Annotated in this window: 83 protein-coding genes and 1 pseudogene (1 of these 84 only partly in view); 31 read left to right on the top strand and 53 right to left on the bottom strand. The window is 72.4% G+C overall.

Going from position 1 to position 84,928, the window contains the following annotated elements:
- A protein-coding gene (locus ADK55_RS02730) for a protein kinase domain-containing protein (RefSeq protein ID WP_053675619.1) crosses the window boundary here: on the bottom strand, nt 1–48 show its beginning. Its footprint begins 1,581 nt before the window's first position; 48 of the gene's 1,629 nt are visible here — the first part of the coding sequence; its start codon is at nt 46–48; its stop codon lies beyond the left edge, outside the window.
- Nucleotides 49–276: 228 nt separating this feature from the next.
- Here ADK55_RS02730 and ADK55_RS02735 point away from each other — a divergent pair, with 228 nt between their 5' ends.
- Nucleotides 277–1,938, top strand: a complete 1,662-nt coding sequence (locus ADK55_RS02735; RefSeq protein ID WP_053675621.1) for a protein kinase domain-containing protein — start codon at nt 277–279, stop codon at nt 1,936–1,938.
- 90 nt (nt 1,939–2,028) lie between these two features.
- Here ADK55_RS02735 and ADK55_RS02740 read toward each other — a convergent pair whose 3' ends face one another.
- Together ADK55_RS02740 and ADK55_RS02745 are read right to left on the bottom strand one after the other, a co-directional pair.
- Nucleotides 2,029–2,451 carry a pyridoxamine 5'-phosphate oxidase family protein gene (locus ADK55_RS02740; RefSeq protein ID WP_053675761.1) on the bottom strand — a complete coding sequence of 141 codons (423 nt, stop codon included), beginning with the start codon at nt 2,449–2,451 and terminating at the stop codon, nt 2,029–2,031.
- A gap of 107 nt (nt 2,452–2,558) precedes the next feature.
- Nucleotides 2,559–3,221 (bottom strand): response regulator, encoded by a 663-nt coding sequence (locus tag ADK55_RS02745; RefSeq protein WP_053675623.1) that lies wholly within the window; start codon nt 3,219–3,221, stop codon nt 2,559–2,561.
- A gap of 480 nt (nt 3,222–3,701) precedes the next feature.
- Between ADK55_RS02745 and pdhA the strand changes: the two genes are divergently transcribed.
- The 4 genes from pdhA to ADK55_RS02765 all read left to right on the top strand — a co-directional run bounded on the left by pdhA (nt 3,702) and on the right by ADK55_RS02765 (nt 8,249).
- A complete protein-coding gene (gene pdhA, locus ADK55_RS02750; protein ID WP_053675625.1) occupies nt 3,702–4,910 on the top strand; it encodes a pyruvate dehydrogenase (acetyl-transferring) E1 component subunit alpha in 1,209 nt (402 codons plus the stop codon).
- A gap of 5 nt (nt 4,911–4,915) precedes the next feature.
- Nucleotides 4,916–5,896, top strand: a complete 981-nt coding sequence (locus tag ADK55_RS02755) for an alpha-ketoacid dehydrogenase subunit beta (protein ID WP_053675762.1) — start codon at nt 4,916–4,918, stop codon at nt 5,894–5,896.
- 31 nt (nt 5,897–5,927) lie between these two features.
- Nucleotides 5,928–7,376: a dihydrolipoamide acetyltransferase family protein gene (locus ADK55_RS02760; protein ID WP_053675764.1), complete on the top strand. Its 1,449-nt coding sequence runs from the start codon at nt 5,928–5,930 to the stop codon at nt 7,374–7,376.
- A gap of 117 nt (nt 7,377–7,493) precedes the next feature.
- Nucleotides 7,494–8,249 (top strand): hypothetical protein, encoded by a 756-nt coding sequence (locus ADK55_RS02765; RefSeq protein ID WP_053675627.1) that lies wholly within the window; start codon nt 7,494–7,496, stop codon nt 8,247–8,249.
- Nucleotides 8,250–8,288: 39 nt separating this feature from the next.
- On the opposite strand, the gene ADK55_RS02770 is transcribed toward ADK55_RS02765, so the two are convergent.
- Nucleotides 8,289–8,708 (bottom strand): PPOX class F420-dependent oxidoreductase, encoded by a 420-nt coding sequence (locus ADK55_RS02770; protein WP_053675628.1) that lies wholly within the window; start codon nt 8,706–8,708, stop codon nt 8,289–8,291.
- 76 nt (nt 8,709–8,784) lie between these two features.
- Nucleotides 8,785–10,011 carry a DUF1266 domain-containing protein gene (locus ADK55_RS02775; RefSeq protein ID WP_053675630.1) on the bottom strand — a complete coding sequence of 409 codons (1,227 nt, stop codon included), beginning with the start codon at nt 10,009–10,011 and terminating at the stop codon, nt 8,785–8,787.
- Between the two features lie 213 nt (nt 10,012–10,224).
- Here ADK55_RS02775 and ADK55_RS02780 point away from each other — a divergent pair, with 213 nt between their 5' ends.
- Together ADK55_RS02780 and ADK55_RS02785 are read left to right on the top strand one after the other, a co-directional pair.
- Entirely contained in the window at nt 10,225–12,114 is a 1,890-nt protein-coding gene (locus ADK55_RS02780; RefSeq protein WP_053675631.1) for a C1 family peptidase, read from the top strand.
- Between the two features lie 15 nt (nt 12,115–12,129).
- The gene (locus tag ADK55_RS02785) at nt 12,130–12,474 is read left to right on the top strand and encodes a protease inhibitor I42 family protein (protein ID WP_053675633.1); all 345 of its coding nucleotides are present in this window, start codon (nt 12,130–12,132) and stop codon (nt 12,472–12,474) included.
- Here ADK55_RS02785 and ADK55_RS02790 read toward each other — a convergent pair.
- Nucleotides 12,431–13,636 carry a DUF418 domain-containing protein gene (locus tag ADK55_RS02790; RefSeq protein WP_053675766.1) on the bottom strand — a complete coding sequence of 402 codons (1,206 nt, stop codon included), beginning with the start codon at nt 13,634–13,636 and terminating at the stop codon, nt 12,431–12,433. The two genes, ADK55_RS02785 and ADK55_RS02790, sit on opposite strands and share 44 nt — an antisense overlap.
- A gap of 234 nt (nt 13,637–13,870) precedes the next feature.
- Between ADK55_RS02790 and ADK55_RS02795 the strand changes: the two genes are divergently transcribed.
- Nucleotides 13,871–14,521: a GntR family transcriptional regulator gene (locus ADK55_RS02795; protein ID WP_053675635.1), complete on the top strand. Its 651-nt coding sequence runs from the start codon at nt 13,871–13,873 to the stop codon at nt 14,519–14,521.
- Entirely contained in the window at nt 14,518–15,900 is a 1,383-nt protein-coding gene (locus ADK55_RS02800; RefSeq protein ID WP_234349866.1) for an MFS transporter, read from the top strand. The genes ADK55_RS02795 and ADK55_RS02800 overlap by 4 nt, the downstream gene beginning before the upstream one ends.
- A 35-nt stretch (nt 15,901–15,935) precedes the next feature.
- Here ADK55_RS02800 and ADK55_RS02805 read toward each other — a convergent pair whose 3' ends face one another.
- Entirely contained in the window at nt 15,936–16,760 is an 825-nt protein-coding gene (locus tag ADK55_RS02805; RefSeq protein ID WP_053675637.1) for a maleylpyruvate isomerase family mycothiol-dependent enzyme, read from the bottom strand.
- 137 nt (nt 16,761–16,897) lie between these two features.
- On the opposite strand from ADK55_RS02805, the gene ADK55_RS02810 reads away from it, so the two are divergent.
- Together ADK55_RS02810 and ADK55_RS39460 are read left to right on the top strand one after the other, a co-directional pair.
- Nucleotides 16,898–17,677: a carbon-nitrogen family hydrolase gene (locus ADK55_RS02810; RefSeq protein WP_053675639.1), complete on the top strand. Its 780-nt coding sequence runs from the start codon at nt 16,898–16,900 to the stop codon at nt 17,675–17,677.
- A 54-nt stretch (nt 17,678–17,731) separates the two neighbouring features.
- Nucleotides 17,732–18,136, top strand: coding sequence for a hypothetical protein (locus ADK55_RS39460; protein WP_234349867.1), 405 nt, complete (start codon nt 17,732–17,734; stop codon nt 18,134–18,136).
- A 23-nt stretch (nt 18,137–18,159) separates the two neighbouring features.
- Here ADK55_RS39460 and ADK55_RS02820 read toward each other — a convergent pair whose 3' ends face one another.
- Complete coding sequence (locus ADK55_RS02820; RefSeq protein ID WP_053675641.1) at nt 18,160–18,654, bottom strand: LURP-one-related/scramblase family protein; 495 nt, start codon at nt 18,652–18,654, stop codon at nt 18,160–18,162.
- Nucleotides 18,655–18,686: 32 nt separating this feature from the next.
- On the opposite strand from ADK55_RS02820, the gene ADK55_RS02825 reads away from it, so the two are divergent.
- The gene (locus tag ADK55_RS02825; RefSeq protein ID WP_053675643.1) at nt 18,687–19,499 is read left to right on the top strand and encodes a hypothetical protein; all 813 of its coding nucleotides are present in this window, start codon (nt 18,687–18,689) and stop codon (nt 19,497–19,499) included.
- Nucleotides 19,500–19,539: 40 nt separating this feature from the next.
- The gene (locus ADK55_RS02830; protein ID WP_053675645.1) at nt 19,540–20,067 is read left to right on the top strand and encodes a DUF4240 domain-containing protein; all 528 of its coding nucleotides are present in this window, start codon (nt 19,540–19,542) and stop codon (nt 20,065–20,067) included.
- Between the two features lie 28 nt (nt 20,068–20,095).
- On the opposite strand, the gene ADK55_RS02835 is transcribed toward ADK55_RS02830, so the two are convergent.
- Together ADK55_RS02835 and ADK55_RS02840 are read right to left on the bottom strand one after the other, a co-directional pair.
- A complete protein-coding gene (locus ADK55_RS02835; RefSeq protein WP_053675647.1) occupies nt 20,096–20,650 on the bottom strand; it encodes a Uma2 family endonuclease in 555 nt (184 codons plus the stop codon).
- 101 nt (nt 20,651–20,751) lie between these two features.
- Entirely contained in the window at nt 20,752–21,474 is a 723-nt protein-coding gene (locus tag ADK55_RS02840; protein WP_234349868.1) for a hypothetical protein, read from the bottom strand.
- A 64-nt stretch (nt 21,475–21,538) separates the two neighbouring features.
- On the opposite strand from ADK55_RS02840, the gene ADK55_RS02845 reads away from it, so the two are divergent.
- Complete coding sequence (locus ADK55_RS02845; RefSeq protein ID WP_053675649.1) at nt 21,539–23,371, top strand: NHL domain-containing thioredoxin family protein; 1,833 nt, start codon at nt 21,539–21,541, stop codon at nt 23,369–23,371.
- Between the two features lie 55 nt (nt 23,372–23,426).
- Here ADK55_RS02845 and ADK55_RS02850 read toward each other — a convergent pair whose 3' ends face one another.
- The 6 genes from ADK55_RS02850 to ADK55_RS02875 all read right to left on the bottom strand — a co-directional run bounded on the left by ADK55_RS02850 (nt 23,427) and on the right by ADK55_RS02875 (nt 29,345).
- Nucleotides 23,427–24,281 (bottom strand): alpha/beta fold hydrolase, encoded by an 855-nt coding sequence (locus ADK55_RS02850; RefSeq protein ID WP_053675651.1) that lies wholly within the window; start codon nt 24,279–24,281, stop codon nt 23,427–23,429.
- A 117-nt stretch (nt 24,282–24,398) separates the two neighbouring features.
- Complete coding sequence (locus tag ADK55_RS02855) at nt 24,399–25,694, bottom strand: M18 family aminopeptidase (protein ID WP_053675653.1); 1,296 nt, start codon at nt 25,692–25,694, stop codon at nt 24,399–24,401.
- 100 nt (nt 25,695–25,794) lie between these two features.
- Entirely contained in the window at nt 25,795–26,532 is a 738-nt protein-coding gene (locus ADK55_RS02860; protein WP_053675655.1) for a hypothetical protein, read from the bottom strand.
- Between the two features lie 155 nt (nt 26,533–26,687).
- Nucleotides 26,688–28,514 carry an acyl-CoA dehydrogenase gene (locus ADK55_RS02865; RefSeq protein ID WP_053675658.1) on the bottom strand — a complete coding sequence of 609 codons (1,827 nt, stop codon included), beginning with the start codon at nt 28,512–28,514 and terminating at the stop codon, nt 26,688–26,690.
- A gap of 244 nt (nt 28,515–28,758) precedes the next feature.
- Entirely contained in the window at nt 28,759–29,109 is a 351-nt protein-coding gene (locus ADK55_RS02870; RefSeq protein ID WP_234349869.1) for an ATP-binding protein, read from the bottom strand.
- Between the two features lie 17 nt (nt 29,110–29,126).
- Nucleotides 29,127–29,345: a hypothetical protein gene (locus ADK55_RS02875; protein ID WP_053675662.1), complete on the bottom strand. Its 219-nt coding sequence runs from the start codon at nt 29,343–29,345 to the stop codon at nt 29,127–29,129.
- 121 nt (nt 29,346–29,466) lie between these two features.
- On the opposite strand from ADK55_RS02875, the gene ADK55_RS02880 reads away from it, so the two are divergent.
- From ADK55_RS02880 to ADK55_RS02885, 3 genes are all read left to right on the top strand, one after another.
- A complete protein-coding gene (locus ADK55_RS02880) occupies nt 29,467–30,225 on the top strand; it encodes a helix-turn-helix domain-containing protein (protein WP_324611164.1) in 759 nt (252 codons plus the stop codon).
- Nucleotides 30,122–30,343: a Scr1 family TA system antitoxin-like transcriptional regulator gene (locus tag ADK55_RS40640; protein WP_324611165.1), complete on the top strand. Its 222-nt coding sequence runs from the start codon at nt 30,122–30,124 to the stop codon at nt 30,341–30,343. The genes ADK55_RS02880 and ADK55_RS40640 overlap by 104 nt, the downstream gene beginning before the upstream one ends.
- A 96-nt stretch (nt 30,344–30,439) precedes the next feature.
- The gene (locus ADK55_RS02885) at nt 30,440–30,904 is read left to right on the top strand and encodes an SseB family protein (RefSeq protein WP_053675664.1); all 465 of its coding nucleotides are present in this window, start codon (nt 30,440–30,442) and stop codon (nt 30,902–30,904) included.
- A 138-nt stretch (nt 30,905–31,042) separates the two neighbouring features.
- On the opposite strand, the gene ADK55_RS02890 is transcribed toward ADK55_RS02885, so the two are convergent.
- The gene (locus tag ADK55_RS02890; protein ID WP_053675666.1) at nt 31,043–31,498 is read right to left on the bottom strand and encodes a hypothetical protein; all 456 of its coding nucleotides are present in this window, start codon (nt 31,496–31,498) and stop codon (nt 31,043–31,045) included.
- 163 nt (nt 31,499–31,661) lie between these two features.
- On the opposite strand from ADK55_RS02890, the gene ADK55_RS02895 reads away from it, so the two are divergent.
- Nucleotides 31,662–32,624, top strand: a complete 963-nt coding sequence (locus ADK55_RS02895) for a pirin family protein (RefSeq protein ID WP_053675668.1) — start codon at nt 31,662–31,664, stop codon at nt 32,622–32,624.
- A gap of 98 nt (nt 32,625–32,722) precedes the next feature.
- Here ADK55_RS02895 and ADK55_RS02900 read toward each other — a convergent pair whose 3' ends face one another.
- On the bottom strand, nt 32,723–33,790 hold the full coding sequence (locus ADK55_RS02900; RefSeq protein WP_053675670.1) for an AI-2E family transporter: 1,068 nt from the start codon (nt 33,788–33,790) through the stop codon (nt 32,723–32,725).
- A 33-nt stretch (nt 33,791–33,823) separates the two neighbouring features.
- Nucleotides 33,824–36,049: a SpoIIE family protein phosphatase gene (locus tag ADK55_RS02905; protein ID WP_053675672.1), complete on the bottom strand. Its 2,226-nt coding sequence runs from the start codon at nt 36,047–36,049 to the stop codon at nt 33,824–33,826.
- A gap of 284 nt (nt 36,050–36,333) precedes the next feature.
- Here ADK55_RS02905 and aspS point away from each other — a divergent pair, with 284 nt between their 5' ends.
- Nucleotides 36,334–38,139, top strand: a complete 1,806-nt coding sequence (gene aspS / locus ADK55_RS02910; protein WP_053675674.1) for an aspartate--tRNA ligase — start codon at nt 36,334–36,336, stop codon at nt 38,137–38,139.
- A 367-nt stretch (nt 38,140–38,506) separates the two neighbouring features.
- Here aspS and ADK55_RS40380 read toward each other — a convergent pair whose 3' ends face one another.
- Nucleotides 38,507–39,901 carry a VWA domain-containing protein gene (locus ADK55_RS40380; protein WP_267887328.1) on the bottom strand — a complete coding sequence of 465 codons (1,395 nt, stop codon included), beginning with the start codon at nt 39,899–39,901 and terminating at the stop codon, nt 38,507–38,509.
- 402 nt (nt 39,902–40,303) lie between these two features.
- Here ADK55_RS40380 and ADK55_RS02920 point away from each other — a divergent pair, with 402 nt between their 5' ends.
- Nucleotides 40,304–42,391 (top strand): PhoX family protein, encoded by a 2,088-nt coding sequence (locus ADK55_RS02920; protein WP_053675676.1) that lies wholly within the window; start codon nt 40,304–40,306, stop codon nt 42,389–42,391.
- 105 nt (nt 42,392–42,496) lie between these two features.
- Here ADK55_RS02920 and ADK55_RS02925 read toward each other — a convergent pair whose 3' ends face one another.
- The 4 genes from ADK55_RS02925 to ADK55_RS02940 form a co-directional block, all read right to left on the bottom strand.
- Nucleotides 42,497–43,756 carry a sensor histidine kinase gene (locus ADK55_RS02925; RefSeq protein ID WP_053675678.1) on the bottom strand — a complete coding sequence of 420 codons (1,260 nt, stop codon included), beginning with the start codon at nt 43,754–43,756 and terminating at the stop codon, nt 42,497–42,499.
- Between the two features lie 13 nt (nt 43,757–43,769).
- A complete protein-coding gene (locus ADK55_RS02930; protein ID WP_063839424.1) occupies nt 43,770–44,501 on the bottom strand; it encodes a hypothetical protein in 732 nt (243 codons plus the stop codon).
- 106 nt (nt 44,502–44,607) lie between these two features.
- A complete protein-coding gene (locus ADK55_RS02935) occupies nt 44,608–46,617 on the bottom strand; it encodes an FUSC family protein (protein ID WP_078998399.1) in 2,010 nt (669 codons plus the stop codon).
- A gap of 92 nt (nt 46,618–46,709) precedes the next feature.
- Nucleotides 46,710–47,537 carry a hypothetical protein gene (locus tag ADK55_RS02940; protein ID WP_053675680.1) on the bottom strand — a complete coding sequence of 276 codons (828 nt, stop codon included), beginning with the start codon at nt 47,535–47,537 and terminating at the stop codon, nt 46,710–46,712.
- A gap of 191 nt (nt 47,538–47,728) precedes the next feature.
- On the opposite strand from ADK55_RS02940, the gene ADK55_RS02945 reads away from it, so the two are divergent.
- On the top strand, nt 47,729–48,139 hold the full coding sequence (locus ADK55_RS02945) for a hypothetical protein (protein WP_053675682.1): 411 nt from the start codon (nt 47,729–47,731) through the stop codon (nt 48,137–48,139).
- A gap of 77 nt (nt 48,140–48,216) precedes the next feature.
- Here ADK55_RS02945 and ADK55_RS39025 read toward each other — a convergent pair whose 3' ends face one another.
- The 7 genes from ADK55_RS39025 to ADK55_RS02975 all read right to left on the bottom strand — a co-directional run bounded on the left by ADK55_RS39025 (nt 48,217) and on the right by ADK55_RS02975 (nt 52,298).
- A complete protein-coding gene (locus ADK55_RS39025) occupies nt 48,217–48,375 on the bottom strand; it encodes a hypothetical protein (protein ID WP_199826424.1) in 159 nt (52 codons plus the stop codon).
- 64 nt (nt 48,376–48,439) lie between these two features.
- Nucleotides 48,440–48,802, bottom strand: coding sequence for a hypothetical protein (locus tag ADK55_RS02950; protein WP_159041263.1), 363 nt, complete (start codon nt 48,800–48,802; stop codon nt 48,440–48,442).
- Nucleotides 48,803–48,914: 112 nt separating this feature from the next.
- Nucleotides 48,915–49,613, bottom strand: a complete 699-nt coding sequence (locus ADK55_RS02955) for a class F sortase (protein ID WP_053675687.1) — start codon at nt 49,611–49,613, stop codon at nt 48,915–48,917.
- Between the two features lie 224 nt (nt 49,614–49,837).
- On the bottom strand, nt 49,838–50,899 hold the full coding sequence (locus ADK55_RS02960; RefSeq protein ID WP_053675689.1) for a PucR family transcriptional regulator: 1,062 nt from the start codon (nt 50,897–50,899) through the stop codon (nt 49,838–49,840).
- A gap of 138 nt (nt 50,900–51,037) precedes the next feature.
- Complete coding sequence (locus tag ADK55_RS02965) at nt 51,038–51,283, bottom strand: hypothetical protein (protein ID WP_053675691.1); 246 nt, start codon at nt 51,281–51,283, stop codon at nt 51,038–51,040.
- A 21-nt stretch (nt 51,284–51,304) separates the two neighbouring features.
- On the bottom strand, nt 51,305–52,051 hold the full coding sequence (locus tag ADK55_RS02970; protein ID WP_053675694.1) for a CbtA family protein: 747 nt from the start codon (nt 52,049–52,051) through the stop codon (nt 51,305–51,307).
- Nucleotides 52,052–52,082: 31 nt separating this feature from the next.
- On the bottom strand, nt 52,083–52,298 hold the full coding sequence (locus ADK55_RS02975) for a CbtB domain-containing protein (protein ID WP_053675696.1): 216 nt from the start codon (nt 52,296–52,298) through the stop codon (nt 52,083–52,085).
- Between the two features lie 242 nt (nt 52,299–52,540).
- Here ADK55_RS02975 and ADK55_RS02980 point away from each other — a divergent pair, with 242 nt between their 5' ends.
- Nucleotides 52,541–53,020 carry a histidine phosphatase family protein gene (locus tag ADK55_RS02980; RefSeq protein ID WP_078998400.1) on the top strand — a complete coding sequence of 160 codons (480 nt, stop codon included), beginning with the start codon at nt 52,541–52,543 and terminating at the stop codon, nt 53,018–53,020.
- A 91-nt stretch (nt 53,021–53,111) separates the two neighbouring features.
- On the opposite strand, the gene pucL is transcribed toward ADK55_RS02980, so the two are convergent.
- Nucleotides 53,112–54,029: a factor-independent urate hydroxylase gene (gene pucL, locus ADK55_RS02985; RefSeq protein WP_053675700.1), complete on the bottom strand. Its 918-nt coding sequence runs from the start codon at nt 54,027–54,029 to the stop codon at nt 53,112–53,114.
- Between the two features lie 296 nt (nt 54,030–54,325).
- Nucleotides 54,326–55,675, bottom strand: coding sequence for an aspartate aminotransferase family protein (locus tag ADK55_RS02990; RefSeq protein ID WP_053675702.1), 1,350 nt, complete (start codon nt 55,673–55,675; stop codon nt 54,326–54,328).
- A 620-nt stretch (nt 55,676–56,295) separates the two neighbouring features.
- On the opposite strand from ADK55_RS02990, the gene ADK55_RS35790 reads away from it, so the two are divergent.
- On the top strand, nt 56,296–56,637 hold the full coding sequence (locus ADK55_RS35790; RefSeq protein ID WP_420713589.1) for an ATP-binding protein: 342 nt from the start codon (nt 56,296–56,298) through the stop codon (nt 56,635–56,637).
- On the opposite strand, the pseudogene ADK55_RS02995 reads toward ADK55_RS35790, so the two are convergent.
- The 3 genes and pseudogenes from ADK55_RS02995 to ADK55_RS03005 all read right to left on the bottom strand — a co-directional run.
- Nucleotides 56,627–57,427 (bottom strand): annotated as a pseudogene (locus tag ADK55_RS02995) (SigB/SigF/SigG family RNA polymerase sigma factor); the annotation flags it as partial. The gene ADK55_RS35790 and the pseudogene ADK55_RS02995 sit on opposite strands and share 11 nt — an antisense overlap.
- A gap of 71 nt (nt 57,428–57,498) precedes the next feature.
- Entirely contained in the window at nt 57,499–58,452 is a 954-nt protein-coding gene (locus ADK55_RS03000; RefSeq protein ID WP_053675704.1) for a PaaX family transcriptional regulator C-terminal domain-containing protein, read from the bottom strand.
- On the bottom strand, nt 58,449–59,042 hold the full coding sequence (locus ADK55_RS03005; RefSeq protein ID WP_063839425.1) for a GNAT family N-acetyltransferase: 594 nt from the start codon (nt 59,040–59,042) through the stop codon (nt 58,449–58,451). The genes ADK55_RS03000 and ADK55_RS03005 overlap by 4 nt, the downstream gene beginning before the upstream one ends.
- Nucleotides 59,043–59,153: 111 nt before the next feature.
- Here ADK55_RS03005 and ADK55_RS03010 point away from each other — a divergent pair, with 111 nt between their 5' ends.
- Complete coding sequence (locus tag ADK55_RS03010) at nt 59,154–60,176, top strand: alpha/beta hydrolase family protein (RefSeq protein ID WP_053675707.1); 1,023 nt, start codon at nt 59,154–59,156, stop codon at nt 60,174–60,176.
- A 121-nt stretch (nt 60,177–60,297) separates the two neighbouring features.
- On the opposite strand, the gene ADK55_RS03015 is transcribed toward ADK55_RS03010, so the two are convergent.
- The 3 genes from ADK55_RS03015 to ADK55_RS03025 form a co-directional block, all read right to left on the bottom strand.
- Complete coding sequence (locus ADK55_RS03015; RefSeq protein ID WP_053675709.1) at nt 60,298–61,737, bottom strand: DHA2 family efflux MFS transporter permease subunit; 1,440 nt, start codon at nt 61,735–61,737, stop codon at nt 60,298–60,300.
- 112 nt (nt 61,738–61,849) lie between these two features.
- Nucleotides 61,850–62,428 (bottom strand): NADPH-dependent FMN reductase, encoded by a 579-nt coding sequence (locus ADK55_RS03020; RefSeq protein WP_053675711.1) that lies wholly within the window; start codon nt 62,426–62,428, stop codon nt 61,850–61,852.
- Nucleotides 62,429–62,569: 141 nt separating this feature from the next.
- Nucleotides 62,570–65,248 carry a helix-turn-helix transcriptional regulator gene (locus tag ADK55_RS03025; RefSeq protein WP_053675713.1) on the bottom strand — a complete coding sequence of 893 codons (2,679 nt, stop codon included), beginning with the start codon at nt 65,246–65,248 and terminating at the stop codon, nt 62,570–62,572.
- A 106-nt stretch (nt 65,249–65,354) separates the two neighbouring features.
- Between ADK55_RS03025 and ADK55_RS03030 the strand changes: the two genes are divergently transcribed.
- The 6 genes from ADK55_RS03030 (at nt 65,355) to ADK55_RS03055 (ending at nt 70,283) form a co-directional block, all read left to right on the top strand.
- Nucleotides 65,355–65,957 carry a DsbA family oxidoreductase gene (locus ADK55_RS03030; RefSeq protein WP_053675715.1) on the top strand — a complete coding sequence of 201 codons (603 nt, stop codon included), beginning with the start codon at nt 65,355–65,357 and terminating at the stop codon, nt 65,955–65,957.
- Nucleotides 65,958–66,109: 152 nt separating this feature from the next.
- A complete protein-coding gene (locus ADK55_RS03035; RefSeq protein WP_053675717.1) occupies nt 66,110–66,940 on the top strand; it encodes a PP2C family protein-serine/threonine phosphatase in 831 nt (276 codons plus the stop codon).
- Between the two features lie 49 nt (nt 66,941–66,989).
- On the top strand, nt 66,990–67,934 hold the full coding sequence (locus ADK55_RS03040) for an MASE1 domain-containing protein (RefSeq protein WP_053675719.1): 945 nt from the start codon (nt 66,990–66,992) through the stop codon (nt 67,932–67,934).
- Nucleotides 67,935–68,030: 96 nt separating this feature from the next.
- On the top strand, nt 68,031–68,531 hold the full coding sequence (locus tag ADK55_RS40645; protein WP_323178886.1) for a hypothetical protein: 501 nt from the start codon (nt 68,031–68,033) through the stop codon (nt 68,529–68,531).
- A gap of 13 nt (nt 68,532–68,544) precedes the next feature.
- Complete coding sequence (locus ADK55_RS03050; protein ID WP_053675720.1) at nt 68,545–69,402, top strand: immunity 49 family protein; 858 nt, start codon at nt 68,545–68,547, stop codon at nt 69,400–69,402.
- Nucleotides 69,403–69,422: 20 nt separating this feature from the next.
- Complete coding sequence (locus ADK55_RS03055; RefSeq protein ID WP_053675722.1) at nt 69,423–70,283, top strand: immunity 49 family protein; 861 nt, start codon at nt 69,423–69,425, stop codon at nt 70,281–70,283.
- Nucleotides 70,284–70,404: 121 nt separating this feature from the next.
- Here the strand turns inward: ADK55_RS03055 and ADK55_RS03060 are convergent, their stop codons facing one another.
- From ADK55_RS03060 to ADK55_RS03115, 14 genes are all read right to left on the bottom strand, one after another.
- Nucleotides 70,405–71,034 carry a TetR/AcrR family transcriptional regulator gene (locus ADK55_RS03060; RefSeq protein ID WP_053675724.1) on the bottom strand — a complete coding sequence of 210 codons (630 nt, stop codon included), beginning with the start codon at nt 71,032–71,034 and terminating at the stop codon, nt 70,405–70,407.
- 176 nt (nt 71,035–71,210) lie between these two features.
- Entirely contained in the window at nt 71,211–72,638 is a 1,428-nt protein-coding gene (locus ADK55_RS03065) for a DUF6177 family protein (protein ID WP_053675726.1), read from the bottom strand.
- A gap of 16 nt (nt 72,639–72,654) precedes the next feature.
- The gene (gene eccCa, locus ADK55_RS03070; protein WP_053675728.1) at nt 72,655–76,662 is read right to left on the bottom strand and encodes a type VII secretion protein EccCa; all 4,008 of its coding nucleotides are present in this window, start codon (nt 76,660–76,662) and stop codon (nt 72,655–72,657) included.
- Nucleotides 76,659–77,846, bottom strand: a complete 1,188-nt coding sequence (locus ADK55_RS03075) for a MinD/ParA family ATP-binding protein (RefSeq protein ID WP_053675730.1) — start codon at nt 77,844–77,846, stop codon at nt 76,659–76,661. Before ADK55_RS03075 ends, eccCa begins: the two co-directional genes overlap by 4 nt.
- Nucleotides 77,847–77,863: 17 nt before the next feature.
- Nucleotides 77,864–79,336, bottom strand: a complete 1,473-nt coding sequence (locus ADK55_RS03080; RefSeq protein ID WP_063839426.1) for an EsaB/YukD family protein — start codon at nt 79,334–79,336, stop codon at nt 77,864–77,866.
- 13 nt (nt 79,337–79,349) lie between these two features.
- Nucleotides 79,350–79,712, bottom strand: coding sequence for a hypothetical protein (locus ADK55_RS35795; RefSeq protein ID WP_078998403.1), 363 nt, complete (start codon nt 79,710–79,712; stop codon nt 79,350–79,352).
- 7 nt (nt 79,713–79,719) lie between these two features.
- Nucleotides 79,720–80,049 carry a hypothetical protein gene (locus ADK55_RS03085; RefSeq protein WP_199826425.1) on the bottom strand — a complete coding sequence of 110 codons (330 nt, stop codon included), beginning with the start codon at nt 80,047–80,049 and terminating at the stop codon, nt 79,720–79,722.
- Nucleotides 80,046–80,264, bottom strand: coding sequence for a hypothetical protein (locus ADK55_RS39030; RefSeq protein ID WP_199826426.1), 219 nt, complete (start codon nt 80,262–80,264; stop codon nt 80,046–80,048). The genes ADK55_RS03085 and ADK55_RS39030 overlap by 4 nt, the downstream gene beginning before the upstream one ends.
- 284 nt (nt 80,265–80,548) lie before the next feature.
- A complete protein-coding gene (locus ADK55_RS03090; RefSeq protein WP_053675734.1) occupies nt 80,549–80,836 on the bottom strand; it encodes a hypothetical protein in 288 nt (95 codons plus the stop codon).
- A 12-nt stretch (nt 80,837–80,848) separates the two neighbouring features.
- Nucleotides 80,849–81,406, bottom strand: coding sequence for a hypothetical protein (locus ADK55_RS39035; RefSeq protein WP_053675736.1), 558 nt, complete (start codon nt 81,404–81,406; stop codon nt 80,849–80,851).
- 91 nt (nt 81,407–81,497) lie between these two features.
- A complete protein-coding gene (locus ADK55_RS03100) occupies nt 81,498–83,213 on the bottom strand; it encodes a hypothetical protein (protein WP_053675738.1) in 1,716 nt (571 codons plus the stop codon).
- Entirely contained in the window at nt 83,210–83,593 is a 384-nt protein-coding gene (locus tag ADK55_RS03105; protein WP_053675739.1) for a DUF6507 family protein, read from the bottom strand. Before ADK55_RS03105 ends, ADK55_RS03100 begins: the two co-directional genes overlap by 4 nt.
- A 44-nt stretch (nt 83,594–83,637) precedes the next feature.
- Nucleotides 83,638–83,952: a pore-forming ESAT-6 family protein gene (locus tag ADK55_RS03110; RefSeq protein ID WP_053675741.1), complete on the bottom strand. Its 315-nt coding sequence runs from the start codon at nt 83,950–83,952 to the stop codon at nt 83,638–83,640.
- A 19-nt stretch (nt 83,953–83,971) separates the two neighbouring features.
- Nucleotides 83,972–84,304: a hypothetical protein gene (locus ADK55_RS03115; RefSeq protein ID WP_053675743.1), complete on the bottom strand. Its 333-nt coding sequence runs from the start codon at nt 84,302–84,304 to the stop codon at nt 83,972–83,974.
- Between the two features lie 209 nt (nt 84,305–84,513).
- Here ADK55_RS03115 and ADK55_RS03120 point away from each other — a divergent pair, with 209 nt between their 5' ends.
- Entirely contained in the window at nt 84,514–84,696 is a 183-nt protein-coding gene (locus ADK55_RS03120) for a hypothetical protein (RefSeq protein WP_053675745.1), read from the top strand.
- The last annotated feature ends 232 nt before the right edge of the window (nt 84,697–84,928 follow it).

Here is an 84,928-nt window from a genome sequence, read left to right on the forward strand (position 1 = left end):
GGCCAGGGAGCCGCCTGCGTACCGGCCCTGTGTGCCGTCCTGGCTCATGACTGTTGCTTCCCCTCGGGCGGTGTCCTGACGCGTCTGGCAGAGCGCATGTGGCAGCCAGTCTGCCGGAGGGCAAGCACACGTCAAGCCAGGTGCTCGTTCCGTGACCACAAGGCCACCGCGAGCCATTGTCCGAACGGTGAACGGTTCGGAGGCTGTAGCGTTCGTCGCAGCACCCCAAGAGGACACCGCTGAGTTGCGGCCCGAGAGAGACGACGGCGAGGACTGATGGCACCCGAACCCGAGGGAAACGGCGCCGGGATGGCCGAGGATCCTGAGCATTGGGGCGCAGGCGGCCTGGTGGGCGAAGGCCGATATCGGCTGACCCACCGCCTGGGCCGCGGTGGCATGGCGGAGGTCTTCGCCGCCGAGGACGTCAGGCTCGGCCGCACCGTCGCGGTGAAGCTGCTGCGCGCCGACCTCGCCGAGGACCCCGTCTCCAAGGCCCGCTTCACGCGTGAGGCGCAGTCCGTCGCCGGGCTGAACCACCACGCGGTCGTCGCCGTGTACGACTCGGGCGAGGACCGGGTCGGCCCGAACGTCGTTCCCTACATCGTGATGGAACTCGTCGAGGGCCGCACCATCCGCGACCTGCTGATCAGCGCCGAGGCCCCGGGCCCCGATCAGGCGCTCATCATCGTCGCGGGTGTGCTGGAGGCCCTGGCCTACTCCCACCAGCACGGCATCGTGCACCGCGACATCAAGCCCGCCAACGTGATCATCACCGACACCGGCGCGGTCAAGGTGATGGACTTCGGCATCGCCCGCGCCCTGCACGGCGTGCAGTCGACGATGACCCAGACCGGCATGGTCATGGGCACCCCGCAGTACCTGTCGCCCGAACAGGCCCTCGGCAAGGCCGTGGACCACCGCAGCGACCTGTACGCCACCGGCTGCCTGCTGTACGAACTCCTCGCGCTGCGGCCCCCCTTCACGGGTGAGACGCCGCTGTCGGTGGTCTACCAGCACGTCCAGGACGCGCCGATCCCGCCGTCGCAGCTGCCGGAGGGTCATCACATCCCGCAGGAGCTCGACGGCCTGGTCATGCGCTCGCTGGCCAAGGACCCGGACGACCGTTTCCAGTCGGCCGAGGAGATGCGCGGGCTCGTCCAGTACGCGCTCCAGATGCTCCACGACCAGGGCCCGAACACCGGCACCTGGAACACCGGTCCCGTCACCATGGCGCTTCCGCACGGGCAGCCCGGGTCCAACCCCACCACGGCGATGCCGCAGGGCGGCACGGGCGGTCAGCAGTACCCGCAGCACGCCACGACCTCGCAGTTCCAGCAGCCGATGGTGCCCCCGCTCAACCCCGACGACGGGTCGGCCTTCCCGGGCGGCGGCGGATACGGCAACGGCAGGAACGGCAACGGCAACGGTCGCGGCGGCCAGGGTGGTCACGGCGGCCAGGGCGGCCAGGGCGCCGGCGGAGGCCGCTGGAAGATGGTGGTCTTCGCGCTGCTCGCGGTGCTGGCCATCGCCGGCGGCGTCGCGTACGCGGTGAAGACCGTGGGCGGCAACGGCGGTTCGGGCAACGAGAAGAAGTCCCCGAACACCACGCAGAGTTCGCCGAAGACCCCGGCCAGCTCCGCGGAGACGCCGGCGGACTCCCCCTCGGCGCAGTCCCCGGACACCCCGCGCACGGACGACAGCGGCGACGAGGAGACGTACAGGCCCTCGCCGAGCCGCACCAGGGTCTCGCCGAGCCACAGCGCGCCGTCGAGCTCGCCCTCGTCGAAGCCGTCGGCCTCGGATGAGCCTTCGGCGAGCAACGAGCCTTCGTCGTCCAAGCCGACGACCTCGTCGAAGCCGTCGGTCCCGGTGGAGCCCTCCCCGCCCGACGGCGGTGGCGACGGCCCCGGAGGGAACGACGACGGCACCCGGCAGTAACGGTTGTGACGAAAGGGCCCGACGGAATCACTTCCGTCGGGCCCTTCCCGTGTGCCCGCCGGCCGGCAGGTCGCGGCGCGTGCCGCCCGGTCAGAGCGCGTGCTGGTACTCCCGGTCGCGCGCGTGCCTCCCGGCCAGGGTGTGCGCGGTGACGAGTCGCGGTTCGATGCGCATGTAGACGGGGTCGAAAACGGCTCCGTCGACGAAATGCGGACCCGGACCGAAGAGTTCCAGTTCCGCGTTGGTCGGTTCGACGAGTTCCGCGGTGCCGGTGAACTGAACCGACCACAGGCGCCGGTCCCCGGAATTGAAGTTGTCCGCGCCGTACGAGACCACGCTGCCGTTGCACGCCTGGTGGTGACCGAACCCGGCGTGCATTCTCAGCACGACCCTGCCGTCCACCACGATGTGCCGGGCGAGGGCGAGGAAGGGCAGCGCGCGCATGCTGGTGGCCACTCGGCCGTACGGCACCCGGCGCAGCAGTTCGATGGCGTGGAGTTCCTCAGGGGACATGTGCTCCACTGTCCGCCTCCGACACCTGGTCGGGAAAGGGGATCCCGCCCCGTCGATCAGGGACGTTGGTCCCGAATCGACCGGTCCGCCACCCCCTTTCGGCCGGCCTAGGCGCGCTTTTCGGCCTGGAGGCGGGCCACGTACGCGGCGGCCTGGGAGCGGCGTTCCATGCCGAGCTTGGACAGCAGGCTGGAGACGTAGTTCTTGATCGTCTTCTCCGCCAGGTGCAGCCGCTCGCCGATGACGCGGTTGGTCAGACCCTCGCCGATCAGGTCGAGGATCTTGCGTTCCTGCTCGGTGAGGTGGGAGAGCCGGTCGTCGCCCTTGCCGTTCTTGCCGTCGCGCAGCCGCTCCAGCACCCGGGCGGTCGCCACCGGGTCCAGCAGGGACTTGCCGGCCGCGACGTCCCGGACGGCGCTGAGCAACTCATTCCCGCGGATCGCCTTGAGGACGTAGCCCGAGGCGCCCGCCATGATCGCGTCGAACAGCGCCTCGTCGTCGGCGAACGAGGTCAGCATCAGGCACTTGATGTCCTCGTTCTGGGAGCGGACCTCGCGGCAGACCTCCACGCCGCTGCCGTCCGGGAGGCGGACGTCGAGGACGGCCACGTCGGGACGGGTGGCCGGGATGCGGACGAGTGCGTCGGCGGCCGTACCGGCTTCCCCGACGATCTCGATGTCGTCTTCGACCGACAAGAGTTCATGGACGCCCCGACGTACCACCTCGTGGTCGTCCAGGAGAAATACCTTGATTTTTCCGTCTTCGCGCACAAACTCATCTTCACACACTCGTTCACATACTCTCCGTTTTCGGCCGGTGCAGCCGTACGGCCCTTATCGCCCTTCCGGGTGTTCGTCTTTGTGTGCGATTGCGGGTGCGGAGGGTTCGCGGTCGGGTCCGCCCGTTCGGGAGCTGCGGCGTTCCTCCATCAGTGATCACCCTTGAACCCCTTCCCTGCCGGAGTTACCCGGGATAACGTGCCGTTGTTCCGGCCCCCTGCAAGGCTGTGACCAGTGGTTGTTCCCGAAGTCGCCGGTTTACTTGGATATCCAAGCAAAATCGCAGGTCAAACGGGGTTTCGCAGTTATGCGGGGCACTGGGTAACGTGCATTGCGCAGGGCACTCGCCGGGGCACCTGTCACGCCTGAATCCCGTACGTTCCGCGCACCCACCCCGTGCTCGGGTACAGATACAGGTGAGCCGCACTGGACCCCGGAGAACCCGGGTGCCGGACCGACGGAGGAGCACACGTGACCGTGGAGAGCACTGCCGCGCGCAAGCCGCGACGCAGCAGTGGCACCAAGCGGGCGGCAGGCGCAGCCGGCGCCCGCAAGACCGCCGCTGCCACCGCACAGCCGCACGACGCCGAGCCTCAGCTCGTACAACTGCTGACGCCCGAGGGAGAACGGGTCGAGGTCGCGGACAACCCCGACATCGCCGAGTTCGCTCCTTTCGTCGCCGACATCACCACCGACGACCTGCGCGATCTGTATCGCGACATGGTCCTCACCCGCCGTTTCGACGGCGAGGCGACCGCCCTGCAGCGTCAGGGCGAGCTGGGCCTGTGGGCCTCGCTGCTCGGCCAGGAGGCCGCGCAGATCGGTTCCGGGCGCGCGCTGCGCGACGACGACTACGTATTCCCGACCTACCGCGAGCACGGTGTGGCCTGGTGTCGTGGGGTCGACCCGACCAACCTGCTCGGCATGTTCCGCGGTGTGAACCACGGTGGCTGGGACCCGAAGATCAACAACTTCCACCTGTACACGATCGTCATCGGCTCGCAGACCCTGCACGCGACCGGTTACGCCATGGGTGTGGCCAAGGACGGCGCCGACTCGGCCGTCATCGCCTACTTCGGCGACGGCGCGTCCAGCCAGGGCGACGTGGCCGAGGCGTTCACCTTCTCGGCCGTCTACAACTCCCCCGTGGTGTTCTTCTGCCAGAACAACCAGTGGGCGATCTCCGAGCCGACCGAGCGCCAGATGCGCGTACCGCTCTACCAGCGCGCCCAGGGCTTCGGCTTCCCGGGCGTCCGGGTGGACGGCAACGACGTCCTGGCCTGCCTCGCGGTCACCCGGTGGGCGCTGGAGCGGGCCCGCCGCGGAGAGGGCCCGACCCTGGTCGAGGCGTTCACCTACCGCATGGGTGCGCACACCACCTCCGACGACCCGACGAAGTACCGGCGCGACGAGGAGACCGCGGCCTGGGAGGCGAAGGACCCGATCCTGCGCCTGAAGGCCCACCTCCTCGCGACGGACGGCGCCGACGAGGCGTTCTTCGAGCAGCTGGAAGTCGAGAGCGAGACCCTGGGCAAGCGGGTGCGCGAGGTCGTGCGCGCCATGCCCGACCCGGACACGATGGCGATCTTCGAGAACGTCTACGCGGACGGGCACGCGCTCGTCGACGAGGAGCGCGCCCAGTTCGCCGCGTACCTCGCGTCCTTCGAAGGTGGGGAGTGACCGCCATGGCCGTTCAGAAGCTGACCATCGCGAAGGCGCTCAACGATTCGCTGCGCAAGGCCCTGGAGACGGACCCCAAGGTCCTGATCATGGGTGAGGACGTCGGCAAGCTCGGCGGTGTCTTCCGCATCACCGACGGTCTCCAGAAGGACTTCGGCGAGGAGCGGGTCATCGACACCCCGCTCGCCGAGTCGGGCATCGTCGGCACCGCGATCGGCCTGGCCCTGCGCGGCTACCGGCCGGTCGTCGAGATCCAGTTCGACGGGTTCGTCTTCCCGGCGTACGACCAGATCGTCACGCAGCTCGCGAAGATGCACGCGCGGTCGCTCGGCAAGATCAAGATGCCGGTCGTCATCCGCATCCCGTACGCGGGCGGCATCGGCGCGGTCGAGCACCACAGCGAGTCCCCGGAGACGCTGTTCGCGCACGTCCCCGGCCTGAAGGTGGTCTCGCCCTCGAACGCGAGCGACGCCTACTGGATGCTTCAGCAGGCCATCCTCAGCGACGACCCGGTGATCTTCTTCGAGCCGAAGCGGCGCTACTGGGACAAGGGCGAGGTCGACGTCGAGGCCATCCCGGACGCCCTGCACGGGTCCCGGGTGGCGCGCGAGGGCACGGACATCACCCTGGCTGCCTACGGTCCCATGGTGAAGGTCTGCCTGGAGGCGGCGGCCGCCGCGGCCGAGGAGGGCAAGTCGGTCGAGGTCGTGGACCTGCGCTCGATGTCCCCGATCGACTTCGACGGACTGCAGGCCTCGGTGGAGCGGACCCGCCGGCTCGTGGTCGTCCACGAGGCGCCGGTGTTCCTCGGCGTGGGCTCGGAGATCGCCGCCCGCATCACGGAGCGGTGCTTCTACCACCTGGAGGCGCCGGTGCTGCGCGTGGGCGGATTCCACGCCCCGTACCCGCCGGCCCGCCTGGAGGACGAGTACCTGCCGGGCCTGGACAGGGTGCTCGACGCCGTCGACCGCTCGCTGGCGTACTGAGGAGAGCCCTGTGACGATCCGTGAATTCAAGATGCCCGACGTGGGCGAGGGCCTCACCGAGGCCGAGATCCTCAAGTGGTACGTCCAGCCGGGTGACACCGTCACCGACGGTCAGGTCGTCTGCGAGGTCGAGACGGCGAAGGCGGCCGTCGAGCTGCCGATCCCGTTCGACGGCGTGGTCCACGCCCTCCTCTTCGAGGAAGGCGTCACGGTCGACGTCGGCCAGGTGATCATCTCCGTGCGGACCGGTCCGGCGGAGGAGGCCCCCGAGGCCGCCGCCCCGGCGGCCGTCGCGGCCCCGGCCGTGGCCGAGGAGCCCGTGGCCGAGGCCCGTCAGCCGGTCCTGGTCGGCTACGGCGTGTCCACGGCCTCCACCAAGCGCCGCCCCCGCAAGGGCGCGGCCGAGGCGGGCGCCGCCCCGGCCGCCTCCGTGGCCGCGCGCAACGGCTCGGCCGTCGCGCCGTCGGTCGCCCCGGCCGTCGTACCGGCCCCCGTGGTTCCCGCGCAGAACGGCTCGGCTCCCGCCGCGCCGACCGGGTCCGAGCGCCCGCTCGCGAAGCCTCCGGTGCGCAAGCTCGCCAAGGACCTCGGCATCGACCTGGCTCTGGTGATCCCCACCGGCGACGGCGGGGTCGTGAGCCGGGAGGACGTCCACGCGGCGGCCGCCGCGGCGATCACCCCGCAGACCGCGCAGGTCCAGGCGCCGGCCGCCGTCCAGGCCCAGGCCCCCGCCCCGGTGGCGGCCGAGGCGGTCGTCCAGGCCCCGGTCGACACGGCCGTGCGCGAGACCCGGATCCCCGTCAAGGGCGTCCGCAAGGTCACCGCCCAGGCCATGGTCGGTTCCGCCTTCACCGCGCCGCACGTCACCGAGTTCATCACCTTCGACGTGACCCGGACGATGAAGCTGGTCCAGGAGCTCAAGGACGACCCGGACCTCGCCGGTCTGCGGATCAACCCGTTGCTCCTGATCGCCAGGGCCGTCCTCGTCGCGATCCGCCGCAACCCGGACGTCAACGCGTCCTGGGACGAGGCGGCCCAGGAGATCGTGCTCAAGCACTACGTCAACCTGGGCATCGCGGCGGCCACTCCGCGCGGGCTGATCGTCCCGAACATCAAGGACGCCCACACCAAGTCGCTGCGCGAGCTGTCCGAGGCCCTGTCGGCCCTGGTCGGCACGGCCCGGGACGGCAAGACGTCCCCGGCGGACATGCAGAACGGCACCCTCACCCTCACCAACGTCGGCGTCTTCGGCGTCGACACCGGTACGCCCATCCTGAACCCCGGCGAGTCCGCGATCCTCGCCATCGGCGCGATCAAGCTCCAGCCGTGGGTCCACAAGGGCAAGGTCAAGCCGCGCCACGTCACCACCCTGGCGCTGTCGTTCGACCACCGTCTGATCGACGGCGAGCTCGGCTCCCGCTTCCTGGCCGACATCGCGGCGGTCCTGGAACACCCCCGCCGACTCCTCACCTGGTCGTAGCGGTCGCAGCACCGTCGTACGCGCCGATGGCCGGGCCTCCCTCGCGGGAGCCCGGCCATCGGCCGTCGCGGGCCCGCCCCGCCACCGGGTAGCCTCCCGCCGGGGAAAGGGGGCCGGGTGCCCATCGCCGAACTGCAGGTGTACTCCGTCGAGCGGGCCGACGTGACCGGCGGGGTGTGTGTGGTCCGCTGTATCGGCGGGGTCGCGCGCGCCGGTCAGGTCTACGCCGTCGGGGACCTGCGGCTCGGGCTGCGGCGCATAGAGCGGTACGGGCGGGCCGTCGGCTTCTTCGACGCCGGGCACGTGGCGCGGGTCCACCTCACCGGCGCGGTGGTCGCGCTGCTCGGCCGCGGGCAGGTGCTGACGTACGTACCGCCGGACGGCCATTCGCTGGACGAGCTGGAGGCCTGGCTGGCCACCGATCCACCCCTGCTCGACGAACCCCACCCCGAGACCCTGCGCGCCATCGCCGTCGCCCGCACGCACGACCGGGCGCTGCCCGACGCGGCGCGGATGCGGTGGGGGCGGGTGGCGCTCGCCGCGATCCTGCGGGCGGGGCGGCCCGACGACCTGACGCGCGGAGCCGAGACGGCGGCCGTACGGGGCTACCTGATCCGGGAGTTCGGGCCCGGCCGCGGCGGTGACCCGGCGGCCCTGTGCCGGGACGTGCTCGCGCTGATCGACCTGACCCCGGCGCGGGCGGCGGCCGAGGCGCGGGACTGGCGGAACCTGCCGCGCGAGCGCATCCTGCACCTTCGGCGGATCAAGAACCTGGTGCCCTGGGCGACCCTGGTCCGCGGCCACCTGGCGGCCGACGACCCCCTCGCGGAGGTCGTCGACGCCTGGACGGCGGTACGGGGCCTGCTGCCCTAGGCCCTGTTCGGCCTGCTGCCCCGGCGCCCCGTCGAACGTCTAGCCGGCGGCCTTGGCGGCGTTGCCGAGCACCTTCGTCGGGGTGATGCGCAGGACCACCCGCACCTGCTCGGCGGGGGCCTCCACGAACTCCTTGCCGCCGCCGGGGCCCAGGTACTCCTCGGCGATCCGGTTCGCCACGGCCCGACCGGTGTCCTCGGTCACCGAGGCGGTGCCGCGGATCTCGGCGTACAGGAAGGGGTTCGCGAGGTCGAAGACGGTCAGGCCGACCCGCTCGTCGCGGACGAGGTTGCGTTCCTTGCGTCGGCCCCGCTCGGTGGAGACCAACAGCTCGTCGCCTTCGCGGGACACCCAGACGACCGAACTCTGCGGTCCGCCATCGGGGTTGATGGTCGTGAGGACGGCGGGATGCGGCGCGTCCAGCAGCCCCCGCACGGTGTCGTTCAGCTCAACAGTCATGCGGGCGAGCCTAGTCGGGGCCCCCTCGCGCGCGGCTCGGTTCGCGTACGACGATCCGATTAACCGAGGTCCCCGCTCACCCCCACGGCAGGTTCACCCAGGGGCTGCCCGGATCGTTCGTCAACTCCCGGTGAACGGTGACCATTTCCTCGTACCAGTGGCCGAACTCCTCCTCGTCGAACTGCATGCACCGACCGAGGACGAACCCGGCGGACAGCTCCTCCCATGAGCGGTACGCCAGCCGGCAGGCCTTCCCCGCCCGGACGACGGCCCGCTCGGTCTCCTCCAGGGTCCCGAAGCGGGCGCCGAGTCCCCAGCGGGCCATCTGGGAGGCCCGCCCGAAGTCCCACGCCTCGACGGAACGGACGTACGCGCCCCCGCTGAGCACCCCGTCGGCCCGCAGGCGCTGCTCGTAGCGGGCGATCCGGCCGATGACCCGCTGGAGGCCCGCGATCTCCCCCTCCACCTCGGCGGTGGGCCGGGGCCGCGCGACGGTCACCCCGTCGGGGGTCAGCTGCGGCTCTGCGGCCCGGTCCGCGTTGGCCCGCAGGGTGGAGGCGGTGGCGTGGCGCCAGTGCTCGATGTCCACCGGCCCGGCGAACTCCTTGGTCAGGGCGACGCGCACGCGCAGCGCGAACTCCCAGACCGGGCTGACCACGTCGGCGTTCAACAGCCGCTCGGTCATGACGTGCCACTCCTCGCGGGTGGTGACGCCCCAGGACTCCCGGAGCTTCTCCCGCTCCAGGGAGTAGCCCTGACCGTGGTAGGCGAGCGCGTTCCAGAACGTCCCGGCGCGCACCGACAGGTGCGCGCCGCAGGCCAGCCCGAAGGCGACGGGCCCGCGCAGGGGGCCGCCGAGGTGCAGGGCGTGGACCTTGTCGCGTTCCAGTCCGGTGTAGTCGCGCGGGCGCCGCTCCACGTGGAACTTCCAACTCGCCGCGTGCGCGGGCGAGATCGGCAGGAACACCTCGAAGGGGGTGCCCGGGTTGACGGCCAGGTAGGGGACCGCGCCCGACGGATAGCAGTCGGCGAACCAGTCGAGGCTCGCGATGTCGAAGACCAGGTCGGGGGTGGGCACGGGCAACATGCCCTCGGTGAAGGCGATGTAGGCGTGCGCCTGGACCTGCGGGAACCAGGTCCGCTCGGGCCGGACCTGGGTGGGATGGGCGTCGAGGAACGCGCGGGACTGCGGGACCAGGAGGCGGGCCCGCGCCAGCACGTCGAGGAGACCCGGCCAGTTCCCCGCCGCCCTCGCCTCGTGCAACTCTCGTTCGATGACGCTCGGCGCGGTCCAGGTCCCCATGCGGAAACCCTAGCGGGGTCCCCGGGCGGGCCGGCCGGCCCGGTTCCCGTCCGCCCGGCGGGTCGCCGCGCGCACCCCCGTCCGCCTCCCGGGGCGTACGACCCCCGTGCCACCGCGCGACCTCGCGGACCCCCTTGACGCCCCCCGCCGGCAGGGAGACGCTCCCGGGTCTCGCTCGCATCCGTACGGGCGACCGCACACTGGGGGGCCGGTATGCCGCAGGAGTCTGTCCGGACGGCGGGGGAGTTGCGGGCGCGGCTCGCGGAACGGGGGGCGCGCTGGTCGGTGACCGAGCACCTGGCCGACACGGAGCGCGTGCCGCGCGCCGCCCTGGGGCTGGAGCCGGGGGCGAACCTGACCTCCGCCGAGGAGGCGGGGACCGTCGATCTGCGGGGGCTGATCGGGCGGGTCAGCGGCAATCCGCACCTCACCCGGCGCAGGGCCGCGCACGGCCTGCTGCCCGGGGCCGGGGGGTCGCCGGCGGGGGCCCGGCCGGCCGCCGTGGACTGGCGGAGCCGGTGGGGGTGGCCCTGGCTCACGAAGGTGAAGGACCAGAACCCCTGCGGGTCGTGCTGGGCCTTCGGGGCGGCCGGGCTGGTGGAGTCGATGGCCCGGATCGAGCACGACGTGTGGGCGGAGCGGTCCGAGGGGGACGTGCACGACGGGCTGAAGTTCACCTGCGGGCAGGGCTCCAACCCGGAGACCGCCCTGGACTGGATCACCACCCACGGCGGGCTCGCCGACCCGGACTGCTGGCCCTACTCCACGCCCCCGCCCGGCCTGCCCGCCGAGCGGCGCGAGGCCTGGGGGGCCGAGTACACGCCGAGTTGGGACCGTTCGGGGCGCACGGTGCGCGTCACCGAGTACGTGCGCCTGGGCGACACGGAGCAGCAGAAGGTGTGGCTGGACACCGTCGGCCCGCTGACGGCCTGCTTCGACGTGTACGACGACTTCTTCGGGCTCGGCGCGGGCGTCTACCACCGCACCAGCGACCGACTCGCGGGCGGGCACTGCGTGTTGATCGTCGGCTACGACGACGCGGCCGGCTGCTGGCTGTTCAAGAACTCCTGGGGGACCGGCTACCACGTCGGCGGCTACGGCCGCATCGCCTACGGCGAGGTCGACATCGACCGCTGGGCCAAGTGCGGGCTGCGTGACACCAACATCGACCCGTGGAGCAAGCGCCGCCTGCACACGGGCAACGTGTACGAGAGCGGCAACGGCCGCGCCCACCGCAACTTCGAGCTGCTCGCCGGCACCGGCGCGGGCGCCCTGCGGCACTGGTGGCGCGAGGGTGACGCGCCGTTCGCCTGGTCCCGGGCCGGCACCTTCGCCGCGGACGCCTCGGGCCAGCCCGCCTTCACCGGCACCACCTACAACCGGAACATGGAGTCCCTGCACGTCACCACGGGCGGCCGGCTCCGCCACTGGTACTACGAGCAGTCCGGCGGCGCCTGGCGCGACGGCGGCGCCTTCGGCCCGGGCGACGCGGCGGTCGGCTCGACCCCGGCGTTCATCCAGAGCGACTACGGCAAGCCGGGCAACTTCGAGGTGGTCGTGCGGACCGCCGACGGCCGGCTGAACCACTGGTGGCGGATCAACGGCGCGCCCTGGACCTGGAACGACGGCGGCCGGTTCGCCTCCGGCATCGCCCACTACGGTCCGGCGCTGGTCCAGACCCGCGGCCGGCACCTCGACCTGGTCGCGGCCCGCGACGACGGCCGAATGCAACTGTGGTGGCGCGACGACCCCAACGGCTTCGTCTGGCGCGCCGGCGAGGTCTTCGGCAGCGGGATCGTCTCCGCGCCGTGCCTGATCGAGGGCCAGTACGGGGCCGTCGACGAGGACACCGCCGGGAACTACGAGTTGTGCGCCGTCGCCGAGGGCGGCCGGGTCGAGCACTGGTGGCGAGGGAACGCCGCGGGGGCCGCCTGGACCCGCGGCGCGGTCTTCGGACACGACGCGCTGGCCGTCACCGGGATGCTCCAGGGCAGTTTCGGGTTCAACCTGGAGGTCATCGTCCTGCGCACCGACCGCCTCCTCCAGCACTACTGGCGCGACGGCGCGGGCTGGCACGAGGGGCCGGTGATCGGCCCGGCCTGAGAGGGGGCCGCGCGGATGGAGGTACGGAGCATCGTGCTCGCGCCGGGCGAGACGTACGAGCTGCGGCTGACCGGGCGCGGGGCGCGCGGATACGTGTGGACCTGGCAGGTCGGCGGCGACGCGGACGCGGTCTCGGTGACGCAGCCGGACGGGCCCGGGCGGGCGCAGACCCCACCGCTGCCGGGGGCGGCGGTGGAGCGGGTGTACCTGGTGCGGGGGATCGGCGCGGGCGGCCGGGCCCGGGTGCGGTTCGCCCAGGTCCGGCCGCCGTACCCGCAGGAGGCCCCGTACGACGAGTTCCTGTTGGAGGTGGAGGTCAGCGACCGCCCGTCCCGCTCGGCCGGGACCGGCGGGGCTTGAGGGCCCACTGTTGGACGGCTTCGAGCGGGCCCCGCTCGAAGCGGCGCAGCCACAGGGCGGAGCCGGCCACCAGGGTGAGGGCGACGCCCGCCCACAGGCCCATCACCCACCAGGGGCCGGTGCCCGCGAGGCGCCCGGTGAGACCCAGGCCGAGGCCGTAGCAGAGCAGGACGCACAGCAGGTTCTGGGCGACGTAGCAGGACAGGGCGGTGCGGCCGACCGAGCCGAGGGCGCCGGTCACGGCGGCGGGGACCCGCAGGCGGTCCAGGGCGATGCCGATCAGCCCCATGTAGCCGACGGCGATGAGCGGGGCGACGGCGTAGCGGCCCAGGACGAAGAACGCGTCGCCGCCGAGCACGGCGGCGATTCCCGCCGGCATGCCGAGCCCCAGCCCCCAGGCGGCCATCCGGCCCCGGATCCGACGGCCGTCGGCGGTCGGGGCGAACGCGCCCGCGCGGTGCAGGCGGACGCCCAGCAGGAAGAGGAACACGAGCAGGCCGAAGCTGAAGACGGGTTCGATGCGCAGTATCGCCGCGTGCTGGAGGCGGAAGGCGATCTGTTCCGCCCAGGTGCCGTCGGCGTACAGCGCGACCGTGTCCGGGTGGGGCTCCGTCGGGGTGCCTTCGGGTCCGGCCGCGGAGGCGACCGTCACCAGGGCCACCAGCGCCAGGTGCGTTCCGCCGGCCACCCACATCGCGCGCCGCCGGACCTTCTCGGAGCGGGCGAGCAGCCAGGCGACGAGGAGCGCGGTGACGGCGTAGCCCATCAGCACGTCCCAGGCGAAGATCAGCAGGAAGTGCAGGGTCCCTTCGAGGAAGAGGAAGGCGGCCCGCCGCCAGTACCGGCCGGGCCAGGGGGCGCCCCGGCGCGCCGCGGAGTCGTACTGGATGGCCAGGCCCACGCCGAACAGGATCGTCAGCAGGGCCAGGAACTTGCCGTCGGCGAGGAAGCGGAAGAGCGTCTCGGCCAGGTGGGCGGGGGTGGGGTCCGCGAGGACGTCGGGGCTCCCCGGGCCGCCTTGGACGACACCCCATTCGGAGCCCGGCGAGGCGAAGATCCACACGTTGGTCATGAGCGTGCCGAGGATCGCGGCTCCGCGCAGGACGTCGAGGAGGGGGAGCCGGGTCGTCGTCACCGGCGGTGCGAGCAGGGTCTCGGACATGACTCCAGCGTCTCGGCGGACGGGGCGGCGCACGTCCTGCGGGTGAACGAAGCCGGGGTACATCCTTCGATGCAGCGAACGGGCCGTCGCCTCCTCCCCGCCCCCGCGCCTCCCCTCCTCCCCGATGTCCGGACGTGCTGTCCGGATGCGCTGTCCGGATGCGCTGTCCGGACGTGCTGTCCGGATGCTGGACGCGGAAGGTCGTTGCATCGTTCATGTATCTATCCTGTGCGCATGCCATCAGCAGCCACCGCCGTGACCGCCGCCGACCGCGTCTACCGACACGTCAAACAGGGTGTCCTGGACCGCCGCTTCGAAGGCGGCCTCCTGCTCACCGAGGGCGAGGTCGCCGAGGCCGTCGGCGTGTCCCGCACACCGGTGCGCGAGGCGCTGCTGCGGCTGGAGACCGAGGGGCTGCTGAAGCTGTACCCGAAGAAGGGCGCGCTGGTGCTGCCGGTCTCCGTACAGGAGATCGCGGACGTCATCGAAACCCGGCTGCTGGTCGAGGAGTTCACCGCCCGCAAGGCCGTGCCCGCCCCGCCGGCCCTGCTGGACCGGCTCGCCGCGCTCATCGAGGAGCAGCGCCGGCACGCCGCCGAGGGCGACCTGGTCGCACTGATGGCCGCGGACCGGGGCTTCCACGCCGAGATCGTGCGCCACGCCGGCAACCAGATCCTGTGCCGGCTCTACGACCAGCTCCGCGACCGCCAACTGCGCATGGGCGTGGCCCTGTTGCACGCCCACCCCGAACGGGTGGAGCGCACGCTCGTCGAACACACCGAGATCCTCGACGCGTTGCGCTCCGGGGACGCGGACACGACCGCCGCCGCCGTACGGGCGCACGTGGGCCGCGTCGAGGCGCTGGTGCGGGGGGACGCGCGATGAGCGCCCCCGTGCCCGCCCCGCGGACCGCGGCCCTGCCCCTCGATCCCCCCGGCGGGCGGAAGGCCGTGGCCGTCTGGTCGATCGGCGTCGCCGTCTACTTCGTCGCGGTCATCTTCCGTACCAGCCTGGGGGTCGCCGGCCTCGAAGCCGCGGACCGCTTCCACGTCAACGCGTCGGCGCTCTCGACGTTCTCGCTGCTCCAACTGCTGGTGTACGCGGGCATGCAGATACCCGTCGGCCTGATGGTGGACCGGCTCGGCACCAAGAAGGTGCTGACGCTCGGCGCGGTGCTGTTCACCGCCGGGCAGATCGGCTTCGCCCTGTCCCCCTCCTACGGGACGGCGCTGGCCGCGCGGGCCCTGCTCGGCTGCGGTGACGCGATGACGTTCATCTCCGTGCTGCGGCTCGGGACCCGCTGGTTCCCGGTGCGGCGCGCGCCCCTCATGGCGCAACTGGCCGGGCTGGTCGGCATGGCCGGCAACCTGGTCTCCACGCTGGTGCTCGCGCCCGTGCTGCACGGCGTCGGCTGGGTGGCCGCCTTCGCGGGCAGCGCGGTGGCCGGACTGATCGTGCTGGTCCCGCTGACGCTGTTCCTGCGGGACCAACCCGACGGCCACGCGCCCACCGCGGTGACCGTCACCGGGACGCCGGGCACGGGCGGGTTCGTACGCCGCCAGATCGCCGCGTCCTGGCGGGAGCCCGGCACCCGGCTCGGGCTGTGGGTGCACTTCACCACCCAGTTCCCGGCCATGGTGTTCCTGCTGCTGTGGGGCATGCCGTTCCTGGTGGAGGCACAGGGGCTGTCGCGGACCACCGCGGGCGGGCTGCTCACCCTCGTCGTCGCCGCGAACATGGGCTTCGGGCTGATCTACGGCCGGCTCGTCGGACGCCGCCAGTCCGCACGGATCCCGCTGGCGCTGGGCACGGTGGGGGTGACGGCCCTGCTGTGGGCGTCGGTCCTGGTGTACCCGGGCGACCGGGCCCCCATGTGGCTGCTGGTCGTCCTGTGCGTGGTGCTCGGCACCTGCGGACCGGCCTCGATGATCGGCTTCGACTTCGCCCGTCCGGCGAACCCGGCCGAACGGCAGGGAACGGCCTCCGGGATCACCAACATGGGCGGCTTCCTCGCCTCGATGACCACCTTGCTCGCGGTCGGCGTCCTGCTCGACGCCACCGGCGACAACTACCGGATCGCCTTCTCGTCGGTGTTCTTCCTGGAGGTGCTGGGCATCACCCAGATCCTCCGACTGCGAGGGAGGGCGCTGGCCCGCGAACGGGAACGCGCCCAGGAGCGCCGACCCGTCGTCGCGGCCCCTTCCGGCGAGCCCGACCCGTCACACCCCTCGGGTCCCGTCGCCCCGGCGTCCGCGTCGGCGTGAGCCGTACGGGGCCACGGGATCACGGGATCAACAGGTCAGGGGGTCACGGGGAAGTGCGCCAGGATGGCGTCCGCGAGGTCGGGGTCGCCCTCGACCTTCACCCGGTCGGCGACCGCGCGCGGCCGTACCCGGCCCCCCGCGAGGCGGACGTACGTCTCCCAGTCCATCGTCAGCGTCACGGCCGGCCCCAGCGACGGCGACTTGTCCAGGGTCCCCTGCCCGGCCGCGTCCACCCGTACCGTCCGCATGAACTCCAGCACGCCGTGCACGTCCAGCACCACGGCGGAGTTCGCGGGCGCCCCCGCCTTCTTCGCCACCACCTTCGGCAGCCCGGCCAGCAGCATGTCCCGTGCCACGTACGCGCCCGGCGAGTCCCAGTTGCCCGGCGCGCCCAACGCCGCCCGCAGATCCTGCTCGTGCATCCACACGTCGAACGCCCGCAGCCGCAACGCCTGCTCCAGCGTCACCTGCTCGCCCAGCGGCCCGCGCACCATCGTGGCCGGGTCCCGCTTCTCGTTGCGCAGCTGCCGCGCCCGACGGATGACGGTGTACTCCAGCTCCGAGGTCATCTCCGGCGCGGTGTGGTGGCGCCGCACGTCAACCTGTACTTCCATGTACCGGGTGAACTCGTCCACCACGTGCCGCAGATCCCGCGGCAGCGTGTGGATCGGCCGGGGGTCGCCGAGCTGCTCGCACTCGATGCCGATGACGTGTGACACCACGTCACGGACGGACCAGCCGGGGCACGGGGTCGCCCGGTTCCACTCCCCCTCGGGCAGGGGAAGGACCAGCTCGGATATCGCCTCGATGGAGTGGGTCCACGCGTCGGCGTAGGGCTGAAGGCTGGGATGGACGGTCAACGGGACCCCTCGCGTGCTGTTCAGTGGCGCGTTGTGGACTATTCCCAAAACTACGCTGCCGGTGAGCACCCCGGCAGTGCTTTCGTGTGACGATCGTAGGCCCGAGTCGAGGGCTACAAGTCCAGGACGGTGGTAGTGTGCGCGCCTCTTTGATTCAAATCGCGGTGAACGACGGGGAGTCGGTGTCCTCCCGGCGGACGCGGGTGGCCGACCTCGTACGGGAGCAGAGCGGCTCCGACCTCGTCGTGCTGCCCGAACTGTGGACGGTCGGGGCGTTCGCCTACGAGCAGTTCGAGACCGAGGCCGAGCCGATCGACGGCCCCACCTACGAGGCGATGTCCAAGGCCGCGCGCGACGCCGGGGTCTGGTTGCACGCCGGCTCGCTGGTGGAACGCGCGGGCGACGGCTCGCTCTACAACACCGCCCTGGTCCTCTCCCCGGCGGGCGAGCTGGCCGCGACCTACCGCAAGATCCACCGCTTCGGCTTCGACCAGGGCGAGGCGGTGCTGATGTCCCCCGGCGACTCCCTGACCACGGTGGCCCTGCCGGAACAGACCCTCGGCATCGCCACCTGCTACGACCTACGCTTCCCGGAGCTGTTCCGGGGCCTGGTCGACGCCGGGGCGACGACGATGGTAGTGGTCGCCGGGTGGCCGGCCCGGCGCCGCTCCCACTGGACGCTGCTGAACCGGGCGCGGGCCGTGGAGGACCAGTCGTACGTCCTGGCGTGCGGGCTGACCGGCACCCACGCGGGCGTCGAGCAGGCCGGGCACAGCCTGGTGGTGGACCCGTGGGGCGAGGTCCTCGCGGAGGCGGGAACCGGCGAGGACGTGCTCACGGTGGAGCTGGACCCGGCGAAGGTCGCCGAGACCCGCGAGCAGTTCCCCGCGCTCAAGGACCGCCGGATGGGACGCTAGGCCGTCCCGTCAGGGGGTAGGCGTGGATCGACACCGACAGGAAGCGGGCGTGGCGTGCTGGAAACGGACGGGAACGAGAGCGGGCGGGACGGCGCCGAGGGCGCCGGGGCGGCGGTCGAGGACGCGCGGGACACCGAGGCCGTGATCGAGGCGGCCCTGGAGCCCCACGACCCCTCGGCCGGGGAGGTCGCGGCCCGCGACCGGGTCCGCGCCCGGGCGGAGGGCATGGCCCACCACGAGGCCGCCGCCGCCCTGGAGGCGGCCCTGAAGGCCGCCGGCGACCTGTCGCGGGCGGACGCCCCGACCCGGGCGGCCGTCGCGGAGTGGCAGCGCCTCACCGACCACCTCCTCGACCACGGAGGCCCGTACAGCACCGGGTCGGACGCCTACGTGCAGGGACAGCTCACCGCCCGGGACAGCCACCGGCACGACCGGGTGACCGGACGGTCGTCGGGGTAGGCGTCCCGGTTGCGGCGGCCCCGTCAGTCCTCGTCCCGTTCCTTCTCGGCCATCCGGATCACGCAGACCGCGACGGCGATCAGCAGGGCCGCGTCCGCGTCCTCCCGGACCACGTCGACGGCGTACGTCTCGCGGACCCGGTACCACTGGCGGGAGATCAGCGCGAGCAGTTCCCCGTCGTACTCGACCTTGAACTCGCGGTCGAGGATCCGGCCGCTGACGTCGACCTCGGTGCCCTCGGCCAGCGTGACGCGGTAGTGGTTGCGCAGCAGCGAGAGGCGCTTGCGCCGGATCACGGCGAGGCGCCGCTCGTCGCGCTCCAGGGTCATCGCGTCGCGGAAGGCGAACCACTTCTCCCGCAACGTGATCAGGATGTGCCCGTCCGGGTCCTTCAGCTCCAGGGTGTCCCGCAGGTGCAGCGCTTTCCCGTCGACGAGGAAGGCCTGCCGGCCGTCCTCGTCCTCGATCCAGTAGTCGTCGCCGATGGCGAGCACTTTGTCCCGTACGAGGTATTTCATGCGCTGATCCGTGCCCGCGATAGGTTGCGGGCATGCCTCTGCTCTTCGTGACCGACCTGGCGTACCCGGCGCGCGGCCGCCGCTACTGCGACGAGGACATATTCCTCACCTCCCGGCTCCGCGAGCACTTCCCGCTCGCCCTGTGCCATCCGCTGGACGCGGAGCGGCTGATGCCCGGCTTCGACGCGGTCGTGGTCCGCAACAGCGGCCCGGTCCTGCACCACCAGGCCGCGTACGACTCCTTCCGCGCCGCCGCGACGGCCGCCGGGACACGGGTCTACAACCCGCTGACCGGCCGCGGTGACATGGCCGGCAAGCAGTACCTGCTCGACCTGACCGAGGCCGGCTTCCCGGTGATCCCCACCGTCGACGACCCGGCGCTGCTGCACCGGCTGCCGTCGGTGCCCTCGTACGCGGTGAAGCCCAAGCAGGGCGCGGACTCCATCGGGCTCACCTTCACCGCCGACCCGGGCTCGGTGACGGCCGGCGAGTTCCTGATCCAGCCGCGCGTCGACTTCGCGTACGAGGTGTCCTTCTACTTCGTCGACGACGCCTTCCAGTACGCCCTGTACGCCCCGGACCCGGCCCGCCGCTGGGAGTTGGAGCGCTACGAGCCCACCGCGGCGGACCTGGACTTCGCCCGGTCCTTCATCGCGTGGAACACCCTCGCGCACGGCATCCAGCGCGTGGACGCCTGCCGCGCCCCCTCGGGGGAACTGCTGCTGGTCGAGCTGGAGGACCTGAACCCGTACCTGTCCCTGGACCTGCTCCCGGAGCCGGTCCGGGAGTCCTTCGTGACGGCCCTCGTGGCCTCGCTCAAGACCTTCACGGAAGCCGGCGACTGAGGTCGGACCGGCTGTCAGACCCGGGTGCCAGGCTCCTCCCATGGACAAGCAGACCTTCTGGAAGCTGATCGAGACGGCCCGCGCGGACGCGGGGGACGACGGGGTGGCGCGACGGGCGTCGGAGCTCCTCGCCGCGTACCCGCAGGGGCGGATAGCCGCCGCCCAGCAGGTGGTGTGGGACCTGCTGGCGGAGTCCTACCGGGCGCCGCTCTGGGCCGCCGCGTACCTGATCAACGGTGGCTGCTCCGACGACGGTTTCGACTACTTCCGCGGCTGGCTCCTCACCCAGGGCGAGGCGGCCTTCACGGCCGCCCTGGCCGACCCCGACTCCCTGGCGGACCACCCGGAGGTCCGCGCGGCGGCCTCGGCGGGCGAGGAACTGTGCGACGAGGAGGCGCTCTCCATCGCCTGGACCGCGTACGGGATCGCCACGGGCCGGGAGCTCCCGGCGGACTCCTTCACGATCAGCTACCCGACCCTGGACCCGGACTGGTCCTTCGACTTCGACGACACCGCGCAGACCGACGCCCGCCTGCCCCGCCTGAGCCTCCTGCTCGCCTCGGCGTGACCCGCAGGCGTGTCCTGCCGGCGGGGTCCTACAGTCCGGTGGTGTCGAGTTCGAGGTCGAACGGCTCCGGCAGCCGCACCGGCGTCCCGAAGGGGTGGGGGCCGTCGGTCCGCGTGTAGCCGAGCCCGCCCGGCTCGGAGAAGACGGTGACGGTCTTCTCCACCCGGTCGACCAGCAGGTACAAGGGCGCGCCGTACTCGGCGTACCGCTTGCGCTTGACCACGCGGTCGGTCTCCGCGTTGGACTCCGAGGTCACCTCGACGATCAGGAGCGTCTGGTCGGGGACGAGAGCCTTGCCGCCTTGCGCCAGATCATCAGGAACCACCGCGATATCGGGGATGTACCAGTTGGACGATCCCGGCAGATCGAGGTTGCCGGAGCCTTCCACACAACCGAGTTCGTCCACCCTCCCCTCGATCTGGCGACGGACGATCTTCGCGGCGCGCTCGTGGTCCCAACTCGGTGTCACTTGCGTGATGATCCCTTCGACGATCTCCGTTCGGTCACCGCTGTGGTGCCGGATCGCGTACTTCAGCGCGTGCTCGGGGTCGATGCCCCGGCCGTAGTCGTGCGCGGTGGTCATGCCGGATGCCTCCTTCGCCGTGCGGCCAGCGTGCCACGGAGGACCTTGCCCCGTCGTCACCCGCGCGGGTGTTCCCGGGCGGGGGTGAACCGCCTCGGTCGTCAGTCGCCGATCTGGTGTTCCACGCGGTGGCGGATGTACTCGTCCGGATGGGACCGGGCCGTGGCCACCGCCGTGTCCACCAGGTCGTGCAGCTCCGGCGGGTAGGCCGACTTGCGCAGCGGCAGGCCGGGCAGGACGCAGCGCCGGACGTCCAGGTGATCGTTGGCCACGAACTCGCGCAGGGCGGCCTCGTTCCACTCGACCACCACGGCCGAACCATCCTCCGTCCCACGGGCGGCTCCGGGGTTCTCCGCCCGCACGGGCGGCAGCCGCAGCAGGGACACGTTCGACCAGTACCAGGCTCTCGCGGCGCCCGCCCGCTCGGTATTCGTGCCGGTCCTCAGGTACCCGAGCAGCGCGGATTGGACGCGCCCGCGTCCGAACGCGCTCAGAGCCGGCTCGACGAAGCCACGGTTGGCGCTCGGGTTGGGATCGTGGACGGCTGCCTTCAGGAGTGTGTCGAAGGCTTCCTCGGAGAGGACCATGCCGTCATCGCAAGCCTCGCGCAACGCTGCCCTGGCCCGCTGCTCCCAGGTCAGCGGCCCACCGGGCCCGGCCTCGGGGCCGACGGCGAGCCCGAGGACCCGGACGACCTCCGCCAGGCACCCGGCGAACGGCTCCCGCCCGTCCTCCGTGCGATCCGGCAGCGCCATGAAGCTCCGTGCCGTCGGCGCCGTGCTCTCGGCGGTCGTGGCAGTCGTCTCGTTCTCGTCCGCGGTCATCCGTCGTTTCCCCCCGCCGTGCGCGTGTGATCCGACGTTCATATCAGGATGGCAAGCTTGAAGCATGAACGATGCCGTCCCGGCGCCCACCCCCGCGCCCCGCCGCAGTGCCCGACTCCGTGCCCCCGAGCTGATCGGCAAGGGCGGCTGGCTGAACACCGGAGGCAAGGAGCTCACCCTTGCCGACCTGCGAGGACGCATCGTCGTTCTCGACTTTTGGACCTTCTGCTGTGTGAACTGCCTGCACGTGCTCGACGAGCTGCGGGAGCTGGAGGAGAAGCACCGGGACACCCTGGTGATCATCGGTGTGCACTCGCCGAAGTTCGTGCACGAGGCCGAGCACACCGCCGTCGTCGACGCCGTCGAGCGCTACGGGGTGCACCACCCCGTGCTCGACGACCCCGAGCTGGCCACCTGGAAGCAGTACGCCGTCCGGGCCTGGCCCACGCTCGTCGTGATCGACCCCGAGGGGTACATCGTCGCCCAGCACGCCGGCGAGGGCCACGCCCACGCCATCGAGCGGCTGGTCGTGGAGTTGGAGGCCGAGCACGAGGGCAAGGGGACCCTGCGGCGCGGTGACGGGCCGTACGTGGCGCCCGAGCCCGTGGCGAGCGATCTGCGGTTCCCCGGGAAGGCGCTCGTCCTGCCCTCCGGGAACCTGCTGGTGTCCGATTCGACGCGGCACCAGCTCGTGGAGCTGGCCCCGGACGGGGAGAGCGTCGTACGGCGCGTCGGCAGCGGCGCGCGCGGTTTCGGGCCGGACGCCTTCAGCGAGCCGCAGGGTCTCGCGCTGCTGCCCGACGGGCGGGTGGTCGTCGCGGACACCGTCAATCACGCGCTGCGGACCTTCGACCCGGAGAGCGGGGTCGTGGAGACCGTCGCCGGGACCGGCCGGCAGTGGTGGCAGGGTTCGCCCACCTCCGGACCCGCCCTGGACGTGGACCTGTCCTCGCCGTGGGACGTGGCCTGGTGGCAGGGCAAGGTGTGGATCGCGATGGCCGGCGTCCACCAGCTGTGGACCTGGGACCCGGAGTCCGGCACGGTCGAGCTCGCCGCCGGCACCACCAACGAGGGGCTGGTGGACGGGCCGGCCGCCGAGGCCTGGTTCGCGCAGCCCTCCGGGCTGGCGGCCACCGAGGACCGGCTGTGGATCGCGGACTCCGAGACCAGCGCGGTGCGTTACGTCCACCGCACCGACACCGGTTACGCGATCACCTCCGCCGTCGGCACCGGCCTCTTCGACTTCGGTCACCGCGACGGCCCCGCCGGGCAGGCGCTGCTCCAGCACCCGCTCGGGGTGACCGCGCTGCCCGACGGCTCGGTCGCGATCTGCGACACCTACAACCACGCCCTGCGCCGCTTCGACCCGGCGACGGGCGAGGTCACCACGCTGGCGACGGACCTGCGCGAGCCCAGTGACGCGGTGCTGGTCGGCTCGGACATCGTGGTCGTCGAGTCGGCGCGGCACCGGCTGACGCGGCTGCGGCTGCCGGAGGAGGCGGTACGGGTGGACGCGGTCGCGCACCGCACGCGGCGGGCGGCGACCGAGGTGGCCCCCGGCCGGTTGCGCCTCGACGTGGTGTTCCAGGCGCCGAGCGGGCAGAAGCTCGACACCCGCTACGGCCCCTCGACCCGGCTGCTGGTCTCCTCGACCCCGCCGGAACTGTTGGCGGGGGGCGAGGGCCCGGGCAGTGACCTGTTCCGCGAGCTGGAGTGGAACCCGGACGTCTCCGAGGGCGTGCTGCACGTCTCGGCGATGGCGGCGTCCTGCGACGACGACCCGGCCAACGAGTACCCGGCCTGCCACGTCCACCAGCAGGATTGGGGCGTGCCGGTGAAGGTCACCGCCGGTGGCGCGGACCGTCTGCCGCTGGTCCTCGCCGGGATGGACGACTGATCCGAGGCCCGGCCTCGCGGGACGGACGTCCGTTCCCCGGGCCCGGGCCTCGCGGTCAGGACTTCAGCAGTACGTCGAGCAGCCGGTCCGCGAACGCGGCCGGCCGCTCGACGCAGCCGACGTGTCCGCCGGGGAACTCGGCTAGCCCGACGCCGAGTCGGCGCGCCAGCGCCTCGGCCGGGCGTCGCAGGAGCAGCCCGCGCGAGTCCTCGCCGGCCGCCGGGACCAGCCGGTCGGCGTGCGGGGCCAGTGCGTCGAGGTCGGGCAGGTGCCCGGTGAACTGGCGCAGTTGGTGTTCGAGGAAGAACGGCGCGTTCGCCGACATCCGCCGGAACACCTCCTCCGGCGGCGGGGTGTGCGCGGCGGGGGCGCGGCGTTCGCCCCCGGCGGCGTCGCCCTCCGTACCGCCCCCGGCGTCGCCGCCGCCCGTGCCCGCCGCCATCACGGCCATCGCGGCCTCGACGCCGCGCTCGCGGTGGGCCTCCACCACCGAGGCGAAGAAGCTCCGCTGCTCGGCGGCGTCCGGCAGCAGTTCCACCAGCGGCGGTTCGTGCGCCACCACCCGTCGTACCAGGGTCGGGTGGCGCTGGAGCAGGTCCACGGCGACGATCGCGCCGGCGCTGATGCCGAGGACGTACGCCGGTTCATCGGTGACCGCGGCCAGCAACAGGGCGGCGTCGTCGGCCTGTTCGGCCGGGCTCTGGTCGTCGGGCGGTCCGTCGAGTGGGCTGCGCGTGGTGCCGCGCGGGTCGGGGGCCACGACCGTGAAGTGGTCGGCGAGGGTGTCGGCGAGGGGGTCCCACACGGCGGCGTCGGCGCCGCCCCCGGGCAGGAGCAGCAGGGCGGGACCGGAGCCGCGGGTCTCGTAACGGAGGGTGGCGCCGGGGACCTTGAGCGTGTGGACGTGCATGGTGCCGCAACCTTTCCTAGGGCTTCTAGGTTGCAACCTAGCTCTTCTAGGGTCACGGTGCACGGCAAAAACCCCGCCCCGGACAGGTCCGGGACGGGGTCGTGGAGCAGGGGGCGGTCAGCCCTCCAGGAACGCCACCAGGGCATTGGCCAGCAGGAACGGGTCGTCCGCGCCGCACAGTTCACGGGCGCTGTGCATCGACAGGATCGCCACGCCGATGTCCACGGTCTGGATCCCGTGCCGGGCGGCCGTGATCGGGCCGATCGTCGTGCCGCAGGGGATGGAGTTGTTGGAGACGAAGGTCTGCCACGGCACCCCGGCCCGCTCACAGGCGTCCGCGAAGACCGCCCGTCCGCTGCCGTCCGTCGCGTACCGCTGGTTGACGTTGACCTTGAGGATCGGGCCGCCGTTGGCACGCGGGTGGTGCGTCGGGTCGTGCCGCTCCGCGTAGTTGGGGTGCACGGCGTGCCCGGTGTCCGAGGACAGGCAGACGGTGCCGGCGAAGGCCCGCGCCCGGTCCTCGAACGTGCCCCCGCGCGCGAAGACGGAACGCTCCATCACGTTGCCCAGGAGCGGGCCGTCCGCGCCGGTGTCCGACTGCGAGCCGCTCTCCTCGTGGTCGAACGCGGCCAGGACCGGGATGTGGTCCAGGGGCTTGTCCGAGCGTGCCGCCGCGGCCAGCGCCGCGACGCCCGCGTGGACCGAGATCAGGTTGTCCATGCGCGGTCCGGCGAGCAGTTCGCGGTCGCGGCCCAGGTAGGAGGGCGCCTCGATGGAGTGGACCATCAGGTCCCAGCCCGCCACCGAGCCCTGCGGCAGGCCCTCTTCCTCCTCCAGGAACGCGATCAGGTCGCCCTCCCGGACCTCGCCCAGACCCCAGATCGGCTGCATGTGCCGCTGCTTGTCGAGCTTGAGGCCGTCGACGTTCACCGACCGGTCCATGTGCACGGCCAGTTGCGGGACGCGCAGCAGCGCGCGGTCCACGTTCACCAGGCGCTCGGTGCCGTCGCGCAGCGTCAGCCGCCCGGCCAGTCCGAGGTCCCGGTCCAGCCAGGTGTTGAGCAGCGGGCCGCCGTAGACCTCGACGGCGATCTGACGCCACCCCTGGGAACTCATGTCGGGGACGGGCTTGACCCGCAGGTTGGGGGAGTCGGTGTGCGCGCCGACGATGCGGAACGGGGTGTGCGCGGCGGCACCCTCCGGCACGTACCAGGCGACGATCGCGCCGCCGCGGAGCACGAACCTGCCTCCCGAGCCCGCGTCCCAGGCGTCCGTTTCCGACACCTGCCGAAACCCGGCCTCCTCCAACCGCGCCGCGGCGTTGGCCACGGCGTGGTACGGCGACGGACTCGCCGTCAGGAAGGTCTTCAGATCATCGGTGTGGCCGCGATCGAAGCGGGTGGGAGAGCTCATGTGGTTCACCTAACGACGGTCGTGTTCGCCTTGGCCGGGCTGCGGCGGATGGCAAGGGGTCGGGGCGGCGCGGGATGTGTGGTCCGCGGTCCCGTGGTCCTCAGCCCGGCGGACGCTCGAATCTGCGCTGCAACTGCCGCCGCTCACCCCGGCGGATGCGCGGGAGCATCTCGGGGGTCTGCGCCGGTCGCTGCGCGCGTCTTCTGCGTCCGGCGCAGAAGATACAGGCCTCGCCCGGCGGGGCGTCGGGGTCGATCGGCGCCTCGGGGTGCTCGGAGCATCCCGAGGCGTTCCGCGGCCGGGACAGTTCCCGGGCCACGATGAAGGCGCGGTGCAGGTCGTCCGCCATCCGCACGAACTCCTCCGGCGGGGAGGAGAGACCCAGGTGGAAGCGCCGGTCCTCGATCGTGCGGAGGAAGGCGCGCAGCGCGTCGTGGGTGTACGGAGGGTCCGGGACGGGATACCCGAGCCGGCGCTGTTCCCCGGCGGCGGGCGCGGCGCCGGCGGTCCGGCCGCCCTGGCCGCGCAGTCCGAGGCGCCGCCGGTCGTTGCAGATCAGGCAGCGGCCCCAGCCGTCGGGGGCCTCGGGGTCGAGGGCGCCGTTGGGGTGCTCGGGGCAGCCGGTGTAGCTCTTGGCGGGCGCCAGCCCGGACGCCGTCTGGAAGGCGATGTAAAGGGCGTCGGCGACGCCGTCGTACTCGGCGGGGTGGGCGCCGTCGTACAGCTCCCGCATGTGGTCGCCGAGGCTGCCCAGGGTCGCCTGCAGCTCCTTGAGGGCGTACGGCCGCCCGGTCGGGACGGAGTACCCCCTGCTGCCGTGCTGATCCTGTGGGCTCATGCCTACGAGCGTGCCATGAACGACCGACAACGGAAGAACGGCCCCGTGAAAACGGCGCGGGCCGGACCCCGTGACGGGATCCGGCCGTTGCCGCTACGTACACCGCGTACAGCTGTGGGGGGCCTCGGGGCCTGGGCCCACGTTGACGACAGGACCTAGAAGGCGGCCTCGTCGAGCTCCATGAGGGTGTTGTCCACCGACTCGGCCAGCGCGCGCTGGACCGAGACGCCGGGGAGGACCTCCGCGGCGAAGAACTTCGCGGCGGCGATCTTGCCGGTGTAGAAGGGGACGTCCTTCGCGGAGGCCGTCGCCAGCTTCTCGGCGGCCACGGCCGCGCCCTTGAGCAGCAGGTATCCGACGACCACGTCGCCGGAGGCCATCAGCAGGCGGGTGGTGTTCTGGCCGACCTTGTAGATGTTCTTGACGTCCTCGCCGGTGGCGGTGAGGTCCACGATCATCTGGCCGACGATGGCCTCCAGGTCCACGGCGGCCTTGGCGAGCGCGTCGCGGGCCGGGGCGAGGTCGTCGCCGCCGACGGCCTCGGCGAGGAACTTCTTGATCGTCTCGGAGAGCACGTTCAGGGAGGCGCCCTGGTCGCGCACGATCTTCCGGAAGAAGAAGTCCTGGCCCTGGATCGCCGTGGTGCCCTCGTAGAGGGTGTCGATCTTGGCGTCCCGGATGTACTGCTCGATCGGGTATTCCTGGAGGTAGCCGGAGCCACCGAAGGTCTGCAGCGACTGTGCGAGCTGCTCGTACGACTTCTCCGAGCCGTAGCCCTTCACGATCGGCAGGAGCAGGTCGTTCAGGCCGATGAGCGCGGACGCGTCCTCGCCGGCGGCCTGCTTGACCTGGATCTCGTCCTGGACGGAGGCGGTGTACAGCACGAGGGCGCGCATGCCCTCGGCGTACGCCTTCTGCGTCATGAGCGAGCGGCGCACGTCGGGGTGGTGCGTGATGGTGACCTTGGGGGCCGTCTTGTCCATGAAGTTGGCCAGGTCCGGACCCTGCACGCGCTCCTTGGCGTACTCCAGGGCGTTCAGGTAGCCGGTGGAGAGCGTGGCGATGGCCTTCGTGCCGACCATCATGCGGGCGAACTCGATGATCATGAACATCTGGCGGATGCCGTCGTGCTTGTCACCGATCAGCCAGCCCTTGGCGGGGTGCTGGTCGCCGAAGGTCATCTCGCACGTGTTGGACGCCTTGAGGCCCATCTTGTGCTCGACGTTCGTCGCGTAGACGCCGTTGCGCTCGCCCAGCTCGCCGGTCTCCCAGTCGAAGTGGAACTTCGGGACGAGGAAGAGCGACAGGCCCTTGGTGCCCGGGCCGTGGCCCTCGGGGCGGGCGAGGACGTAGTGGAGGATGTTCTCCTCCATGTCGTGCTCACCGGAGGTGATGAAGCGCTTGACGCCCTCGATGTGCCAGGAGCCGTCGTCCTGCTGCACGGCCTTGGTGCGGCCGGCGCCGACGTCCGAGCCGGCGTCCGGCTCGGTGAGGACCATGGTGGAGCCCCAGCGCTTCTCGACCGCGATCTCGGCGACCTTCTTCTGCGCCTCGTTGCCCTCTTCGTAGAGGATGCCGGCGAACGCCGGGCCGGAGGAGTACATCCAGACGGCCGGGTTCGCGCCCAGGATCGTCTCCGCGAAGGCCCAGATGAGCGAGCGGGGCGAGGTGGTGCCGCCGATCTCCTCGGGCAGGCCCAGACGCCAGTACTCGGAGTCCATGAAAGCCTTGTAGCTCTTCTTGAAGGACGCCGGGACGGGCGCGGTGTTCGTGGTCGGGTCGAAGACCGGCGGGTTGCGGTCGGCGTCCTCGAAGGAGGCGGCCAGCTCATTCTCGGAGAGCTTGGTCATCTCGCTGAGGATGGTCTTGGCGGTCTCGGTGTCCATCTCACCGAACGGGCCGGTGCCGTACAGCTTGTCGCGGCCGAGCACCTCGAAGAGGTTGAACTCGATGTCGCGGAGATTCGACTTGTAGTGCCCCATGGCGACGGCTCCGTTAAGGCTCGGGGAGACAGGTTCCTCGTACATACCAATCGGTAACGTCATGATGCTACCCGTCGGTAATAACAAGCAACCCCTTACCGGTGACTGTGACCAGCATCAAGCCAGAGTGACTGGAGTGCCGCCGGAATCCCAGACCCGTGCGGGGCCGGGATCTCGGGCGCCGGGCGGGTCCGGGGAGGCCGTCGCGGGGCGGGTCCGCGGGGGTGGGTCCCCGGGGCGGGGGCTACGGGGGCGGGAGTTCGGCCCAGACGGTCTTGCCGCTGTACGGGCCGGGGCGCACGCCCCAGCGGGCGGCGACGGCGTCGAGCACGGCCAGGCCCCGACCGCCCTCGTCCTCCTCGCTCGCCCGGCGCAGGACCGGCCACAGGCGGGGGTCGGGGTCGCTGACCTCCACCCGGGTGCGGCCGTCGGCCGTGCGGGTGATGGCGAGCGTCACGGGGGTGCCCTCGCCGACGTGCACGATCACGTTCCCGACCAGCTCGCTCACGCAGAGCTGGAGATCGTGGCAGGGCGCGTCCACGTGCGCCCGCACGGCCCGCCGCAACGCCGACAGCTCCTGCGGCACCGCGAGCACCCCGGCACGGAACGGCCTCACCGGCGCGGGGCCCGGTTCAGGGCGGCGGCGAGGGCGCGGGCGGTGGCCGGGTTGCACGGCCCGAGGGCGAGCAGCGGTGGCGGGGTGCGGTGGGTCGCGGCGTAGGAGGGGAGGTGCAGGTCGAGGGAGGGGAGCGTGATCCCGTGCGCGATCAGCGCGCTTCGGAGCTCGGTCAGTGCCTCGATGGCGAGGCGGTCGCCGGCGTGGTCGCTCATGGGGGGCATCCGTTCCTGTGCGGAGTGTGCGGAGTGTGACGAAGCCCTCACAGGCTGGGGTCGCGGTGCGTACCGTGGGAAGGGTTTGTATTCGCCTACGCGAGGTGTGGAAGGGGTGGGGGTGCCCGCATCCAGGGAGATCGATGGGGCGGCCGAGGTTCCCGAGTTCTACGGCAAGGAACTCCGGTGGCAGCGCGAGAAGGCTGGTCTGACCCTTGAACAGACTGTGCGGGGTTGCTTCTACTCGGTGAGCTTTCTCAGCGAGATCGAGCGGGGTCGGCGCCGCATGCCGGAGGATCTCGCGCAGCACGTGGACAAGGTGCTGGAGACGGACGGGTTCTTCGCCCGCTGCTGTGCGGACGTGAGGAAGGCCCGCCGGCACATCCACGGCCGCTACTTCGCAGAGGTCTTGGAGATGGAGGCCCGTGCATCGGACATCGTCGAATGGGCGCCCACACTCATACCGGGTCCTCTGCAACTGGAGCCGTACATCGAGGCGGTGGTCTACGCGGCGCATCCCCAGGCGACGCAGGACGTGCTGAACGAGCGGATCAGGACGCGCAGGGAGCGGGCGTGGGTCATGGAGGACGCCGAGGGGCCCGTCTCGTGGGTCGTCCTGCACGAGTCGATCATTCAGCAACCGATTCTGGGATACGGCGACATGGCGGAGCAGCTCGCCCATGTCGCGGCCGTCGCCCGGCGTCGCCAATTCGTGCCGCAGATCCTTCCCTGTCGACGCGGGGGCGCACCCGTTCATGAGCGAGTCCACGTGGCTGATGGAGTTCAGCGGCGCTCCTCCGGTGATGTACACGGAGAGCATGTACACCGGTCAGGTGATCGAAGAGCCGGGGACGGTGAAGCAGTGTCGCAACGCCTATGACCGCTTGAGGGCCGCTGCGTTGCCGCCCGAACTGTCCCTGCGGCTGATCGAGTCGGCTGCGGCGGACTACCGGAACGGCAAGCGGCCGCGAGAGTTCTCCTCGCGGCTCACGGTGTAGGCCGACATGCAAGGCTGTCGGCCGGGGAGCTGTCCGGCTGACGGTGGTGGCCGGTACCGGCGGGTACGGCGTCGGGCGCTCGGTAGGGTGGGCCGCATGTACGGCTACGACCAGACTCCGGGCGCCCAGCAGCAGGGCTATGCGCAGCAGCCCCCGCCCCAGCAGGGCTACGCGCAGCAGCCGCCGCTGTACCCCGAGCCCTCGCCGCCGTCGCTCGCCGACGCGGTGCGGGCCTTCACGACCGGGTCCCTGTCCGCCGAGGACTTCCAGCAGATCTTCGCGACGTCCAAGGTCTACTGCCCGCGCGGTGACACCCCGGGCTTCCTGGCGCTGCACAACACGCAGCAGCCGGTGATCCCCATGTTCACCACGCTCAAGGAACTGCGCCAGTACGCCGGCAAGGAGTCCAAGTACTTCGTGATCACCGGTGCCGAGGTGATCGATCTGCTGCCGACCGGCTACGGATTCGTCCTCGACATGGAGGGCGACCACCGGATGGTGTTCGACGCGAAGGCCGTCGAGCAGATGGTCGACTTCGCGATGCGCCGGATGTACGGCTAGTCCGGGCCCTCCCCACGCGGCACACGGCTCTCCCCGCACCTCGCATCGGCCCGTCCCGGCACCGCCGGGGCGGGCCGATGTCGTCGCGGGTCGGTGTGTACCGGCTCGGGCGCGACCCGGTTCGGGCGCGGCGCGGGTTCAGGCGCGGTCGGCTCGGGCGCGGTGCGTCCGGCGGCGCCAGGCGAGGGCGGCGGCGGTGCCCAGCAGGAGCGCGGGTACGGCCCAGGCCCAGAGCACGTCGAGGTCCGGGCGGTGGGCCAGGCTCTGCCGAACGCCGGCGAAGGCGACGACCAGGGCCACGTAGCCCGTGCCCTCGCCGCCCTCGGTGACCGCGGCCCAGCGGAGCAGCAGGCAGCCGACGAAGCAGAACGCGCTCCAGGTGGCGAGGTACGCCCACGGGGAGCCGGGCTGCGGCGACAGCGGCATGCCGGTCGATGCCCAGCGGAAGGCGGCGTAACCGGCGCCGAAGAGGCAGGCCGCGGTGACGAGGGACCAGAGGACCGCGGAGAGCACGGACGATGTGCGGCGCTCGTCGCGCTCGTCGCTGCCGACGTTCTCGGCGTGCTGGTTGCTGTTCCAGTCGATGTCGTCCATGCGGTGGCCCCTTCGGTCGGTCCTCGTCCCCTGTCCGGTGGAAAGACTCGGGTCAGGGGCTCTGGGTTGACGCGGGAATGACATCGGGTGGCGCGCTGTTCTGCGAGGTGTGGCAGAAAGTTCGAGTTTCAACTAAACTCGACGCCAGAAGGAGGTTCCGACCATGCCTGCAGTGACTGTGGAGAACCCGTTGACGCTCCCCCGCGTCGCGGAGCCCGCCCAGGAGACCGCCGCCCGCAAGGTGCTGGCCGTCACGACCGCCCCGGGTGGTTTCGAGGGCGAGGGGTTCCCGGTGCGCCGCGCGTTCGCCGGGATCAACTACCAGTACCTCGACCCGTTCATCATGATGGACCAGATGGGCGAGGTGGAGTACGCGCCGGGCGAGCCGAAGGGCACCCCCTGGCACCCCCACCGCGGCTTCGAGACCGTCACGTACCTCATCGACGGAACCTTCGTCCACCAGGACAGCAACGGCGGCGGCGGAGTCATCAACGGGGGCGACACCCAGTGGATGACCGCCGGTTCGGGCCTCCTGCACATCGAGGCCCCGCCGGAGTCCCTCGTCGTCTCGGGCGGGCTCTTCCACGGCCTCCAGCTGTGGGTGAACCTCCCGGCCACCGACAAGATGATGCCCCCGCGCTACCAGGACATCGGCGGCGGCCAGGTCCAGTTGCTGTCCACCCCGGACGGCGGCTCGCTGCTCCGCGTGATCGCCGGTGAACTGGACGGCCACGAGGGCCCCGGCATCACCCACACCCCGATCACGATGATCCACGCGACCATCACCCCGGGCGCGCAGATCACCCTGCCGTGGCGCGAGGACTTCAACGCCCTCGCCTACGTACTGGCCGGGCGCGGCTCGGTGGGCCAGGACCGCCGGCCGATCCACAAGGGCCAGACGGCGGTGTTCGGCGAGGGCGGTTCCCTGACCGTCCGCGCGGACGAGTCCCAGGACTCCAACGCCCCGGACCTGGAGGTCGTCCTGCTCGGCGGCCGCCCGATCCGTGAGCCGATGGCGCACTACGGTCCGTTCGTCATGAACAGCAAGCACGAACTCCAGCAGGCCTTCGACGACTTCCAGGCCGGCCGCCTGGGCACCGTCCCCACGACGGCGCGCACCCGCTGACCGACCGCCCCACGCGGTCACCCCACGACGAAGGCGCCCCCGGATTCCGGGCGGCGCCTTCGTCGTGCGCGGTGCCGGCGTGCGCCGGCCAGGCTGCCTCAGGCCGGGGCCGTCTCGTGGTCCGGGGCGGCCGGGGTGCCGTAGCGGGTGCGGAGTTCCGACGCGATGCCGAAGGCGGCGGCGGTGAGGGGGACGGCGAGCAGCATGCCGAGGATCCCGGCCACGCCGGCGCCGGCCGTGATGGCCAACATGACCACCGCCGGGTGCATCTGCACGGTGCGGCTCTGGATCATCGGCTGGAGCACGTGGCCCTCCAACACCTGTACGGCGAGCACCACGCCGAGCACCCACAGGCCGGTCACCCACCCCCGGTCGGCGAGGGCGACGAGGACGGCGATGGCGCCGGACAGGAACGCGCCGAGGTACGGGATGTAGGCGCCGACGAAGACCAGCGCGCCCAGACCGAACGCGCCGGGCACGCGCAGGATCAGCAGGCCGGTCGTGATGCAGACGGCGTCGATCAGGGCGATGAAGGTGGTTCCGCGCATGAACCCCTCGACGGCCTCGAACGCCCGCCGGGCCATCGCCTCCACGACGTCGCCCGCCGCGCGCGGCCCCAGCGAACGCAGGGCGCCGACGGCGCGGTCGGAGTCCCGCAGGAAGAAGAAGATCAGCAGGAGCGCCAGGATCGAGGTGCCGATGACCTCACCGACGACGCTCATGCCGGCGATCACCCCGGAGGCGGCCGTGCCGCCGAACTTCGCCAGCAGCCCCTTCGCGTTCTCCGCCATGTCCTCCAACGAGGTCCCGGCGGCGCCCAGGTGCCGGGCGAGGTCCTCGCCGGCGCGCCGCAGCGAGGCGACGATCTGGTCGCCCGTGTCGATCAGCGCGAGTGAGACGGCGTACGAGACCCCGCCGACGAACGCCACCACCGCCAGGCAGGTCAGCGCGGCGGCGAGCGACCGGTTGACCTTCATGCGGATCAGCCGCCGGTGCATCGGACCGAGCAGGGCCGTCCCGAGCAGGGCGAGCAGCGCGGGCGTCACGGCGGTCCGGAAGGTGACGCACAACCAGACGAGCACCGCGACCACGCCGGTGACGAGCAGGAGGACGGCGCACCAGGCGGCCAGCCGCCGGACGGGCTCGGGGAGCAGGGGAGTCGACACCGCTGCATCCAACCACGCCCGGATCGTGCCCGCTCACGGGCGGGACGGGGTGACCGGGTCCGCGTCGGGGGCCGCGTCCGGGGCGGGTTCGGACTGCTCGCGCAGCTCGAACCAGATGGACTTGCCCTCGCCGCGCGGGTCGACGCCCCACGCGTCGGCGAGCATCTCCATCAGCAACACCCCGCGTCCGCTTGACGCCATCTCGCCCGGGTGCCGCTTGTGCGGCAACTCGTCGCTGGAGTCGGCCACCTCCACGCGCAGCCGCCTGGTCCCCGGCTCGCCCACCGCGTCCGCGACGAGCACCGCGTCGCCGTCCGTGTGCACCAGTACGTTCGTCACCATCTCGGAGACCATCAGCACCGCCGAGTCGACCTGCTCGGAGTCCGCCCAGTCGTGCAGCAGCTCCCGGATCTGCTGCCGGGCTCCCGCGATCCGGGCCGGCTCCGCCTGCGCCACGGTCAGCAGGGTTCGGCGGGACGGTGGCGCCGGGTGGGTCTGCGGGGTGCCGCAGCCGCAGCCCACGCCCTCGCGGCACAGCAGGACCACGGCTATGTCGTCCTCGCGCCGATCGGCCAGCGGGCCGGTGGTGTGGTGCGAGGACGGCCCGTGCACGGCCTGGACCAGCAGGTCGGCCAGCTTCTCCAGGTGCCCGGCCGCCATGCCGTCGGCGTCGAGGGCCCCGTCGTCCGGGGTCTCGGCCTCCAGGACCGCCCGGAGCCGGGCCCAGCCCGTGTCCAGGTCGTGGCCGCCGGTCTCGATGAGCCCGTCGGTGCACAACATCATCGTCTCGCCGGGTTCGAGGGTGAACCGGGTCGTCGGGTAGTCGGTGTCCGGGACGATGCCGAGCGGCAGCCCGCCCGCCGTGGACCGCATCAGCACGGTGCCGTCCGTCATCCGGACCACGGGCTCGGGATGCCCGGCGCGGGCCACCTCCAGCGTTCCCGTGCGCGGGTCGCACTCCACGTACAGGCAGGTCGCGAAGCGCGGGCTGAGGAAGTCGGTGTCGTCGTAGGACGCCGAGTCGGCCGTGTCCTGGGTGGAACACAGTCCGGCGAGGAACCGGGAGGCCCGCGAGAGCACCGCGTCCGGCCGGTGGCCCTCGGAGGCGTACGCCCGCACGGCGATCCGCAACTGCCCCATCAGCCCGGCGGCCCGTACGTCATGGCCCTGCACGTCCCCGATGACCAGGGCGAACCGGCCCGAGGGCAGCGGGATCATGTCGTACCAGTCGCCGCCGACCTGGAGTCCGCCGCCGGTCGGGACGTACCGGGCGGCGAGGGCCATGCCCGGGATCTCCGGACCGAGCTGCGGCATCATCGACCGCTGGAGGCCGGTGGTCAGCTCCCGCTCGGACTCCGCCACACCCGCCCGCTGGAGGGCCTGCGCCAGCATCCGGGCCACCGTGGTCAGCACGGACCGTTCGTCCGGCGAGAAGGACACCGGGTGCTTGAACGCGGCCATCCAGGCACCCATGGTCCGCCCGGCCACGATCAGCGGGAGGAAGGCCCAGGAGATCCGGCCGAAGTGCCGGGCGAGGGGCCAGGTCGCCGGGAAGCGGCGCTTGTAGTCCTCCGGGGACGGCAGGTAGATCGCCCGCCCGGTGCGCACGACCTCCGCCGCCGGATAGTCCGTGTCCAGCCGCATCTCCGCGAAGGGCCCCTCGGCATCCGGCCCGTGCCCGTGGCGCCCGATGAGCGACAGCCGGTCGCCGGCCACGCCGAAGACGGCCAACCCGTCGGGGCTGAACCCGGGCATCGACAGCGACGCCGCCACCCGCAGCACCTCGGCCGTGGACCGCGCCTCGGCCAGCGCCCGGCCCGCGTCCAGCAGGAACGCCTCGCGGGAGCGCCGCCAGTCCCCGGTGATCGGGGTGTGCACGGCGGTGGTGCCGGGCTGCGGCTCGGCGATCTCCTGGATGGTGCCGATCAGCTCGTAGTCCACCCGACCGTCCGGGCCGCGGTTCTCCACGGGCTTGGAACGGCTGCGCACGGTGCGCAGCACCCGCCCGTCCTCGTCCATGATCCGCAGCCGGGCCTCGGCGAGGGTGCCCTCGGCGACGGCCAGGTTCACGATGCCGTTGATCTCGTTCCAGTCCACCGGGTGGAACCGGGACCGTACGGCGACCTCCGGCAGGACGACGTGTTCCGGGGGCAGCCCGAGCAGCCGGGCGGCCTCGCAGTCGAGCGTGACGGTCCCGGACCCGTTGTCCCATCGCCACAGGCCGGTCGCGACAGCGGCCAGGACATCCTCGGTACGCACTCGGTCATCTTTACAGGTGATGATCCGGGCGTGCCTGTTCACGGCCCCCGGCCCCGCCTCCCGGCCGTAGCCCGCACCCGCCTTCCGGCCGTGGCCCGCCCCGCCTCCCGGCCGTGGCCCGCACCCGTCCCGGGTCGCGCCCGGGGGCTGCCCGCGAGCCCCGCCGCGAGCGGCCACACGGCCGCCGGGCGGGGCCGTCACGGCCCCGCCCGCGCGGCCGGGGCCCGGACGGTAACCTGGGGACGGTTGAATCCACCCTGGTATCGCGAAGAACTGGATGACTGATGCATCGGTACAGGTCCCACACGTGCGGCGAGCTCCGAGCCTCCGACGTCAACGCCGACGTCAGGCTGAGCGGCTGGCTGCACAACCGTCGAGACCTGGGCGGCATCCTCTTCATCGATCTCCGTGACCACTACGGCATCACGCAGCTCGTGGCCCGTCCCGGCACCGCCGCGAACGAGGCCCTGAGCAGCGTCTCCAAGGAGACCGTCGTCCGGATCGACGGCAAGGTCCTCTCCCGTGGCGCGGACAACGTGAACCCGGAGCTGCCCACCGGAGACATCGAGATCGAGGTCTCCGAGGTCGAGGTGCTCGGCGCGTCCGCCCCGCTGCCCTTCACCATCAACACCGACGACGGGGTGAACGAGGAGCGCCGACTGGAGTACCGCTTCCTCGACCTGCGTCGCGAGCGCATGCACCGCAACATCATGCTGCGCTCGGCCGTCATCGCCTCCATCCGCTCGAAGATGGTGGCCCTCGGCTTCAACGAGATGGCGACCCCGATCCTCACCGCGACCTCCCCCGAGGGCGCCCGTGACTTCGTCGTCCCGTCCCGCCTCAACCCGGGCAAGTTCTACGCCCTGCCGCAGGCGCCGCAGCAGTTCAAGCAGCTGCTGATGATCTCCGGCTTCGACCGGTACTTCCAGATCGCGCCCTGCTTCCGCGACGAGGACGCCCGCGCCGACCGTTCGCCGGGCGAGTTCTACCAGCTCGACGTCGAGATGTCCTTCGTCGAGCAGGAGGACGTCTTCCAGCCGATCGAGCGCCTGATGACCGAGCTCTTCACCGAGTTCGGCAACGGCCGCGAGGTCACCTCCCCCTTCCCGCGGATCCCGTTCCGCGAGTCGATGCTGAAGTACGGCAACGACAAGCCCGACCTGCGCGCCAAGCTGGAACTCGTCGACATCACCGACGTGTTCGAGGGCTCGGAGTTCAAGGCGTTCGCCGGCAAGCACGTGCGCGCGCTGGCCGTCCCGGACACCGCCGCGCAGCCCCGCAAGTTCTTCGACGGCCTCGGCGAGTACGCGATCTCGCTCGGCGCCAAGGGCCTGGCCTGGGTCCGCGTGGGCGAGGACGGCGCGCTGACCGGCCCGATCGCCAAGTTCCTCACCGAGGAGAACGTCAAGGTCCTCACCGAGCGTCTCGGCCTCGCGGCCGGCCACGCCGTGTTCTTCGGCGCGGGCGAGTTCGACGAGGTCTCCAAGATCATGTCCGGCGTCCGCGTCGAGGCGGCCAAGCGCGCGGGCCACTTCGAGGAGAACGTCTTCCGCTTCTGCTGGATCGTCGACTTCCCGATGTACGAGAAGGACGAGGAGACCGGCAAGATCGACTTCTCCCACAACCCGTTCTCCATGCCCCAGGGCGGCATGAAGGACCTGGAGGAGAAGGACCCGCTGGACATCCTGGCCTGGCAGTACGACATCGTCTGCAACGGCATCGAGCTGTCCTCCGGCGCCATCCGCAACCACGAGCCCGAGGTCATGCTGAAGGCCTTCGAGATCGCCGGTTACGAGGCCGAGACCGTCGAGCGCGAGTTCGCCGGCATGCTCCGCGCGTTCCGTCTCGGCGCCCCGCCGCACGGTGGCATCGCCCCCGGCGTCGACCGCATCGTGATGCTGCTCGCCGACGAGCCGAACATCCGCGAGACGATCGCCTTCCCGCTCAACGGCAACGCGCAGGACCTGATGATGGGCGCGCCCACCGTCCTGGAGGAGACCCGCCTGCGCGAGCTGAACATCGCGCTGCGCAAGCCGGTCGAGACCAAGGAGACCGAGCCCGTCGAGAAGTCGGTCAAGCAGCACCAGTAGGAACCCGCGGGCCCCGCGCGGGCCCGCGCGGGTTGCGGGTTGCCGGTTGCCGGTTGCGGTTTGTGCGGCGGCTTGGGTGGCTCGTACGGCTTGTGCGGCTTGTGTGAAGTAGGGCGGCGCTCCCGGATGTCCGGGGCGCCGCCCTTTTCCGTGGCCGGCTGCGGGGCTGCGGGGCCGCGCCCCTGTGGCTGCTGTGGCTCGTCACGGCGCCTTCCGGGTGTCCGGGGCCGGGGTCGTGCCTCCGGCGGGCCGCGTGGCGCCGCAGGGCGCACCGGGGGGCCCCACGGCCCGGGCGGGCCGGGTACGCGAGAAGGCCGCCGCCCCCGGGGTACCGGGGGCGGCGGCCTTCTCGTACGAGCCGGTCGACCTAGAAGCGGTCGAGGAGGCCCTTGAGGAGGGTCACCGAGGTCAGCTCGCGGGGCGCGGGCCCCGCGTGGAAGAAACCGGCGTTCTCGGCGTCCAGCTTGCGCAGGAAGTCGAAGCCCTTGCTGTCGTGGTCACCGAAGCCGACGAACTGCCAGTGGATGTCGTGCGCGGCGGCGGCGATGATCGCCTGCCGTGCGGGCTGACGGTTGTCGGGGGCCCCGTCGACCTGGAAGACGACGAGGGCCGGGCCCGTGCCGCCGTCCTTCTGGTACCGCTCGACGACGGCCTCGACGGCCACGTGGTAGCTGGTGCGGCCCATGCGGCCGAGCTCGGCGTGACGGGCCTCGACCCAGGCCTCGTCGTGGCCGTCCAGGGTGAGGTCGGCGGTGCCGTCCACGTCCGTGGAGAAGAACACCGTGTGCACGGTCGCCGCCTCGTCGAGGTGCGCGGCGAGGGCCAGGGCGTGATCCGCGAGGTGCTGGGCGCTGCCGTCCTTGTAGAACCCGCGCATCGAGAAGGACCGGTCCAGTACGAGGTACACCTTGGCGCGCGCCCCGGCCTTGCCCTTGGCGCGCAGCACCTGACCGGCGGCCTTGTACGCCCCGGCCACCGGCGCGGCCCGCCGCTTGACGGCGGCGAGCGCGACGGCCGGCGCCCCGACCCCGGCGGCGACCGCCTCGACGGCGGTTGCGGTTGCGGTTTCGGCTTCGGCGGTGACGGGCTCGGCTTCGACCACGACCGGCTCGACCACGGGTTCGGCGGCGGCTTCGGCGACGACCGGCTCGGCTTCGACCACGGGTGCGGCCTCGGCAGCGACGGGCTCCGGCTCGACCACGGGTGCGGGCTCGACCACGACGGCTTCGACCACAGGGGCGGGCCCGGCCTCGGGTGCGGCCTCGGCGGCGACGGGCTCGGCGGCGACCGGCTCCGGCTCGACCTCCGTGGCGGGTTCGTCCACCGTCTCGGCCGTCACGGGCTCGACCTCGGCGACCGCGGGCTCCGCCGCGACGGGCTCCGCCGCGACCGGCTCGGCCGCCGCGACCGGCTCGGCCTCCACGACCTCGGCCTCCACGACCTCGGGTGCGGCCTCGGTAACGACCGGCTCCGCCGTGACCGGCTCCTGAGCCGCTTCGGCGGGTGCCGCCTCCGCCTCGGCCGCCTCGGGCTCCGCAACGGGCTCCGCCTCGGCCTGGGCCGGCGTCTGCGTCGGCTCCGGCGTCGGCTCGGCGGCGGGCTCCGCCGGGCCTCCGGTACCGGTCGAAGGCGCCGGGCGGCGGGCCTCCGGGACGGCCGGCGCGGTCATCACGGTGCCGGCTTCGCGGTCCCGCGGAGCGGACTGCGGGGGAACAGTGGGGTTGTCGAAGGACGCGGCGACCAATTCGGCCGCCGAGTCCATGGGCGTACGTTCCGTCTGACTCGGGACGGCCGCCGATGGGGCGTCCGACGTATCCGGAACCGGTTCGGTAGACCGTCCGAACACCTTGCGCAACAAGCTCCGAATACCCATGGGCCAGGCCTTTCGCATGAGTGCGTACGTCATTTGTCCGTGCTGCGCGGTAGATCCCTGCCCAGAGTGGACACGTAAGGTTATCGGCCCCTTGGCTGGAACTTCGGCAGGGGCGCCTTTCGTGGCGCCAACCCTCGCATGCAACCGGAGCCCGTGGGGAACTGCCCCTCCGCCGTGCCAGGTTCACCGACCGTTCATCCCCGCGCCGCCGCATCGGCGCAACCTCCGCCTAGCGTCACGGCTGTTCGTTCCGACATGTTGTCGGCGCCGTGCACCCTCGGAGGACACCTCGTGCGCAAGCTTCTGCCGCTCCTCGGCAACCCGCATGGGAGCGGCCGTTCCGCTCTCACCTGCCGCTACCGCTGTGGCGACGCATGCTTCCACGAGGTGCCGAACACCAGCGACAACGAGTACGTCGGCGATGTGATCGCCCGCGCCTACTCCCGTCGCTCGATGCTCCGGTCCGCCGCCGTCGTCACGGTGGCCACCGCCGCCGGCACCGCCGTCACCCTGGGCGGTAGCGGCTCCTCCGCCAACGCCTCGCCCTCCGTCGACACCCGGGGCTCCGGTGCGGCGGGTATCGGCGACGCGGCCCGCGGTCTGCGCTTCAAGGCCGTCGCGCCGAACACCGACGACAAGGTCACCGTCCCCGAGGGCCACGAGCAGAACGTGGTCATCCGCTGGGGCGAGCCCATCGTCAAGGGCGCCCCGGGCTTCAACGCCGACAAGCAGACCGCCGCCGCGCAGGCCGGCCAGTTCGGCTACAACAACGACTTCCTGAGCCTTCTCCCGCTCGGTGACGACTACGAGCGTCGGCAGCTGCTCGTGGCCAACCACGAGTACACCGACGAGAACCTCATGTTCAAGGCGTATGACCCGGCCAACCCGACCCGCGAGCAGGTCGAGATCGCCTGGGCCGCGCACGGCCTCTCCGTCGTCGTCGTGCAGGAGGACCACCGCAGCGGCAAGCTGACGGCGGTCTCCCGGCACCAGCTCAACCGTCGTCTCACCGCCACCAGCGAGTTCAGGCTGACCGGCCCCGCAGCGGGCTCGGAGCTGCTGAAGACCTCCGCCGACCGCACCGGCACGAAGGTGCTCGGCACCCTGAACAACTGCGCCGGTGGCACCACCCCGTGGGGCACCACCCTCCACGGCGAGGAGAACTTCAACCAGTACTTCGCCAACGCCGGGCAGGTCACCGACCCGACCCAGGCCGCCCGACTCAAGCGCTACGGCATGACCACGGGCGCCACCGAGCGCAAGTGGGAGCGGTTCGACAAGCGCTTCGACACCGTGCAGGAGCCCAACGAGTCGCACCGCTTCGGCTGGGTCGTCGAGCTCGACCCGTACGACCCGTCGTCCACCCCGCGCAAGCGCACCGCGCTGGGTCGCTTCAAGCACGAGGCCGCCCAGCCGCGCCTGACCGAGGACGGCCGTCCGGTCGTCTACATGGGCGACGACGAGCGCTTCGACTACTTCTACAAGTTCGTCTCGTCGAAGCGGATGAAGAAGGGCGGCTCGCGCGCCGCGAAGGAGCACAACCTCACGCTCCTCGACGAGGGCACCCTGTACGTCGCCAAGCTGACCGGTGACTCGCCGGCCGCCGAGATCGACGGCACGGGCAAGCTGCCCTCGGACGGCCAGTTCGACGGATCCGGTGTCTGGATCAAGCTCGCCACCGGCAACGTCTCACACGTCGAGGGCATGACCGCCGAGGAGGTGTACGTCTTCACGCGACAGGCCGCCGACAAGGTGGGCGCCACCAAGATGGACCGTCCCGAGGACGTCGAGCCCTCCCCGCGCACCGGCCGCGTCTACATCGCGCTGACCAACAACACCGACCGCGGCAAGGCCGGCAAGGCGGGCGCGGACGAGGCCAACCCCCGCAACCTGAACAAGCACGGCCAGATCCTGGAGCTCGCCGAGAACTTCGACGACCCGGCGGGCGACGGCTTCGCCTGGCGGCTCTTCCTGGTCGCCGGTGACCCCAACGACCCGGCCACCTACTTCGCGGGCTTCCCGAAGGACAAGGTCAGCCCGATCTCCTGCCCGGACAACGTGGCCTTCGACCCGCACGGCAACCTGTGGATCTCCACCGACGGCAACCAGCTCGGCTCGCACGACGGCCTCTTCGGCGTGGCCACGGCCGGTGAACGCCGCGGTGAGTTGAAGCAGTTCCTGACCGTGCCGCGCGGCGCCGAGACCTGTGGCCCGCTGATCCAGGACAAGCGCGTCCTGGTCTCGGTCCAGCACCCGGGCGAGATCGACGGTGCGTCCGTGGAGAAGCCCCAGTCGGTGTGGCCCGACGGCCCCGGCAAGATCGTCCGCCCGGCGGTCGTGTCGGTCTGGCGCAAGGACGGGAAGAACATCGGCGTCTGAACCGGGCCGGTTGATCAGACCGGTCACCCGACGTCGGTGGGGGGTGTTTCACGTGAAACACCCCCCACCGGCCGCTGTTTCACGTGAAACATCTCCGCGTCCCGTTCAACTGTCCGCGACCAGACGCCCGACGGGCAGGCGCAGGGTCGTCTGCGCGCCCCCGTCGGGGGCGTTGGCGAAGGTCAGCTCCACTTCCAGCACCGCGGCCTGACCCACCGCGATCGTCAGTCCCAGACCGTGCCCGCGGCCCCGGCCCGGGTCGCCCGTGCGGAAGCGCTGCGGGCCCTGCTCGATCAGTTCGGGCGGATAGCCGGCCCCGTGGTCGTGGATCACCACCACCGGGCCCTCGACGGACACCTCGATCGGTGGCTTCCCGTGCTTGTCGGCGTTGACCAGCAGGTTGGCCAGGATCCGGTCGAGGCGGCGCCGGTCGGTGAGCACCACCGTGTCCCGGACCACCCGGACCGAGACGGGCAGTCGGGTGCCCGCGACGGCCCGCCGCACGGCCCGGCCCAGTTCCACCTGGGACAGCTCCGCCTGTTCCACTCCCGCGTCCAGCCGGGAGATCTCCAGCAGGTCCTCGGTGAGCAGGTGCAGGGCCCGGAGCCGATCGTTGATCATTTCCTTGGGGCGGCCCTCGGGCAGCAGCGACGCGGCGGCGAGTGAGCCCGTCAACGGGGTGCGCAGTTCGTGCGCGACGTCGGCCGTGAACCGTTTCTCGGCCTCCAGCCGTTCCTGGAGCGACCCGGCCATCGAGTTCAGGGCGTGCGCGACGTCGCGGACCTCGTCGTGGTGGCGGGTGTCCCGGGGATCGTCCGGGTCGGCGGGGAGCCCCACCCGGGCGTCCAGGTCGCCGGCGCTGATCCGGCGGGCCACGGCGGCGGTGGTCGCCAGCCGCCGGCTGATCCGATCGGCCAGGAACAGGCCGGCCAGAGCCACGATCCCGGCGGCGAGCGCGGCGGAGGCGAGGATGGCGGTGTCCAGGTCGCGCAGCCGCCGGCGGGTCTGGTCGAAGGGGAGCCAGACGGCCAGCACCTTCGTGTCGGCGGGCCCGGCGCCCCACATCGCGGGTTCGCCGTCGTGCTCGCCGACCATGCTCCCGGTTTTCCCGCGCGCGACGAGCCCGCGCAGGGGGCCCGGCAGCTCGGGCGGGTCGATGACCACGTGCACGTCGCCGTGCACGGTGCCGTACTGGTACTGGTTGACGGCGTCCTCCAGGTCCCGGCCCACGTCCTTGCGGACCTCGCCGACGACCTGTCCTGCGACCACGTTGTGCACGAGGATCCCGAGCACCGCCGCCACCGTGCAGCACACCGCCGTGGTGGTCAGGGCGATCTTCCAGCGCAGACTGCTCGTCACCCGCATCCGGCCCGCCCCCTCAGACCCGGCTCGGGGAGCAGCCGGTCGAACCGTCCTTGGCGGTGCGGCACTCGTCGAGGGTGAGCTGGGACAGGTTGAGGATCTTCGCGTCCGGGTCCCACACGTAGTCGGAGACGGAGACGTACTTGGGATTCGAGGTCGGTTCGCGTACCGCGAGGTGTTCGGCGGCGACCTCCACGCCCTCCAGCACCCCGCGCCGGTACAGGATCCGGGCGATGGCCCCGTCGTCCTGGACGGTGTAGACCCGCAGTTCGCTGTCGCGGCCGTCGAGGTCGAGAGCGGTGATGAGTTCCTCCCGCCCGTTGCCCGTCACGTCGTGCAGGACGGAGGGCCGCATCGGGCAGTCGGGACCTCCGTCCACAGCCTGTGTGCAGAGCGCCAGCCGCTGCGGGGCCCGCGGGTCGACGAGCCGTCCCGTGCCGCCGTCCTGCCGGGCGGAGGCGGTGACGTCGGCCCGTACGACGTCCAGCGGGTTCACGCCGCGCATGCCGGGGCCCGGGGCCTTGGGCAGCCCGGGGACCACGGTGGCGGTGCCCGGCTTCTGGTCCGCCGCGGGTGGCGCCGGGTGGACGTTCTTCCACAGGGTCTGCGGGGCGTGCACGATGCCCAGGTCGCCGTCGCTCCGCAGCCCCTCCACGTCGGAGCACCCGGCCGAGACCGCGAGCAGGGCGGCGAGGACGGGGAGTGCCAGGACGCCGCGGCGCCGGCCGCGCGGGACGGGGGACCTCATGGGGCGATGCTCCCCCGGAGGGGAACCACCGGCCCGGGCACGGACCCATTCGGGGGACGGCGCACCCCCGGCCCCGCCCCCGCCCCGGCGCACGGGGGCGGGGCCGTCAGTCGGCGGGGGCGGCGATGGCGCGGGCCGCCGCGATCTCCTGGTGGACGGGGGCCAGCACGGAGTCCTCCCTGCCCGCCGGAGCGGGGCCGCCGCGTACCGCCGCCGGGGTCCGGCTCGCGCGCACCCCCTCCGCCAGTCCGCGCAGTTCCCGGACGGCGGCCTCGACCTCGTCCCGCTCGGGGGCGTCCGCGCCGTGGTTGACGCGGACCCGGGCGGCCGTGGTGGCGTCGACGATCCGCTCCACGGCCACCACCAGCGGCCACCACGCGGCGGCCCGCGCCCCCGTCGGCGGCGGCTCGGTCAACGCCCGCTGGAACTCGGTCCGTACGCCCGACAGGTCCCGGTAGATCCGTCGGCGGGCCTGGAGCCGGGCGGTGCGGGCGGCCCGCAGCCCGGCCTCCGTGTCGGGATGGTCCGTGCCGAACGCCCGCTCCACGTACCGGGCGGCGTCGTCCACGGCGTCCGCGAGCCGGTCCCCGATCCGGGTGTGCCAGCTCTCGGGCCAGAGCAGGTACCCCGCGACCAGCGTGATGGCGCAGCCGATCAGGCTGTCCAGCAGCCGGGGCCGGATCAGGTCGAAGCCCTGGTGGTTGAGCAGGTCGGACAGCAGCAGGATCACCGGGGTGATCGCGGCGGTCTGGAAGGCGTACCCCTTCGCGGAGAACGCCGGGATCAGCGCGGCCAGCACCGCCATGACCGGCACGTCCCACCAGCCGCGCGGCACCTCGGCCAGCACGGCGGCGGCGAGGACCAGCCCGACGGCCGTCCCCAGGGCCCGCAGGACGGCCCGCGAGAACACCGAGCCGAAGTCCGGCTTGAGGACGAACGTGACGGTCAGGGCGACCCAGTACGAGCGCTCGATGGGGACCACCGACACGAGCACCTGCGCCAGCCCGATGCACACGGCCAGCCGGATGCCGTACCGCCAGGAGGCCCGGGAGAACATCATGTCGCGGACCGCCCGCCGGGCCCTGATGCCCAGCGCGGCCGGTCTGCCGAGCCGGTCGTCCACGTTGTGCATCCTGGGTTCGGCCAGGTGCACGATGGTCGCCGCGTGCCGCAGGGCCGCGTCGATGGCGCGCTCCGACTGGCCGTGCGGCGGGGGCAGGTCCAGGACGGGGGTGCCGGTGCGGCCGTCCTCGACGGCCGCCGCCAGTTCCCGTACGGCCGCCGGGATCTCGGGCGGCAGCGGCCGTCCCCGCAGGTGCGCCGCGGGCGCCCCCTCGACGAGGGGGATCAGCACGTTCAACTGGGCCAGCATCCGCACCAGCGAGGGACTGCGCCCGTGCACCAGGGCCCGCCGCCCCAGGACGAGGTCGTAGGCCTGGTTCAGGGCCTGGGTGACCTCCCGGCGGCGCTCCTCGTAGTCGGGCCCGCCCGCGGCCTCCAGCGTGTCCGCCAGTGCCCGGTACCCGGCCGCGACGGCGACCCGCTCGGGTTGCCGCCCGCGCAGCGGCCAGCCCGCCAGGCTGAGCACCAGAACGAACAGTCCGCCGGCGGTGAGCAGCAGCGGCGCCGTCCACCAGGGCCTGGGCATCGGCAGGCCGGCGCCGACCACGGCGTTCAGCAGGAGCAGCAGACCGGACACGGAGGCGACCGAGCCGATCGAGGAGATCATTCCGGAGACGAGGGCGACCAGGGTGAGCACCCCGACGGCGAGCCAGCCGTGCCCGAAGACGAGGGTGCCGACGGCCACTCCGACGGCGCCGAAGAGCTGCGGTACGGCGATGTTGAGGACGCGCATGCGGTACGCGTCGGCGGTGTCGCCGATCACCCCGGACAGGGCCCCCATGGACACCAGGGCGCCGTATTCCGGTTCGTCCAGGGCGAAGCCCACGGCCAGTGGGACGGACAGCGCGATGCCGGCGCGCACGACGGCGGCCCACGGGACGGGGGCGCTGCTCGGACGCAGGCCGTTGAGGAGCCACGCGGGCGGGGTCAGGGGGATCTGCCGGGCCCGGGAGTGCCCGGACCGTATGTGCTCGGTGCGTCTTTCGGTGGTCATTCCCGCTTCCGTGCCGCCGCTCGCGAATCGGTGCTTCTGTGGAGTTCTCCGGTCGTGTGCCCATTTCTCCGCAGGTTCCGCACCTTCCGAGCTTATGGTGTGCGGCGCAGCCGCCCCGCGAGCCAGGCGGCGAGCGCGGCCGCGAGTCCGAGGGCCAGCACCACCCAGGCGGTGGTCCGCAGGAACGCGGTGAGCGCGTCGTACACCGCCCCGGCGGCGGGCCGGTCGATGTCTGCCGGCAGGTCCTCCAGGGTGAGGCGGCGGCACCACTGCACCGCGAGCCACAGCAGCACCGCCCCGATCGCCAGCCCCAGTCCGGTGGCGATCACGGCCCGCCGCCGTCGGACGGCGACCGCGATGGCCGCGGCGGCCAGCAGCAGGGTCAGGAGGGGAAGCCACACCCCGGCGATCTGGAGCATGCGAAAGCCCTTCCGTAGCGCGCCCAGGTCGTCGTACTCCATGACCTCGACGGAAACGTGGGTCACGGGGATCCGGTCCGCGAAGGGCACCCCGTTCTCGACGAGTTCCCCCTTCACCCGGGCGATCACGGGCGCGAGGTCGATGGTGACGGCGTCCCCGTCGCCGGTGGTGAGTGCCTTGAGGAACGCGGCGTGCGCGGCGTGGTTGGCGGCGTCCCAGGCCGTCCGGTACGCCGGGGTCCCGGAGAAGGACTGCAGGGCCTCGCCGAGGAGCGCGTCCACCCCGCCCTGGAAGGGGCCCGCGTCGATCTGGCCGGCGAGCGCGCGGGTGGCCTGGGTGACGACCACGCCCCGCACGGCGGGGTCCTCGGCGAGCGGGGACATGGCGGCGGTGTAGCGGTCGGCGTCGCCCAGCTCGCGGTCGGCCCAGTACGCGACCGCGCTCGCGGGCACCAGCAGGGCCACGAGCACGATCAGTACCGTCGACAGGAAGGTGCGCACGTCACCAGGGAATGCCGCGGGGGTGCGGCCCGCGAGCGTTGTTGCTGCGAGCGGGTGGCGGGCGGGAACGGACCGGGTGGGCCCCGCGGGGCGCCGGCGGGCGGGCCGAGGCGCGACGGGGACACCGCTTGATCCACTTGCCGGTCCGAGGTGGCGGGTGTGCCCTGGATGGTGGAGAGAGGAGCCCCGTCATGGCACATGCGGCACCCTCCGCCCATCGGCGGCACCGGGGGACGACGACGGACCGGACGCACGACCTGAGCAAGGGCGCGATGGTCCGCGCCCTGCTGGCCGGTCTCGTCTACGGGGTCTGGGCGGCCTTCATCAAGCGCCAGATGGGCCCGGTCGACGCGGGCAACGTCTTCTACGGCATCCTGTGCGGCGTCCTCTTCGCCGCGATCATGTTCACCCTCGGCCGGATCGGCTCCCGGCTGCCGAGGGAACTGCACGCCGCCGCCTACGGTGCCTTTGGCGGCGTGGCCGTCGGCTACCTGTACAGCCTCACCGGCGACAGCGTGCTCCGATCCGCCGGGCTCGGCATCGCCGTCGCCGCGGCCACCGGGCTCACCGCCTTCTACCGCTATTACATGCGCGAGCCCTGAGTCGACGCGGCGCCGTCGCCCGCACCACGCGTCCCCCGGACCCGGCCCGGGGGACGCGTCGGGTATCCGGGCAGGGGTCACTCCTTCGCGGCGGCTTCGGCCGGGCGAGCGGCCGGGGCTTCAGGACGGGTGGCGGGCTCCGGCTCCGGCTGCTCCGGGCGTCGGGCCGGCGGGGTGAAACGGGAGGCTTCGGCGCGCAGCATGGCGTTCAGGGCGGCGTAGGGGTCGATGGGCATGGCGGAACCTCACGGGTGCTCGGTGTTCGAGGGGGGTGTGGGTGCGTGCTGCTGCTCGGCCCGCTCAGCAGCGCAGGACCACACTCCGTACCGTCCGCCGGGACCGGGCCGGTTCGGCCGTTCCGTACGAGGTCACGCGGGATGCCCGCGCCTCCCGGTGTTTCACGTGAAACACCGGCGGCGCCGGTCGTCGCACGCCCACCATCCCGCGCACGACCAGGCGCGGGGCCGCCCGCGCCTCGGGATCCGAGGCGGGGTCGGACGGGCTCTCGGAAGGCTCCGCGGGGCTCGCCGGGGCGCTCGTGGCGGGTCGGACCTCGACGGCCATCGCGCCGGCCGGACCGGCGCCGAAGACGCACAGCAGCACGACACAGGCCATCGTCAGGGCCTTCGCCGCAGCCGTCCGCGCGTACCGAGCACCGCTCATGACCAGCTCTGTGCCCCGACACGCCGAAGCACTCCCCACCGGGGCCCAAGAAGCCCCCGACCGGGGGACGAAGACACCCCCGTCGGCTGACACCGGGCCCGCCGCCGGAGGCTCAGCGGGTGCGGTGGCGGCCCGTCAGCCGGGCCACGACAGCCGTCTCGCCGCTGATCAGACGCAGTTGGGCGCGACGCCCGGCCCGCTCACCCGCCCGCCGCTCCGACGCCCCGCCCGTCCGCTCGCCGGCCTCCCGCCCCGACCGCTCACCGGCGTGCTCGCCGGACCGCCCCGACGGTCCGGGTACGCGGGCCGGCGAGACCCGGTCCACGGTGAACACGGCCGTACGGTGGTCCGCGCGCGCGATCTCGATGGTCAGCCCCCGGCGCAGCTCGCCCAGGCGCAGCCCGTTACCCGTGACCACGGCGGTGCCGGCCGCTCCCGGGGCGGGACCGTCGGCGTCCCAGCGGATCGCGTCGCCGTCCTCGGGGTCGGAGGTCAGCGGAACGTCCAGTCCCAGTGCAGGGATCACCAGCCGCACGGGCGGCGCGGCCCGCATCGGCGCGGCGGGACCGGGCAGGCCGCCCCGCGCGGACCGGGCCCCGTTGCCGGGGGCGTGCGGGCCGGAGTGCTCGCCGGAATGCTCGAGTTCGCGTACGAGCCGGCGGTGGCCGGACAGGCCCAGGGCCCGGGAGGGGAGCGAGTCGGCGACCGTGCCGGCGGCGGGCGGGGCGCCGTCGCTGCTCCTCAACATCCCTACGCCGGTACACAGCAGAGTGACCGTCACCGCTGCGACGATCCACTGGGCGCGGGGCATGGGCATTCCCTCCTGGTCCGGCTCGGACGGCCGGGTCCTGTGAGCAGTGGACCGCTCTCGGCCCGCCCGCACATCGGGAGTCATCCCACGCTGACGGCAAGTCACCCACACGTCACCCGGCTGCGCGTGCGTCCTCCCAGCTCGCGGCCGGTGCGCCGGTCGTGCTTCGGCCCGAGCGGGGTCCGCGCCCGAAAGGGTGAGGAGGAGTACGGCGCCGTGACGACTCAGAGCGGATTCGCCGGCCAGTCCAGCAGCCGCGACCCGATCACCGCCGTCTGGAGCGTGTACCGCTGCGCGGGGTCCCCGGGATCCGTCCCGGTCAGCCGGTGGATCCGCTCCAGTCGGTACGTCAGCGCCCGCACGCTCAGGTTCAGCCGGCGGGCCGCCTCCGCCGACACACAGCCCGCGTCGAAGTAGGCGGTCAGGGTGTCCAGCAGCGGTCGAGCCCCGCCCCGACCACCCCGCAGCGGCCCCAGCACGCTCACCACGAGATCGGCCATCGCGGCCCGGTCACGCGCGAGGACGGGGAAGACCAGCAGGTCGGCGGAGCGCAGCACGGGGCCCTCGAATCCCAGCCGGTCCGCCAGGTCGAGCGCGCTCAGGGCCTCTTCGTACGAGGTCACGACCCCGCCGGCGCCCTGGTGCGGGCGTCCGATCGCGACGAGGCCGCGTTCGGTCCCGGCCGCGTACGCCTGCTTCGCGAAGTGGGTCAGCACCTCGTCGTGGTCGCCCGGTGCCACGCAGATCAGTTGGCCGTCCTTGGTGGCGAGGAGGAAGGTCCGGTTGCCGAACCGGGTCGTCATCGCGAGTTCGACCTTCCGGATCGCCGAGCCGGCGTCCACGTACGACTCGGGGCCCCGGGCCACCGCCACCGCGTGCGCGTGCGCCAGGTGCAGGCCGAAGCGGGCCGCGCGTTCGCTCAGCCGGCCGAGGTCGCTGCGGCCGAGCAGCAGGTCGTCGATGAACTCCCGGCGGGCGGCCTCCTCCTGCCGCACGGCCATCCGCTGGGCCCGCTCGTGGCCTTCGGCGAACGCGTCCACGGCTTGTTCCACCGCCGCCATGACGTGGTCGGGCGTGTGTTGTCCGCCGAGCACCGCCCGGGTCGCGGCGAGGTGGGCGCCGACCAGGGCGCGCAGCCCGTACCCGGCCTCGGCGGCCTTCTCCCCGAGCGCGCGGCGGGCGTCGAGTTCGTCGCGGCCGGGCCGCCGGCCGGTCGCGGCCACGTTCCCGAGGATCCGGACGTAACCCTCCAGGTATTCCTCGGGTATGTCCCGCCCTGTCGCCACACCGGCCCCCGTACTCGTTCGAAACGTCCATTCTCCCCGGTCGCGGCGCACCGGCCGATCCGGGGCGGTCGCCCGGGGCCCGTCGAGGGGCGTTTCGCGCGGGGACGGCGCGGGGCCGCCCACGGGGTCACGCGCGGCTCAGACGACGACCAGGGCGACGGCCGTCGCGCCCATGAAGGCGGCGCAGAGGTGGACGGCGGGGTGGCCGTAGTCGCCGTACCAGAGTTGGCGGACCAGGCCGCCGAGGGCGGCCAGGGCCGTGATGACACCGATCTGGGCGAACAGGGTGACGGCGGTGAAGGGGGCCAGGAGCAGCAGGAAGGAGTTCAGCCAGAACGGGGCGGCGCCCGTCCAGCCCCGCCACTCCCTGATCGCCGTCGGCATGTGCGACCGGCCCCCTCATCGTCAACTCGTCGGCACAGCCTCCTGGGCCGGGGTCGCGGGGACAAGGGCGCGTTCGGCTAGATATCCGAAGGCGAGGCCGAAAGTCGCCCACGTGACGGCTTGCAGGGCCAGGGTGGCGAGCCGGAACTGCCAGACCAGCGCGGCCGGGAAGCCTTCCGGTACCTCGTTGATGCCGGGCAGCAGCGCGTAGGACAGGCCGATCGCGACGAGGAACGCGAACGCGGCGACGACCGACGCGTTCCAGTTGCCGAGCTTCGGTGCGAGGCGCCGACCCAGGATCAGCGCGCCCACGCCCAGCAGCACGCTCAACGCGATCATCAGCACGAAGAGGGTGGTCCGTTGGGTGACGGTCTCGGGGTCGCCGACGGCCGGCGGGTTGGAGGGGTACTTGATGAACGGCACCAGGTTGACGGTGAGGAAGAGCCCGCCGGAGACCAGCAGGGCCGTGGCCCGGGGGCCGAAACGACCGATGCGGCCCAGGGCGTAGCAGAAGACGAGCGCCGCGATGCCGCCGATCGCGACGCCGTACAGGAGGGTGCCGGTGCCGAGGCCGGCCGTGGCCTGGAGGGCCCGGCTGACGGGGGCGCCCTCGTCGCCGTGCTCGTGGGCGCCGGCCTCCTCGATGGCGATGGCGGCGTCCACCTTGGACTCGCCGAGGAGGTAGGCGACGAGGAAGGCGGCCACGCCGGCGAGCAGGCCGGCGAGCATGCCCCGCACGAGCAGGACTCTGGGGGAGATGGGGTTCATGTTCGGGTTCCCTTGCTGAGCGGTGCGGGGATCAGTGGCAGGGGAAGCCGAGGAGGTGACGACCGTCGTGCATCCACTCGTGGATGGTGTCGCCCTCGAAGATCGCGGTGGCGCCCTGTTCGGCGCCGACGAGGTACAGCAGGACCAGCATGAGGACGCCCGCGAAGACGGCCCAGGGGGCCAGCGCGGAAAGGGAAATCGGGGCAACGGCGGCGGGAGCCGTCGTGGGCACGGCGGACTGAGCCATGGCAGAACCTCCAGGGGGAACACGCGTCCCGGTCAGTGGTGCTCTTGACGAAGGTGGCGGGTCTGACTTCCCTCCCCGAACTCCTGCGGGAGGTTTCACAGTGGCGCGACCGTGCCGGATTCTCACCGGTGCTTCCGTCATACCGTCGTCATGTCGTCCGAGACCGTACCGCGCGCCTGGCTTGAACACCACGGCGTGTGGCCGCCGTCTCACGCCCCGGTCGGGCGCTTTACGCTCCCCACATGGCCTCTGTGCGTTCCGTGCCCCCGCGATCCGTCGTCCGCGTCCACCTGGTCACACCGCCGTCGAGCCCCGACGGCCGCCCCGGAACGTTCGGCCGGGGGGAACCCGTCCCGGGCCACGAGGGCCTGCGCGGCCTCGCCGTCGGGGCGTGGGCGGGACGGGCGTTGGAGGAGGTCGCGGCCGAGGACCCGGAGGCCGTGGGGGCGTGGCTGACCGACCCCGGGTACACGCCTCCCGGCGGGGAGTCGGTGGCCGCGCTGATCGCCCGGGTCGGCGCGCACCTGGCCGCACTGGCTCCCGGAACGCACCGGGTGGTGGTCGAGCAGGCCGTCGTACGGGCGGCGGTGGTGCACGCTCTGGAACTGCCGCCCCCGGTGTTCTGGCGGCTCGACGCGCGGCCTGACACCGTCACCACCCTCACCGGGCGCTCGGGCCGGTGGAACCTGCTCCTGGGCCGCCCCGACCCGGACGCCGGCTGAGGGACGCGAACGGCCCGGACGCCGGCCGAGGAACGCGAACGGCCCGGACCCCGCGACGCGGTCCGGGCCGAACCGACGGCCGCCTCGGGCGTTACGCCACGATCCAGTCGCTGGTGGCGATGACGGGCCGCACGCCGTCTCGGTGGATGGTGCCCTCGATCAAGCCGTACATCCGGTCCGCCGCGAAGTAGACCTCGTTGTCGTTCTTGAGGCCGAAGGGCTCCAGGTCGACCAGGAAGTGGTGCTTGTTGGGCAGGTTCAGCCGGACCTCGTTGACCTTGGGGCAGTTGTCCAACACCCGCTCGGCCATCTGGTTCAGGGTCTGCTGGAGCGAGTACGAGTAGGTCTCGGCGAAGGCCTCCAGCAGGTGCTTGCGCACCTTCTTGTACGACTGGTCCCAGTCGTACGCGGAGTCCTCGGCGGCCAGTGCCGAGTGCGCCCACCGCGAGGTCACCTTGGTCGCCAGGATGCGGTCGTACGCCTCCTGGAGGGTCGTGTACTTGTCCTTGATGTAGCCGTGGAACTCGGAGTTCGTCGAGTTCATCACCGTCAGGTCCTTCAGACCGGAGATGACCTGGAGGCCCGTCGTCTCGCTGAACGTGACCTGCGCGGTGCGCACTTCCTGGCCCTTGAGGACGAAGGAGTGCTGCTCCTTGCGCGTGGGGACCGGGATCCGCTCCCACACGAACTCCTCGATGCGGATCTGCGCCTCGCGGATCGGCACCTGGGAGGAGACGAAGTGCCTGGCGAGCAGGATGCCGAAGGCCTCGGGAGAGTCGATGCCGTGTTCCTTGGCGAAGGCGTACACGGTGTTCTTGGTGGTGTCGGTCGGCAGGCAGTTGGCGTTGTCACCGGTCAGGTGGACGTCGCGGAACTCGCCGCGCAGGGCCACGGAGACGTTGAGGTCGCGGATCTCGTGCCAGGAACCGTCGTTGCCCTTGCGGGTGACCTTGACGATGCGGTTCTCGGCCTTGCCGTACTGGTTCTGCGCCAGGACGTGCTTGCTCATGGTGTCTTCCTTCGGGTTCTCGGGAACACGGAGTCCGGTTGTCTGGATCCCGTACGCCCGGCGTCCAGCGCCCGCCCGAAGTTCAACCCGAAGGTCAAGACGTGCCGCTCCCCGCCGTTCGGCCCCGCAGGACCGCCCCGGGACTGACGTGCATCCCGGTCCGTAGGTGCTTGGTACTGCTGTGTGCCGCGCTACGGATTGCAACATGCGTGCGGGGGGATCTCCCCCGCACGGATCATCCGAATACCGGCACCCACGGATTGGGCGACCCCACAGCCCGGGCAGGAAGTCCCAGGTCAGGCCATGTGCGCGTCGGCGACCGTGAGGGCCTCGTCGAGGATCGCCAGGCCCTTGGCCACGTCCTCGGCGGAGATGTTGCAGGCCGGCGCGACGTGGATGCGGTTGCCGGCGATCAGCGGCCACAGCCCGCCCTTCTTGCAGGCGGCCCCGAACGCGGCCATCGGTGCGTTGTCGGCGCCCGAGGCGTTGTAGGGGACCAGCGGCTCGCGCGTCGAGGCGTCCCGGACGAGTTCCAACGCCCAGAAGGTGCCCATGCCCCGGACCTCGCCGACGGCGGGGTGCCGCTCGGCGAGGGCGCGCAGGCCGGGGCCCAGCAGTTCCGTGCCGGTGCGGGCGGACTGCCCGACGGTGTCCTCCTCCTCCATCACGTTGATCGTCGCGACGGCGGCGGCGCAGGCGAGCACGTGCCCGGAGTACGTGAGTCCGCCCGGGTAGGGCCGGCGGGCGAAGGTCTCCGCGATGGCGGCGGAGATGGCGACCCCGCCGAGCGGGACGTATCCGCTGGTCACGCCCTTGGCGAAGCAGAGCAGGTCGGGGCGCACGTCCCAGTGGTCGGCGGCGAACCACGCGCCGGTCCGACCGAAGCCGACCATGATCTCGTCCAGGATGAAGACGATGCCGTACCGGTCGCAGAGCGCGCGCACGCCCGCCAGGTAGCCGGCCGGGGGCACGAGCACGCCCGGGGCGCCGCCGACGGTCTCCAGGATGATCGCGGCGATGGACTGCGGGCCCTCGAAGACGATGGTGTCCTCCAAGTGCCGCAGGGCGCGGGAGGACTCCTCGGCCTCGGTGGTCGCGTGGAAGGGCGAGCGGTAGAGGAACGGGCCCCAGAAGTGCACGACGCCCGCGGTCGCGGTGTCGTTGCCGAAGCGGCGGGCGTCACCGGTCAGGTTGATCGCGGTGGAGGTGGCCCCGTGGTAGGAGCGGTACGCGGACAGCACCTTGGGCCGTCCGGTGTGCAGTCGGGCCATCCGGACGGCGTTCTCCACCGCTTCCGCGCCGGCGTTCGTGAAGAAGATCTTGTCGAGGTCGCCGGGGGTGCGCTCGGCGATCAGTCGGGCGGCCTCGGAGCGGACGTCCACGGCGAAGCCGGGGGCGACGGTGCACAGCTTGGCGGCCTGCTCCGCGATGGCGGCGGCGACCCGCGGGTGCTGGTAGCCGATGTTCGTGTAGACGAGCGCGCTGGAGAAGTCGAGGAACCGATTGCCCTGGTAGTCCCAGAAGTACGAGCCCTCGGCCCCCGCGACGGCGAGCGGGTCGATGAGCTCCTGAGCCGACCAGGAATGGAAGACATGCTTCCGGTCGGCGTCTTTCACGGCGGCGAGGGCGTCGGCTTCTGCGTTCATGAGCCGAGGGTAGTTGTCCGGGATGTGGACCCCGGGGCGCCTCCCGCGCGGCGCGTCCGGTCCACCGTCCGCCGACGACCCGCGTCGATGGACCTGTCGGACCTGACGGATCGCGCGCGTGCGCCTCGACGGGGGATCGGGCGCCGGTCTAGCGTCGCCCGGCGGGTTGCCCGGGTGGTCGGTTCGGAGGAGTTTCTCCACGGGGGTGGGAAACACGCCGCGGGCGGGCCTTCGAGGAGGCGCCCGGCGCGGTGTTCCGACGGCTTCCGGTGAGACGGTTCGCGACGAGCCCCCTTCGCGCTGCGAGGGGGGCGTCGTGCGTGGCGGGCCGCCGCCCACGCCGATTCCGGAAGATGATGCGGTGAGGGTGTGCAATCGGCACGCGGTCGCGGGGGGCGGTTTCGAGGTCCGGGCGGGCGGGACGTCGGGATTGACCGATCCGGGCGGGGGTAGGTGCGCCGCGCAGGGGCGGTGCGGAGACGGGAGGCCCTGTGGCCGAGCAGACTCGGAGGCTGGTCCTGGGCGGTGCCACGACGGGGGTCGTCACGCGCTGCCGGGACTTCACCCGACAGGCACTGGCCGACTGGCAGTGGACGCGGGACCAGGACGCGGTGGACGACGTGCTCCTCCTGGTCTCCGAAGTGGTGACCAACGCCTGCCTGCACGCGGGCGGGCCCCGCGAACTCGTCCTGCGGCACGCACCCGGACGCCTGCGCGTCGAGGTCAGCGACGACAACCCCGAGCCTCCGCGGCGGCGGGTGTCGGGAGATCGCAGCCGGCCGGGAGGACACGGCCTCGTCGTCCTGGAGCGACTCGCACGGAGCTGGGGGGCACAGCCGTCGGGCGGGACGGCGGCCGGCAAGACGGTCTGGCTGGAGGTGCCGGGTCCGGGGACCGCCGTGGCCCCGACTCCCGACCAGGGTTCCGGTCCGGATCCGGGTCGGTCGATTCCGGGTCGGTGAGGAGTCCGGTGCGCAGCCGGGTCAGGGTCCGGTTCAGCAGCCGGGACACGTGCATCTGGGACAACCCGAGCCGTTCCCCGATCTCCGCCTGGGTCAACTCCTCCCCGAAGCGCAGCTCCAGCAGGCTCCGCTCGCGGGCGGGCAGCCCGGCCAGCATCGGCACCAGCGACTCCATGCACTCGATCAGGTCGTAGGCCGGCTCCTCCGCGCCGAGCGAGGGCCGCGCCGTGTACGGGTCGCGTTCGCCCTCCTCCTGCGGTTGCGGCGGGGCGTCCAGCGAGCGCGCCGAGTAGGCGCACGCCGCCTTCCGGCCCTCCGCGAGCTCCTCGGGCGTGACGTGCAGCCGCTCGGACAGTTCGGCGTCGGTGGGCTCGCGGCCGAGGCCCTGTTCCAGGGCGTCGTGGGCCTTCGCGGTGTCGATCCGCAGTTCCTGGAGCCGGCGGGGGACCTTGACGGCCCAACTGGTGTCACGGAAGAACCGCTTGATCTCCCCGGTGATGGTGGGCATCGCGAACGAGGTGAACTCGACGCCGCGGGCCGGGTCGAAGCGGTTGATGGCCTTGATGAGACCGATGGTGCCGACCTGGACGATGTCCTCCATCGGCTCGCTGCGGTTGCGGAACCGGCGGGCGGCGTACCGGACGAGGCTGAGGTTGAGTTCGACGAGCGTGTTGCGCGTGCGGGAGTACTCCTCGGTCCCCTCTTCCAAGGCGGCGAGTTCACGGAACAGGGCCACCGAGAGGGATCTGGCCTCGTGGGTCGAGACATCGGTGAGATCGGTGTGTTCCATCGCTCTGCGCTCCTCCGGCGGCCGGCCCCGGGGCGGGGCCGTCGTCGCGCGGTCTAGAGGGATATACCCCCTCACATCATGACCCACCCGGGCGTATCGCGCGGCTCGTCCGGCTCCGAGCCCAGGGCCTGCGCGTACAGCCGGAACAGGCGGGGGCCCGGGGACGTCGTGGTGGCGTGGAGCCGGTCCCAGGCGCGGGCGGCGGCCGCCCGGGCCGCGGCGCCCGGCCAGGGGCGGGGCAGCAGCTCGGGCGGCAGCAGCGGGTCCGGGAGCATCGCCTCGGAGAAGGCCGCGGCCAGCTCCACCGCGCGCGCCAGCGGGTGGGCGGGCCCGGCCTCCGGGCGGGGAGACCCGGGCCGGGACGGGCCCGGTTCGGACGGCTCCCGCTCGGACGGGCCCGGCTCGGACGGCTCCTGCTCTGAGGGCCCCGGTTCGGGACGGGACGCCAGCTCGCGCAGCGCCTCGTACCGCTCCGCGATCTCCGTCAGCGGCCACAGTCGTGCGGCCAGGGCCCGCGGGTCGTCCGTCCCGCCGACCTCCAGGTCCCGGGTGCCGAGGCAGGTCAGCGCGGCCCCCACCCCCAGTTCGGCGGCGCGGGCGCGGACGTACGGCCCGATCGGGTTCGGGGTCACGTACAGGCCGCCTTGCAGGGGCGCCGCCCCCAGGCCCGTCAGGGCGTCCCGCAGGGCGTCCCGGGCGGCCCGCGCGGACTCGGGTACGGCGAAGGCGAACACGTGCCACACCCCGTCCCAGGGTTCCAGGCCGCGGTCCTGCCGGTAGGCGTGCCGGACGTACTCCGCCTCGGGAACCGCCGGCAGTCCGCCGCCGGGCCCCACCGCGCGCAGCACGGCCCGTCGTCCCCGTCCCTCGACCTCGAAGCGGCCCTCGGCCACCAGCCGCTTCACGCACAGGCGGACCTGCTGGTCGGTCATGCCGAGCGCGCCGGCGACCTCGTACAGCTCGCCGCCGTCGACCGTGCCGTCCTCGCGGACCAGCGCGTGCACCACCAGCCGGGTGGGGATCATCGGGCCGTCACCGCCTTGTGCATCGTGGTGACGGCCCCGAAGCCCAGTACGTCGCGCAGCCACGGCGTCCGTCGCACCTTCACGGCCCTGAAGCCGCGCCGCTCGTACAGGGCCCGCGCCCGCGGGTTCTCCTCGACCACGTCCAGCCGGATCCGCCGGCAGCCCTGCTCCGCGGCGACCTCCTCGATGCCGTCCAGCAGCAGGGCGCCGATGCCCTCGCCCCGTCGGGCGGAGTCCACGGCGATGCCGTCCATGACCAGCTCGCCGCGGGCCGGGGTGCGTTCCAGCAGTGCCAGCAGGAACACCCGGTACAGGCCTCTGACCTGCCCGTACCCGGCCCTGATCGCGGCCGCGTCGCCGCCTACGAGGCCGCGTCCGGCGAGCTGGTACCCGGCGACGCCCAGCACCCGCCCGTCGTCGGCGACGACGGTGAGGGCCCGGTCCGCGTGCAGGTGGTCCGCGATGAACCGGCGCCCCGGCCCGGCGGGTCCGAGGGCGGCGCCCAGTTTGTGGCCGAAGGCCTCCCAGTAGAGCTCGGCCACCCGTTCCTCGGCGCCCTCGGGCAGCCCGCGCAGCAATGTCGTCGTCATACGAACAAGCATAATACGTTCACGGCGGCTACGATCGTTTCAGATTCGATAGTTCCACCGGTTCCGCGTTCCTGTTCCCGATCGACGCGGACCTCACACGGGGGTACCGGCATGTCCCGCACACGACGCACCACACGACGCACCATCCGCGATCTCCTCCTCCTCGCCCTCGTCGGCGCGCTCCTCCTCACCGGGGTCGTCGTCTGGCAGAACGACTACGACCTGCGCGAACAACAGGTCACCGTCCCCGCCGCGGGACACGAGCTGTCCGGGGTGCTCGCCACCCCCACCACCGGCCAAGGGCCCTTCCCCCTGGTCGTGTTCGTGCACGGCGACGGCGAGGTCGACGCCACGCACGACGGCTTCTACCGCCCCTACTGGGAGGCCTTCGCCCGCGCCGGCTACGCCTCCCTCTCCCTCGACAAGCCCACCGACTGGCTCGACCAGACCATGGACGACCGGGCCCGCGAGAGCCTCGACGCCCTCGCCTGGGCGGGCCGGCGACCCGAGATCGACCGGGCCCGGATCGGACTCTGGGGCGCCAGCCAGGCCGGCTGGGTCCTGCCCAAGGTGGCCGCGCGGGCCCCGGCACCCGGCGTCCGCTTCGTGATGGCCGTCGGCACCGCCGTGAACTGGGAGCGCCAAGGGGAGTACAACCTGCGCGCGGAGCTGCGCCACGCGGGCGCCGGCCCGGAGCGGGTCGCGGACGCCCTGCGCCGCAGGGAGACGGTCGGCGCGCTGCTGCGGCGCGGCGCGACCTACGAGGAGTACCGCGCGAGCCCCGCCGCCGATCCGCAACTGTCGCCCGACCGCTGGACGTTCATCGGACGCAACCACACGGCCGACGCGACCGCCGACCTGCGGGCGATGCCGCACGTGCCCGTGCTGCTGATCTCCGGCGCCGACGACCTGAACGTCGACGGCGCCGAGACCGAGGCCGTGTACCGGGAGTCGCTCGCCCCGGGCACCCTCACGGTCCGCCGCTACCCGGGGGCCACCCACTCCCTGGTCCGCACCCCCGTCGAACGGTCCTCGTGGCGGCTGCCGCTGACGGCACTGTTCGCCCCGAGGGAACTCTTCCCCCCGGGGCTCCTCGACGACCAGCGGGCCTTCCTCGCGGCGCGGACGCCCTGACGTGCGGTCGACGGCCCTCGAACCGGGCGGCCCGCGCGGCCGAGAGCCCCGCGTCCGGGGGCCGCCGGTCGATCCGGCGCGCCCCGGACGCGGGGCCCGATTCCCGTGACCGGGCGTGCGGTCACGCGCTGGTGCGGGGCTGGAGGAGCGCCGGTACCAGGGCGGCGGCCAGCGCGACGACCACCCACAGGTAGGTGTCCTGGAAGGCGCCGGCGAGCGCGGGGGCCGACGCGCCGCGGGCGCCGGCCAGTCCGCCGCTGCCGGCCGCGGCCGTGGTCAGCAGCACCGAGAACAGCGCCATGCCGATCGACCCGGAGATCTGCGAGTTGATGTTGAGCAGGGTGCTCGCGGCCGGCACCCGGTCGGGGCCGAACCCGCGGGTCGCGCCGGTGATGGTCGGCATCATCGTCATTCCGACGCCCGCGCCGGCCACCGTCAACGCGGCCATCAGCCGCCAGTACGGGACCTCGGCGTCGCCGATCTGGGCGGTGAAGGCCGCGTAACCGAGCACCGCCAGCGACACCCCGACCGGCACGATCCGCCCCGCCGGGACCCGGTCGGTGAGCCGGCTCGCGATCTGCAGGGCGATGCCGGTCGCCAGCACCTGCGGGATGCCCAACAGCCCCGACACCGTGGCGCTTTCGCCGCGTACGAGCTGGTAGTACATGGGCACCAGCATCAGCGCCCCGAAGTAGGCCCCCGCGAACAGCGCCATCGTGCCCACACCGGCCGAGAAGGCCCGCACCCGCAGGAGCCGCAGGTCCAGCAGGGGCGTACGGGCCTTCAGTGCCCGTACGACGAAGGCCGCCACCAGCACCGCGCCGACGACGGTCGGCACGAGCGCGACGGGCGAGGCGAAGTCACCGCGCTCGCCGCCCGTGGCCAGGCCGTAGATCAGCGCGGCGAGGCCCGGGGAGAGCGTCAGCAGGCCGACGACGTCGAGCGGGCGGGACGCACGGGTGGTGTCCCGGGGCAGGATCCGCGCGGCCAGGGCCACCGCGAGGAACCCGACCGGCACGTTGACGAAGAAGATCCACCGCCAGGAGGCCTCGTCCACGAGCCACCCTCCGAGCACCGGTCCGACCAGCGGCCCCACCAGCACGGGAAGGCCGAGGAGGCCCATCATCCGGCCCTTGCGTTCGGGGGAGGCGGCGTTCAGCACGATGGCCATCCCGAGCGGCATCACCATGCCGCCGCCGAGGCCCTGGAGGACCCGGAACGCGATCAGGGTCTCGATGTTCCAGGCGAGCCCGGCAAGGGCCGAACCGGCCGTGAACAGGGCGATGGAGGTGACGTAGAGCCGCTTCGTGCCGAAGCGGGCCGCCGCCCAGGCGGTGAGCGGGATGACGGTGGCGAGCGCGAGGGTGTAGGCGGTGGCCGTCCACTGCACGGTGGCGAGCGGGGACACGAAGTGGCGCGAGAGACCCCCCAGGGCCACGCCGAGGATGGTGGTGTCGAGCACCGTCATGAACGAGCCGAGGACCACCACCATGGCGATGGCGAGCGGGGAGGGGGCGGGAGTCACGGTCCGCCGGGGGGCGGCCAGTGCGGTGGTGGTCATCGGTGGTTCCTTCCGTTCCGTCGGTGAGCCGCGGTCGGTTGTCGGCGGGCGCCATCGCCCGGCGGTGACGCCCCGCCGAACCGACCAACCGTCAGTTCTCTTTCCTCTGAGGTCAGTTGCCGTACGGGCGGGCCGCGCGGCCCTCGCGCAGGGTCAGCCCCCACCAGGCGAGCTGGTCGAGCAGGACCTTGGCCGCGCCGGCCGCGCCCGCCGGGTCGTCGGCCCGACCGCCCTCGCCGAAGTGGTCCCAGGCCGAGTGGAAGCTGACGACGTCCCGGACGGTCACGCAGTGCAGTTCGGCGAAGATCTGCCGCAGGTGCTCGACGGCGCGCAGCCCGCCGGCCTGACCGCCGTACGACACGAAGCCGACCGGCTTGGCCCGCCACTCGGAGTGGTGCAGGTCGATGAAGTGCTTCAGGTGGGCGGGGTAGCTGTGGTTGTACTCGGGGGTGAGGACGATGTAGGCGTCGGCCGCCTCGACCCGGGCCCGCAGCGCGGCCAGCCCGGGTGTGGGCTCGGTGCCCCAGTCGGGATGGGCGTCGGGCAGCTCCAGCGCGGCGACGTCGATGACGTCCAGGTCGAAGTCGGCGTGCCGGCGGGCGATCGGGGCGAACCAGTCCGCGACGGTGGGGCCGAAGCGGCCTTCGCGGGTGGAGCCGATGACGAGGGCGAGACGCAGGGTGTTTTCCATGCCCCGAACCTACGAGCGGGCGGGGCGACGGGTCCTCTGTCGAGTGACCGGGTTCCGATGACCGGGATCGTGACGGGGGCGCGTCCCGCGCCGGCGGGGAGCGGGATCCGCGCACCGGACCCCGCTCCCCGCCGGGCCTTTTCAGACCGCCAGGTCCAGCCGGGTCAGCTCCATCCGCGAGGCCACGCCCAGCTTCGGGTACGCGTTGTACAAGTGGTACCCGACCGTCCGTGGACTGAGGAACAACTGGGCCCCGATGTCCCGGTTGGTCAGACCGGTCGCCGCGAGCCGCACCACCTGCAACTCCTGGGGCGTCAGGCGGTCCAGGTCGGACCCGGCGGCAGGCTGCTCCGACCGGCCCTCGCCCGCCGCGCGAAGCTCCCCGGCGGCGCGCCGCTCCCAAGGGGTCGCGCCCAGCCGCGTGAAGGCCTCCCGGGCCGCCCGCAGCGGCCCCCGGGAGTCGACCGGGCGCCGCACCCGGCGCAGCCACTCCCCGTACAGCAGAGCCGTCCGGGCCTCCTCGAAGCGGTCCGTGTCCCCTTCGCCGTGCAGGGCCAGGGCACGCCGGAACAGCTCCTCGGCGTCCTCGGCCAGCAGGGCCTCGCACCGTACCTCCACCGCGCGGATCCCGGGCCGGTCCAGCTGCCGGGACAGGTCCCGCAGCCGCTCCCACGCCGCCACGGCCGCGCGCGGCCGACCCGCCCGCAGGGCCGCCTCCACCTCGTCGCCGTCCCGGCCGCAACACGTGCACGCCGCGCCGGCGGGCGCCGCGGCGGCCCGGTCCGCGGCCGCCTCGTGCCGGCCGAGCCCCAGATCGAGCAGGATGCCCGCCGACGCCAACCGGTGGCGTACGTCGGGCAGATCGACGGCCCCGGCGGTGTCCGCCAGCTCCCGGAACCAGGCCTCGTCGCCCCGGGCCGCCGCCAGGCCGGCGAGCGTTCCCGCGAGCTGCGCGGCCGTCCGGGCCTGCCCCGTGTCGGCGGCGATCCGCAGCCCCTCCGTACCGCCGGCCAGCGCGTCCCGGTGCAGCCCGAGCCGCAGTTGGGCCTGGCACACCTCCAGCAGGGCGCGCGGCAGCACCCCGATCGCGCCCTGCGCCCGGCACTCCCGCTCGACGGCGGAGGCCCGCTCGAAGGCCGCCCGGTGATCGCCCAGGAACCCGGGCCAGCACGCGGAACGCAACGCCTCCCGCAGGTCGCCGAGTTCCCCCGCGGGACGGGCCGAGGAGTCGCGCAGGAACCGCAGCGCGTCCGTGCGGACCTCCGCGTCCGGCGACGACAGCCGGGCCAGCGCCCGGATCTCCGCCAGGTTCGGCACACCGGCCACCGTCGCCGCCTCGGTCGCCCGCGCCACGCCCTCCGGGTCCCCGCCGACCCACGCGCTGCCCACGGCGAGGAACAGCATCCGCCCCGAGCCCACCGGGTCCTCGGCGGCCACCGCCGGCGCCGCCTCCACCAGCAGGGTGTGCGCCCGCGCCAGGTCGCCCCGCTCGTCGGCGATCTCCGCGACGATCGACGCGAGCCGGGCGTTCGCCGCCGCACCGCCCGGTGCGACGCGGGCGGTCGCCGCGAGCGCGCACGCCCGGTCCAACTGGCCCGCGTGCAGGGCCGCCTGGGCCGCCGCGCCGAGCCGGCGCCCGCGCTCGGCGGGGTCCGGGCTCAGTTCCGCGGCCCGCTCGTACACCCCGGCCAGCGCGGCGTGCCCGCCCCGCGCGCGGACCTGCTCGCCGCCGCGCTCCAGGGCCGCGGCGACCTCCTCGTCGGGGGCCGTCGCCGCCGCGGCCAGGTGCCAGGCCGCCCGGTGGCCCTCGCCGGCCTCCGCCAGGGCGCGGTGCGCGGCGAGCCGGTGGGCCGCGGGGACGGCCCGGTACGCCGCCGACCGGATCAGGGGGTGCCGGAAGACCAGCCGGGTCCCGTCGAGCCGCACCAGACCGTGCCGCTCGGCGGGCGCCAGGTCGGCGATTCCCGCGCCCAGCCGGCCGGCGGCCTCGAAGACCGTCCCGGTGTCGTGCTCGTCGGCCGCGGCCGCCACCAGCAGCAGCGTCCCGGTCGACTCGGGCAGCGCGGCGATGCGGGTGGCGAAGCTCTGCTCGATCCGGCCGCGCGGACCCTCGTACGGGGACCCGTGCCCCTCGCGCCGCGCCGTGGTCAGCTCCAGCAGTGCGAGCGGGTTCCCCTCGGCCTCCCGCAGGACGTCCTGCCGCTCGTGGTGCCCGAGGTCGGCGGCGTACAGGGCCAACAGGTCGGCGGCGGTCGCCCCGTCGAGGCGCCGCAGCCGCAGCTCGTCGAGCCCGGCCGGCCGGAACTCGGGCGTGTGCGGGTCCCGCACGCAGAACACCAGGGCGATCCGTTCGGCGTGCAGCCTCCGGGCGGCGAACACCAGGGCCTCGGCGGACGCCTGGTCCAGCCACTGGGCATCGTCGACCAGGCAGAACAGCGGGCGCTCCTCGGCCAGTTCGGCCAGCAGCGTCAGTACCGCGAGCCCGACCAGGAACCGGTCGCCGCCGCCCGGAGCGGCCTCCCCGGTCCCCAGGGCCGTCCGCAGCGCGGCGGCCTGCGCGCCCGGGAGCGCGTCCACCCGGTCGTGCACGGAACGCAGCAGCAGGTGCAGTCCCGCGTACGGCAGGGCGCTCTCGAACTCGATCCCGGTCCCGCGCAACACCCGTACGTCGTCGCCCGCCTCGGCGAGCACACCGTCCAGCAGGGCCGTCTTCCCGATGCCGGCCTCGCCCCGCACCACGAGCACCCCGCTGCGGCCGTCGCGTGCCCCGGCCAGCAGCCCTTCGACGACGGCCCGTTCCGCACCCCGGCCCAGCAGCATCGAACGTCCCCCTCGGATCCCCGTCACCCGACAGATGCCCGGGCCGTCCCGGTGCTCCTACCGTCGAGCCGTCAGCTCGACCACCCACCGTACGCGGAGGCCCCCGATGAAGATCGAATTCACCCTCGACATCCCCTGCGTCTGGTCCTACTTCGCCTTCGCCCGCCTCACCCGCGAGGCCGCCCGGGTCCGTGCCGCCGGCGGCACGGTCGACCTGGTCTTCCGCCCCTACCAGTTGGCGCCCGAGGCCACCGTCGAGGGCGAACCGAAGACGGAGGTGCTGCGGCGGGCGTTCGGCGCCGACGTCGCCCCCGCGATGGCCCGGATCACGGCACTGGCCGCCGCCGAGGGCCTGGAGTTCCACCACGACGGAGCCGTCTTCTCCCACACCTTCGAGGCACACCGCCTGATCGCGGTCGCCGCCGCGCAGGGCCGGGCCGAGGCCGCCGTCGAGCGGCTCTTCCGCGCCCACCACACCGACGGCCTGAACATCGCCGACCCCGCCGTCCTGCGCCGCCTCGCCGCCGACGCGGGCGTCACCTGGAGCGACGAGGGAGCCGACGCGGTCCGGGCGGCGCTGGCCGCGGTCCGCGCCGAGGCCCTGCCGGGCATCCCGTACCTGCGGTTCCCGGACGGGGTCACCCTCACGGGCAACCCGTCGCGGGAAGCCCTGGCGACCGCCCTCGCGCCGGCGGCCGCCGCCGCGTAGCGCCGTCCCCCACCCGCCGCGGGGCGGCAACCGCGCGGATACCCGCTCCCGGGCCCGGCGGCAACCGCACCGTGTCCCCGGGCGGGGATCGGGACGCGCAAATACGATGGGCGTACCGCTCGGTCGTCCCACGGAGAGAGGTCCAGACGCCCATGGCCCCGCGTCGTGCCCCTCGGCAGGCGAGCGCCGACGACCTCCTGGCCACCCTGGGTCGACTCACGGCCCAGGCCCGGGAAGGCGCCGAGCTCCAGCGGGCCCGGGTACAGCTGGCCGAGGCGCTGCAACGCGAGATGCTGCCGCCCTCGCTGCCCGACGCCCCCGGACTGCGGACCGCCGCCCGGTACGCGCCCGCCCGGCAGGGCCTGGACATCGGCGGCGACTGGTACGACGGCTTCCCGCTGACCGACGGCTCGCTCGGCTTCTCCATCGGCGACGTACAGGGCCACGACGTGGAAGCGGCGGCCTTCATGGGGCAGATCCGCATCGCCCTGCGCGCCGTCGCCGCGGCCGCCGAGGACCCCGGCGACGTGCTCAGCCGGGCCAATGACCTGCTGATCTCGGTCAACCAGGAGCTCTTCGCCACCTGCACCTTCCTGCGCTTCGACCCGAGCACCTGGGAGATCGACGGCGCCCGCGCCGGGCACGTCCCGGCGGTCTGGGCCACGGTCGACGGCGACTGCGGGACGGACGAGGACGAGGGCGGCCTCCCGCTGGGCGTCCTCGCCGGCTCCGCCTACCCCGTCACCCGACGGCGGCTGCGCCGGCCGGGCGCCTACGTACTGCTCACCGACGGGGTCGTCGAGGGGCCCTCGTTCCCCATCGAGACGGGCCTGGCGGAGGTGGTCCGGGTGGTCCGGGACGGGGCGGGCGCGGACCCCGAGGAGTTGGCCGCCGAGGTGATGAAAGTGGCCGACTCGACCGGCCACGCCGACGACGCGGCGGTCCTCGTCCTGCGCCACGACGCACCACCGGGGGCCGAGTAGCGCGTGTCAGGCGCCGCCGGGAGCCGCCGGCCGTTGTCTCATACATGGGGTGCACACCGAGCGATGGCAACGCCGAGGCCTCCCGTACCTGCTGCTGTCGATCCTCGCCGTCGCCCTCGCCTATTACCTGGGCGGACGCATCGGCCTGCTCCAGCGCGTGGTCCTCGCGGGCGCCCAGGTCACGCCCCTGTGGCTGCCCACCGGGATCGCGGTCGCGGCGCTGCTGTGGCTGGGGCCCCGGATCTGGCCGGGGATCGCGCTGGGCACGTTCTGCGTCATGCAGACCCTGGGCCCGTTCGAGCCGGTCGGCCTCGCCATCGTTGCGGGGAACACCCTCGCGCCGCTGTGCGCGTACGCGATGCTCCGCCGGGTCGGCTTCCGGACCGAGATGGACCGGTTGCGGGACGGCCTGGCGCTGGTCTTCCTCGGCGGGCTGCTGCCGATGCTGATCAGTGCCACGATCGGCGCCGGAGTGCTGGCGCTGAGCGGCAGCCTGCCGGCGAGCGGGTTCTGGCCGGTCTGGTGGTCCTGGTGGGCCGGTGACGCGATGGGCGTGTTGGTCGTGACCCCGCTGCTGCTGGTCCTGCCCCGGTTCCGACTGACCTCGGACCTCTACCGGGTCGCCGAGGGGGCGGCACTGGCGGTCACGGCGGTGGCGGCCACCCTGCTGGTCACCCACAGCTCGCTCTCCCTGCTGTTCCTGGTGTTCCCGCTGCTGATCTGGGCCGCCGTCCGCTTCCAGCTGCCGGGAGCGGCGCCCTGCTCGCTGCTGATCTCCGTCGTGGCCATCGCGGCGGCCACCGACCGGGCGGGCCCCTTCGAGGACCACAGCCTCTTCGAGATCATGGCCAACCTGATGGCCCTCAACGGCTCGGCCGCCCTGACGGCCCTCCTCCTGTCGGCCATGGTCACCGAGCAGCAGAACATCCGCCGCAAGATCGAGCAGGCCTGCGTGGAGCTGGCCGAACTGGTCGCCCGCCTGTCCCCGCCCTGATCCGGGCGGGTGCGCGCGGAGCCCCGGGGTGTGCCCGTACCCGACAGATGTTCTATGTTGCACAGGCAGAACAGCGGGGGAGGCGACGGGCGACACATGGCACGGGACTACGACAGCCAGCTGCTGGAATCGGTGGCGGTGCGCCGGCGCAGGATGCGCGACGCGCTGCTGTTCGGGGCGGGGCGGACGAGACGCACCGCGGACGAACGGCTCGGCAAGGTGTTCGCGGGGATGGCCATCGCGGCCGTCCTGTGCGCGGGATGCGTCGGATGGTCCTTCATCCAGTCCACGCTGGCGAAGCAGAAGGCCGAACAGGAACAGCAGAGGCAGCGACAACAGGGCCTCGTGCAGCCGTACGCGCAGCCGTCGGCGACCCCGGCCCCCTCGCGGCCCTCGGCCCCGTCGAAGACGGTCTCCAAGGCGGCGTCCGGGCACGCCACCGGGCATGCCACCGCGCCCGCGTCCGGGCCGCGGTCCCCGAAGCCCTCGAAGTCCGGGACCCCGGCCGGGTCGGCGACCCCGTCGAAGTCCCCCCGCCCGTCCAAGACCCGCACATCGCCGTCGGCGACGAAGTCGCCCGAGCCGACCCGTTCGTGAGGGGGACCCTTCGGTGACGGTGGTTGTCGGCAGTCATGTCACGGCGGGGGTCGCGGAGGAGGAGTGGGTCGCATCGCTCGGTGAGTACCTCACGGAGGACATCGACGAACTGGAGCGGTACCCGCACTCGCTCGGGCGCGTCTTCGACAGTGCGCTGAGGCTTCTCGCGGCCCGCTGCACCGTCGATCCGCGTGCGGCGAGGGTGGAGACCTGGGAGGCGGCTGTGAACGCCCTTCAGTCGGGGTCGGCCGTGTTCGCGACCGCGACCGCGTCCACGGGTGAAGGGTCCGTACCGTGCCTGATCAACCGTCAGGTACGTACGCTGCCGGCCGGGAGCGACGAGGCCGCCTCGAATCTGGGGACGTGGCTCGACACGTTCTGGCTCGCGGTGGTGTGCCGGGATCAGGCGCGGATCGCCGAGCTGTGTCGATTCCCGCTCGACCGGCTGATCGCCGTCGGGTTCGAGGAGTACCTCTCGCACTGGGTCGACGCACTGCGGACGTTCGGGCTCCGGGGGCCCGGCCTGGTGGAGCGGTTGACCCGCGCGATGGAGACGTCCTCGCCCGATGTCGCGGTGCGGGTGCCGCGGGATCTGCTGGAGGGGGTGCTGGCTCCGCCGATCCACCTGTTCGGCCTGTTCGTCACAGGGGACGTCAACGGTTTCAACGAGGCGCTGGTGCGGGCGCTGGAGCTGCACAGGGCGTACTGGACCGCCGAGGGGCGATCCGAGAAGCCGGGTGGTCATCTCGCCCTGGGCCCGTTGGCCCTGGCGTGCCTCGCCCTCGACGCGGGGATGCCGGTCCGGGTGGAGTCGGGCTACCTGCCCCACCACCTGCTGCACCGCTCCTGGCTCGGCGAATTCCCCACGTGAGGCGACACCAGGGAGAACGAGTGACCACCACGGTCGAGCGCCACGGCACCCCGGAACCCCGTGACGGGGAGTACGCGGAGCGGCTGATGGCCTCCGCGATCAAGCAGATCGAAGCCCTGGACCGTTCCACTCGGATGCTCGACGCGCTGTGGGATTCCGTTCGACTCGCCGTGTGGGCCCGCTCGGCCGTGGATCCGACCGGCGGGTCCATCGACACCTGGGAAGCGGTGGTCAACGCGGCGCAGGTGGGCTCCGCGGTCTTCCGGCTCACCGGCGCCGGTGAGGGGACCGTCGATTGCCGAATACACCATGAGGTACGGCGACTTCCGGCCATGGGCCCCAAGAAGTTCGCGAGTGCGCCGAACTGGCTGGACGCCTTCTACTACGCGGTCATCTGCCGTGACCGGGAACGCATCACCGAGTTGTGCGCGATCCCGATGGACAGGCTCCGCGCGGCCGGGGCCATGCACGACGAGTACCTGTACCACTGGGTCGGGGCGCTCCAGGCGTACTGGACGAACCGGCAGGCCGACATGGTGGAGGAACTGACCCTGGCATTCCGACAGTCCCACCCCGACGCGGTACGGATCGCGCCCCGGGAGTGGCTCCAGCAGCTCTCCTATCCGCCGATCAACCTCTTCTACCGGTTCGTCAAGCGCGACCACGACGGTTTCAACGCCGCGCTGGTCCACGCGCTCGAACAGCACAGGAAGTACTGGGACCAGGAGGAGCGCGACTTCCACGTCACCGGCCTGTGGGCGATCGGCCCGCTGGCCATGGCCTGCCTCGCCTTCGACGGCGGCTTCCCCATCGACGTGGTCTCGGACTACCTGCCGGTCCAGCTCCTGAACCGCAGTCGGGTCGGCGAGTTCGACACGTAGGCGCGCTCCGGTCGTCGCCGACACGGCCGATCCGACACGGCCGTCCGACACGGCCGATCCGACACGGCCGATCCGACACGGCCGATCCGACACGGCCGACCGATACGGCCGATCCGCCCGGTCATCCGCCCGTCGGGTTCCCGTCCGCGGGCTTCGTGAAGATCCGGTCCAGGTGGTGGCGCAGCACCCCGATGGCCGACTCGGGTGACCGCTGTCCCACGAGGATGCTCGTCCCCATGGTCGCCGTCATGGCGAGCAGGCTGATCGCCTCGGTGCGCGCGTCCACGTCGGGGTCGGCCAGGCCGGCTTCCCGGGCCTGTTCGAGCAGCCCGGTCACGGCGTTCTCGGCGGCGTCGGGGTTGTCGATGAACGGCTGGGCGGCCAGCGCCTCGTCGGTCACGGACAGGATCGCGTAGGAGCTGTAGAGGAGGTGGAAGGTGCGGCTCTCCTCGTCGGTGGGCAGCGATGCCAGGAGCAGTGCCTCGACGGTCGCGCGCGGCCCGGGGGTCGGGCCCGCGGCGGCGAGTCGGGCGGCGACGCGCGCCGTGAAGCGTTCGGTCAGGTGCTGGAGGCCGTAGAGGAGCAGCTTCTCCTTGGTCTCGAAGTAGTACTGGACCAGGCGCAGGGACACGCCGGCCTCGGCTGCGACGTCGCGCATCCCGACCGCGTGCAGTCCGCGCCGTCCGGCGACCCGGACGAGTGCCTCGGCGATCTGCGCCCGCCGTTCCTCGTGGTCCACGCGCTTCGGCATGTCGTGGTGTCTCCGCCCGGTCGGTGAGGGGCCCGGTCGGCGATGAGGCCCCGGTCGGTGAGGGGCCCGCCCCGATTTCATGGTACCGGCGTACCAACATCATGGTGGCCGGTACCACGAAGAGCGGATCCGCCCGGAAGGAACCGGGCGGGCCCGCGCGCGGGTGCCCGCGGCCCTCAGGCGGGCGGCGCCCCGCGCAGGTGGCGCACGAGCTGCTCCAGGGCGGTCCAGCTCTCGGCGCTCTCGCCGTCGCCCAGCGGGTAGTAGTAGCCCGGCCGGGCGTTCGAGCCGAGCTGTACCGGACGTTCCCTCAGCGGCGTCCTGCTCGCGACGTCACGCCCCGCCTCCCGTACCTCCGCGGGGCCCAGCACGAAGGCGTACGGCAGCGGCGGGCGCTCGAAGCGGGGCGGGGCACTCAGGTCCCGCCGCGCCGCCCGGAGTTGGCACATCATGGTCTTCAACCCGTGCCGGGTCACCAGCTCGCCGGCCAGCCCCGGCAGGGCCTCCAGCGGCGGCTTCTCCTCCGAGCCGAAGCCCACGGTGAGGGTGACGTCCTCCTCGACCCCCTCCGGGGTGCGGATCACGCGCAGGGTGGCGACGGCGGGCCGGTCCGGGGTGCCGACGACCACCGTCCAGGTGGGGCGGGGGGCGCGCGCGTACGCCAGGTCGGTCAGTTGGCGCCGCGACCAGGCCAGACCGGCCGGCTCCGAGGTTCCCCAACCGGCCGGCGGACCGCCGGTCAGCGCCTGCCAGGCGGCTTCCAGCGCGCCGCCGAGAACGAGGTCCGCCTCCGGCTGGTGCAGGGTGCGGAAGGAGAGGACGAGCTGACGCTCCCCGGTGGGCCCCGCCTCCGCGAAGGTGTCCGCCACCGCGGTCTCACCGTTCTCGTCCCGGTCCGGGGAGAAGGCGCCGTCCTGCCAGTGCAGTACCGCGCCGGTCAGCCCGTCGTAGTAGCCGCAGCGCTCGTCCTGCACCACCCAGCGCGAGGGCGTGGACTGCAGCAGCAGGCGGGTGGGCAGGGAGAGGCGGCAGTGCGGCGGGGTGACGATCTGCAGGGACCGGTCGCTCTCCACGGTGGCCCGCAGCGCCTCGGAGAGCCAGCTCGTCATGGGGACGACCGGGCGGTCCTGGAGGACGACGGCGGCCTCGTCGGTGAGCATGTCGACGGCCGGCTGGGCGGCGGCCGGGAGCGGTACGGCCGTCACGCCCGAGACGTCGACCGGGCTGGCGGCGCCGACGGTGCCGGGGGCGTCCGGCGGCCATACCCGGCCGCCCAGGAGCATGGTCAGACGGGCCGCGAAGGCACCCGCGAGCTGCTCGGCCTGCGGCACGCCCGTGGTGGCGCGCGCCTCGATCCACCACGCCGGGCCGTCGCCGGCCGGCTCGGCGTCGGGCCCCAGCAGCCGGGCCGCCTCGCCCGGCACCTGGAGCAGCAGCGGCGCCTCGATCGAGACGAGCGGCCGTCCCTCGGCGTCGCACAACTGGACCACGGCGCCCTCGCCGGCGGTCTCGACCCGCAGGTCCGGGCCGCCCGCGAGGAGGCCCGCAAGGACGGCCAGCGCGTCCGGCATGCGCTCGGTGAGCGCGATCACGTCTTTGGTCATGCGGTGTTCCCCCTGGTCATGCGCGGTCGGCTGTGGTCTCGGTGTCGCCGTCCGCGCCGGCGAGTGCCGTCTGGATCAGCCGGGTGGCCTCGCCGCGGCGGACGAGCGTGCCGCGCCCGGGCGGCTGGGTGCTCGCGTACACGCCGGGGAAGAGTTGCCCCTCCTGCCGGTCGCCGGTCATGACGACCGCCGAGGTACCGCTCTCCCGGAGCGTCATCAGGAACGGCTCGTACAGCGCCCGCGACGCTCCCGCCACCCTGCGGGTGACGACGAAGTGCAGGCCGATGTCCTGTGCGGAGGGGATGAACGGCATGAACGGCGCGAGCGGTTGCTGGCCGCCGGTGGTGAGGATGTCGTAGTCGTCGATGAGGATGACGATGCGCGGGCCCGAGTACCAGGTGCCGGACACCAGGGCGTCCTGGGAGGCGAGGTCGTCGGGCATCCGCTTCTCCAACTCGGTGGCGATACCGGTCGCCAAGGCGCCGCACAGACGGGAGTTGTGGGCGTAACCGCCGCGGTACTCCTCGGGCACCAGCTTGCGCAGGCCCCGGCGGGGGTCCATCACCGCGAAGACGATCTCCTCGTCGGAGTAGCGCTCCATGAGGCCCTGGGTGACCAGGCGCAGCAGGTTGGTCTTCCCGCACTCGCTGTCGCCCAGGATCATCAGGTGCTGGTCCCGCTTGAACAGGTCGAGCAGGACGGGCGCGAGGGCCGTCTGGTCCAGACCGAGCGGCACCCGGTTGGGTTCGGTCGTCACGGACGGCAGGGCGGCGACCGGGATGCGGGAGGGCAGCACCCTGACCCGCTGGGCGCCGTCGCCGGACCAGGACGAGCGGACCACCATGGCCGCCTGTTCGACGGCCGGGCCCAGCTCGGAGGTCGAGGCGAGGGAGTCGATGCGGGGCAGCGCCGCCTGGGCGAAGAGCTTGCCGTCGGTCAGGACGCGACCCTTCTCGTCCGGGGCCAGGGTCTCGGCGAGCTTGCGGTCGATGCTGGAGTCGCCGGGGTCGTTCAGGCGCAGCTCGACGCGGGTCCCGAACAGGGACTGGGTGGCGATGCGGACGTCGTTCCAGCGCAGCATGCCCGCGACGACGTGGATGCCGTAGCCGCCACCGCGCTTGAGCAGGTCGGTGACCGCGTCCTCGATCTCGTCGAAGTCGTCGCGCAGGGCGCCGAAGCCGTCGATGAGGAGCACGATCTCGGTCGAGGACAGCTCGGGGAGCCGGCCCTCGGCGCGCAGTTCGCGCAGCCGCTCGACGGAGTCGATGCCGTGCTCGCGGAAGAGTTCCTCGCGGGCGGCGAGCATGCCGCGCACCTCTTCGACGGTACGGGCGGCGCGTTCGCGGTCGGCGCGGCCGGCGATCCCGCCGACGTGCGGGAGCCCGGACAGCGCGGCGAGGCCGCCGCCGATGAGGTCGAGTCCGTAGATGCCGACCTCGCGCGGCGTGTGCGTCATGGCCAGGGACAGCGCCAGGGTGCGCAGCAGGGTGGTCTTGCCGGACTGGGGGCCGCCGATGACGGCCGCGTGGCCGCCGCCGACGGTGAGGTCGAGGACCCACTGCCCCTGCCACTGCCTGGCCGGGTCGTCGAGGAGACCGAGCGGCACCTTGAGCGGGCCCGGCCGGACGGCCAGTTGTACGCCGCGCTCCCCGGTCCGCAGGGGACCGGCCGAGGTGTCCAGGGCGATGGCCCGGGGCAGCGGCGGCAGCCAGATGGCACGGGTGGGCCGGGCGGCGTGCCGGAGCTGGTCGACGACGACGGACATGACGGTGGGTCCGGGGTTGCGGTTGCGCATGGCCGGCCGGTCCTCGCCGGACGGTGCCGCCTCGGGCTCGCCGAGGGTGTTGTACTCCGGGTAGAGGTGGACGGCGGGGCCCTCGTCCTCGACGTTCCGGGCGACCGGCCCGTGGTAGGGCCCGGAGACGAAGCCGGCCTTGAAACGCTCGTAGGCGCTGGTGTCGACCTTGAGGTAGCCGAAGCCGGGGATGGGCGGCAGGTGGAAGGCGTCGGTGGTGTCGAGGACCGTGCGGGACTCGTCGGCGGAGAAGGTGCGCAGGCCCAGCCGGTAGGACAGGTAGGTGTCCAGGCCCTTGAGCTTGCCGCCCTCGATGCGCTGGCTGGAGAGCAGCAGGTGCACGCCGATGGAGCGGCCGATGCGGCCGATGGACAGGAACAGGTCGATGAAGTCGGGTTTGGCGGTGAGGAGTTCGCCGAACTCGTCGATGACGACGAAGAGGTGCGGCAGCGGGTCCAGGTCGGGGCGGGTCTCGCGCAGGGCGGCGTAGTGCCCGATGTCGGCGATGTTGCCGGCGTCCTTGAGGACCTGCTGGCGGCGCTGTACCTCGCCGGCGAGGGAGGAATGGACGCGCTCGACGAGACCGGCCTGGTTCTCCAGGTTCGTGATCACGCCGGCGACGTGCGGCAGGTCGGCGAAGGGGGCGAAGGTGGCGCCGCCCTTGTAGTCGACGAGGACCATGGCGAGGTCCTCCGGCGGATGCGAGGCGACCAGCGCCAGCACCAGGGTGCGCAGCAGTTCGCTCTTGCCGGAGCCGGTGGCGCCGACGCACAGGCCGTGCGGGCCCATGCCCAGCTCGGAGGACTCCTTCAGGTCGAGCAGGACCGGTTGGCGGGAGTCGCTGATGCCGATCGGTACGCGCAGGAAGGCGCGTTCGCCGCGAGGTCGCCACAGCTCGTGGACGTCCAGGGAGGCCGGGTCCTCGACGCCGAGCATCTCGGTGAAGTCGACGGGGCCGGAGAGCGGGGCGTCGACGAGGGACTCGGCGGACAGCCGCAGCGGGGCCAGCAGGCGGGCGACGCCCTCGGCGCCGGCGGCGGTGGCCGGGTCGGCGGTGCCGTGGGCGGTGACGGGCTCGGCGGGACGCAGGTCCTCGATGTGGACCCGGTCGCCGTCGACGGTGATGCGCAGGGACACCTGGCCGGGCTCCTGCACCCGGTCGGCCACCAGGTGCAGCACGGTGACGCCCATGTCCCGCAGGGTCACGGCGTCGTCGGGGCGGGGCAGTTCCCGCGCGTCCTCGCCGTACCCGTCACTGACGACCAGCAGTCGCCCGGTCATCTCCAGGGCGTCCTTGCCGGACAGGCCGCGGCGCACCTCGGCGGCGTAGGAGGCGCGGGCACGCAGGTCCCGGTTCATCAGCCGGGCGAGCTGCGCCGGCGCGGGGGCGATGCGGCGGGCGCTGACGGGCCCGTCGTGCTCGTCGGGGTCGAGGGTGTGCGGCAGCCACTTGACCCACGCCCAGTCGCTCATGCGGTCGCCGGGGCAGGCGAGCGCGAGCGCGACGTCGTCGGGCGCGTGGGCGACGGCGGTCTGGGTGAGCAGGGCGCGTACGACGCGCAGGACGCCCTCGCGGTCGCCGACGACGCTGACGTTGCCGGCGCGGTCCAGGGGGACGGTCAGGGGCAGGTCGGTTGCTGTAGAGAATCGTTTCCTCAGCGCGCCGGCCTCATTGAGCATGAACCGGTCGGGCGGGGTGAGGACGCTGCCGCCCTGCTCACCGACGTCCAGGGGGCGCACCGGCATCCGCCCGGTGCCCACGCGCACGCGCAGGAAGTCGCCGTCGAGGCGCCGCCGCTCCCACAGCCGGGCGGGGTCGCGCACGATGTCGTAGAGCGCCTCGGGCGGCGGATCGAGGACCCGCGCCGTCTCGCGGCGCTCGCGCTCCTCGGCGCCCAGCTCCTCGCGCAGCTCCTCCAGGTACTCCAGATAGCGCTCGCGCTGCTGGCGCCGGGTGCGCTGGGCCTTGCCCCGCTGCGACAGCAGCATGCCGACCGAACCGATGACGGTGACGAGCAGCACGATCGCGCCGATGCCCGCGAACTGGCTGTTGCGCACCATCGTCATCATCACGACGGAACTCATCACGCCGGCGATGGGCATGAGGGTGTGCAGCGCGCCGCCCGTCCTGCCCTCGGGCAGATTGGGCGGCGGCTCGATCGTGCGCGCCCCGGGGACGGGCAGCGGCCGGGTGGTGCGGGCGGGGCGGTGGACCATGCGGGTGCTCATCGGTTGCTTCGCCTGCTCATGGCTCGGGTGAGGACTTCGGCGGCGAGCTCGGTGACGGCCTCGCGCGTGACCTGGCCGAGCAGGTCGGTGCGGATCGGGCCGCCGGCGGCGAGGTGCCGGTCGTACGGGAGCATCAGGACCTTCACGCCGCCCAGTTGCAGGTGTTCACGCGCCGCGGCCACGTCGAGCGTCATGTGGGGGGACGACGCGGCGACGACGACCACCGTTCCCTCCAGCATCCTCGGTCGCGACAACGAGACCATCCAGTCCAGCACCGATCGGGTGGTGGTGACGCCCTCGACGGTGGCCGGGGTGACCAGCACCCGCGCCTGCGCCGCAGACAGGGCGGTACGGGACAACTCGCTCGGGAGGGTGTCGCAGTCCACGACGGTGATCCCGAAGTAGCGGCGCAACGCGACCATCACCGAGCGGTACTCGGCCAGTTCCAGCCGGTTGCCCACCCGACCCTGGCTGCCGGGCAGCAGCCAACCCCGATCGGGCAACTGGACGAGATAGCCGACGACGTCGGTGAGTTGCATCGACGGGTCGATGAGCTGCGCGACGTCGCTCGTCGTCCAGCGCACCTTGGTGACGCCGAGCCGGGCCGGGAGGGTACCCAGTGCCGGGTCGGCCTCCAGCATCAGCACCGGATCCTGACGGTAGTGCGCGAAGGTGCGGCCGAGCAGCGCGGCGACGGTGGTCTTGCCCGCGCCGCCGCGGATGCTGGTGACGACGATCTGCCGGCCCGTGGTGAGCGGCTGCTGAAGCGCCTGCGCGACGCGGGTCGCCTCCTCCACCTCGCGGGTGGCCGAGGAGCCGACGAGCCGGCGCAGCGAGCGGGAGGTCCGCCTCGTGGCGGAGTCCCCGCTGAGCGGCTTGCCCCTGACCAACTCGTCGGGGAGCGGCAGCTCCATGGTGACGGGCGTGGGCAGCGGCCGGGGGGCGGGCGCGGGGGCGGGGGCGGGTGTCGGGAGGGCCTGGGCGGCGGCGTCCCGGCCCGGCGGCTCGTCCCGGCCCGGTGCCTCGGCCTGGTTCGGCGGCTCGGCGGGGGGGGGCGTGTCGGGGGACGCGGACGCGGCCGGGGGCCCGCCGGTCGGCTTCCCGGGCCGGCCAGGTGCGTCGGAGCCGCCGTTGAGGTTGCGCAGGTCGCGCAGTACGTCGCCCTGCCAGTCGTCCTGGGACATGCGGTCTCTCCTGGAACTCAGAACTGGTGGAGCAGACGTGCGTAGACGCCGAAGACCCCGACCACGAGCGGGAACAGTGCGATCACGCCGATCGTCTCGACGAGGTCGACGGCACGCCGCAGCCGGACGCCGACGTGTTCCGGCAGCCGGACCGCCAGCACGGCGAGCGGCACGAGCGCCACCCCGCAGAGCGCGGCCAGTGGCCCGTACGGGGCGCCGGGGACGTGGTCGATCCACAGCACCACGAGGGATACGAGCAGCACCAGGGCGGCGGCCAGCAGCGTGACGACCTCGGCGATCAGGGGGAAGGCGCGCGAGCGGGAGAGCAGCACGACGACGGTGAGGGACGCGAGGAGGACCGTCCACCACGAGGGGGCGGTGACGGCCAGCAGCCCGCCGGCCGCGGCGGACGCGGCGACGGCGACGGTGGCCAGGACCAGCCCGCGGTGGGTGGCGGCGAGGGCGGTGTCGACCTCGTGGCGGCTGACGGACGCGCCGCCCGAGCGGCGGTCGTCGAGTCCGGTGAGCCCGGCGGCCATCAGCGCGAGGCGGGGCAGCAGGCCGAGGACGACGACCGACACGAGGGCCATGACGGATCCGACGCGCGCCGGATCGGCCTGGAGCGCCGCGACGGCCTCCCACGCCCCGGTGGTGACGACGACGGCTCCGGCGCCGATCAGGCCGCCCTTGCCGAGCCGCGAGAACAGCCCGGCGAGCGTGAGCGTCACGGCGAGCGCGCCGGCCACGGCGGCGAGCCGCGCGGGCCCGCCCCAGGCGTGGGCGTCGGCGGCGGTCCACGCGGCGAGCACGCCGAGGGCGCCACCGGTCAGCATGAGGGTGCCGCCGAGGTCGCGGCCCGCCTGACCCGCCTGCTCCGCGCGTCCTGCCTGACCTGACCGGTCGGCCTGTCCCGCCGGGGCGGGCCGACCGTCCCGGCCGTTCTGAGCCGCCCGGGTGGCGGCTCGCGTACCGGCCCGCGTGCCGATCCGCGCGGCGACCGCGCCGACGGCCGCCACGATCACGGCCAGAACCGCGAGGGGAGCCGCCACCTCGGCCGTGCCGAGACCGTCGCGCGCGAGCACGCCGGCCGTCACGGCCGGCGCGATCGTCGCCACGCCCGCGGTCCACCGCCGGGCCTCGGGCCGCCAGCGCCACGCGCGTACGTCCAGGTCCTCGGCGAGCTCGTCGGTGACGTCGTGCACGACGGGGGCGGAGGGGGCGTCGTGCACGCGGACGAGCCGCAACACGGCGCCGTCGGGCACGGCGGCCTCGGCCAGCGTCCCGTCCTGCGGCAGAACCGTTCCCTCTGCATTGATCAGATGCCGGGCGGCCGGCCGCTCGCCCACCCTGTCGTCCAACAGCCGCAGGACATCGGGCAGAAGCCGTCCGATGGGCTCATTCGAGGGGAGCACCAGATCCACTCTCCGACGATCGCCGACGAGAGTGATCCTGCTCAATTCCGTGCGCTGCTTTTCCCCCACGTTTACCACGCGGCAGAACCTATCACTGGGCCGGCTCCGTCATTTCGTGTGTTCCTTTGGGATGATGCGTCGTATTCGCATGTACGGAGGACGACGAAGGCGACACCGACGGTGACGGAGTCGCCTTCGGGGCATAGCGCTGCTGTTGCTGTCGCTGCTGTTTCTGCTGCGCTTTCTGTTGGGCCAGGGTGTGCTGGATGAACGACCACCCCACACAACCGGCACACAACACCGCCGCGACGGCGAGTCCCGCGAATGTCTTCCCGAGCCTCTCGTCCGCCGTACGGCGGGCCCGCCCGGCTCCGAAGAGCAGGGCGTCCCGCATGCGTCGACGCCGTACCGACACCGACTCCAGCAGCTGACTGTCGTAATCCTTCGCCATCATTGCCCGATCAGCCGGACGCCGTCTCTTGCTTCTCCCCCTCGGCCAGGGAACGCACACCACGTCCCACGACATCCTGGATGTCGGCCAGAGCGGCTCCGACAGTGGCGCTGTCGATCAGTTCACCGAGTCTGTCCTCGAAGTACTGGCTGTCGGCCGGCCGCACGAGAGCGCGGAAGGCTCGCTCACGCCATGCTGCCGTCCCCTTTTCCTCAACGAGCCGACGGCTGCCGTCCACAGCCACCGCCGGCTGCGAGAAGGTGCTGTCCACCGAGAACTTCCGGTCGATCGAGAACCCGTACCAGGGAACGTTCCCGGGATCCGCGGCGGCGCTGATCACCCTCTCGTATCCCGCCCCTCACCCCGGTTCACCAGCACCACACAGGCAAGGAACCGCTCGATCTCGGGCGCGCCGGAATCGTTCATCAAGGCGACGAGCCCGGGGACGCGGGCCCGGTGACGAGAACTTTCGAACGCGTCGTGGATCACGTCGTCGATGTCGTCCGTCGGCAGGCCGTCGAAATCCGTGCCGAGCAATTCACGATAGCCGTGCATGAACTCGTCCCTGTTTCCTTGAATTCGCTGCCCGCCGAACCCCACGGCCACGTCCCGGCGGGCGCATCGTGGCAGGGTCTACCGCGGCGGGCGACGCGGAGGAACCACCTGTACCTGCCCGCCTCGCTCAGCGACCCACGGGAACCACGCGGCGCACTCTCGCGGCGCGCATCGGCATGGCGAAGGTCCTTTCCGTTCAGCGCGATCCAGTACCTCACGAGACCTTCGCGCACCCCCGTCGCCGACCTCCGGCAGGCACTCGGGAGTCGAGGTGCCGCGCGCCTTCAGCCCGGCGGCATCGGCTGCTCGGGTGCATCGTTGAACAGGTGGTCGTACATGGCTTGAAGGTATGAGCGCAGGGTTTCCCTGTCGGGGAACTCGATGTCAGTCAGCCGCTCGTATTCGTCCGGCCCGAAGGATTCGTCCGAGAGCATCTGCTCGAAGCCCGTGCGAACCAATTCCACGTAGGAATCACTGAAGCTGTGCAAAGTGAGCTTCAGGCCGTTGTCTGTTTCATACCCCCGCTCAAGATCCAGGTTCACCTTGAGGAAATTCTTGAAAAGCGGGTCCATTGGCATCCTTCTTTACGGGTGGCGGCCGCGCACCGGGTTGGCGAACATGGTGTGGAGACGGTACCCGCCATTGGGAAGTGCACGATAAACAGGCAGGATGGTTCCACCTTCGAAGTCCACCGGCTTGAATTCGTTCAGGTTGGCCGGGTCACGATAGTAGCCGGTGAACCTTTCCTCGGACCCGGGCCCGAGTACGTCTTCGATGGACGTTTCGACCGCTTCATGTCCGGTGCGTGACATCTGGTCGCGGAAGTAGGCATCTGCACGCACCATGTCTTCCGCATTGTCGAAACGCGTCGCGAACGCGCCGACTCGGTGCGCACCGCCGCTCACACCATCCACCGTGGTGCCGGTCAACGGGTCGATGTTGTTCTCGGACTTGACCAGCCCCGGATAGCCCGAGTTCGGCCCGTACATCTTCGGCGCCCCGTTGCTGTCGCGGGCCACCGTGCCGAGCCGGTCCGTCAGGGCCTTCTCATCAGGGTGGAGGTGGCGGCCTGGCGCGTGACCCTCGCCGCCCTGCTGGTCGTCCAACTCCTTGATGCGTTCATCGACCACCTTGGGGTCCATGGTCTGGTCCCCGGCACCACCGGGCGAAGCATCAGGTGCGTCGCCCTGGCCGCCGCCATCGGAACCGCCCGACGCGTCGTGGCCACCGCCGTCACCCTGATGGGGAGTGCCCGAATCGCCACCGTGGCCGTCGCCACCCGTGGTCGTGGTGTCGCCGTGGCCGGAGGCGCCGCCGCCCGTCGCGGTGTTGTCGGTCCCGCCGTGGCCCCCCGATCCACCGCCACCCGCCGGGGTGTGGCTGTTGTGCGCCGTGTGGCCGGCGGTGCCGCCCGGGGTGTGGCCGGCGGTGCCGCCCGGGGTGTGGCCGGCGGTACCACCGACGGGGTGGGTGGTCGTTCCGCCCATGTGCGGCGTGCCGTGCGTATCGACGCCCCCCGTCGGGTGGCCCGTGCCGTTCTCGACGTGGCTCGGACCCCCGGCGCCTTCGAGGACCCGCTCCTTGACGGGGGCGGGGACGGGGGCGGGTTCGTGGTGGTTGGGCAGGTCGGACGTTGCCGTGCTCGTCCCGGATGCTGCCGTCGTGGCCGATGACGCGCTTGTTGCCGTTGGCGTCCTCGTACTCGCGCCCGGGGGGCGTCTGATCGCCCGCGTGCGCGGGGGTCGAGGGCGTGTCGCCGGTGTGGGCGGGCGTCGCGGGTACCTCGCCGGTGGGCATGGAGCGGGCCATGTCGTCGACGCCGGCCCGGCTGGCCTTGAAGCCCTCCATGAAGTCGCCGACCTTGAGCTTGGTGACGCCCGCGGCCTTGCCGAGGTAGCTCATCGGGTCGACGAGTGCGCCCGCCTTGCCCAGCACGGTCGCGGCCTCCGCGCCCAGGCCCAGCTTTCCGGCCTTGCCGAGCTTGAGCAGCGATCCCGAGCCGAGGGTCAGGCCGTTGAACAACACCGTCCCGAACGCCTGCGAGGGATGCTCGCCCCACTGGTCCCACGCGACCAGCGACTTCCCGAAGTTGCGCAGGGCGGCCTTCTGCTTGTCGGTGTCGCTGTGGTCGACCGGGCCGAACATCTTGTCCATGGCCCAGTCGTAGGGGGTCATGAGGTAGGCGCTGACGCCGCCGAAGACGTCACCGATGCTCGACCAGGTCTTCTTGAAGTTGTCCCAGTCGAACACGTTGATCATGCTGCCGAGGCCCTTGAGGGTGCCCCAGACACCGTCGACGAAGAAGCCCTTCAGCGCACCGCCGACATTGTCCTTCGTCCACTCCCACGCGGCCTTCAGACCGGTGTACTCACGCTCGTCGACCGTGCCCCAGGGCGTTTCCTTGGCGTCCTTGACGTCGCTTTCGCTGAAGCCGTACATGCCGGCCTTGTGGGAACCGTCGTCGACGACGAAATGCGTGCCGCCCACCAACGACGTGATCTTGTTGGCGGCATCCCGCTCGACACCCTGGAACGCCACCCACGTCGTGCCGACCTCACGCACCAGACGCGCGTTCTCGTCGATCTTGTGCTGGTCCTGCTGCCAGTCGTCGTCGTCCTTGTTGTCCGCGACGAACTTCGCCGCGTCCGTGCGAAGCTGCTTCATCCGGTTCACCAGCGGACGAGCCGACGTCGCGAAACTGCTCAACGCGCCACTGACGGACTCCAGTTTCTTGGCGAACTCGTCCGCCTTGTCCCGCACAGGAATCGTCGAATTGAGCAACTCCCCCTGCTCCGGGGCGTCATAGACCGGATCCAACGCCTGGAACGCGTTGTGGACGTCCTTGCCCGTACCCCGGATGCCCGACGCGGTCGTCTTCAACGACGCCGCATGCGTCTCCAACGTCTCCAGATTGCCCGTGAAGGTCGGTATCTTCCCCAGATCGATCACTTCTTGGGGCCCTTCATCTCTTCCGGAGTAGGAGCCTTGGAGTACTCCTCCTGCTTGTTCTTCGCCATCTCCAGGTCACCCTTGAGGTACTCCTGCGTGGCCAACCGCGCCCCGGTGATCGACTTGCCCGTCCGAACCGGAAGGAACTTCACGTCGTTCTCCGTGCGCTGCTGAAACTCCTGCAACGCCTGCGCCACCGGACCGAACGCGCCCCCCTCGGGGATCTCCGTCCCACCCAGGACCATCGTGCCCGCCGACGTCGCGGAGCCCACCAAGCCCTCGCCGTACGACGTGAACTCCTCCTCGAACTTCCCGCCGGCCTCCGCGGTCTTGTTCAGGACCTCACGAACACCATCCGGCTTGATGTCCCACTTGGACACGATGCCCCCCGTTTACGTAGAACGTCTTCCCTTGCCTTCGGACGTCAGCCGATCGCGTCGACCGCGGCCTTCGCCCGGGCCAGCGTCTGATGCGCCGTCCCGTCGTTCTTCTCCATCGTGGAGCGCAACAACGCGATGATCGAACGCACCTCGGCGGCAGCCTTGTCCCAGCGCTGCTCCTTGCCGTGGTACTCGTCCGACACGCCGTCGGCTTGGAAGTCGGCCATCGCCGCCTTCACCGCCGCCTCACGCTCCCCGAGCACCGTCTCCAACCGCGAGAGGATGCCGCCCAACGAGCCCTGCACCTCGGTCGAGGCGCCGATGTCGTAACTCCGCCGATCCGTACCGCCACCAGCCATGCCACTACCCCCTGTTCGTCTAACGGCCCGAGAAACGGGCCGCGTCGAAGTTCGCCGCCGCCATCTGCTGCTTGGCGTTGTCCGCCGACTCGTGGTCACCCTGACCGAACGAGGAGTCCATCCCGGACTGACCACCCAAGATCGCCTGCAACGACCCGTTCAGCGCGGCCGTCACCTCGTCCGAGTGCTCCTTGAACCGGTCGAAGGCCACCTTGCCCGAACCGTTGAACTTGCCCTCCAACGGTGCCGCCGCCGCGATCAGCTGGCGGATCAGACCGCCGAGGTCGCCGCTCGAATCCCGCGTCCGGGACGTCAGTCCCGACAACGCCGTGTTACCCATGTCGAACTTCACGAGTTCACCCCCGTCACCCCTCTCACAGCAGGCCGCTCGAACAACCACAGCCCGCACTGGTGTGTCATGTCTATCAACCCCGCATTGCTGTCTGCAAAGCCAACCGCATTGCTGTCTGCAAAGCCAATCCACGTCGCAACCGCCCAGCTGTTGCGGAATCGGCTGAGCTTGTCACGAGGTTGTGACAGAGTCCCCTCCGGTTAAGGGAGATGAGCGACTCGGGCGGCCTGGACGCCGCCACGGTCAACCTCGCCATCAACCTCGCCGTCGGCCTCGCCGGTGACGTGGTCGATGGCCCGGTCGATGCCCTGGTAGATGCCCTGGTCGATGCCCTCGACCAGGTCCCGTTCGGCGGTCTCGGCGAGGCCCGTAGGGTCCTTCCGGACTGGTGACACCATGAGTTCGAGCGACGCCGGTCCGTGAGACACGTTCGGTACGCGCCGAAAGCAGGCGCTATAGCCCCGTAACGCCCGTACAAGGACTCCGTCCCGTATCCCGACCCGACCCGACCCGACCCGACCCGACGCGTCCCGCCCCGTCCGGGTCCGCTCCTGCCGGCCGGCAAGAGCGGACCCGGACGCCTGAGCCACCCGCGCCACCCGCTCCCACCCGCCCCTCCGTAAC

It is taken from the genome of Streptomyces sp. WM4235, from assembly GCF_001279725.1.
Taxonomy (GTDB): domain Bacteria; phylum Actinomycetota; class Actinomycetes; order Streptomycetales; family Streptomycetaceae; genus Streptomyces.

Bases quoted from the DNA above. Each gene is read 5' to 3' on its own strand.
- ADK55_RS02735 (WP_053675621.1), top strand. From the start codon at position 277: ATGGCACCCGAACCCGAGGGAAACGGCGCCGGGATGGCCGAGGATCCT.
- ADK55_RS02740 (WP_053675761.1), bottom strand. From the start codon at position 2,451: ATGTCCCCTGAGGAACTCCACGCCATCGAACTGCTGCGCCGGGTGCCG.
- ADK55_RS02755 (WP_053675762.1), top strand. From the start codon at position 4,916: ATGGCCGTTCAGAAGCTGACCATCGCGAAGGCGCTCAACGATTCGCTG.
- ADK55_RS02760 (WP_053675764.1), top strand. From the start codon at position 5,928: ATGCCCGACGTGGGCGAGGGCCTCACCGAGGCCGAGATCCTCAAGTGG.
- ADK55_RS02770 (WP_053675628.1), bottom strand. From the start codon at position 8,708: ATGACTGTTGAGCTGAACGACACCGTGCGGGGGCTGCTGGACGCGCCG.
- ADK55_RS02775 (WP_053675630.1), bottom strand. From the start codon at position 10,011: ATGGGGACCTGGACCGCGCCGAGCGTCATCGAACGAGAGTTGCACGAG.
- ADK55_RS02780 (WP_053675631.1), top strand. From the start codon at position 10,225: ATGCCGCAGGAGTCTGTCCGGACGGCGGGGGAGTTGCGGGCGCGGCTC.
- ADK55_RS02785 (WP_053675633.1), top strand. From the start codon at position 12,130: ATGGAGGTACGGAGCATCGTGCTCGCGCCGGGCGAGACGTACGAGCTG.
- ADK55_RS02790 (WP_053675766.1), bottom strand. From the start codon at position 13,636: ATGTCCGAGACCCTGCTCGCACCGCCGGTGACGACGACCCGGCTCCCC.
- ADK55_RS02795 (WP_053675635.1), top strand. From the start codon at position 13,871: ATGCCATCAGCAGCCACCGCCGTGACCGCCGCCGACCGCGTCTACCGA.
- ADK55_RS02800 (WP_234349866.1), top strand. From the start codon at position 14,518: ATGAGCGCCCCCGTGCCCGCCCCGCGGACCGCGGCCCTGCCCCTCGAT.
- ADK55_RS02820 (WP_053675641.1), bottom strand. From the start codon at position 18,654: ATGAAATACCTCGTACGGGACAAAGTGCTCGCCATCGGCGACGACTAC.
- ADK55_RS02825 (WP_053675643.1), top strand. From the start codon at position 18,687: ATGCCTCTGCTCTTCGTGACCGACCTGGCGTACCCGGCGCGCGGCCGC.
- ADK55_RS02830 (WP_053675645.1), top strand. From the start codon at position 19,540: ATGGACAAGCAGACCTTCTGGAAGCTGATCGAGACGGCCCGCGCGGAC.
- ADK55_RS02835 (WP_053675647.1), bottom strand. From the start codon at position 20,650: ATGACCACCGCGCACGACTACGGCCGGGGCATCGACCCCGAGCACGCG.
- ADK55_RS02840 (WP_234349868.1), bottom strand. From the start codon at position 21,474: ATGACCGCGGACGAGAACGAGACGACTGCCACGACCGCCGAGAGCACG.
- ADK55_RS02845 (WP_053675649.1), top strand. From the start codon at position 21,539: ATGAACGATGCCGTCCCGGCGCCCACCCCCGCGCCCCGCCGCAGTGCC.
- ADK55_RS02850 (WP_053675651.1), bottom strand. From the start codon at position 24,281: ATGCACGTCCACACGCTCAAGGTCCCCGGCGCCACCCTCCGTTACGAG.
- ADK55_RS02855 (WP_053675653.1), bottom strand. From the start codon at position 25,694: ATGAGCTCTCCCACCCGCTTCGATCGCGGCCACACCGATGATCTGAAG.
- ADK55_RS02860 (WP_053675655.1), bottom strand. From the start codon at position 26,532: ATGAGCCCACAGGATCAGCACGGCAGCAGGGGGTACTCCGTCCCGACC.
- ADK55_RS02865 (WP_053675658.1), bottom strand. From the start codon at position 28,514: ATGGGGCACTACAAGTCGAATCTCCGCGACATCGAGTTCAACCTCTTC.
- ADK55_RS02875 (WP_053675662.1), bottom strand. From the start codon at position 29,345: ATGAGCGACCACGCCGGCGACCGCCTCGCCATCGAGGCACTGACCGAG.
- ADK55_RS40640 (WP_324611165.1), top strand. From the start codon at position 30,122: ATGGAGTTCAGCGGCGCTCCTCCGGTGATGTACACGGAGAGCATGTAC.
- ADK55_RS02885 (WP_053675664.1), top strand. From the start codon at position 30,440: ATGTACGGCTACGACCAGACTCCGGGCGCCCAGCAGCAGGGCTATGCG.
- ADK55_RS02890 (WP_053675666.1), bottom strand. From the start codon at position 31,498: ATGGACGACATCGACTGGAACAGCAACCAGCACGCCGAGAACGTCGGC.
- ADK55_RS02895 (WP_053675668.1), top strand. From the start codon at position 31,662: ATGCCTGCAGTGACTGTGGAGAACCCGTTGACGCTCCCCCGCGTCGCG.
- aspS (WP_053675674.1), top strand. From the start codon at position 36,334: ATGCATCGGTACAGGTCCCACACGTGCGGCGAGCTCCGAGCCTCCGAC.
- ADK55_RS40380 (WP_267887328.1), bottom strand. From the start codon at position 39,901: ATGGACTCGGCGGCCGAATTGGTCGCCGCGTCCTTCGACAACCCCACT.
- ADK55_RS02925 (WP_053675678.1), bottom strand. From the start codon at position 43,756: ATGCGGGTGACGAGCAGTCTGCGCTGGAAGATCGCCCTGACCACCACG.
- ADK55_RS02930 (WP_063839424.1), bottom strand. From the start codon at position 44,501: ATGAGGTCCCCCGTCCCGCGCGGCCGGCGCCGCGGCGTCCTGGCACTC.
- ADK55_RS02935 (WP_078998399.1), bottom strand. From the start codon at position 46,617: ATGACCACCGAAAGACGCACCGAGCACATACGGTCCGGGCACTCCCGG.
- ADK55_RS02945 (WP_053675682.1), top strand. From the start codon at position 47,729: ATGGCACATGCGGCACCCTCCGCCCATCGGCGGCACCGGGGGACGACG.
- ADK55_RS39025 (WP_199826424.1), bottom strand. From the start codon at position 48,375: ATGCCCATCGACCCCTACGCCGCCCTGAACGCCATGCTGCGCGCCGAA.
- ADK55_RS02950 (WP_159041263.1), bottom strand. From the start codon at position 48,802: ATGAGCGGTGCTCGGTACGCGCGGACGGCTGCGGCGAAGGCCCTGACG.
- ADK55_RS02955 (WP_053675687.1), bottom strand. From the start codon at position 49,613: ATGCCCCGCGCCCAGTGGATCGTCGCAGCGGTGACGGTCACTCTGCTG.
- ADK55_RS02965 (WP_053675691.1), bottom strand. From the start codon at position 51,283: ATGCCGACGGCGATCAGGGAGTGGCGGGGCTGGACGGGCGCCGCCCCG.
- ADK55_RS02970 (WP_053675694.1), bottom strand. From the start codon at position 52,051: ATGAACCCCATCTCCCCCAGAGTCCTGCTCGTGCGGGGCATGCTCGCC.
- ADK55_RS02975 (WP_053675696.1), bottom strand. From the start codon at position 52,298: ATGGCTCAGTCCGCCGTGCCCACGACGGCTCCCGCCGCCGTTGCCCCG.
- ADK55_RS02980 (WP_078998400.1), top strand. From the start codon at position 52,541: ATGGCCTCTGTGCGTTCCGTGCCCCCGCGATCCGTCGTCCGCGTCCAC.
- pucL (WP_053675700.1), bottom strand. From the start codon at position 54,029: ATGAGCAAGCACGTCCTGGCGCAGAACCAGTACGGCAAGGCCGAGAAC.
- ADK55_RS02990 (WP_053675702.1), bottom strand. From the start codon at position 55,675: ATGAACGCAGAAGCCGACGCCCTCGCCGCCGTGAAAGACGCCGACCGG.
- ADK55_RS03000 (WP_053675704.1), bottom strand. From the start codon at position 58,452: ATGATCCCCACCCGGCTGGTGGTGCACGCGCTGGTCCGCGAGGACGGC.
- ADK55_RS03005 (WP_063839425.1), bottom strand. From the start codon at position 59,042: ATGACGACGACATTGCTGCGCGGGCTGCCCGAGGGCGCCGAGGAACGG.
- ADK55_RS03010 (WP_053675707.1), top strand. From the start codon at position 59,154: ATGTCCCGCACACGACGCACCACACGACGCACCATCCGCGATCTCCTC.
- ADK55_RS03015 (WP_053675709.1), bottom strand. From the start codon at position 61,737: ATGACCACCACCGCACTGGCCGCCCCCCGGCGGACCGTGACTCCCGCC.
- ADK55_RS03020 (WP_053675711.1), bottom strand. From the start codon at position 62,428: ATGGAAAACACCCTGCGTCTCGCCCTCGTCATCGGCTCCACCCGCGAA.
- ADK55_RS03025 (WP_053675713.1), bottom strand. From the start codon at position 65,248: ATGCTGCTGGGCCGGGGTGCGGAACGGGCCGTCGTCGAAGGGCTGCTG.
- ADK55_RS03030 (WP_053675715.1), top strand. From the start codon at position 65,355: ATGAAGATCGAATTCACCCTCGACATCCCCTGCGTCTGGTCCTACTTC.
- ADK55_RS03035 (WP_053675717.1), top strand. From the start codon at position 66,110: ATGGCCCCGCGTCGTGCCCCTCGGCAGGCGAGCGCCGACGACCTCCTG.
- ADK55_RS40645 (WP_323178886.1), top strand. From the start codon at position 68,031: ATGGCACGGGACTACGACAGCCAGCTGCTGGAATCGGTGGCGGTGCGC.
- ADK55_RS03060 (WP_053675724.1), bottom strand. From the start codon at position 71,034: ATGCCGAAGCGCGTGGACCACGAGGAACGGCGGGCGCAGATCGCCGAG.
- ADK55_RS03065 (WP_053675726.1), bottom strand. From the start codon at position 72,638: ATGACCAAAGACGTGATCGCGCTCACCGAGCGCATGCCGGACGCGCTG.
- eccCa (WP_053675728.1), bottom strand. From the start codon at position 76,662: ATGAGCACCCGCATGGTCCACCGCCCCGCCCGCACCACCCGGCCGCTG.
- ADK55_RS03075 (WP_053675730.1), bottom strand. From the start codon at position 77,846: ATGTCCCAGGACGACTGGCAGGGCGACGTACTGCGCGACCTGCGCAAC.
- ADK55_RS35795 (WP_078998403.1), bottom strand. From the start codon at position 79,712: ATGATGGCGAAGGATTACGACAGTCAGCTGCTGGAGTCGGTGTCGGTA.
- ADK55_RS39030 (WP_199826426.1), bottom strand. From the start codon at position 80,264: ATGCACGGCTATCGTGAATTGCTCGGCACGGATTTCGACGGCCTGCCG.
- ADK55_RS03090 (WP_053675734.1), bottom strand. From the start codon at position 80,836: ATGGACCCGCTTTTCAAGAATTTCCTCAAGGTGAACCTGGATCTTGAG.
- ADK55_RS39035 (WP_053675736.1), bottom strand. From the start codon at position 81,406: ATGGACCCCAAGGTGGTCGATGAACGCATCAAGGAGTTGGACGACCAG.
- ADK55_RS03110 (WP_053675741.1), bottom strand. From the start codon at position 83,952: ATGGCTGGTGGCGGTACGGATCGGCGGAGTTACGACATCGGCGCCTCG.
- ADK55_RS03120 (WP_053675745.1), top strand. From the start codon at position 84,514: ATGAGCGACTCGGGCGGCCTGGACGCCGCCACGGTCAACCTCGCCATC.